The organism is Streptomyces sp. NPDC087263 (assembly GCF_044744645.1).
GTDB lineage: Bacteria > Actinomycetota > Actinomycetes > Streptomycetales > Streptomycetaceae > Streptomyces.
Genome location: NZ_JBIUYT010000003.1, coordinates 667,046 through 777,921 on the forward strand (window position 1 = coordinate 667,046; position 110,876 = coordinate 777,921).

Below are 110,876 nucleotides of genomic sequence, written 5' to 3' on the forward strand. Positions count from 1 at the left end.
GCCGGCATGGGTCTGGGCCTCAAGGACAGCCCGCCCGGATTCGACCCGACCGCCGCTGCCGACGCCTTCGGCGCCGACAACGACGTGGACGCCGGTTTCGTGGAGACCGAGCAGTACTGAGCGCTGCGCCGAGCGCGAGGCTGAGCTACGGCCCAGGCCGCCCTCGGCCGCTGTGGTCCTGGCAGGTCGCTGCCAGGACCACTGCGGTGCGCGTCGGCTTCCGCTCGCCCACGGCCACCGCTTCCGTTCGAGGACGGTGAGTTCGCCGACTTCTCGCGTGCCGTGGCGGAAGCCAGCCAGGATCTCCGGAGGGTTTCCGGAACTCAACGGGGGGCGCTCCGTTGGCTACTGGAAATCGCAGCCGGGGTTGGGGGCGTCTTCGGAGAAGGGGGCGCCGTGCGGTAGTACGTAGAGGACGTCCAGGACCAGTGGGGTGGTCCCGAGATTGCGGCCGATGTGCACGTGGTCGGAACCGGAGGGTTCGGTGAGGGTGGCGCCGGCCTGGTAGGTGCCGTCGGGCGCGCAGTTGGAGTCGAAGTGGCTCAGGGTGCCTTCTTTGACGAGGCCGTACAAGGTTCCGTCGTGGTAGTGCCAGCCGGTGCTCTGGCCCGCCGGGACGGTGATCTCCCGCAGGATGTAGTCGGTGTCGCCGACGGTGGTCTGGGTGATCACTGTGCCGGTGACTCCCGGGCCGGGAGGCGTCGCGTAGGCGGGGCCTGCGACGAGTGAAAGGCAGAGGACTGCGGTTCCTGCAACTCCGGTACGGAGCACGTTGCCCATGGGGGGAAGTCCTTTCGGCGGGCTATGAATCGATCTTCCGACGAGAGTGTGTCGTACAAGTGCACGGGATTCCCGGAGTTCGTCGCATCGGACCAGAGGCTTTAACAAAGGCAGTTGGGGGTGTGCCCGTTGCTGGGATGCTCCTTGGAGTTCGCGTGGGCAGCGGAGTTGTACCCACTGGCCGGACGAATGCTGGAGACTGGGTCGATGTCCTACGATCCCGGCGGAGTCCTGTTCATAGCGCTCGGCATCGTATTTGCCGCCGCTGGACTTGTCTGGAAGGGGCGCGTCCTGCGGCCCCTCTCGGCAAAACGGTCCCAGGCGTCCGCGGCCAGGGACCAATCCCGGAATTTGCTGCGAGCCGCGGACATGGCGATCGCCGAGGCTCGCCGACGGGCCGCACGGGACGAACCGGCTGTCGTCACGGTCGGCGACGTGATCGGCGTGGCGCATCAGCACTACGGGCTCGTCTCGGTGGAGCGCGAACAGGCAGCGGCCGCCCTCCGCCGACGCTTCGAGGCCGCCCGGTGCCGGGTGGACTGCATGACGGACGCTTTCAACTGACTGTCCGCTTCGGTGCGCGGTGCCGCCTGGCGCGGACGGCTCGGAGCCCGCTTGGGTTGTACATAATCGATCGGATTGCCCACGGAGCGGGAGGTGAGCTTTACTCCCCGTGTGCCCGGCGGGGGGTCGGGCGCCTTGGAATGTCCCTGGGGGAGACATGACCTATTCCGCTCGCGTGGTTCGCGTAACGACAGGCGCGTCCGCGTCCGCTCTGGTCGCCGCACTCATGATGACGACTCTGCCGACGGCTCACGCCGCGCCTACGGCACCGACCACTGTGCGGCTGAGCGTGGCGGCGGACGGCACACAGGCCGACGCCTATGCCGACGGTGCCGTGATCAGCAGGGACGGTCGGGTGGCGGCGTTCGTGTCGTCCGCCTCGAACCTGGCCCCAGGCGACTCGCCGGGCTCGATGGACATATTCGTACGTCAGCTGCGTACCGGATCCCTGCAACGCGTCGCCCTGACCGGCCACCAGTTGGGCACGCCGTCGCTGAGCCGAACCGGCGGTCTCATTGCCTACACCGCCTACGACAACAGCACCGGGATGAGGAGCGCGTACGTTCAGGACCTGCGGAACGGCGCCGTCGAGCGGCTCGCCGCCCCGCCCGAGGACGACTTCGCGGCCGGTGCGGTCAGCACCCCCGTGCTCACTGCCAACGGCCGTCATGTCGCGTTCGTCGTGTACCGGCCGGCCGGCTCGACCGCGGACGAGGGATCACGGGTGTACGTGCGCGATCGGGTCACCGGTACGACCGAGCGGGTCAGCAGGCCCGACACCGAGCCCGAGGTGTACTACGCGGCAGGCCCGGCCATCAGCGACGACGGGCAGCGCGTCGCGTACACCTTCACCACGCCCATCCCCAAGGGGCCACATATCGGCCATGTGTTCCTTCAGGACCGCGCCGCCGACACGGAGCAGATCATCGACGTGGCGTACGACGGGACAACACCCCTGCGGGTCCTGAGCTCCCCGTCGATCAGCGGCGACGGCCGACGGGTCCTCTTCGAGAAGTTCAACGCCGGGCCCGTCACCCCCGACGACCGATCGAGCAACATGTTCGTGAGGGACGTGGAGTCCGGCACCACGATCGCGATCCCGGGCAACCCGGCCCGGCCCGGCACCCGCGGCGGCCAGCTGAGCGCCGACGGCCGCCATGTGGCGTACGAGCTGGACGCCGACGACCCGGCCGCCGAATCAGGCTGGGCCTGGCCGGTCGCGGTCCTCGACCTGACGACGGGGAAGTCCCGGCGGGTGAGTTCGGGCACGGACGGCGGGCCTGCGAACGGATCGCTCACCCGCGGGGCCGTCTCAGGCAACGGCCGGACCGTGGTCTTCAGCTCCATCGACACCGACCTCGTACCCGAGGACACCAACGCATTGAGCGACGTCTTCGCGCTCCGCCTCCGGTGACCGCGCCAAGCCCGCTGGGCCCACCTTCCCTTTCGCCGAGGCGGAGTTGACCGACGCGCGGCGGCACGGACTGCGGGTACGGCGGGGGATGGGGATGGGGATGGTCGGGGAGAAGGCTTCGTCGGTGGGGAAGGGCGGCTTCGCGTAGGGCGGTGGCGGCGGACTGGTAGGCGGTCGGGTCGGTGGAGCGGAGCCGGGCGTGTGTGCCGGGGATGAGCCGCTTCAGCTCCTACGTCCTGTCGTCACATTCCCGTCTGCAACGCGACGGGAATGTGACGACAGGACCTAGCCGGCGACGCCGATCGCGGCGCGCACGGCCTGCGGTGCGGCGGTCAGCTTGTGGCCGCCGACGTGCAGGTCGCCAGCGTCGGCGGTGATGAGGTGGAGAGGACCTTCACGGCGGTGGCCTTGCCGGCACCGTTCGGACCGAGCAGGGAGGAGACGGTGCCGGCCGGCGCCGTCAGGTCGATGCTGTAGAGGACCGTCTTGTCCCCGTCGGACTTGCGCAGTCCCTTGGCCACGATGGCCGGTGAGTGCGATGTCGTTGTCGTCGTGCCGCAGAGCTTGCGGGAGGGCGCAATCGGCGCGCTTTGAGGATGGTTTCAGCGCCCTGAAACCGGCGGCGGGGGGCCGCTCCCCCTGCCGGAGTGCTGGGCAACGTGCGGCACGTCGACGACGCTCCACCGCCGCCGCGCTCAAGTTGATCGCCAACAACAGCCTCACCGGTGCCGTCCTCGCGCTGTGCGCCTCACTGCGGCAGGAGACCGTCCTCGGCTTGCCCCGTACCGAGGTGCTGGTCGTCCTCGAACTCGGCCCGCTCGACGCCTCGTGGCCCGCAAACGCTCCTTCCGCACCGACCAACCGGTTTCTCTCACGGAGGAGTTCACGATGGGTGCGCCGACCAAGGACATGGCGCTGCTGGCCGCGGCGTCGAACATCCCTCTCGGCAGCGCAGCCGCCCTGGCCGACACTCCTGCCGCCCCCAAGAGGCCGATATCGCCGTTGCCGCCGCGGTCCCTGCTGTGGAGGACGCCGTGCTTGAACCACTCCGCGCCTGCATCCGCGGCCACGCCATCGGCGACCCCACCCACTTCCGCGGCGCGTTCCTGCCCACCGCCCACATCGAGGGAACCCGGGGCGGCGCTTTCGTCTCGTGGCCCCTAACCGGGTACTGCGCCCTCTTCCAGGGCGAACCGGCGTTGGATGAACCGACCCGCTCACGCCGCCTCGACGCCATCGCCGTCCACGGCACCGTCGCGACCGCGACCATGACGCTCCGGCACGGCGCGGACACCTGCACCGACGTCTTCCTGCTGGTCCACGTCGACGACAGTTGGCGCATCGCCAACAAGACGTATCACCGACACTTCTGAGAAACGGGGCAGCGATCCCCTGCCGGGACCAGGTGACGGTCAGGGGAGTGGAGGGCTTTGCAGCACGAGGGCGAGGCTGTGTTCCGCGTCGTCGTTCAGCGCGTTGCGGAAGGCCTTGTTGTAGGCGTCGTCCCCCGCCGCTTTGCGCGCTTGCAGCTCCCATTGGTCACGGACCTCGGAAAGTTCGGGTGTGCCGCGATTCGGGTGGCCGAGCATGCGCCAGAAGGTGTTCCCGGTTCCCGAGGTGTGGGCCGCCCCGATGCCGTTGCCCTGGACCGCGTTCGCTCCGGTGAGGAGGTCGAGAGCGAGGGCGATTCCGAGGTTGTCGTTCACGATGTGCTTGCTGGTGAGCATGGCCAGGGCGTGGCGTTCGGCGTCGTGCGCGCGGCCCTGGAGGAGGTCTATGAAGGCGAGTTGATGGAACGCGTACGACCGCGCCCACTGCTCGCCGTACCGAAGGCTGAGATCGCGCAGATCGATGGCAGCTTCATAGGCCTCGGCCAGTCGGCCCAGCGCGGATTGGGCGAACGTCCGGATCACCATGCAGCAGAGCTGCGGCGCGCCCGACGGGGGAGACGTGCTGTGGTTGGTCAAGGCCTGGTGGCTGACGTCGTACGCGGCCTGGGGGCGGCCCGCCATGAGGTGGGTGAGGCCGAGGGTGTGGGCGGCGAAGAGTTGGGACTGTGGGGTGCCGTCCTGGCGCGCCGCATCGGCGCATTCCTCCCCGATGCGCAGGGCGATGTGGTGGTCGCCCTGGAGGGTGAGCGTGATGCCCAGGGCCCAGAGCGCTCGGGTGCGGGAGGGGCCCTTGGGCGTGTCGAGAGCCAGGACGCGTTCAAGATAGTCGCGGGATTCGTGGAGGTGTCCGCAGCAGGGCCAGAACAGGCCCGTCCGGCCGGCCATTTCGAGGGCGGCAACGGGGTCCGCCTCGATGAGGTGGTCGAGAGCGGCGCGTACGTCACTGTGGCTTGCGGAGATCCGCGCGTACCAGGCGACCTGCCGATCGCTGAGCCAGTCGGCCTCGGACTCGGCCAGGACGGTGGCGAAGTGCGCGGCATGGAGTCGGGTGAGGGCCTGCTCCTCACCGAGTTCCGCGAGCCACATGGCCCCGTACTCGCACACTGTGTCGAGCATGCGGTAGCGGGTGCCCACCTGTTGGAGGACGGACTGATCGACGAGCCGCTCGAGAAGCGGAGGGATGTCGTGGGCAGTGAGAGGGCCTCCCGCGCAGACGGACTGGGCGTCCGACACTTCGACGGGGCCGCGGAAGACGGAGAGCCTGGCCCACAGTAGGCGCTCGACGGGGGAGCACAGTTCGTGGCTCCAGCCGATCGCCGTGCGAAGGGCTCGGTGGCGCTGGGGCCACATCGTCTCGTCGACGAGGGTGTCGAGCCGTGAGCCGAGGCGCTCGGCGATCTCCGTGAGGCTGCTCTCCCGCAGGCGCGCGCAGGCGAGTTCGACGGCGAGCGGGATTCCCTCGAGGCGGCGACAGATGGCGGCGACGGCGTCGGCGGAGCCGGGGGAGTCGAGGGACACCGCAGGGGCGGCCGTGGCGCAGCGCTCGCGGAACAGGCGCACGGCGTCTCCGCTGCCGCCCTCGTCCATGGAGAGCGGAGCCACCTCGATACGGTGCTCACCCTTCACGCCGAGGGGCTCTCTACTGGTGGCGATGACCTTCAAGTGCGGTGCAGCAGCGAGGAGTTCGCTCAGCAGCGAGCGGCAGGAAGCCAGCACTCGTTCGCAGCAGTCGAAGACGAGTACGACCTCCCGACCGGTCAGCCACTCGCACAGCGCCTCGACGGGGGCGCGCGGATTGTGGTCCAGGAGATCGACCGCGTCGCAGACCGTGGCGGTGAACAAGCGGTCGTCGTAGAGGTTGGACAGGTCGACCCACCAGACTCCGTCGGTGTAACGACCTCGTATCTGCTCCGCGACGCGCAGCGCCAGACGGCTCTTACCGACACCGCCGCCACCGGTGAGGGTGACCAAACGATGCCGGGCCGACGCCACTTTGACTTCGTCGAGTTCGCTGTCACGGCCGACGAAGCTGGTCGTCATCACGGGGAGGTTGCCTACCACGGCCCTATCCTGCCTAGCTTGGGCGCGGGGCCAGCCCCTCTTACGTGAAACGGTCACAAGCGATCGAGTTCGACAACTATTCGATCGGAAAGTCTCTGTAGTCGACGAGGTGAACCGCTTCGTTTGACCTTTTGGGCCCCCGACCGGGCCAAAAGGCCGTCCGTAGGGGGTGGGTTCGCCTCCCGTTCGGGCAGTCTGCGCTTTCACGCCGGATCGCAACCGGATGCGTGGCCGATCTGGGCCACGCATCCGGTTGCTCGCCGCTACTTGGTGCCGTACACGGCGAGTTCGCTGATCGCCATCTGGCCGCCGGCCTGGCCACCGGAGTTCGGCCGGTCGGCGACGACCCGCACATAACGAGCCGTGACCGGTGCGTCCAGCTGGACGCCGGTGACGCCTCCCGCACTGTCAGTGCGGTGCGCGACCGTCCAGAAGGACGAACCGTCGAGGGAGACGTCCACGTGGAAGGCGGTCGCGTACTTGTCGGTGGGCGTGAGGACGGACACCACGTTGACCGACTGCGCCTGCTGGAGGTCCACTTGCAGCGTCCACCGGTAGCGTCCCGAAGCCTGCGCGAAAGTCGACGTGTTGCCGTCGTCGCCGAGCGCCGGGGTGGAACTCGGTTGCATGTCGGCCTGGGTTCCGTCGATGAACAGCGCTTGGGCCGGCGTGTTCAGCGCGATGTTGTTGCTGCCCTGGGTGGCGGGGGCGTACGCGCCGATCTCGCTGATCGCCATCTGGTCCCCGCGCTGGCCCGAGTTGTCCGGCTTGTCGGCGACGACGCGCAGGTAGCGGGCGGTCACCGGCGTGGAGAAGGCGACGGGGACGGTTCCCCAGCCGCTGTTGTTGACGGTGCTGACGGTGGTCCAGGTGGTCCCGTTGGTCGAGGCGTCCACGTGGAAGTCGGTCGCGAAGTGGGCCTGGGGCATGCCGACCGTGAGGTATCCCAGGGTCTGGGACTGCTGCAGGTCGACCACGAGCTGCCACTTGAACTGCCCGCTGGCCTGTGTGGACGTGGCGGGGTCACCGTCCGTCGCGTAGGCCACCTGGGACCCCGGCTGCAGCTGTGCGGTGCTGCCGTCGAGGAACTGCGCCACGGCCGGCTTGTGGGCCGCGAGGTTGGTCGGCGCCGCGCCGGTCGGCGGTGCGGCGATGCCCGCGTACGCCGTTTCGAGGCCTGCGTTGGCCAGGAGCGAAGCCGGTACACCGACGCCGTCGGCGGAGACCTGCGTGTTCCCGCTGACGTTGACGTTGCTCGGGTTCCCGCAGACCCAGTTGGGCGTGAGGTTCTCGAAGTAGTTGCCGGTGAAGGAGAAGTCGCCGTACGGAGTGGTCGTCCCCTCCTTGCAGCCGCCCATGGAGGCGTTGTTGGCGTTGTAGGCCGCGTTGCCGGTCATCGTCACATACTGGCTGCCGCCGTCGGTGTAGATGGCGAACCCGCCGCCCCCGGCGCCGCGTACGACGTTGCCGCTGATGACCAGGCCGTCGGAGAGCGAGGTGCCCTCCTGCCCGAGGACGTAGATGCCGCCGCCGTCGGTGCGCTGCTGCATGTAGTCGTAGACGAGGTTGTTGGTGATCTTGTTGCCCGAGGACTTGGTGGCGGTGCGTCCCCAGCCCCAGTTCGAACTGATGCCGCTGTAGGGGACGTTGTTGACCTGGTTGTGCGTGATCGTGTCGTTGCGGGTGTAGCCCTGGAAGATGCCGACGCCGCCGGTGTACTCGACGGCTATGTTGTGGATCCAGTTGTCGGCGATGGTGTTGCCGGTGGGCAGGACACCGAGGTCGGTCGGGTTCGCGTCGGTGCCGTTGCCGATCTCGATGCCGCTTCCGGAGATGTCGGTGAAGACGTTCCCGGTGATCGAGGAGTTGGTGACGCCCTGGCCCAACTGGAGCCCGGCGGCGCCGAGATGCTGAAAGGTGTTGCCGCTCAGCTTCAGCCCGTCGGTATAGGCGAACGTCACGTTGCCCGGAGTCATCGTCCAGTTGCCGTACGGGCAGGTTCCCGGATCAGTGGTGGAGAAGCGGTCGCACGACCCCTGCTTCTGCCAGGCGCTGGCACCGGTGAGACGCATGTTCGCCTGCACCTCGGAGAAGCCGTCGGCCGAGTTCGGGGTGGTCCAGCCCCCGTACGCGACGGTGATACCGCTGATGGACAGGCCGCGCAGCGGGTTCGAGGCGGTGCCTTCGCCCGTGATCAGGTTCTGCAGGCTGGGGAGTTCGGCGTCGGCGGTGCCCATCTGCTGGCCCGCGCGGGGCAGGTAGTAGACGGTGTGGCCCGGCTTGTCGAGGTAGAACTCGCCCGGAGCGTTGAGCAGTTCCTTCGCGTTCTCGATGGTGGTCGGTATGTCGGCGTTCACGCCGTACTGCTTCTTCGTGGAGTTGTCGAAGCACGGCTGCTGCATCGTGACGGTGCTTCCCGACACCGAGGCGACGCCGCAGCGCATCTGCGTCCACTCGACGCCGTAGACGAACTCCATGTTGGAGATGTTCTGCCAGCCGGCAAGGGTCGTGTTCGAGGTCGTGTAGCCGGTGGCGGTACGGGTGAAGGTGGTCGGCGCCGGTCCGGACGCGCGGTTGGCGCGCACACCGTCGACGTAGAGCTGGCGGGTGTCGGTGCCGGACGGGACGTTGGCGCTCCAGACGCCGTTGGATCCCTGGGTCCATCCGGTGACCTGCTGGCCGCCGCTGAGGACCGGGTGGGTGCCGGGAGCCGCCTGGTAGCTGACGGTGTGACCGCCCGTCGCGGAGTCGCCCGCCGTGGAACCGAACGAGAGCGGGCCGCTGAGACGGTAAGTCCCGTCGGCCAGCACGACGTTGATGTCCGTGGTCATCGTGGCTGTCGCCGCCCGGACCTTGCTCTGCGCGGTCAGAAGCGCGCACGGGGCCGTGGTCGAGCAGGTGGTGCCCTGTCCCGTCGGGGCGACGTTGTAGACGATGGGTGCGGCCGCGGCTTCGGCGGGAATCACGCCGACACCAATGGCGGCAGCCACGAGGAGTGTTGGCACTGCGGCGATGGCCGTCCGGAATGCGGCCGGGCGCAGGAAACGTCGATGCATGGATTCTCCGAGGAGTCGTTGGGGGAGATGGCGCTGCCGGGGGCGGCACGGCATTGCGTGTCACCTATCCGGTATCCGGGGGGTGAGCGACGTGCACGAGCTCCTCGGCGTCCATGTGGCGCTCGTGCGCCACGGGGGCCGACGTCACCAGCGATTCGTGCGGGTGGCGTACGGGGTTGGTCACACCGGCGTCGGCAGGGCGCGCGATCCGCGTGGCACCGGTGATGCCGCCGCGCAGCGTCGTAACCATGCGGACGTCGAAGGTGGCGTCCTTGGCGTCGACGAGATCGACGCGGTTGTGCCGGTGCTGTCGGACGTCGCAGACGTCTTGGACGTCGCGGACGTCTTTGACGCCTCGGCGACGAACAGCGTGACCGCTACCGCCTGAGCGAAACGCGGCCCGAACGGTGGCAGTTGGACGTTGCGCCCGTTCCTTCCCGCCCGCGTTGCCTGCGGCCCTGGCACGTCGAAAGCCTCCTTCAGGAAATGAATAAGATTCATAGCTCCGGCTTGATGCAGCGCGCCACTATGACATTTGTGTGTCGCGAAGGGAAGACTTACATCAAATCTCAGCGTGGGAAGGCACTTTCGCACGCCAATGGTGCATAACAGGGCAGTACTCCCCATTGTTTGGCTCGGAAGACCTAGACGTATATTTCCCCTCCATGCAAATGAAGCTGACTCTTTACGAACTCACCGGTACCTGATTACCGGGTCCTTGGGTTCAATCGTCAACGGCTCGAGCCGACAGCTCAGTTGTGACCTCGAGTGACGTCGGGAGGGCGAGCGTGGCGTGGACGGTGCAGTCCGTGCGTCCGGCCGTGGGCTATCCTCCGCGCATGCGTGGACAGTTCACCGGCTGGCCTGAGCAGGCCATGGACGTGTTGTGGAAGCTCCAGGGCGAACCGACCCACGCGACCCGCGAGCGCTACCGCGCGGACCGCGAACGCCTGGTACGGCAGCCGATGATCGCTCTGCTGAACGAGGTCGCGGACACCGACCGCCGGTACGAGGACTTCTCCGTCTGGCACTACCGCACCAACTCCTGGTGGTGGCAGCACCAGGGCGCGGTGATCCGGCTCGGCCGCAAGGTGGAGATCGGTCTCCGGTTCGACCTGGACGGCCTGCGGATACAGGGCGCCTGGTGGTACCCCGATCCCGGCCAGGTGGACATGTTCCGCAAAGCCGTGGCCTCCGAGGGGAGCGGCCGCGATCTGTCCGCCATCGTCGAGGACGTACGTAAGAAGGGTTACGACGTCTCGGGCGACGTGATGAAACGCCCCCCGCGCGGCTATCCGGCGGACCACTCCCGTACGGACCTGCTACGCCACCGTTCGCTGATCGCCGCCCGCCCCCTCGGCTGCGAGGAGTGGCTGCACACCCCCGAGGCGGTCGACCGGGTCCTCTCGGCCGCAACCGACCTGGACGCCCTGCTGATGTGGCTGGTCCGCCATGTGAAGAGCGCGGCCTGACGTCACGAGGCCACCGCGCAGCACGGGAGCAACCGCACCGGTGCCGCGCGGCCCCCACGCTCAGAAGCAGATGCGCGTCTTCGGTGCCGACCGGTCGTCCATCGCCCGATAGCCGTCCGGCCCCTCGGCCAGGGGAACGGCACGATCGAAGACGGGCTCCGGAACGAGGACACCGGCGAGCACATCCGGCAGGAGTTCGGGAATGCCCGCGCGCAGCGTGATGCGGTGGTCGAACATCCGGCGCGGATTGCCCCTCCTCACCGTCTTCGTAGCCCCGCAACGGGGTTGCCAGCCTGCGGAGTTGACCTGACCACCTCCCGTGTCGAGTGCGTGGCCTGGTGGGGTGGCACCAGCTCCGGAGGAAGGCGAACCGTCCCTGGAGGGGGTCATCCAGCACGCTCAGGAGGTGCGGCCCGGCCCTGACGCCAGCTGATCCCCGATGTCGGATGCGTCACCGGCGCAAGTCTTGGCGTGTGGAGTGCAGGGCATGGCCAACGGCCTTGCCCGGCTGCCCGGACACGGTCGGCACTGAAATCATTTCGCCCCTGCTCGCCTTGTTCGGTACGTTCACCGGGTTGTTTTCGCTGCCGGGTAGTCCGTGAGGTTCGCATGTGGACTCCCGGCAGTTCCCAGGATGAGAGCAGGTTTCGTTATGGCGTGTCGTATCAGTGAGCTCGTGCTCGGTTGCCGCGACCCGGAGGTGCTGGCTCGGTTCTGGTGCGAGGTTCTGGACTTCGTCGTGCTCGACCGGGAGGACGACGGCACGCTGGAGATCGGGCCTCGTGAAGGGTTCGGCGGCCCGCAACCGACGATCATCCTCAGCCGCAGGGATGAGCCGGAGAAGGGGAAGCCGCGACTGCACCTCGACGTCAACGCCACCGACCGCGATCAGGACGCCGAGCTCGAACGCCTTCTGAAACTCGGCGCGCGCCCGGCCGACATCGGCCAGACGGGGCAGGAGCCGTGGCATGTCCTGACCGACCCCGAAGGCAATGAGTTCTGCCTGCTCAAGGCCCGCCTCAACCCACTCTGATGCCCATCGCTCACGTCTCGGCACCAGGTCTCGGGTCTGCGTCGATGTCCTGTGCGACGGGGGTGTCCTCTCGACAGCATGCGGGTCCACCAGGAGAAATGAGGGGAAGAGCCCCTTGGTAGGGTGCGCCGATGTCATCGATCAAGCAGTTCCAAGTCACCTTTGACTGCGCGGAACCTGAGCGCCTTGCTCGCTTCTGGTGCGAGGTGTTGGGGTACGTCGTACCGCCGCCACCGGAGACGTTTGCGACTTGGGACGATTTCAGGCGTTCGCAGGCCCCTGAGCAGCAGGATTCATGGTTCGCCTGTATAGATCCCTCAGGGGTGGGCCCGCGACTGTTTTTCCAGCGTGTCCCCGAGGGGAAGGCTGTCAAAAACCGGGTGCATCTTGATGTACGGGTTGGCACCGGCCTCGTGGGCGAAGAGCGTCTTGCCGCACTTGAGGCTGAACGCACGCGCCTGGAGCCGCTCGGCGCAGTGCACGTGCAGACGTTGTACGACGGCAATGATGCCTGCATCCCGATGCTGGACATCGAGGGCAACGAGTTCTGCATCGACTGAGCCTCCCTCGAATCGGCGAGGTGGAGAGCCGCCTCCCTTGGACCCCGCTGGTCTCGCAGGAGCGGGAGTTATCCGGTGAGGACGAGGTGGTGCGGCCGGGTTGCGGCCGCTTAGCGGGGAGCTGCCCGGCCGCGACTGTCACATTGAGTGACCGATGCTGCGTGCCGGTGTCCAGTCCCATCCTTGTCAGCAACTGGGGATGTCTTTCATGCTTCGGGCATGCGGCGGACTGTGTGGCTGGCCGTGGTGATCACGGTGGGGATCGGCGTGCTGCTGGGCTGTTGCGTGGCGTTCGCGCCTGCCTGGATCGTGCGGCACGACATCGGCGACCACGGCGGGTTCCAGCTTTCGGCTGCCGACCGGCTCAAAGCGGTGAACGACGTACGCGTGGTGCTTCTGCAGGGCGCGGGAGGGATGGTCGCGCTGGGCGGCTTCGGGCTGGGTGCGGTGCTCACCCTGCGTCAGATCCGCGTGAGTCGGGAGGGGCAGTTCATCGAGCTGTTCGGGCGGGCCATCGAGCAACTGTCAAATGAGCAGGTGTCCGTGCGGCACGGCGGCGTGTACGCCATGGAGCAGATCGCCGACGCGGCACCGCACTATCGCGGCCATGTGGCCGCACTGCTGGCCTCTTTCGTCAGACAACAGGCGCCTTGGCCGCCGCCCCGTCCACCCGGTGAGGTGGACGCCGAACGACAGCGCTATCACGGGGGGCTCCGTGACGACGTGGGCGGAGCCATTGCGGCGCTGAGCCGACGCAGCATGGTGATGCCAGGAGACAGCATCGAGCTGGAGAAGGTCGACCTGCGCGGCGCCGAGCTGGCCGATCACGACCTGAGCGGGTTCTGCTTCGCCGGATCCAACCTCGACGGAGCCGACTTCACCGGCTGTGACCTCTGGCGCACGACGTTCGCCGACGCCGGCTTGCGGAGCGCCAACCTGACGGGCGCCGCACTCACCGACGCGGACTTCACCGGCGCGGACCTCACAGGGGCCATCGGCACCGGGACGCCCCCGCACGGCACCACGCTCCGGGCATTCAGGACTGACGTCGAGTGAGCTCGTACAGCGTGTGCGTTTTCGAAAGCAAGACTCCGGCCGCGTGAATGAGCACAGCGGGCTGGATTCGCAGCTGGCCGTACGCGGGGAATTTCCAGCGTCCGCCGTCATCGACGGAGAGAGTGGGATCGGTACGACTCCCCAGGATGTGTCTTGGGCCCAAAGAGGGTGTGACCGAGATACGCGCCAAAGGGGCAACGGGATGATCTTGAAGCCCTGATCCGCTCAGATCTACGTGCGGCGACGTGCAGCGGGGTCGCGTTCGGCGACGTGCCGGGCGACCGAGTCGACGCCGGGGCGGGCATACCGCTCCAGGGAGCGGACGGAGGCGTGGCGGGAGCGGGCCAGCAGCATCGGGGTGGAGGTGCCGTCTTCCGCGTCGTGCGTCAGTGCACTGTGGCGGAGCCGGTGCAGGGTCCAGCCGTCCAGGTCCTCGATGTCGTCGGGTGAGGCGAGGGGGTTGGCCAGCAGCCGGGTGTTCTCCTCGAAGATCTCCTCAGCGCGGCGGTAGGAGAGCCGGGCCCGGCCGGTCTCCGGGCACACGTCGAGCGTCGGTGTTCCGGCCGGAGCCTTGCGGTCGGTGAGGAACAGCGGGCCGCAGGTGCGGCGGGCGATGAGGCGGGGCAGGAGCTGGGCGGTGCCGGACTGCCAGTGAATCCACTCAATCGCCCCGCCCTTGGCGGTGATCTTCCCCCGCTTGTCCTGCGGGTACAGGTCTTCCACGTTCAGGCACAGCACCTCGTCGGCCCGTGCGGCGGACTCGTAGAGCATCTTCCACTGCGTCTTCTCCCGCAGCGCGACGTCGAGGCGCCACAGGGCAGCGATCTGATTCTCCGCGAGAGCCTTGGTGCGGTCCGGCGGCGCCGGCCGCCGCTCGATGCCGATCGTCGGATCGCACTCGGTCCAACCCTGGCGCTGCCACCAGCCGATCGCCTTGCGTGCGATGGACAACTCCCGGTTGACGGTGTCGGCGTCCATCTCGTCCGCCCGCGCCGCCGCCAGCTCGGCCAGCACCTCGGGCAGCGCCGGGTCATCGATGGCGGCGACGGGGAAGATGGGCGGCTTCGCGCCCCGGCGGGCGGGTCCGGTCGGCGCCGGTTCACCGATGAGCATCCACCCCCAGGTCGTCAGCGAGATCCGGTAGATACGCGCGGAGGACTTCGCGATGCCCGCGCCGGTGAGGTAGCGCTCGACCGCCGCGGTGTACGACGCGGGAGGGGCGGACATGGGCACGACACGGGCGCGCGGCAACCGCAACGCGCCCCCGCTCCCGAGTTCGGTCACCGGTTCGATCGTCATGCCCTCTCCGCCCTCCCGGTGCTGCCGCAGTAAATGCGTACACCTCACCCCGGCGGCCGGAATGCCCCGCCACAGGTCGCGATGATCACGGTAAGGGCTCCGCCGCAGTAAATCTGGCATTTACTGCGGCACTGCCACCGGCCGTCGCAGCAACCGCAGAACTGAACGTCATGTAGCGCTGCACGCCACCTGACCGTAGCTACTACGAGGTCTGCCGGCCCCGGCCCTCAGCCTTTGCCGAAGTGCACTGCGGGGAAGGCGCCCGCTGCTCTGAGGGTTTTGGAGAAGCCGCCGGCCAGTTCGGTGAGGCGTGCGGTGGCGGCCGGGCCGAGGTGGTCGTACGGGGCGGCGTCGAGGCGGTCGGTGAGTACCTCGGTCTCGCCGCGCAGGGTCGCGCCCGCCTGCCTGAGGTCGCCCGCCTCGTCCAGCAGGCCGCGCTCGCGCAACTGGTCCCGGGCGGTGTCCCACTGCTGCGCGGACCACCCGCGGGTCCGCATGAACAGTGCCGATGTCGGTGCCGTGCCGGTGGCGTTGTGCAGGACTAGCGCCTCGATTCCGGACAGGCCGGCGATCGCCAGGGCGGCGAGGTGACCGTCACCCCGGTGTTCGCGCAGAAGCGTCGCGGCGTGCCACAGGGCCAGGTGCGGCTCCTCGGGCACCGGGAGGCCGGCGTGCGCGGCGTACAGCGGGCGCGCCTCACGGTGGCACGCCTCGGTGGCGCGCAGCGCCAGCCCAGCTGCCTCGGCCATCTCCTTCGACGCGAGGACCTCCCGTCCGAGCTGTCGTCGCAGCATCCCGTCCACGCCGCGCAGTAGCGCCGCGAGCACCGCCTCCGGTGTGGTGACCGTCCACGCGGCGGGAATGTACCGCTTCACATGTTCGTGGTTGAAGTTGTAGAACGTCGCCGTGACGGTGCCCGCGCCGACTGCACCGAGCGGGGCAGCGCGGCCCGCGTAGTAGGACATGGCCCCGCGCTCAAACCCGAGCGCCGCGAGTTCGTCCTGCCGCTCCGGTGCGAAATACACGGCTGTGTGCAGAGGGCTGACGGCGTTGTGGCAGTGGCGGCCTGTGCTCGCCTGAAAGGTAGTCATGCTGTGGCTCCGGTGTCGGTGATCAGGTGTGGTCGTGCGGCCAGGCGGGCGAGGCGCATCAGACTTCCTTCTCGGGTTCGTGGTGGGTGCAGCCGGTCAGCCCGGCCGCGGTCTGGGTGAGGTGCCGGATCAGTACCTCGGCTGCGGTGTCGGCGTCGCGGGCCAGCGCCGCCTCCTCCAGTCGGCGGTGCTCGGCGGCGCCGTCCCGGTCGGGGTTGCGGTGCGCCGACCAGCGGCGGGCCAGCTCGCTCGCGGTCCACAGCCGGTCGAAGGTCTCCAGCAGGACGAGGTTGCCGCACCCCTCCAGCAGCGTGCGGTGGAAGAGGCGGTGGGCTTCGGCCCAGGCGCTGCTGTAGTGCTCGCCCTCCTCCGCCACGTACGCCGGGGTGCGGGTCAGACGGTGGTGGGAGGCTCGTACGCGGGCTTCCCAGTCCACATCGCCGCGTTCGACGGCCATGCGCAGCATGACTGGTTCGATCGTCCGGCGGGCCTCCGCGATCTCCTGCCAGCGGCGGTCGGAGTAGGCCGGGACGGCGAAGCCGCGGTTGGGCAGCCGGTCGGCGAGGCCCTCGCCGACCACCCGCACGAGCGCCTCACGCACGACGGCCAGGCTCACGCCCTGCTCTTTCGCGAGGTCCTGGGGTTTAAGGGCATCACCGGGGGCGTGGTCCCCGCGCATGATCGCGTCCCGCAGGTGTGTGTAGACCTGCTCGGAGAGCATCTGCTTCCCCGCCGAGGGTGAGGTGTGAGTCGTCTGGGTCATGCCCACACAATAGATGATCCGAGTAATAATCGATTATCGGTGTTATCGTCGATCTCGGTAGTGAGCGGGAGCGTAACCACGTCGCCTTCTGGCGCCACCACGGCGGGACCTCCGCCGACCGCATCACCACCACCCCACAGCGCACCTGAGAGGCACGACACCATGAGCTCCAACGACCCCTTTGCCCGTCTCCCCGAGGCGGCCTCTTTCACCGTTGTCAGCACCACCGTCACCGACGGCGCCCCCTGGTCGATCGAGCAATACTCCGGCCTCTCCGGCGTTCCCGGCGGGAAGGACGTCTCCCCGCAACTTTCTTGGAGCGGCGCCCCGGAAGGCACCAAGAGCTACGCCGTCACGGTCTACGACCCCGACGCCCCCACCGGGTCCGGGTTCTGGCACTGGGCGGTCGCCGACATCCCTGCCACCGTCACCGAGTTGCCCGAAGGTGCCGGCGACGACACCGGCTCGGGCCTGCCCGGGGGCGCGTTCCAGCTGCCCAACGACGCCCGCGCGGCCCGTTTCATCGGCGCCGCCCCGCCGGCCGGACACGGCCCGCACCGCTACTTCACCGTGGTGCATGCCCTCGACGTCGAGTCCATCGGCGTCCCCGCCGACGCCACCCCGGCCACCCTCGGCTTCACCATGGCCGGCCACATCCTCGGCCGCGCGGTCCTGACAGCCACCGCTGAGACTCTCGCCTGAAGAACAGCCATAAGGCCCGCGCCGAGCGCAACCGGGCCCTCCACCTGGTCAACGTCCGGTGGGAGGCGCTAAGGACCGCGGCGAACCGGCTGGCCACTTGCCACGCCTACCTCGTCCCCCTGGTCACCAGCCCCGAGGCCGGTCACAAAGGGCGTCCGAAGCTACAGGAAGCTTCGGACGCCCCTTTCGACTGTGGCGACAGGGTCAGCGAGCCACCGCGGCGGTGGCTTCGACGGAGCGCGGGCTCGGCACCTTCACTGGCGGCACCAAGTCGACCCGCTTGTCCATGTCGAGAGTGCCGTACGGGTTGGTGTTCGACCAGAACAATGCCCTTATCCCTCGTCGGTCTTCGTCCGACAGTTTCTTCGCCCACGCCGGTTCGGCGACGATCTGCATGAGGTGGCTTCGGGCGCCGCTTCGCCTGTACGGCCAGCGCTCACACAAGAAGGCTCGCAGTCGGTCAAGCGGCCTGGCCGAGGCCGACAACGGTCAGGTCCTGCTCGCGCAGCGGTGTGAAGTCGACGTCGAGCTTCGGGTCGTACGCGTCGGGCTGGATGCCGAGTTCATGCGTGCTGTACTCGCCGAACCGATTGATGTGCTCGGTCAGGTACGGCGAGATGTGCGCAAGGTCCTCCGGGTCGATCTCCCATCCCTCCTCCAGCAGCTGCCGCACGATCTCCGCGATGTCCAGGGCGTTGTGGAAGATCACCGCGTTCGTGAGCAGCGCGTTGAACTTCATCGCCTTCTCCTGCTCGATGGGGTCGTTATCGGCGATGACGCCGCGGTTGCCGAAGCCGATCCACTGGGAGAACCGGTTGTACGACTCCACCTTGTTGGTCGCCGCCGTCACACGCCGGCGCAGCGGCGAGTCGGAGAGGTAGCGCAGGAGCTGCACGGTGCGGATCACGCGGCCGACCTCGCGGAAGGCGGCGTAAGTGGCATTTTTCCGCGACCCCGAGCGCAGGCGCTTGAGCAGCGTGGAGGAGGAGATGGTGCCCTCGCGTACAGAGACGGCCACGCGCATCAGGTGGCGGAACTGGGACTCGATCAGGTCGAAGTCGATGACGTGCTTGCCCGGCTCGCCGAACAGGGCGTCGATGTGCACGTACTCGCTCTGCTTGGAGGGCCGGTAGAAGGTCAGTTCCTTCCAGTTTCTGATCCTGGGCATCAGATCGAAGCCCAGCAGGTGGGCGAGCGCGAAGACAGGGAAGCTCTGGCCTTGGGTATCCGCGTGCACGGCGGTCGGCTGCACCTCGGAGGTGTTCTTCAGCAGGCCCTCGATGATGTAGACGGCCTCCCACACCCCGCACGGGATGAAGTGCGTGAACAGCGCGATATAGGTGTCCGAGATGTGGTGGTAGGCGATTCCCCCCGGCTTGCCATACCTGACGCTCGTCTCGGAGAGCAGGTTGTCGAGATAGGTGTCCATGTGGGTGCCGTCCGCCGCGACTGTGGTCCCGTCGCCCCACGCCTGCGAGATGTCCAGGCGGGCGTGCGCGTTCACCAGGTCGGCGACCGCCTCGTTCAGCAGCACGATCGAGAAGTGCTTGTTGGCGACGTACGACAGCTCGTGCCCGCTCACCCCGGGGATGTGCCGGACGGCCTCGTACGGGCCCATGTTGGTGCCCTTGACGAACGTCACGATCACATAGCGGCCCAGGGGGTCGGTGAGCTTGGGCTCGTTGCCCGACGGCGGGCCGAAACGGCGCCACCACTCCACCCAGTACGCGGTCCGGGCCACGATCCCCATCAGGGAACGCTCCGGCATCCTCGCCTTGATCTCCTGCTCCAGCCGCTTCGCCGAGGGCCGCTGACCGTCCGCCCTAAACGCCTTCAGTGAGGGGATGCCCGTCTCCGGATCGATGACCAGGCCGTCGTTCTCCGGGTACCCGGCGTCAGCCACCGCGGCGGCGCCGCGCAGCTTGTCCTCCAGCTGCCGACGGAAGAACTTGGCGTCGAACTCGGTGCTCTCGCCCGGCTCGGCGAGGCCGACCTCCACGAGGTAGGACCCCAGCGTCTCCTGGACGGCCTCCCAGGTCAGCAGCTGCTCGGACCAGTCGGCCTACTCCTCCGAGCCGACCACCGCGACGTCGCCGGTGCGCAGTTCCTCGGCGAGCGCGGTGAAGACCATCGCCTCGAAGTGCTTGCGCACGAACTGCCCGGTCCGGGTCTTGTCGACCACCGCCTTGCGCCAGTTCTGGGTGGCGAAAGAGATGTCGACCTCCTTGCCCTCCTCGTTGAAGGCGGTGATGTACTCGCCGCGGGCCGCCTGGTGCCGCTGGGCGTGCGCGAGCGCGTCCAGCACACGGCTGTCCTCGCTGGTCGCGGTGAACTTCAGCTTGTCGTTGTCGGCCAGGTCGAACATCACCGCCCGGTCCCGGCCGATCTGCCCGTACAGCAGCACTTCCCAGAAGTTGCCGTGATGGGCGGAGACCTTCTCGATCTGCTCGTACTGCTTCGCGAACCCGCCGAAGCCGTCCACCGCGCGGGTGACCGCGCCGAACCCGCCAGCCTGCACCACCTGAGCCTTCACCAGGGCGAGGACCGCCGGGGAGACCCTGCCCTCCAGCCGCGTCGCAACCTCGTCCACCGGTGCCTCCTCGTCCAGACCGTCCAGGGCCTGGCGGACTTCGGCGGTCATGGCCGCGGCCTTCGTGAGCGCCTCCTGGGCCGGGCCGCCCTCGTCGATGTGCTTGAGCACCGTGCGGTAGTTCCCGATCAGGGCCTCGACGATCTCCCGCTCGGCGAGCCGGATCTCTTCCAGCTCCGCCTTGGCCTTCTTGATCTTCGTCGCCACGCGCTTGCAGCACATCGTCGCCAGGTCGTCCCGCACCCGCATCCTGGCCTTGTGCGTCAGGGCCGCGACCAGCGCGATGCGTTTGACGGGGACGAAGTCCCGCAGCTCCGAGGCATCCGCCGCGTCCGCCTCCCCGGCGAAGTCGGTGATCTTCCCTGCGGCGACTCCGTCCATCCATACATCGGTGTCGCCCAGCTCGTCCAGCCATTCCAGACGCTTGGTCAGGTTCTTGAAGTGCGACCAGGTCGGGCCCTGCGCGGGCTTCTTCAGCCGGTTGAACAGCGTCGTCCCGTCACTGTCGCGGTCCTCCAACAGTCGCATGAGCCCCGCCCGCTGAGCGACGCTCATGCGGTCGTGGATGCCCGTGCAGATCGAGGCGTTCACCTCGGTGCGGATTTTCGAGGCCATCTTGTCGAAGGTCGAGAACCCGGGCAGTTCCAGCCCGGACTCCACCACCTTCTCCAGCGCGATGTTGATCAGATCCGCCGGGCGGTTCTTCGCCGCGGCCTCCTTGCGGATCGACTGCTCGACGATCCCGCGGGCCTTGGCCTGGTCGTATGTCACGCCAGCCTGCTTGCGGACCAGGCCCCGGTGGTGCTTGGCGGTCCGCTCCGCCCGGTACACCGGCAGCGTGCCCTCCGGTAGCTCCACCGCCCGCCGGACGAAGTCCACCACCATCTCCGGGACGTCCTCCAACGCCGGGAAACACCCCATACGCCGGTACGACTTCAGCATCAGCAGCAGCGCCAGCAGATGCTCATCGCAGTCCGTGGCATCGGCCGCCCACTCCAGCTCATCGCGGCTCGGGGAGAAGAACAGATGCAGCTCATGCGCGGTGATCAGCCGCTTGAACCGCGGATACGCGGTCCGTTCAATCGATGTCACAACCCACCCCAGGCCCCAGACGACGCTCAACATCACCACCAACGACACTGAGCCGAATGGGTGACGGCCGACGGGCGCTCAGGGCTTCAAGATCATCCCGTTGCCCCTTTGGCGCGTATCTCGGTCACACCCCCAAAGGCCGAAGCCATGGCTCTGCTTGACGCCGTGGGCCCCGTAGCGGCCGTGGCGGGCGTGGCGGCGCTCGGCTTGGGTGCGTGGCAGCTTCGTGTCGCGGCTCTGGACGTTCGTACGCCAGCAGATCTTCTGCCAGCAGGGATCCGGTCTTCCAACGTCAGGCCAGGCTCCACGGTCTGCCCCTGTATACCGGGTCAGCACCTTCGCTCCGCTGGGCAACTGGCCGCACTGGGCGAATCATTGCCTGTCAGGCGTCGTCGTCGCGGGTAGCAGGTCGTCGGGTTGTGGAGCCGAGCGCCCTATCGCCCAGGAGGATGGGCGCGTTCATAGGTTCCGGGTTCCGGAACCCGTGTGGCGGACCCAACCGGCGTGTCCTCGGATGCGGGAAAAGTCTGTCGCCCCCGCATCGATGTTCCCGTAGGGTGCGCGGGTTGTCGTGGCGGAGAGGTGGTTCGGGACGTGGCACGCAGGGCGGGGACGCGCGAGCAGTTGGCGGGTGCGGTGCGGGCCGCGTTGGGCGGTGGTCGGCGGCTGGAGGCGGTTGAGCGGGTCTCGGGCGGCAGCAAGAAGGGCGTGTACCGCCTGGTGATGGACGATGCGACGACAGCGATCGCCTACGTGTGGGACAACGCCGAGAACTACTGGCCGACGGCCGAGGGCGATGACGACCTCACCGACCCGTTCTCACCCGGTGCCGGCCTCGCCCTGTTCGAGGCCGCGCACGCGCGGCTGGACGCATTGGGTGTCCGCGTCCCGGCGATCCGTTAGGTCGACCGCGACGGCGTCCACTGCCGGGCCGGCCTCGCGATCGTGGAGGATTTCCAGGGCGAGAACCTGGAGGAGCTGCTCGCGCGCGACCCGAGTGTGGCTGCCCCGGTCATGGCCCGGCTCGGGGAGGCGCTGGAGGCGATGGGGCGGCATCGGGCCTTCACCTACGGCAAGGTGGCTGTGGTGGACGCAGGTGGAACATCGCGCGGGATGTCGTGCCAGGGGGTCGTCCTGGACCGTGCGCTACGTGACCTCGCCGAGGCGGCGTCGCGCGATCCACGTGTCGCGGGAGCCCGCGGCCGACTGGAGGAACGGCTGCAAGGTCTGGCGGCGGTGGTGCGGCCACGTGCCCAGTACGCGGTCGTGCACGGTGAACTGGGGCCCGACCATGTGCTGGTGGACACGGACGGAAACCCTGTGGTGATCGACATCGAGGGCTTGACGTACTTCGACGTCGAGTGGGAGCACGTCTTTCTGCAGATCCGCCTGCACGACGCCTACCGGCCACTGAAGGTGGACGGACTGGACGAGGACCGGCTCGCGCTCTACATGCTCGCGCAGCGACTCTCACTGACGGCAGGTCCACTGCGCCTGCTCGACGGCGATTTCCCCGACCGGGCGTTCATGGCGGGCATAGCCGAGTACAACCTGAACAAGGCACTCGACCTGGTCGACGGGTGAACACCTGCGGCGTGCCACTTGGTTCCTATCAAGCCCGCCCCAGGGAAACGCCTGCCCAGAGGCCGGCTCCCGGCAGCCCGATTGCCAGTACACCGCAGCCTGGTTCGTGGACGAACTCCGCGGGCAGCTGACAGCGGACGCCGCCGAGCAGGACGCGCCGCGGTAATGGCGCCTAGGACGGCCTGGCGCTGGGAAGGGGTAGCCCTGTCGGTCGATCACCCCCCACCGGCGCGAACTCCCGTGACTCCAAGGAGAGATGACTCGTGCTCAGATCAAGGAGCAGGACAACGATGGCCGCCCTGGCCGCGCTGTGCGGACTGCTCTTCACGGCCGCAGCACCCGCTCAGGCGACCGTCCAGGCCAGACACGGTTCCCGATTCGTGGTGAGCGAAGCGCAGTTCGAGCGCATGTTCCCGGACCGGAACACCTTCTACACGTACGACGGGCTGCTCGAAGCCACCGAGGCGTACCCCGCCTTCGCCCGCACCGGCAGCCGGACCGTCCGCAAACAGGAGGCCGCAGCCTTCCTCGCGAACATAAGCCACGAAACCGGCGGTCTGTTCTATGTCCGGGCGCAGAACGAGGCGACCTACCCGATCTTCTGCGACGCCACCCAGCCCTACGGCTGTCCGGCGGGAACCTCCGCGTACTACGGGCGCGGGGCGATCATGCTGAGCTGGAACTTCAACTACAAGGCCGCGGGCGACGCGTTGGGCCTGGACCTGCTCAACAACCCCTGGCTGGTCGAGACCGATCCGGCCGTGGCCTGGATGACAGCGCTGTGGTACTGGAACACCCAGACCGGCCCCGGGACGATGACCGGGCACGACGCGATCACCGGCGGTCACGGTTTCGGTCAGACGATCTGGAGTCTCAACGGCTCCACCGAGTGCAACGGCGGCCGGCCCGATCAGATGCAGCACCGGGTGGACCTTTACCTCGCGTTCACCGACATCCTGCACACCGCGCCGGGCGCGAACCTCAGCTGCTGAGTAGTCCCGTGGCGGGTCCGCACACCCGCCACGGACAACAGCAGGCTGGGTCTTTCGTCCCCGGCGTTCCGTCGTCCAGCCTGGAGCAGGTACGTCGCCGCGAAGTCGCCGCTTGACGGGAAGGCGTGAGGGGGCCACTTACCGCGCCGGCGGATCCCTACCGCCCCTGACAAGAGACCGGACGGCCCGGTGTTTGGGCAACACCGGGCCGTCCTCGGTCTGTCGGCCCCGGTCCGGGACCTTAGCGTTCCCTCACTTCAGTCAGCCGTGCGAAACGGTCAGCCCGTAGAACGCGACCCGCGCGCCCTTCGTAGTGCTGTCGGAGGACGACTGGTTGTAGGAACCGGCCTTGAAGTACTGCTTGTACGGGAAGAACGACGACGGGATCGTGTAGTGCGTGGTGCTGCCGTTGACGGTCAGGTTGATGGTGTTGCCGCCGGACACGGCGATGGTGTAGGTCCACGTCTTGCCGACCGACACATTGCCTACGGTGTGCAGTGTCTGGCCGCCCGAGGGGGAGTTCTCGGTACCGGCGACGATGTCGCCGTTCGACCGGTAGTACAGCTCCACCAGCGGCTTGGTGGAGGTGCCGCCGGAGCCGAGGTGAATCTGCCCCACGCACACGTTGGACGTCACCGACACCACGCGCAGAGTCGCGCTCAGTTTGTGGCTGCCGCTCAGGGACCAGTCCGCCGCGCTGCCGCTCTGGTTCATCTCGCGCAACTCGGAGCGGGCGTAGTTGGAGTTCGGGGTGGTGACGCCCTTCTCGGGTGCCCAGAACGTCATTGCTCCGTCACGGGTGTCCGTGTAGAAGTACGAGTCCTGGAAGCCGTTCGAGCCCTGCAGTCGCGACGAGGATATGGTGGTGGGACTGCCGGGCGACCCCACGGGCTCCTGCAACTGCCAGACCGACAGGTCGAAGTTGCCGCCGGGAGCGACCTTCGGATCTGCGGCGCCGGCGCTTGAGGTGCCCAACACGGTGACCACGGCGACAGTGGCCGCGACGGTAGCCGTCGCGAGAACTCTGGTACGAATCATGGTGCCGTCCTTCGGGATGTGGGGGAGGACAGGGCGAGTTCAGGTCTGTGAACAAGTAGTTCACTTGTGAACCTGCGTGCCGAGACGGTAAAGGCCTGAGCCAATGCCGTCAAGGGCCCTTGTTCCTCAGCCTCGCCTCGTGGTCCGGCTTGGCGCGCACCCATCACCCCGCCACCATCGAGCCCGCCTCGATCGGGCCTGACCCAGAGTCGGTTAGAGGAACGACCAGTGAACGCCTACTTGCAGGATGCTCTCGATCTTGCTGGTCGAGGGCTGCTCACGAAACTGCCAGGAGTGGGTCCCTCGCCCAGCCGGGCCGGGACGCGGGCGAGTTGCCGGCAGAACGAATGCGGCCTGGACGAGTACGAAGTCCGCCACTACGTCGGCTTGATGCGGCACGTCACCCTGGCCATTAGCACTGCCCAGTGCATAGCTGAGGTAGAAGGCGCGGGGGACCTGCGCCGTCGCCGCACGAGTGTCTCTCCCATGCCCCGTTGGGCGCATGTGTGAACAGCTGGTCGATGCGGCCGAAGCGCGGCACGTGCCGAGTGCCGTTCGCACCTCGTCCCGAAGATCTCAGCGCGTACGTGAAGTCAGACCCGTACCGACTCATGCTCGGAGCCGTCCTTCGGTTACGGTCGCGCGCAGTTCCTCACCGGAGAACTGCACGGATCCACCTCGCCACTGAGCAGGGGCGAGGCGAAGGCAATCGTCATGCCTCGGGAATATCGCTCACTCGGTCGACGGCCAGGATGGGAGCCAGGATCGGAGCCATCGCGATCTCGGTGTCGGCGGCCCAGGGAAGATGGTCGCGGTGACGGTCGTGGGCGACGACGACAAGGGTGCAGCGGGGCAGCCGTGCGCGGATGGCTTCCAGCACCGCGCGGGCAGTCGGGGCGTCCAGGCCTTCGGTGGGCTCGTCCAGGAGCAGTACGTCGGGCTCGGCCAGGAGGGCGCGGGCCAGCGCCAGGCGCCTCCGCTGGCCGCCGGACAGGTGCTCACCACGACGGCCGACGGCCCTCGCCGGACCGCCGAGGTCGGCAAGGCAGACGCCTTCGAGGGCGTCGTGGAGCTCCTGCTCGGTGGCTTCGGGGGCGGCCAGGCGGAGGTTGTCCTCGATGGTGCCGTCGAAGATGTGGTCGTCGTGGGCGACCAGGACGGTGCGACGGCTGTCGGCTCCGGCCAACTGCCTGAGGTACGTGGTCTTGCCGCTGCCGCTCGGGCCGGTGACGAGGGTCGTCGTTCCGGCGGCCGGGGCGGGCGCCGGGCGGGTACCGCTGTCGGCGGCGCGCGAGGGGAGCGACGGTTCGGCCCCCGCCGGCATCAGCCGGCTCACACGATCGGCGGCGGCCTCGACATCGGCCCAGGCGTCCGCGGCGGTGCGCAGAGGTTCGACTGTTTCACAGACCGCCGCCACGATCAGGCAGGTCAGGATCAGCAGCGGCGCGGACAGTCCGGAGCGGCTCCCCTCGGCCAGCACCGTCAGGACGGCTCCCCCGGTGACGAAACAGCCCACTGCCTGGCGTGCCGCATCACGACGGGCTCGCGCCGACGCCACGTGGGAAAGGTCCGTCAAGCGGTCGTCGATACGGCACGCCGCCGTGTCCGTGGCGCGGAACGCCACAAGCTCCATGACTGCGTCCACGGCCTCGGCCACGGCGACCCGGCAGCCGGCCTGCATCCGGGATACCCCGCGCGCGACTTCCCGGGAATGACGGAGCGTCAGCCATGGCTGCATGACCGCGAGACCGAGGACCGCGACGGCCGTGACGACTGCCGCTGCCGGTGCCACGGCTGCCAGGACGGCGATCCCGCCGAGCGCCACGACCAGCGCGGTGAGAACCGGGGACGCCACGCGCAGGACCACCGCGTCCAGCGCGTCGACGTCGGCGGTCAGCCTCGCCAGGACGTCGCCGCTGCGCAGCACGTCGGCCTCGGGGCCCGCGGATGCCGCGCGGGCGAACAGGGCGGTCCGCAGACGGGCGAGGAACGTCAAGGTGGCGACGTGGGTGGCCAGCCGATCGCCGTAACGGGCCACGGTGCGGGTCACGGCGAGTGCCCGGACCAGCGTGCCCGGGAGCATCCAGTTGAACGTTGTGGTGTAGGCGAGTCCTGCCGCTGCGCAGGTGGCGAGGAACCATCCGGCCATGGACGTCAGTGCCGCCGCCGACACCGCGGCCAGGACTCCCAGGCCCAGACCCGCGATCAGGCGGCGACGCAATGGGGCGAAGTTTCCGGCTTCACGCAGCAGACGGACGAGGTCACGACCGGGACGGCCGGTCCGGAACGCCGGAGCGGGTGATGCCTCGGGCGCCGGGACTGCGCGCCGGGGCTGCGGCACTGTCAGGGATGCCACAGCCGGGTGGAGAGCCGCAGTCTCGGAAGAACCGCGCTCATCGAGATGCCACACCCCGTCGGCTGCCGCGAGCATCGCCGGGGAATGCGTCGCGACGATGACGGTACGGCCCCGCGCCGCGTTGCGCAGGACCTCGATGAGTTCGGCTTCGGCACGGCCGTCGAGATGCGCGGTGGGTTCGTCCAGGAGCCACAGTCGGGCATCCTCGACCAGCAGCGCGCGGGCGAGGGCGACGCGCTGGGCCTCGCCGGCCGACAGCCCGGCACCTCGTTCGCCCACCTTCGTGTCCAGTCCGTCACGGAGAACGAGTCCGACCTCGTCGGCGACACCTCGCAGCGTCCGGCGGTCGGCGTCCGGGCGGCCCAGAGCGATGTTGTCGGCGACCGTCCCCGGGAGCAGCACCGGGTGCTGGGAATGCCAGACGACGTGCGGAACGCACCCGGTTTCGCCGTCGATACCCACCGAACCCGTGTCGCAGCGGAGGTAGCCGCCGATGGTGCGCAGCAACGTGGTCTTTCCCGCCCCGCTCGCTCCGGTCACCGCGATGAACGAACCGGCCTCGGCTGTCATGTCTACATCCCGCAGCGCCGGCTCACCGTCGAAGACGACGGTCACGGAGTTGACTACGACGTCCGGGGCGGATGGCGGTACGAACAGCTCCGGCACGTCGGGACCGTCCAGGAACGCCTCGACCTCGGATGCCATCGCATCGGCGTCCGCGCGCGCGTGGTAGGCGGACGCGTACGCGCGCAACGGCTGGAAGTACACCGGAACCGCGAGCAGGAGGAAAAGGCCGGTGCGCAACGACATCCGGGGCGGAAGCCAGGGGATGTCGACGTAGCCGAGCAGGGTCAGGCCGATGTACGTGGCCGCGACGGCGACCGCCATCGTCACGACCAGCTCGACCACCGCCGTCGAGAGGAAGCCGATGCGCAGCACCGCGAGACTGTCGTCGACGAGCTCGTCGCCGACCCGGGCGACCTCGTCCGCCTCGCGTTTCGACGCTCCCAGATACCGCAGCACGCCGAGTCCCTGGATCCGGTCCAGGAAGTAGCCGGAGAGCCGTTCGCGGCGCGCGAGATGACGGCGGCTCACCTCGGCCGCGCCGTGTCCGACGACGATCAGGTTGCCGACGACGATCGGAACGGCGACGGCCAGGAGCACCGCCACCGGCAGGCTGATCCACGCGACGACGGCCAGGACGAGAAGCGGGCCGGTACCGAGCGCCATGCGCGCGGGCAGATATTCGGCCAGGTAGGGGCCGAGCTTCGCGGGATGGTCGAGGACGACGACCGTCGCCTCCCCGGCTGCCGGGACACCGCCGAGCGCTGCGGAAGCCGAGCCGGGCACCGCCGGATCCTCGGGACTGTCGGCCTTGGCCCACCGCGCACGGGGACTGTCGGCTTTGGCCCACCGTGCATGGGGACTGTCGGCCTTGGCCCATCGCCCACGGGGATCGGCGACCACCGATCGCACCAACCGTCGCCGCAGAGCGAGTTCACCTTCCGAGGCGGCCCGCGCCCCTGCCAGCGCGGCCGCCCGCACCGCGACCGCCCGGATCGCCGTGGACGCCGCGAACCATCCCAACTCGGCCGCGCCACCACTGTCTCGGACGGAGACCGCGTGTACCACGGTCGCGATCCCGTATGCCTGCCCCAGCGAGGCGATCAGCGCCACCGTCCTCGCGGCAGCGGCGCGTCGCACGGCCCCCGACACCGGTTTCGCCAGTTCGGCGAGTACGCCTCGCACTATTCCAGTGCCGCGGCGGGATCAGCCGCGTCCGGCTGCGGCTCTCGCCGCCCGGCGAGAACCCACGCCGCGACCATCACGAGCGCGAGCGCGAACACGGCGGCCCAGTTGCCCCACTCCGAGTAGGCCGTGAAAGTCATCTGAGCGATCAGCAGGGCGCCGGCCCACAGTGCCACCACCAGCACCACGGCAAGGATGCGGGCGGGCCAGGGCAACGGCGGAGCCACTGCGCGCACGTGCCCGCCGCCCATGGCGACCGACCCGAGCGGGATGGCCTTCTCCACGTCGTATCCCGCGAACTTGCCGCGGAAGACCCGGTACGCCCAGACCGTGTAGGCGGCGAACAGGACCAGGAACCCGCCCATCCAGCCGAGTACGAAATGCAGCGTGCCGCTCGGCGCCGACGCCTCGTTCAGCGTCATCCCCGGCGACAGCACGATCGGATACAGCCCAAGCGGGACAGCCGCCGTCCCGCACACGGTCGCCGCGACGACGCAGACGAACGGCAGCCATTCCCGTCCGCGCCGTCGGAAGGCGAAGAACGCCCCGGCCGTCAGCAGACACGCCACGACGGTCAGCACCAGGGCGACAGCCGTCGCCGGATGGTGGGTCGCCGCCAGGTTCCGGTCCGACGCGAAATAGAGAACCCCCGCCAGGACGAGGAATACCGCCGTGACCGGCACAAGGAAGCGCCCGGCTCGCCCGGCCGAGACACCCAACTCCCCGTCCGTCTTGTGAACCAGCCACGCCGCGCCCGCCAGCGAGTACAGGGCCACCACGGCGAGCCCGGAGCAGAGGGTGAAGGTGTCCAGGAATCCCAGAGGACTGATGCTCCCGGTCAGCTGTCCGATCGGCGTCACGCCCTTGAGCAGTGCCCCGGCCATCGTGCCCTGGATGAACGCGACGAGCCCGGACGCGATGCCGAACAGCGTGCCCCACAGCGGGTCGTACGTCGGCGATGAGGCCTGCATCTCGAACGAGAACCCGCGCACCGCCAGCAGTACGAGCATGGCGATGATTCCGAGGTACAGGTGCGGCACCGCCGAGGCGAACAACAGCGGGAAGCCGGCCCACACCCCGACCGCGGAGATCAGCAGGCAGGTCTCGTTGCCGTCCCACATGGTCGCCACCAGGTCGATCATGCGACGGCGGCGCGCCGGGTCCCGCTCGGCGAAGGTCAGCACCCCGATGCCGAGGTCGTAGCCGTCCAACACCACGTAGACGGCCAGGGCCGCGAGGATGACGGCGTACCAGATCGACTCCACGGTCATGACAGTGCCTCCGCCTGCTCAGGTTCGGGCCGGGGCGGTCCCTCGCGGACGTAACGGCGTACGGTCCTGATCCACACGGTCGCCAGCGTCGCGTAGAGCACGGCCAGTACGGCGATCGAGACGGCGACCGGCCACGTGGCCAGCGAGGAGACGGCACCCGAGGTGCGCAGCTGGTTGTAGACCACCCACGGCTGCCGGCCGCTCTCGGCGGTCACCCATCCGCCCCAGACCGCGAACACCCCGAACGGCGTGAGCCACGTCAGCAGTCTGAGGAAACGCCGGGAGACGTACAGCCGGCCGCGCAGCCGCAGCACGACGCCGACGAGGGCGGTGGCCAGCAGACCCCAGGCGATGAAGAACATGATCCGGAACCCGTAGAACGGCCACAGGAGCGCCGGGCGCTCGTCGGCGGGGATCGTGGTCACCGGTGGCTCTTTGAACTTCATCGACCAGTCCTTGCCGATGACGACCGGCGTGATGAAGGGCACCGACACCTGCACGGTGTTCTTGTGGGCCTTCTCGTCCGGGACGATGAACAGGTTGTACTGGCTCGTGGCCTGCCAATGTCCTTCGGTGGCCAGCAGCTTGGCCGGCTGGTACGGAAGGAGCCGTCCGCCCAGGGTGTCACCGACAGCGATCTGTACCGGGAGCACAAGCAGCACCGTAGCCATCGCCACCGACACCATGCGCGCGCCCGCGTCCCGGTGGACACCCCGCCGCAGATACGACGCACCGATCCCGGCGACCAGCAGGGAGGCTCCCAGCAGAGCGCCCAGGAACATGTGCGTGACACGCCAGCCGAACAACGGGTTGAGGATCACCTCGCCCCAGTCGGAGACCCGGAACTGGCCGTTCGGCATCCGCCGGTACCCGGTCGGCGCCTGCATCCACGTGTTGGCCATCATGATCCAGGTCGTCGAGGACAGCGTGCCCAGCGAGACCATCGCCACCGAGAACATCATGACCCGCTCGCTCACCCGGTTCTCGCCGTAGATCACGACTCCGAAGAAGGCGGCCTCCAGGCAGAACGCGGTGACCACCTCCATACCGAGGAGTGGCCCGACCACCGGGCCCACGTCATGCGCGTACCGGCCCCAGTTCAGCCCCAGCTCGAAGGTCAGCACGATGCCGGTGACCACACCCAGCCCGAACGTCAGCGCGAAAATCCGCCGCCAGAACCGGAACAGGGACAGCCAGGCCGGATTGCGGGTTCGCAGCCACGCCGCGTACAGAAACAGCACGAACAGGCTGGTGCCGACGGTCATCGTCGGGAAAGTGACGTGGAAAAGTGCCGTCATCGCGAACTGGAGACGGGACAGGTCCACCAGGGAATCCGCTCCCACGATCACATTCCCGTCCGTTGTCCAGGTATCTATTCGGCACGAATGGAATCATCGAGGCATACCGTCGGACGGCACGCCACAACCGGGAGAGGCGGAAACCACCCGTTCGACGACAGGACCCCGTCGGGACTCCGACAGGACCTCGTCAGGCCCTGGGAGGGCGCCGGCTGTAAGGCGACGGGCGCGTCAGGTTCCCGCGACCAACTCCCGCACTCCCGGTCCGGGTTTGGGTTCGCCGCCGAGCTGCTCGTGCGGCACTCGCCGGATGCCGGCCAACACGGCGGGGCGCGGTATCGCGCGATGCCGAGCAGGAAGGGGTGGTCTATGTAGCTCGCGGGCGCCCGGCACGCCTTCGGGGGCTGGATTCAACCCTTGGTGACTCAGGTGGAGGCGCGGCCAGCGCGCCTAGGGCGGGGGCAGGCGATGGGCGGTCAGTGCGCGCCGACGGGGCTGGATGCGGCTTTCGAGACGCGGGCGGTGACCTGTTCGGCGATCAGACCGAGCCGCGAGGTGCACTCCGCGGTGTCCGCTCCGGTGACGACCCAGTGCGCGAGACGGTCCGCGCGGCCGCTGCGCGGCGGGCCGAGCACCGCTTTGCCCGGCCGCTGGGTCCAGGCGAAACGGTCCAGCCAGGGCTGGGACGTGAGCGTCTCTGCGGCTTTGAGCCGGACGACACGGCCCGAGGCGTCCGGGTGGAGGAAGCGGATCGCGGCGGCCTGTTCCCGGGTGGGGGTCAGGTCGGGGGTGCCGCCGGTGGCCAGGGCGGCCGCTGCCCGGGACAAGCCGATGCCCTGGGCACGGGCCACCAGTAACGGAATGAGGTCATCGGCGGGAGACGCCCCGACCTGCAGGATGAACGGTCCGCGCGAGGTCAGTCGCACATCGGCATGCACGACGCCGACGGTGAGTCCGAGCGCGGTCGTCGCCTGCGCGACGACTCGGGTGAGGCCGGCGTCCTGGAGCAGCTCGTCGTGCGCGTCGACGCTGTAACCAACCGGACAGTGGGCGCGTTCGGGGCAGAGAGTCTTGCGGGTGACGGCGACCGTCTGCACCTCTCCAGGGGAGAGGACCACGGCCTCGACGCCGACTTCCGGGCCGTCCAGGCCGAACTCCTCAATCGTCACAGTCGTGGTGAGCGGTTCAGCGCCGTTGCCTGGGGCGAGGGCCTCGTAGGCGCTGCGTACCTCGTTGTCGCAGTCCGCGCGCACCGGGCCGGTGCCCGCCGCAGGCGCAGTGAGGGAGACCGGGAAGTGGAGCGAGCGCGCGGCGGCGAGCGCGCTTTGGATGTCGTCGACCGCGTGCACCTGCATAGAAGGGACGTCGGCTTCGCGCAGGACGCCGTGGGCCCTGGACGGGTCCTCGCACGTGGCCACTGCGGAGGGGGAGTTGCCGGGCAGGCCCAAGTGCTGTGCCAGGTGGGCAGCGAGACCGGCGTGGCGAGGCTCGCTGGTGACGATCCCGTCGACCGGGTGTTCGACGGTGAACCTCCCGACCGCTGCGCCTACTTCGCTCGGGTCGGAGAGGCTGACGGAGACCTCTCCTGCCAGATAGGGGCGAGCCCAGGGCGGGATGACGGCGTCGACCAGAACCACCGGATGGGACGCGGCGATCTGCAGGAGGCTGTGGGCGTGATACTCGCGGATGCCGGCACCCACCAGCAGTACCGGGCGGCGTTGCGATGTGTGCACGGCGGGGCCCTTCGGATGTAAAGGGTAGGACTACGGCGGCGGTTGCATCAGTGGAGCGAGGAGTCGGCGGACCCAGCGGTCGGCGTCCGGCTGCGGTAGTCGGCTGACAGGCACTGCGCCCTGCGCACACAGGACAACCGGACCGTCCTGGTGAAGGGCGAATGGCTGAGGGGCGATGCCCTCTTGCCGCGTGTCGCACACCAGGGACACAAACCGCTGCCGCCTAGCTAGGTCCTGTAGTCACATTCCCGTCGTCGCCCGGAGGGCGGCCTCGCGCCCGCTGCGGCAGCAGCCTGTGTCGCAGTAGGTGCGTGCTCTCGGTGTGCCGGGCGTGGACCCTCGTACTGGACGTACTCGGGTCTGCGCCCGGTGCGGCGAGAGTGCGTGCAGGGCGTCGCGAGGCAGACGGGAATGTGATGACAGGGCCTAGGGAAGCCTCCCCCTCGCACGCCCGGCGCCCCGGTTCCTGCACAGTGCGGCGTTGAGCAGACCTGCGCCGATGCGGCTGCCAGGACCGCTGACGTACTCGCTGTTGACAGCGTGCCTTCCCAGGACTGACTGCCGCGGATCACGCCTGTTCATTCGCCCTCCCGTTATCCCCCGTAGGCGTCGACCACGCCCCAACTCCCCCCAGGCCCGGTTCGACGGCGCGTACGCGAACGGAGCCCCTTGCGGTGGCCCGCCCGCACAGGCGCGCGGCCTTCCACCATCCGCAACTGCACGGTCACTGAGGCGAGTTAGGCATACTCAAAGGGTTGCGCACGAAGATTGCAAGGTACAAAGTTTGCACTACCTACAGGTTGAAGAAAGTGCCGGAAGGGGGATTCCATGGCTCGCGAAAGGTCTGGCAGGACCGTCGCGCACCTCGTCCTCGCCACCCGGCTCAAAACCCTGCGCGAAGCCGCAGGGATTTCCCGAGGCGAGGCTGCCACCGCACTCGGAGCCCACACGGCAACCGTCCGCCGTATCGAACTGGCCGAGACATCCCTGGATGAGGGCCAGGTCCACACCCTGCTGACGGCGTACGGCGCGGGCGCTGCCGAAATCGAGGAGTTCCTCGGGCAGCTCGCGACTGCCAACCTCCCCGGGTGGTGGCATCCGTGGCGGTCTGTCATGGACGCATGGCAGCTGGACCTGATGAGTGTGGAGTCCGCGACCCGGATCATCCGCGTGTGGGAGCCGGCCCTCGTTCCTGCCCTGCTGCGAACACCGTCCTACGCCCGCGCTGTCGAAGACGTCCGCAGACCTGAGCTGTCCCCCGCGGACAAGGACCGGCGGACCGAGCTGCTCATAGAACGCCAAAAGCGGTTGCGTGACCAGAACACGCGCATCTGGGCAGTCATGTCAGCCGCGGCGCTGCGTACGTCCGTGGGCGGCGAGGCAGTGATGGCCGAGCAATGGCAGGCGCTGAGGGCAGCTGTCGAGCGTCCCGATGTGACCTTGCAGATTCACCCGCTGGAAGGGCCCTGCCACAGCATGACCGGCATGCCGACCGTGACCCTGTACCGGGTCGACGTACCAGAGATCCCTGATCACGTGGTCCGTGAGGGAGACCTGCCCGGATCCGCCGAAGTCCTGAACAGCAGGCACGCGGTGACGGCGTATCACGTGCTGCTGGACCACACCTGCGTTGTCGCACCTCATCCTGACGAATCGAAGGAAGCGTTGTCATGACCGAACCGACCCGCCCGTCCCCGCAGATCGACACGTCCGTCGCTCATAGCGCGCGCGTCTGGAACTACTGGCTGGGTGGGAAAGACCACTACCCCGCCGACCAGGCCGCCGGCGACGCCTACAGCAGCAAGTACCCCAAGATCGTCCCGTTCGCCGGGGAGTCCCGGGACTTCCTGCGGCGCACCACCACGTACCTGGCCAGGGAAGCCGGGATCCGGCAGTTCATCGATCTGGGTGCCGGGCTGCCCACCAGCAACAACACCCATGAAGTCGCACAGCGGATCTCGCCCGACTGCCGAGTGGTCTACATAGACCACGACCCCATCGTGCTGCTGCACGTCCATGCGCTCCTCACCAGCACTTCCGAGGGCGCCACGGCCTATGTGCAGGCGGACATGCGGGACACGGACACGGTCTTAGCGGGTGCAGCCAAGACGCTGGACATGACCAAGCCGATCGCTCTGGTCATCAACGACGTGCTGGGCCACATCGTCGAATGGGATGAAGCTCTGGGTCTCGTGCGCCGACTCGTCGACCAGCTTCCCTCAGGCAGCCACCTGTCACTGAGCCACTCCACCGCCGCGGACGAGGAACACCAAGCGGTGCAGGACGAATACAACAGCTCGGGCGCGATTCCCTACATCTTCCGGGAGCCGTCCGTGGCCATGGAGCTCTTCGAGGGCACCGAACTGGTCGAACCCGGGTTTACGAGCTGGCCGCGCTGGCGTCCCGACGCGAACACCGGCCTCCTTACCGACCGCGCGGGCTGGGGCGGCGTGGCGCGGATCTCATGACGTCGGGCCGTGTGGGACCCGCGCCCGCCTCTCCCGTAGAGGTGACGCGGTATCAGGTGGTGCGACGACTCACGCGGGCAGCGGCCCACTCGGACGCTCAGCTGATCGATGAGGCCGCGGCCCTGGCCGAGGGCTGGGCGGTCCTCATGGACCTCATGGGCGTCGTCGTCTGTAGTGCCCCCCACACCGCCGGACCCGAGGGGGTGCGTGCTGCCGCGCACCCCCAGCTCCACCCGCACCTGACGATCCGCAAGATGACCGGCGCCGCCCTCGTCGTCGGACCCGGCACAGCAGCACCCGCATCCCGCATCGACCTGATCGCGCGGACCACCGTTGATCTGCTCAGAATGCGGGCCCGGGTTCGCCGGGCGGAAGAAACCCACCACGCTGAGCAGCGGCTGCACACCGCGGTCCTGCACCTCCTGCTCAGCGGCCAGCCTCACCTGGCCACCAACGTGCTGGGCGGCGCCGCGTTCACCCATGCCACGGTGTTCCGGCTGACCGGACAGTCGGTGCACGCCGCCTACCAGGCTCACTGGCGAACGGCTCAGCCCAGTGTGTCCCCCAGTGACCCCCGCATGCTGGTGTGCGTGGAGGGAAACGAGTTGGTGGTCCTCGCGCTCCACGGCAACGGCACAGACCGCCACTCGGCCCGCCCACTCGTCGCGCGCATCGCCGACCGGCATCAGCTGGCCGGGGGCTTTTCGGACCCTTTGCCGCTGGACATGGTCGCCACCGCGTGGGCCGAGGCCGGCAATGCCCGTCACGGCGCACGTGCCGGCCGCCTGACGTCCGCGACCGTCCTGGGTTCGCGCGGACTGCTCCGGGTCATTCCCGACCATCGGCTCACCTCCTGGTCCGCAGCAATCCTCAAGCCCCTGGACCGCGAGCAGCGCAGGACGCTGGAGGCGTACCTGCGTTCGGGATCCGCTCAGGCCGCCGCATCGGTGCTCGACGTGTCCGAAGGCACGGTACGCACACGGCTGCGCGGAATCGGTACTCTGCTTGTCGCCGAGTTGGACAACCCCACCGTGCAGGCACAACTCCTGCTGGCGGTACGGGCCCCGGCCGCCCCCAGCCAGATCACCTCCTCCACCCGCCTTGTTCCCAGCCCCCCGCTGCCTACTGGTCTGCTCACCCCCGAGCACGCCCACCGCTGGGCCTCGGCCCTTCTCGAACCAGTGGACCAACCGCTGCGTATCGCCCTTCGATGCTGGCTCCAACACCGTGGACGTACGGCTCCCGCTGCCTCGGAACTGAGTCTGAGCCGAAGCACGCTCACCGACTGGATGAGCAAATGCGGCAGGGCGCTGTCCCTCGACCTGTCATCCGCGACAGTACGGGCGGAACTCCACCTGGCCGCCGAGACGATCGCCACTCCCGACGACACCCCGGCTCTGCTGCCACGCCGAGGAGGCAGAACGTATCGAGGGCAACGGCCTTACTGATTGACGGATTTCAGCGGCCACCGCACCACGTGAAAACTCCAGTGCTGCGACGAGCTCGGCGGGCTTTTGGCAGCCGAGTGTTGTGCGATGGCGGCTATTGAGTGCGGCGGCTGCGTAGTAAAGCTCCTCAGTGTTGTAGATCGAGAGGACGGAAGACGCCGGGACGAACCTGCCCCTCGGGTCAGCGGTGGGCGGCATACCGGTAACTGCGGACCGTACCGAGCGACAGCCCAATCAGTTCATCGGCGTGGATCTTGAGCGAGGCATCGACCGATCGTGCTTGTGACCGCGCCCGAACTCGCTCGGGTGTCTCTGTTTCACATGGGTTGAGCCACTGTTGGATCTTTTTGCGAATCCGTCGGGTCTGATCGACGAGTACCGGGCCATGGTCTACCCGGTGCTGATTGGCGGTGGCATTCCGTACTTTCCCCATCGCGAGCGCCGGGTGGATCTCGAACTCGTCGAGACCCGCACCTTCAGCTCGCGAGTCGTCTACCTCCGTTACCGCGGGGCGCGTTAGCCGGGGGCGTGCGCGGCTCAGCGAGGAGGGGATCGCCGGGCTTGAGCGGGAGTCGGCACGGGGGTCCGCCACTCTGCGCCGACATGCAGTTCGGCGGGCCGATCGTGCTGCTCCGGAACAACGTTCGCATCCACCTCACCTCGCCTCGCCCATGCACGCGTTCTTCGCGTACGGGAGCTCGTGGAGGTCGTCCTCACCCCGAACCCGTTCGGAGAACGCGTCTCCGACGAGTTGTTCGCCAAGGCATCCGCCCTCTACGACGACGAGGCGATCTGGCCGCTCACCACGGTGCTCGGCCACTTCTCCTTGTTCGTCCCGGTCGTTCTCATCGGCAATCAGCGGCCTGCTGATGCAGTGCGCCTGAGCGTCAGCGCCCGGTCTCCTCACGGCGGCAGTACAGGAAGAGGTGCGGTTCGGGGTCGGCGCCGGGGTGGTCCGGGACGAAGGTGGTGCCGTGGCGGGACAGGACCGTCAGCCCTGCCGCCTCCACCATGGCGGTGACGTTCTCCTCGGCGAAGCTCGTCGCGCGGACCGGCCGACCCATGAAGACCACCTCGACGTCCTCCACGTCCGCGGGCACGGTGGCCAGTACCAGATGCCCGCCGGGCCTCAGGGCCAGAGCCAGGCGTCGCGTCACAGCCGACTGCTCGGCGCGGGTCATCTGCAGCAGCGAGAAGAACACGCACACGCCGTCGAACGAGTCGGCCTCCAGCGGGAGAATCCGGATGTCGACACAGCGGAAATCGGCCTCGGGGACCTGACGGGCGGCGAGTTCGACCATGACGGGGGAGACATCGACGCCCAGCACCGAGTGCCCTGCCTCGATGAGCGCGGCCGCGGTGGGCCGCCCGGTGCCGCTGCCCACGTCCAGCGTTCGCGCGGCGGGGGGCAGCCGCTCGATCAGCCACTCCAGCGCGGACAGATGGGCGGGAGCATGGGCGAATGCCTTCTCATAGTCCTGGCCCAGCGCGTCGAACAGCACGGCGGCGGGCGGTCGTTGGTCCTCGTGCCTCACCTCGGTGTCCCTTCGTCGCCGACCTGCATCGTCGCACCCGCCGGACACCTGCCACAACGGCCGCTGAGGAACGACGTGCGGCGGCGATTGAAAGAGGCGGTGGGGAAGCCGTCCGGGTAGTACCTCAGCTGGAAGATCCGCACCCGCTGCCCGCCGGTGACCTTGATGTCGATCCCGCCGCCACCGCCACGCCCGTTGAGCGTCCAGAGCGTCGCGGTGGCGTCGTACATGCAATGCGGCGCTGACCGGCATGCCGTCGCAGCCCCGCAACCGGAGCCCGGCCGCCGACCGGGCGGGCTTCACGTCGTGGTTCGGCCTCCCGTGATCCGGAGCCTGATCGTGCGCGCCTCCGGGCGCAGCGCGAACTCCGGCCATACGTCGGGGCCGCAGGCGCGGGAGCCGAGGCCGTGCTGGGCCGCGTCGATGATCAGGTGACTGGTCGTCGAGCCGGGGAGCTCGAAGGGATGCCGGGCCTCGGCGATCTGCTGAGGGGTGTGGCGGCTGAGAGTGAAGCCGGGACGCCGGCCCTGGGTGTCGGGCAGGGCGGTGATGCGCACCACCCGCTCCGCACCGCTGGTCAGCGTCAGGTGCCGCAGCCGGGAGCGGTGCCCGGTTTCCTGGGGGCGCGCGTAGTCGACCGAGAGATCGCCGACCGGGGAGGCGAAGAGTCCCGTGCGTGCCGCGTGGAGACTGTCGGGGTAGGACTCGAACGGGCCCAGCCCGAACCACTCGGCACCGTCGACGGGAGCCGTGCCGTCGGGCAGGCCGAAGTGCACACCGATCCTCGGCCACACCGTCCGCCAGCCGCTCGACGGTTCGATCTCGACGCGCAGTTCGAGTTCGCCCCCCTCGACCGACCAGACGGTCTCCACCGTCACGGACAGGGCGGAGTTCGCGGCGGAGACCTTGTCGACGGTGCGCAGGGCGTCCGTCGCGTGCTCCACGGTGACCCTCCGCGCGCTGAGCCGGTCCAGGCCGTCCCGGCGCCACAGGTCGGCGCTGGACACCCCGGCGACACTGGCGTCGCTCCCTTCGAGGCGGTCCCCCGGACCCTCGTCGTTGTCGGTCGGGGCGCGGAACAGTTCCAGACGCGGTCCGGTCACGGCCCGGCCGGCGAGACGGGTGAGCGACCCGTCGGCGAACTCGGCAATTCCGAGGGCGAGGGTGCCGTCGCCGGGCCGCCAGTCGGTGCGCGGACGGGCGCGGGGGACCGGCCGCCGTACCGAGTGGTCGTGCTGGGCGGTCGCTACGACATGCCCCTGGTCCGCCCAGGCGGTGCCGGTTGCCAGCACCGCGTCGATGGTGAACCAGGTCTCGGCGTCCGGGGACACCGTGACCCGGGGGAGCGTCACCCGGCCCGACTCGCCCGCCGAGACCGCGGGGACGTCCAGCTCGCCCGAGTCCATGGGCACTCCGTCGTGCTCGACCCGCCAGCGAAACCGCAGATCCGACGTGTCGGCCGAGTGTCGCAGGTTCGTGATCGCGACCTTCTCGCCGTCGAAGGCGAAGCGGAGCGGCTGCACGACCGCCTTGAACTCGTGGAGGCTGGGCGTGGGGACGTCGTTGCTCAGCAGCATGCCGTCCATCACGAAGTTGCCGTCGTGCACGACCTCGCCGAAGTCGCCGCCGTAGGCGTAGTACGGCGTTCCGTCCGGGGCCGTCGCCAGGAGGCCGTGGTCCCGCCACTCCCAGACGAAGCCGCCGTGCAGCCGCGGATACTCGTGTACGAGCGCCTCGTACTGATCGAACGCGCCCGGCCCGTTGCCCATCGCGTGGGCGTACTCGCACAGCAGGAATGGTTTGCCGCGCTGGCGGGCGCTCTGCGCGGGGGTGCAGTCCAGGAGCGTGGACGAAGCGTCGTCGGTGCCGACCCGCTCGGTCTCCGGGACCGTCGGGTACATGAGTGAGTAGATGTCCGTGTACTCGCCCGTGTGGTCGCCCTCGTAGTGCACCGGTCGCTCGGTGTCCCGGGCGTGGACCCATGCCGACATCGCGGCGAGGTTGCTGCCGGTGCCCGCCTCGTTGCCGAGGGACCAGATGACGACGCTGGGATGGTTCTTGTCCCGCTCGACGGTCCGCTGGATGCGGTCGAGGTAGGCCGGGCGCCACGCCGGGTCGTCGCTCGGGTTGCCGACCCAGCCGAGATTGTCGAAGCCGTGTGTCTCCAGGTCGCACTCCAGGACGACCCAGAACCCGAGTTCGTCGGCGAGGTCGAGGAGCCGTGGGTGCGGAGGGTAGTGGCTGGTGCGGATGGCGTTCAGGTTGAACCGCTTCATCCGGGCGAGGTCCTCGCGCGCATGCCGCTCGTCGAAGACCCGGCCGCGCTCGGGGTGCGTCTCGTGACGGTTCACCCCGTGGAAGACCACCCGGCGGCTGTTGACCAGGAATTGGTCGCCGCGGATCTCGACCGTGCGGAAACCCACCCGCAGGGCGATGCTCTCCGCCGCCGAGGAGACCGTCGCCTCGTACAGGCGCGGCTCCTCCGCCGACCAGGGCTCCACCTCGGCCACGTCCAGTGGGGCCACCTCGGCCGCCGTCGCCCAGACCCGCTCGACGCCGAGCTCGGGGATCCGCAGGGTGACGGGGAAGGCCGACGCGTCGGCGGTGACCTCCGGGTCGATCCGGCCCTGCCCGGCGGCGTAACCGGTCCTGAGCCAGACATCCTCGATGCCCCCGGCCGGCCGGGCGAGGAGGGTGACGTCGCGGAAGATCCCCGGCAGCCACCACTGGTCCTGGTCCTCGACGTAGCTCGCCGCGGACCACTGGTGCACCCGCACCGCGACGACGTTGTCACCCGGACGCACCGCGTCCGTCACATCGAACTCGTGGGCGAGCCGGCTGCCGCTGGCGCCGCCGGCCTCCACACCATTGACCCACACCGTGAAGAGCGACTCGACCCCGTCGAACCGCAGCACGATCCGCTCGGTGTCCGACCAGCCGTCGGGAAGGTCGAAGTGGCGGCGGTAGTCGCCCGTGGGGTTCTCGTCCGGGACATGGGGCGGATCGATCGGGAACGGGTACTGGATGTTCGTGTAGAGGGGCCTGCCGTAGGCGCCGTCCCCCTCCAGCACCCAGTGCGCGGGCACCGCCAGGGTCCCCCAGCCGTCGTCGGAGAAGTCGTCGGCTACGAAGTCCGCCGCGACCGACGCCGTGGGGGACAGCCGGAAGCGCCAAGGCCCGTTGAGGGAGAGGGAAGGGGCGTCGGAGTGCAGCCACGAGCGCGCCGGGCGCAGCGCGCCGCGCCCCGGTGCCAGGTCCGAAACATACGCGGAGAGCTCGGAGAGCAAGAGGTCACGTCTTTCTTCGTGGGGGCTCGGTGGACGTCGCCCGTGCCGTGGCGGAGGTGGGGGTCGGTGACGGCCGGTTCGTACGGCTGGTGGCGGGTGTGGGGGTTGGGGTGGGGGTGGTCGGTCGTGCCCGGTGTGTCTGGGCGGTGGCGGGTGCGGGAGCAGGCCGCGGTCGGTGCGTACGGCTGCCGACGTGTCGAGGTGTCGGTCGCGGCCGGTTCGTACGGCCCGGGCCCGTGGCGGGTGTGCGCGCCGGTCGTGTTGAGTTCGTGCGACTGGTACGGCTGTCGGCGGGATGCGGTGCTGGTCACGCTCGGCTCGTCCGGCCCGCGGTGGGACCGCGTGTCGGTCGCCCCCGGTTCGTACGATCCGCCACGGGACCAGATGACGTTCACGGTCGGCTCGTGGGGCCCGTGGGGTGCTGCCGCCTCAGCACGACCGTGCGGATCTCCCAGGGCGCGAGGGCGAGTTCGAGGCCGTCCTGCGCCGGAGTGGTGGAGAGCGGCCGGCCGAGCAGGTCGACGGTGGTGGCCTCGGTGAAGTCACCCGTCAGACGGGCGGTCGACCCGGTGTCGCTCAGCGCGGCGAGCCGGACCTCGATGCCGTCCCCGACTCCGTGCCCGTTCCCGGCTCCGTGCCCGTCGGCGGGAACCCTGCGGATGCTGGCGACGAACACGTCCTTGCCGTCGACCCGTACGCCGCTCATGTCGGCCGGCAGGGTGCCACCGGCGGGTGCGGTACCCCGCGTGACGAGCACGTCGTTGCGGAACTCCTCGGCGAGGGCGACCGCGTCCGCGGCCTGCCAGCCGGTGGCCGAGGGCAGGACGGCGAGCCGGTTCTCGATGCGCATACCGAGGTCCTGTGCGCCCGGGGTGGGGATCTCGCTCGCCGCGGGCTCGTCGCGCAGGGGGTGGATGTTGACGCTGATCGAGCCGATCGCGCGCAGCAGCGTGAGGGCCAGCGCCGAGCCGTCGTCGACGAGTTCGTACTCGCTGGAGTGGTCGAGGAGGACGGTGGCCGGCCCGGCGGACACGAACGTGCTCGCCGGGAAGGTCGGGAGCGGGTACTCGCCCCAGCCGCCCTCCGCGGTGAGCCCACGTTCGGTGACGGCGAACTGGCCGGCGGAGGCGGACGTGGTCACGGGCCGGGGCAGCGGCAGATGGAAGCGCAGCCGGTGGTCGGCGGACCGGTTGAGGAAGGCGGTCGAGATCCGCACGAACGGCTCGCCCGTGCGCAGCTCCACCAGCATCTCCACCGGCGTCGGGACGGTGGTACCGCCGCGCACGTCACGGTCGGCAGCGAGCGCGGCGGGCCACTCGTAGACGCGGGTGACGCGCAGCCGGGACCGCAGCGGCCCGTTCTCGACGAGCTCGACGCCGACCTGGGTCGGCTCCGACACCAGCGTGTCCCGGGCCGGGGGAGCGTAGTTGTAGCTGTCGCCGCGGTCACCGCCGTCGACCAGGCGGCCCACCCCCGACAGGACTGTGCCGTCCGCGCCGGTCACGACCAGGGTGCCGTCGGCGGCCACCACCACCTCGACCAGGCCGTTCGACAGCACGTCCGCCGACGGCGTCACGGTGGCCGTGGCCGGCGTGAGCCGTGGCGCGGGGACGCTGTTCCCGTCGGCCGCCGAGACCCGGACAGTGGTCAGCCCGGAGGCGGGCACGTGCACCGGCACCAGCGCGGTCGCCCGCGCCTCGGCCAGCGTCCGCACCTGCCACTCGCCCGGATGCGCGGCTGCCGCGGCGGCGACCTCGCGACGCAGGATCAGCAGGTCGAACGGCCCGCTGGCCGGCACCTCGGCGAGATGGAACACCAGTGAGCCCGGGGTGAGTTCGTACCGGTCGATCAGCAGTCCGAACAGTTCCCGGCGGTGGATACGGCGCAGTACGCGTTCGAGCTGCGAGGCGTCCATGCGCTCGTCGCTGAGCACGGTCGGGTCCTTGGAGATCAGCTGCACGGGTTGCGCCGACCCGTCGGCGCCGGTGGCGACGAGCGCGGCACCGGCAGCCGGGGCCAGGACATCCACCTCGACCAGCACCGTGCGCGGCGACGGCAGCGGGTTGGCCACCAGGTAGGCGTCGCTCGGCACCCGGGCGGCGGGCTCGGCGAGCGCAGCGTCCCGCACGGCACGGGCGGTCTGCGCGGCCTCGGCGAGCCGCGCCGCGACCTGGTCGCAGGTCTCGTCGGTGCCGGATCCGACCACCGAGTCGTGCGCGGTGGACTCGATGATCTTGTGCCAGGCGAGGGAGAGGAAGGCCGAGTCGTCGCGTCGCGACCACAGCGCGTTCAAGCGCTCGGCATGGTCGACGGTGCGCTCCGCGAGGGCCATCCGCTGCTTGAGCCCGAGCCGCACGGACAGCACGCCCGGCAGAATGTTGCCCCGCACATGGCTGCGCAGCTCACCGGTGACGACGGAGGTCACCTCGTCGCGGACCTGGCCCCGGATGTACTCGTCGAGGGTGGCGACGGTGATCGGCAGCTCCGCGCAGGACGCCTTGCGCAGCCAGGCCGCCAGCTGCGGGTCGGGCGCGTTGTGGTCGGTGCCCGCCATGGCCAGCACCGGATCGCCGCCCCACCGCGCGGCCGTCATCTCCGCGTACTCGCCGAGCGCGCGGCCGATCTGGTCCGGCACCAGGAGGACGTCCAGGCCGTTGTCGTAGCCGTCGAAGAGGAACTCGGTGCGCACCTCGGAGCCGTCCGGGGCGCGCCACTGGAAGGCGTGCCCCTCGACCGAGCCGGGCACCCCGCGCCACAGCGCCGCGTGCTCGATCCCGGCGCGTGCCAGGATCTGCGGCATCTGCGCGACGTGGCCGAACATGTCCGGCAGATAGCCGATGGGCATCGCGCCGCCGAGTCGCTCCGCCGCCGCCCACCCCATCTGGAGATTGCGCACGATGGTCTCGCCGGAACACAGGAACTCGTCGAGCAGGATCAGCCACGGTCCGATCGCCAACCGGCCCTCGTGGACCAGGGCCACCAGCCGCTCGCGGTTCTCCGGACGCATCTCCAGGTAGTCCTCGACCGCGGCCATCTGACCGTCGACGGTGAACCGGAAGTCCGGGTTGGCCTCCAGCGTCTCCAGCACGGTGTCCAGGGCGGTCACCAGCCGGTGCCGGAAGACCTGGAAGGGCTCGTACCACTCCCGGTCCCAGTGGAAGTGGGGGACGAATACTGCGGAGTTGGGCATGGCGGGGCGGACCTTCTGTGCGGAGTGGGGGACGGGAGCGGTCACTTGAGGGAGCCGGCGGCGAGGCCGGTGCGCCAGAACCGCTGGAGGACGATGAACAGGATGATCACGGGCACGATCGACACCAGCGAGCCCATGATCACGGACTCCTGGAGGAGCGGGGTGCGGGCGGTCTGCCCGTTCCAGGTGAAGAGGCCGAGCGTGATCGGGAAGAGCTCCTCTTTCTGGAGCATCACCATCGGGAGGAAGAAGTTGTTCCAGATGCCGACGAACTGGAACAGGAAAATGGTCACCAGCGCCGGGGACATCAGTCTGAACGAGACCGAGAAGAACGTGCGGAACTCGCCGGCACCGTCGAGGCGCGCCGACTCGATGAGTTCCTGCGGCACAGCGGCGTTCGCGAAGATCCTCGCGAGATAGACGCCGAACGGGCTGACGATGCTGGGCAGGAAGACCGCGAAGTAGGTGTTGACGAGTCCGACCTCGGAGAACAGCAGGAACAGCGGCAGCGCCAGCGCGGTGCTGGGGACCAGCACACCGCCGAGAATCACCGAGAAGAGGAACTCCCGGCCGCGGAAACGGAACTTGGCGAGCGCGTAGCCGCACAGCGCCGAGATCAGGGTGCCCACGGCCGCGCCCAGCACCGCGTAGACGATCGTGTTGACGATCCATCGGGCGAAGATGCCGTCGTTGAAGGTGAACAGGGTGTGCAGGTTGTCGAACAGCTGGAAGTTCGAGAACATCAGGCCGCTGGTGGAGGCGAGATCGCCCTGCGGTTTGGTCGCCGCGACGATCAGGAAGTACAGCGGCAGCATGAAGTAGATCGCCAGCACGAGCATCAGGGCCATGACGGCCGTACGGCTCACGCGGCTTTCCTGGTCACGGGGTTGCTTGTTCACAGTCCCGCCCTCTTGGAGGTCAGTCGCATGAACCCGAAGCTCAAGACGAAGGTGATGACGGCGACGACCACCGAAATGGCGGCTGCCTGCTGGTAGTTGTTCCCGACGGCCACGGTGTACGCCAGCATGTTCGGGGTGAACGTGCTGGAGATGTTCGAGGAGATCTGACGCAGCACGGCCGGCTCGGAGTACAGCTGGAGTGTGCCGATGATCGAGAACACCGTGGTCATGACGATGGACGGGGCGATGATCGGGACCTTGATGCGCCAGGCGATGGCCCAGTTGCCGGCCCCGTCGATCCTCGCGGCCTCGTAGAGTTCCTGCGGGATGGACTGAAGCGCCGAGAACATGATCAGCATGTTGTAGCCGGTCCACAGCCAGGTCGAGATGTTCGCCGCCGACCACAGCACGGCACCCGGGCCCAGGAAGTCCGGCTTCAGACCGATGCCGTTCAACAGGTCGACGATCGGGCTGAGTTGCGGCGAGTAGAGATACGACCACATGATCGCGGCGATGACGCCGGGCACCGCGTACGGCATGAACGCGGCGGTGCGGAAGAACCCCTTGAGCTTCAGCAGGTGGGTGTCCAGGAGCAGCGCCATGACCAGCGCGGTGAACAGCATCACGGGCACCTGCACGATGCCGAACAGGCCGATACGGCCGATGCTGGCCCAGAACTCGTCGTTCTGGAACACCTCGACGTACTGCTCGAAACCGCCGAACGTCGTGTACGAGGTGCCGTACTGGCCGCCGGAGCGGCGTACCACGCGGAAGCTCTGCCAGAGCGCGTAGCCGATGGGCACCAGGTAGAAGAGGACGAACGGCAGGAAGAAAGGCGTCACGAACGCGACGATGGTGCCGGCCCGGGGGCCGCTGACGTCCAGACGCGGACGGCGGCGGCCCCGGGGCGGTGGTGACACCGCGTCGGTGGGGCGGGTGGCGATGTCGGTCATTCTGAGGTCACTTACCCGCCGTAGCCGGGATCGCCAAGTCGTCCATCGACTTCAGCGCGGAGGCCTGGGCAGCGGCGAGCGCGTCGGTCAGCTTGCCGTCCCCGGCCACCGCCTTGGACATCGCGTCCTGCAGTGCCAGGTTCACCGCCTTCTGGGTGGGACCCCAGCTGAAGTCGGTGTCGACCTTCTTGGACGACTCGGCGAAGACGTCGAAGATCTTCTCGTTGTTGTAGTACGGCACACCCTTGGACAGCGCCGGAAGCTTCAGCCCGTCGGTGGAGGCCGGGTACAGGCCGCCCACCTCGTTCGCCATCGCGAGCGCCTCAGGGTCGGTGTTCAGCCACGTGTTGAACTCGGCAGCCTCGTAGAGGTGCTTGCCGCCCTTCATGAACGCGACGGTCGAGCCGCCCCAGTCGCCGGAGTTGCCGTCCGCACCCCAGGTCGGCATCGGGACGATCGACCACTTGCCGGCCTGGTCGGGCAGGTTGTCACGCATCCCCGTGTAGCCCCAGGCCGCCCCGATCTGGGTGGCCATCTGGTCGTTCTGGTAGGCGGCGAACATCTGCGTCGACCCGTTGGCGAGGTCGGTACGCACGAGCTTGTCGTCGATCAGCTTCTGCCAGTAGTCGGCGACCTGCTTGCTCTTGTCCGACTCCACGGTGACGTGCCACTTGTCGGCGGAGTAGCTGTACATGTTCGCGTTGTTCTGCCAGAGGAGCCCGTTGAACCATTCGGCGTTGTTCGGGTCGAAGAACGTCATGGTGAGCTTCGGGTCCGCCTTGTGCAGCTTCTCCGCGGCGGTCGTGTACTCGTCCCAGGTCGTCGGGATCGGGACGTCGTACTTCTTGAAGATGTCGGTGCGTACGTACATGGCCATCGGGCCCGTGTCCTGTGGAAGGGCGAACACCCCGGTGTTGGCGAAGCTGGCCTGCGACCAGGTCCACGGAACGAACTTCGACTCGGCGTCGGCGGCCGTCTTGCAGGCCGAGGCGTCAACGAAGGCGTCCTGGGAGCGCAGGGTGGGCAACTGGTCGTAGCCGACCTGGGCGAGGTCCGGCGCCGTACCGGCCTTGAGGGCGTTGCCGATCGCGCCGTACTGGTCGTTGGAGATGTTCTTCGACTCGACCTGGATGTCGGGATGGTCCTTGTTCCACAGGTCGACGACCTTGTCCATGCCGTTGACGGTGTTCCAGTACTGGAGGGTGACCTTGCCCTTGGAGGGCTCACAGGAGGCGGCGGACGCGTTGTCGGACGACGAGTCCGACGACGAGCACCCGGCAAGGACGACCATGCCGGCGGCCGCGGCTGCGATGACGAGGCGAGTACGTGTGACTGTGCTGCTCATATCTTCCGTTCCAGAGAACGACTAGCGACGGTGCTAGGCGGGGTCGACGTTGACACCTGGAGGCGGCTGCCTTCTGGTTGGAATGTGTTTCCGTGAGCGGTACCGTGAGCGCTCACGGGAGCGGTAACGGGGGAACTTGTTGCGAAGTGATTGGGATTTTGCGCTTCGGTCGGGTCGAGTGTCAAGGCTCGTGAGCCAGGGGAGCACCATCAATCGTTCGAACACGTGGTCGCACCAGAATGTCGGCCCAGGGCATACTCAGTGTCCCTTGCGACGCGCGAGCGTCGGCAACAGGCGGAGGTGAACGATGGCGTCGTCGGGGACCGGACCCCGCCGGGTGACGATCGACGATGTGGCCCGGAGTGCCGGGGTGTCCCGGCAGACGGTGTCCCGGGCGCTCAACGACAAGGACGAGATCGGTGTCGCCACCAAGCAGCGCGTTCTCGATGCCGCCCTCGCGCTGGGATACCGGCCGAGCCGGTTCGCCCGGGGGCTCGTCCGCCAGGACACGATCAGCGTCGGGCTCGTGATCCCCGATCTGCTCAACCCCTTCTTCACCGAGGTCGCCGCCGCCTCCCTGGACGCGGCGCGGGCTCGGGGCTGGCATGTCGTCGTGTGCGACACCGGTGATCGGGTGGAGGAGGAGCGGGGCACTCTGGAGGCGATCACCTCGCAGGTGGACGCTGTCGTGGGGTACATGAGCCTGACCGAGGAGGAGATCGACCGGCTGACCCGGGGGATGCCTGTCGTGCTCATCGACCGGGAGCACCGCTCCGAGCGGTTCAGCACGATCCGGATCGACGGAGAGCAGGGCGTCGCCTCGGCGATCCGACATCTGGCCGAGTCGGGGCACCGGCGGATCGGCATGCTCGATCACGCGGGCCGGTCCGAACCGAGCAACCGGCACGACTGGTTCGCCGCCGCGATGGACGCCTGCGGACTCGACTCGGACGCGGTGTGCCGCGCAGACCAGAGCGTGGAGGGCGGAGAGGGCGCGCTGAAGTACCTGCTGGCCCGGCACCCCGACGTCACCGCCGTGTTCACGTTCAACGACATCATCGCCATCGGCGCACTGCGTGCCGCCCGCCGACTCGGACGCCGGGTCCCCCAGGACCTCGCCGTGATCGGCTTCGACGGCCTTCAGCTCGGATCCCTGGTCGAACCGCCGCTGTCCACCGTCGCCCTCGACACCCGTGAGCTCGGCGCGCTCGCCGTCGAACAGGCGGCGCGGCTGCTGACCCGCAGCGGCGGGCTCAGCCGGGACGAGCTGGTGGTCCACGGAAAGCTGCGGTTGCGGGAGTCGGCGTAGGGCCTGCCGGCCGGCCGCGACAGCGGCAGATTCCGTCCGCCGCCGGGCCCGGTCCCCGCGGTGGACGTCGGCGCCCGCGGGTGCCACAGCGTCTCGTGCAAGAAGTCCGATTCCGGCGACGCCCTGGTGCCGGCAAACATGCTGCGCACCGACGTGTACGTCCACCGCCCACACCCCGACGACAGCCACCTGGCCCGCGCCGTCGCCGTCCTCGCCTGAGCCCAGCCGGACGTCGCCAGCAGATCGCCAACTCCTCAGGTCCCTGCTGCGCGAGTACTACCGGCCTGCTGCCCCGGACGCCGCCGCGACCTGACAGAACGGTCTCTGCCGCTCCGAGGCCCGCGCACTCCTCAAGACCGTCCCTACCTCCACCCGCGCCGCTCGGCGGGGTGTTGCGATGAGTCATCGGGATTCCTAGGTCCTGTCGTCACATTCCCGTCGTCGCCCGGAGGGCGGCCTCGCGCCCGCTGCGGCAGCAGCCTGTGTCGCAGTAGGTGCGTGCTCTCGGTGTGCCGGGCCTGGACCCTCGTACTGGACGTACTTGGGGCTGCGCCCGGTGCGGTGAGAGGGCGTGCATGGCGTCGCGAGGAAGCCGGGGCTGATCGTCGTGGACATCGCGGCTGCCGAAGACGCGACCACACCCACATTCCGGGAGACGCTCGCCAGGCGGAGGCAACCGCGACGGCGGACCGGACGACCCGGGACGCGGGCCGGCCGGGCGTACGGCTGCGCTGCCTTTCGTCGGTGTCGGCGAGTAGCCGCCAGGCTGCTTGGTGTCGCGGCAACGGGGCCGAACACCACTTTCTGCTCCCGCAGTACGGCCAGATCCGCGAGGGCTTCACCGCCGTCGGCGAGCATCACCGCCAGGGCGGTGGCGATCCGGCCTGGATCATGTCCGGCCCCGCGCAGCCGAAGCGGCCTGAGGACGACGGGCTGCGCGGCGGCCGCCCCGGTAGTTCCGGCCGGTTGGTGGGGCTTCTCCCGTCTAAGGCTTGTCCCGCAAATGATCTCCGGGTGAGTGTGGGCGGGGCAGTGGGCGGTTGGGTCCCGTCGGCCTATCCAGCGAGGGCGAGGTTGTGCAGTCGAGCGATGCCGCTCATCGCGTGAGAAACGCCGTCCCCCTTGAGGCGGCAGTCACGCAGAATCTTCCAGTTCTTCATTCGGGCGAAGGCGTGCTCGACCCGGGCGCGCACCTGCTTGTGGGGCTTGTTGTGCTCCTGCTTCCAGTCGGGAAGTTCTTCACCTGCGCGGCGCCGGTGGGGCATCAAGAGGCCGGTTCCTGGGTAGTCGCCGTCGGCGATCGTCATGGTCTTGCCGACGGCGGCCTTCGCCCCGGATTCCTCCCATGCTTTACAGTCGGCGCGGTTGCCGGGAAGGGGCAGGCCGACCGCGACGACCAGGCGGCTGTCCGCGTCGATGACAACCTGATGGTTGGTGGAGTACCGGTAATTCTTGGACTGTTCAGCCACCTTGTGGTCGCGGGTGGGTACCAGGGTTCCGTCCACGATGAGTACGGTGCCTTTGCGGAACCTCATTCGGGGCTGGAGTGCGAGCAGAGGGCCGAGGTGGTCGACGATGCGGTCGGCTGACGACTTCGAGACCCCGAACAGCGGGCCGAGCCGGCGCAGCGTCAAGTTGGTTCGCCAGTACGCCGTGACCAGGAGTATTCGGTCCTCCAGCGGTAGGCCCCATGGCCGACCCCGGCCGTGCAGCGTCAACTCCCTGCCGTCGCACTGAGGCCACCAACTTGCCGAACTGGCGCGGGTTCAGCCCGCTGAAGGGAACTATCCAGGACGGCACCGGTGCCGTGATCGGACCAGTCACGCGATGATCATTTCAGTCCTCCTGCCGTCGCGGGTCCCGTTTCCTCGGCCCAACGTCGACTCCAGGCGTCCAGCGGGCTCAGCGCCTCGACAAGCTCCTGGCCGAGCTGGGTGAGACGGTAGCCATCGCTGTCCAGGGTGAGCAGGCGGGCGCCGGACAGTTCCTCGATCCGGGTACTGAGCACGCTGGAGGACATGCGCTCGCATCGGCGCTGCAATTCACGGAAGCCGGTCGGAGCTTGACTCAGTTCCCACAGGATCCGCATCGTCCAACGCCGTCCGAGTAGGTCGAGTGCGGCCATCACTGGACGACCGGATTCGGATCCCCGCACTGGCACACTCGGACGTGGCGCGCTGGCTTCCATACTCACTCCTTGCGCTTCGGTTGTCGAAGCATCATAGTGATTCGAAAATCGAAGCAGGAGGTGCCGCGATGCCACGCATCGAACCGCTCACCCCGCCCTACACCGCCGGCGTCGACCAGGCGCTCCGCCGATGGATGCCGCCGGGTGTGCCGCACGAGCCACTCGCTCTGTTCCGCGTACTGCACCGCAACCCGGAACTGGCCTCACGAATGTTCGCCCTCGGCGCCGGACTGCTGGGCCGTGGACTCCTCCCCGCTATGGACCGGGAGATCGTCATCGCTCGCGTGACCGCGCGATCCGCCTGCGCTCATGAAATGGGGCGTCCACGCCGCGACCCTGGTGCCGCAGGCCGGACTCAGCCTGGAGCAACTCCGGGCAACTACCCAACCCGACGCGGCAGTCCGTGCTCCATGGTCGCCACGCCACACGGCACTGCTCCACGCGGTTGACGAACTGAACGACACGGCCCAGCTCACACCGTCCGCCTGGGACGCCCTGCGCATGTACTACGAAGAGGTTCAATTACTTGAACTGCTCGTACTGATCGGCTGGTACCGAACCATCAGCCATCTGGCCAACGGGCTCCTCCTGGAAGAGGAACCCTGGGGTACCCCGTTCCCCACACGGTGACTACGTTCCGCCCCCATCCACCACCGCGGCGCTGGTCGGCATCGGCGCCATGGCGATCACGACGCTGACAAGCCTCGCTCTCGCGCGCCGACGCTCGTCCGAGACCAACCCGTAAGTCAGATGCACTCATGCCAACACTGGAGGTTCCATGCCCAAGGGCTACTGGGTCAGCGCCTACCGCACCATTTCAGACCCTGAGAAGCTGGCTGCTTACAACAAGCTGGCCCCTCTGGCCGTCAAGGCCGGGGGCGGTCGGATCCTCGCCCGTGGCGGTCGGGTCGTGGCGCACGACGCCGGAATCGCCGAGCGCACCGTCCTGATCGAGTTCGACAGCTTCGAGCAGGCCGTCGCGGCGCACGAGAGTGCGGCCTATCAGGAGGCGCTGGCCGCCCTCTCCGACGGCGTCGAGCGCGACTTCCGCATCGTCGAAGGCATCGACTGACCGAAGTCCAGTCGCATCTTCACTGAAGTTCATTGCGGGACAAGCCTTAACCTGCTTGTTTCACTTGCGACTGTGTCCGGAACGTATTGGGCAAGCAGAAGTACATTCTGACCTGGACGATCAGGCTTGCCCGAAGTCTGTACAGTCCGAGCTGAGAGGCACTTTTTGGATGCGGGTTCCGGGCTCAGCACCACCGCTCTCATGCCAGGGGCGCCGCAGCAGACCGCCTCGTGGCCGCGCCGCTGCGCTGTGGTGCTCAGGACGGCCGGTCTATTTGGCCTTGGCCAGGTGGGTCTTGAAGAAGTCGGTGAGCTCGGAGACCGCGGGGCCGACGTACCGCTCTTTGTCGTAGAGGTCGACGTGGCTGGCTCCGTCGATCCAGTGCAGTTCCTTGGGGCTGCGGGCGTTCTGGAACGCCTCCACGGCCATCCAGGAGGTCACCGCTTCGCTTCCTACGATCATCAGCAGCGGGCGGGGCGCGATCAGGTCGGCGAAGCGGAAGGCGTCGAAGCCGACCAGGCGGTCGACGCTGGACCAGGTGAGGAACTTCGCCGAGCGCGGGTGTTGGGCACGGTCGGTGCGGTAGTACTCGAAGCCCTCGAAGCCGTGCTTCCCGCCCAGGGCGCGAGCCTGCTCGGCGGTGTCGGGGAAGAGCTGGAAGCTCTGCACACCCTCGCCGCGGGCCTCGGCGGTGCGCGCGGCCGCGGCCGCGTCGAGCATGCCCTGGATGACGGCCGGGTCCTGCGCCCCGTCGGCGCCCAGGCGGAACTGGCGGGCGATGTCGACGGCGCTGACGGTGCCGACAGCCCTGATGCGGTGGTCGGTGGCGGTGGCGGAAAGCACGTACCCGCCAGAGGCGCAGATGCCCAGTACCCCGATGCGGCCGGGGTCGACCTCCTCGCGGGCAGTGAGGAACGAGACCGCGGCCTTGACGTCCTCCACCCGGTGGGCCGGGTCCTCCAGGCCGCGCGGGGTGCCCTCACTCTCGCCCTGGTAGGCGGCATCGAACGCGAGGGCGACAAAGCCCTGCTCGGCCAGGCGCCGCGCATACAGGCCGGCGGCCTGCTCCTTCACACCGCTGCCGGGATGACCCACCACGATCGCCGGGCGGGGGCCGCTGGCCGCACTGTCGGGGGTGTAGAGGTGGCCGGCGAGCTGCATGCCGGCGCTGGGAAAGGTGACGTCCGTCTTCACGGTGTGCTCTCCGGTCAGGGAAGGGGGCGGGCCCGCTCCGGGAGCGGGATCCGGTGACCGGGTCTAGTCCGTCGGCCACCTCCACCACCGTCGCGCCGCCCGGTACGAGGTGCCAGGGAGGGTCCTGCCTGTGCAGACCAGTACCAGGCACGCGGCTGCAGCGTGGCGGACACTGGAAACCATGGAAAACCCCGGCAGTCCTCCAGGCGGCAATGACCTGGGCGAATTCCTGCGCGCCCGCCGCGCCGCCCTGGACCCGCACCGTGTCGGCCTACCTGACGACGGCCGTCTGCGCCGGGTACCGGGCCTGCGCCGGGAGGAACTGGCCCAGCTCGCGCACGTGAGCATCGACTACGTCGTACGGCTGGAACAGGGCCGGACTCGTAGGGTCTCCCGCCCGGTCCTGGATGCCCTCGCCGACGCCCTGCAACTGGCCCCGGACGAACGCGCGTACCTGTTCGCCGTGGCCGACGTCACGCAGGCCGTCCCCGCCCGCCGGCCCGCGGGGCAGAGGGCCGACCCGCAACTTCAGCAACTGCTCGACGGTATGCACGACATCCCCGTCATGGTCCTCAACCGCCGCATGGACGTGCTGGCCTGGAACCGGGGTGCGGCAGCCCTGCTGACCGACTTCGCCGCGCTGTCCGCCCAGCAGCGCAACCTGATCCGGCTGACCTTCCTCGACGACGCCTACCGGTCCCTGTACGCGGACTGGCCACGCGCCGCCCGCGAGTGCGTCGCGGTCCTGCGGATGGAGGCCGGACGCAACCCCAACGACCGGGCGCTCACCGCCCTGGTCGGCGAACTCACCGTCCGGGACCCGGACTTCCGGACCTGGTGGGCAAGCCACCAGGTCCGCGGACCCAGGCAGCTCACCAAGACCTACCGCCACCCGGTCATCGGCGCCGTGACCCTAGACGTCCAGCAGTTCTCCGTCGACACGCAGCCCGACCAGCAACTCGTCGCCTACACGGCCCCACCGGACTCCCCCTCCCAGGAAGCACTGCGCTTCCTCATCCAGTGGTCTACCGGCCGGACGACCACACCGCGAACCGAAGGCCGCTACTAGCCAGCGCCGCACGCCCGCAGCTGTGCCCGGATCATGATCGGAAAAGTAATAATGCCCTCTGAGCTAGGACGATAGGACCCTTCCAAGGTCTCCGTAGTATCGGCATGAAGGCAATCTCTGCGTGCACGCTCCTCGGTCACGTCCCAAGCTCGTGGTCTCGTCCGACGGCCGCGGGGTGGTCAGCCACGCCGGTTCACGCCTGCTCGCGGACCTGGCCGACTCCACCGGCCTCACCGACGCCTTCAGCAACGCATTGCGCCGACTACGCCCGCGCGGCACCGGGCATGATCCCGGCCGCGTGGCCGTGGACCTGGCGGTCATGCTCGCCGACGGCGGCGAAGCCATCCGCGACCTGGCCCTGCTCCGCGACCAAGCCGCCGTGTTCGGGACGGTCGCCTCCACTCCCACCGCCTGGCGGGTGCTGGCCGCCACGGACGCTCCTACACTCGCCGCACTGAGGGCAGCGCGGGCCACCGCCCGCGAGACCGCCTGGATGTAGGCCGCCGAGACCAGGACGGGGATCCCTGCGGCCCGCGCCGCCGGCCGTGACCTCCCGGGCCTGGTCCTGGACCTGGACGCCACCCTGGTCACCTGCCACTCCGAGAAGGAACAAGCCGCCGCCACCTACAAGCAGGGCTTCGGCTACCACCCGCTGCTGTGCTTCCTGGACAACACCGGCGAAGCCCTGGCCGGTCTCCTTCGACCCGGCAACGCCGGGGCCAATACCGCCGCCGACCACATCACCGTCCTGGACCACGCCCTGGCCCAAATCCCCGACGCCCACCGCCACGGCACCTCGATCCTGATCCGCACCGACAGCGCGGGCAGCGCTAAAGCCTTCCTGACCCACATACGCGCCCTGCGACACCGCGGCCTCCAGACTTCATTCTCGGTTGGATACGCCGTCACCGCACCGATCCGCCGAACGATCCGCGCACTGCCCGCACAGGTCTGGCACCCTGCACTGGAGCAGGACGGATCCCAGCGCACCGGCGCGGACGTCGCGGAGCTAACCGGCCTGGTCGACCTGGCCGGCTGCCCCGAGGGCACGCGGATCATCGTGCGCCGCGAGCCACCCCACCCCGGCGCCCAGCTCTCCCTGTTCGACCAGGACGAAGGCATGCGCCACCAGGTCTTCCTCACCGACACCCCCTACGCGGGCGGCGGGTCGCTGCAGTTCCTGGAGGCCCGTCACCGCGCCCACGCCCGGGTCGAGGACCGCATCCGCTGCGGCAAGACCACCGGCTTCGGCCGCTTCCCCTCCCGCCACTTCGCGATCAACGCCGCCTGGCTGGAGCTGTCCCTGACCGCGATCGACCTGATCGCCTGGACCCAGACCCTGCTACTGGACGTCGAGTTGGCCGCCGCCGAGCCGAAGCGACTGCGCTACCGGCTCCTGCACGCCGCAGCCCGGATCACCCACGGCGCCCGCCGCGTCCACCTGCGGATCGCCGACACCTGGCCCTGGCGCCACGAACTGACCAACGCGTTCACCCGTCTCGCAGCCCTGCCCCGACCCGCGACCTGACCGGCGGAACCGCCCCTGCCCGCCCACCACCCGAGGAACCCCAGGAGCACCCGGCCGCGCGCCGGGCCCTCGTCATGCCCACCCGCCCGAACGCCACCCACGCGACGATCAGCGCAGATTAGCCGACCCCACCTGAAACGCGGAGGTTAAGGCTGAAATTGCTCGCCCCACGCGCCGGATGGTCATGACTTCGACGCTCGTGGCTCGACGGACGGCACCCTGGTGCCACTCTTCTGCTGACGTTCCGCACGCTGCCGGACGAGTTCCTCGACGGCGCTGGGCAAGGTCGTCTCGAAGTCGATCAGCTTCGCCCACGTCGGCGTCATCACGATGCGGACCATGCCGTCGTAGAGCGAGCGGACCTCGGCCTCCCATTCGACCCGTTGCTCGGCCGTCATCTCGTAGGAGCCATTCATTTCGAGGTACTCCTCGGGAATGCCGTCGACTTCGTCGAGTTCAACAGTGCCGCGGACGAGCAGGATCTTGGGCGGGTGCACCTCGGTGTCGATCGTGAGGGCGACGGCTGGGTTCTGACGGAGCGAAGCCAGCTTCGGGGCGTTTTTCGACGTGCACATCACGGCCTCCTTGCCGTTCCAGGCGAAGGCGATCGGGATGTTCCGCGGTGTCCCATCCTTGGCCACGTAGGCCAGGCGGCAGAGGTCACGAGCCAGCAACTCCTGGCTCAGCGGGCGACTGAGGATCTCGGTGATCTGGTCGTTCGTCATGGAGGGCCTCCTGAGAGCCGTGCGACCACGGCGGTCGCTTCTGCCCCTGGGACGGAGTCGTCACGGCGTTCTCGACATCCCTGCTGAAACTGAGACGAGCCATCAGTGGTCCGCACTTGCGAAGTCTCGGCCCTCGGCGAGGCTGCTCGCTCTGAGCCACCAGGCTCGTCGCCATCCGGAGTCGAGCCTGCGCTACCACCGTAAGTATGGCCTGTGAATGTAAAACGTTTCGATTCTCATCGAAATGATTGATATTTCCAGAGGCCTCGGCAAATGATTTCTCTTCAGGTAGACCCGAAGCGTGAAATCGTGCTGAACGGCACGCCACGGATCGGCGTGACAATTTACACCGGGCGGCACCATGGGTCGGGTTGTCAAGTAGACGTGGGGAGAAGCTTGTGACCGAGTGGATATTGGCATTCGACGCCGACTGTCGATTCTGCGAAGAAGTGGTGGATCGGGTTCGTGTGTCCGTCGACGGTAAATTGACCGCCGCGGGCCTCACGGAACCCCGTATTCGCGGCCTGCGCGCGCGTGCCCTGGGCGATGGGGCCGAGTGGGCGCCGACCCTGTTGGCGGTCAAGGGCGACCAGGTGCGGGCCTGGACCGGAACCGCGCTGTCCCTCCGCCTGGCGCGGTTGTTGGGGCCGGCGGACTCGCTGCGGGTGGTGCGTGCGCTCCGCAGCCTTGATGTGTTGCGGCCCCCGAGCCGTCGAGGAATCCTCAAGGCCGTGCCGGGGCTGGCCCTAGGAACGTTTCTGGTCACCGGCGGCCTGGCAGCCTCACCCGCGCAGGCGGTGACCCGCGCCAAGGGCAGCAAGGCGTCGCGATGGGTGAAGGCCAACCGCGACCGGCTGCCCTCCGGCTACTCCGAGTTCGTCTCCTACCCCACGGACTATCGGCGCGCCGTCTACGGCGCGCTGTCCGCTTCGGCTCGGAGCGAACTGTGGGTGGCGCACTTCGCGAACTACCGGAAAACACACTCCGGTCTGTCGGCCGAGCAGTCCGCCGTCCTGGACGACGCGACGCGGCTGGCACCGCAGATCATCGCGGGGCGCCGACAGGGAGGAGTCCCCGAAGAGCTGGAATCGGCGGCGGTGGCGGCGTTCGGCGAGAGCGAGGCGCAGGCGATTCTCATGACGCTGGGCCCTGCGGACACGCAAGGCGCGGCGCCTCGGAGTGACCAGGGCACCCAGGTCATGGACTGCAATTCCCAATGCGCGGGGAGCGGAAGCTGCGACATGGTGTGTTACGCCTCACCGTGGTGGTGCAACTGGACCGATTACGGCTGCGGTCCACTGTGGCTGGGACCGTGCAGCGGGGTTTGCGCCCCCTGACGCAACCCCTGTTCAGAGCTCGCGCCTTCCTGTGAGCCGCTGGGCTGCTTGAAGTTGGTGACGAAGGCGGTCCAAACGGCGGTTGATGCGAGGAGCCCTCTGCATCTGATGCCTCATGGGAGGCCGAACGGTGCTCTTCCTCAGTCCAGCCCTGTCGTCGGACGGAGTCGCTGTCCTCAACTCCTGCCGCTAGGTTGCTCCGTGACCGTATCGGCTTGATCTGGAGGACGTCCCGTGACTGAGATTCCCGCCGCGGCGATCGAGGCGCGCAAGCGAATCAAGACCGACCAGCCACACACGGCCCGGATCTGGAACTACTGGCTGGGCGGTAAGGACAACTACGAGGTCGATCAGGAAGCTGGGGACCAGATACGCCAACTGCACCCGGGTATCGGCGACTACGCCCTCGCCGACCGGCTGTTCCTCGGGCGCGCCGTACGGTACCTCGCTGACGAGTGCGGGATACGGCAGTTCCTCGACATCGGCACCGGTCTGCCGACGGCCGACAACACGCACGAGGTCGCTCAGCGTGTCGCGCCGGAGTCCCGCATCGTCTATGTCGACAACGACCCCATCGTGCTGACCCACGCCGAGGCCCTGCTGACGAGCACGCAGGAGGGGCGCACCGACTACCTCGACGAGGACCTGCGTAACGTCGAAGCAATCCTGGAGCAGGCGGCACGGACGCTGGACTTCAGTGAGCCCGTGGCGTTGGTGCTGCTCGGCGTCGTCATCTTCATCGAGGAGGACGAGGAGGCGTACGCGATAGTGCGGCGTCTGATGGACGCGCTGCCCGAAGGCAGCCACCTCGTCCTCTCGCACACCATTACCCGACCGGACCTGTCGGACGTTGACGCCGCGGTGGCCTTCTGGAACGAGCACGGTACGCCGAAGCTGACCCAGCGCACCCCGGCCGCCGTCGCTGGGTTCTTCGACGGGCTGGAGCTCCTGGAGCCAGGCGTGGTCTCCTGCAATCGATGGCGCCCGGATGGCGGCGAGGCCGAACTGGCCGCCGAGGTAGCCATGTTCGGTGGCGTGGGACGCAAGGCCTGACCATCGGCGGACGGCTTCTGCTGAACGGGATCGAGTGGAGGGTCGATTCGATCGCGCCGCAGCTGAGCCGGTGCCGCCTGGTCCGCGAGTACGGACGGCAGGAGGAGCGGACGATCCGCTGGCTGCTCCAGCCTCCGGGCGTTCGTCGGCTTGGAGGCCGGGTCCGGGGGCGCGGTGTGCTGCGGAACGGGCCGGCGACGAGGCCGATCTGACAGGGACCGGCCTGGAGCAGGCCATGATCGGGGCCGAGTATGTGAGTGAGGCCGTGACCGGCTTCCGCAGCGGCCGCCTGTCCCGGGCCCGGCGTGGTGGGCCCAGGCCCGTCGATGGTCCCGACCGGACGATGCTGACTCAGCGGTGGCGGCCAAGGTCGACGAGTTGGGAGCGATACCCGCGCACGAGGCGGAGCTGCTCGGGTTTCAGAGGCTGTCGAGGCGTCGGAGATCGGCGCCTGCTGCCGGTTGTCCGGTGGTCGCTTTGGGCCAGGGGTCTCTAGCCCGAGTGTGTGCTGAGCTCGGAAAGGGGCCGAGAGCCGTTCCTGTATTGGCCCGGCGCTGTGCCGAACTCCCTTTTGAAGGCTTTGGCGAAGGCGTACTCGGAGGTGTAGCCGGTGTGTTCGGCCACCGAGCGGAGGAGAAGGTCGGTATCACGGAGCATCCGTGCCGCCGTGGTCATGCGCCACCAGGTCAGGTAGGTGAGGGGTGGGCAGCCGACCGTTGAAGTGAACCGCTGGGCGAAGGCGGACCGGGACAGGCCCGCCAGCGCGGCAAGGGTCTGGACGGTCCAGGATTGCGCGGGTTCGCCGTGGATGGCCCGCAGTGCGGCGGCGACGGCGGGATCACGCAAGGCCGCGCCCCATCCGGTGGTGGCCTGCTCGGGTTGCTCGTCGTACCAGGCTCTGAGGATGTAGAGCAGCAGGACGTCGAGGAGCGCGGGCAGGACTCCGGAAGCGCCTGGCAGCGGTTCGGCGGCGAGTTCGTGGCCGAGAAGGTCGATCGCTCCGCGCAGTGCAGGTTGCTGCCCGATACGGGCCGGGAGGTGTACGACGTCGGGCAGTTCGGTGAGGAGCGGATGGGCTCGGGACTGGTCGAGCCGGTACGCGCCGCAGAGCATCACCGTGGTCGCGCCCTCATGACCGGCGTTCGCGTCGCGTACGTCGGCTTCGACCAGGCGTCTCGTGGCCTCGTCGGGCAGCGGTGTTGTCGGCGCGTCCGCGATCGCGTGCCCGAGTTCACGGGGCAGGAACACCACGTCGCCCACGCCCAGAGTGAGGGGCTTGCCTCGTGAGGGGACCAGCCAGCATGAGCCCTGCAGGATGACGTGGAAGCCCGCGCCCTGCTGCGGCTCGAAGCGGATGCCCCAGGGAGTGCGCAGCTGGGTCCGGGAGGAGTGTGGGACACCAGTGCGCATCGCGGCGACGGCGTCACTGAGTACGTCCATGGTTCCAACGTACTGTCCGGTTCGGCTGTTCCGGACGAATGGACATCTAAGTCGGATCTCCAGGCATAGGACGTTCACAGTGCGGTCCCTACGGTGATGGGTGAGCGGATGTTCCGTCGGCTCAGCACGAGTAACAGGGAGAGATGGCATGAGGATTGCCGTGTATGGCGCGAGTGGGTTCACCGGAAGGCTCACTGTTGCCGAGCTGTGCCGTCGCAGGATCACGCCGGTACTGGTGGGCCGTAACGCGGATCGGCTGGGGGCTGCGGCAGCGGAGGTCGGCGTGACAGGAGCCGAGACCCGGGTCGCAGACCTGGCGGACCCGGCTGGTCTGGCTGATGCAATTGCTGACTGCGATGCCGTCGTCAACTGTGCGGGCCCGTTCACCTTGTGGGGAGAACCGGTGGTACGTGCGGCGATCACCGCTGGGACCCACTACGTCGACACGACTGGTGAGCAGCACTACATCCAGCGCGTCTTCGATGTGTTCAACAAAGAAGCCGAGCACGCAGGGGTGACCGTTGTCCCGGCCATGGCCGATGACGGCGGCCCCGGCGACCTGATCGCCAACCTGACGGCGGCCCGTGTCACCCCGGTCGACGAGGTGCTCATCGCCGACCTGCGCCAGCCGGGGGGAGGGGCCTCGCGCGGCACCGCGCGTTCGATGGCCGCGGTCTTCGACGAGGGCGCACTGGAGTACCTCGACGGAGCCTGGCAGCCTGCGAGCGGCTCGCAGGTGGAGCCTATTGTCCCACCCGGTTCGACCGCCCCCGTCCCCGTGACGACGTTCGCGCTCCCTGGGGTCATCACCATTCCCCGACACGTGGCGGCGCGGCGCATACACAGCGCCATCAGGACAGATGTAGCCGCGCTGTTCGCCTCACTCACCCCGGACACCGTCGACAGCATCCCCGAGACGGTCGCGGAAGACGCCCGGCGGGCGAGCCGGTGGCTGATGAAGGCCGATGCCACCGGAACGGATGGAAGCCGTGCCCAGGGCTGGGTCACCGGGCCGGACGGGTACGGTCTTACCGCGGTGATCGCTGTCGAAGGCGCTCGTCGGCTCGCGGCAGACGGGGCACGCGCGGGAGTACTGAGCCCCGCCCAGGCCTACGATCCGGCCGATTTCCTCAACTTCCTGGCTCCCCACGGTGTCACCTGGCAGGTCTCCTGACTCCTGCTAAACCCGCGCGCCCGCCATGGCGCGGTGCTCTCGGCGGATTCCTCGTCCAGGAGTGGGGATTGCGCACCAGTTTCCTGGTGACGGCGCAGACATGATGCTGCCCCCGTACTCATGGATTTTCCCCGCCTCGCCCGTACAGGCGGAACTTCCTTCCCCAGAGGCCCTCGTCGTCGCGGCGTCGGCTGTCCAGCACCAGCAGTAGTCAGTGCCTGTTCCTGAGGCCGGCATGAGTAATGACACTGCTCGGATGGCCTGCGGGATGGTGCTGGGCTAGGGGCTTCAAGCTGGCGGGTTGCCGTCTGCGGGGCCCATGGCGCGATCTTCAGAGAACGAGGGTCACCTGGCTCTGGTGGCGCTGCTCAGACGTGTCGCGGTCGAGTTGACCGTGGCCCACTGCGCCGTAGCGCAGCCCGTAGTACAGGAGCGTGGCGATGCGTACCGCATCGTCCTTCCAGCCGTGGGCCCGCGGCCCGCAGCCCGCAGCCCGCAGATATCGCCAAGGGCCCGCAGGACGGTGCGCCCGCTGGTGCCCCTGCGGACGAGGCCGTCTGCAACGTCTGCAACGCCTGCGACGAGCAGTTCGTCCAGGGCGCGTTCCATCTCGTTGCGTGTGTCATCGAAGGCCGACGAGTTGAGCGCGCTCTTTGCCATGGCTGCCACCCCACGCTGCCGGGAGACGTTTCCGCGGGCCGGGCGTCGTGATCAGCGAACGAGGGCTTTTTGCAGCTGTCGCTTGTCCATGGAGGAGCGGCCGTGGATGTTGCGTTTCTTGGCCTCGGCGTAGAGCTGGTCCTTGGTGGGTCCTTCGGCGCCGCTGTGCGAGCGTTGCCCGCCGCGTTGTGAGGCGGACTTGGGATCACGTGTGGAGGTCCTGCTTGAGGTCTTCGCCTCCCCGGAGCGGGCGCGCTCCTTGTTCACCGTGCGGGATGCGATCTCCTTCGCCCGGCGCGTGGACTCACCCCGCTTCTCGGCGCTCTCCTTCACGTGCTCGTACTGTCGTTCCCGCTTCTGGTTCGATCCTGCCGGCATCGCGTTTCTCCTCTCGTGCACTGATCGACGGGTTCCCCTCTCACGGGTTGTGTAACGCCCTTGTAGTGCGGCTCATCGGTCTTCGGAGGCGGGGCAGCACTTTGGTGCGGTAGAAGTCGAAGAAGCCCTGTTGATCCGGCCCGATCTGGTTGACGTAGACGGTGTCGAACCTGGCGTCGACACTCCTTGACCGCCTCCACGTGGGCGTCGGGATCGTCGCCGCAGGCGAGATTCGCCTCGACGCGGTCGGGGCCGGCAAGCTCGGAGGCCTGCTCGAAGTGGCGTGGGGTGGGCAGGAGTTGGGCGAGTTCGCCGGGGAGCTGTTCGTTGGCCCAAGGATGGTGTGCCGTACGGACGGCTTCGTCCTCGGCGGCGTGCGGGCCGAAGGCGGAGACGTCGGTGGGGGTCGGTTCGTCGGGGACTGTGTACAGTCGGGCGTTCTCCATGGTGTGGTGCTTGCCCCGGTGACTGATCTGCTGCCCGGTGGACAGCTCCCGCATCACCTGCACGGCTTCCTCCAGCTTCTCCAGGCGGACGTTGGCCTCGGGCCAGGCGTCACCGAGGATGTGCTCGTTGAGCGCCTCGCCGCTGCGGATGCCGAGCCGGAAGCGGCCATCCAGTTGTACGGCGCCGGTGGCCGCTGCCTGGGCGACGACGGCCGGGTGCATAGGGGTGAGGGGGCAGGTCGAGGCGGTCTGCACGGGCAGTGGGACGGCTTGCGAGGGGGCGCCGGTCACGGACCGGACGAAGGACTCTGCCCCTGGTTGTCGTTTCAGGGGCAGGTTGTGGTCCGAGAACCACAGTGAGGTAATCCGGCCTGTTCCGCAGTCCTGGCCTGCTCCACCGACTCGGCGGGACCGTGTTCCTCACCGGACAGGAAGTATTCGAAGTCCGTCATGGCGCTCTCCTTGCGCAGTGGATCGCCCCGGACTCCGGGTGGTCGCGCAGCGCACCGGGAAACGTCCGTTCTACGCGGGGCGTGAGAGCCCGGCGACCGCCTTGGCAATCCGCTCCTGCAGGTGGTCGGGCAGTGGCGCTCCGTTGACCGAGTCGACGAGTTCTTCGGCGAGCTGGTGGAGTTTGGTGTTCGTGTGCTGGGAGACATCGACCAGGACACTCCAGGCGTCGTCAGGGCTGAGGCCGAAGGAGGCCATCAGGACTCCGCGCGCCAGGTCGATGACCGGCCGGGTCAGCATCGCGCGCTTGAGCTGCACGACCTCGACGCGCAGTTCCTCGGCCTCGTCGGGCACCTCGTTCTCCTCCACGGGGTTGGGCGTCGCAGCAGAATGTTCGTGCCAGGCGTTGACCACGCCGTTGACGGGCGCACGGGCGTGAGTGAACAGCGACGACGTGTCGGTGAGGGTGAACAGCCTCTCGACCCACGGACTGAGAGCCCGCACGCCGAGCGTCTTGCCGTCCGCCAGGGCGAGCCGGCGAACGCGCAGCAGGACATTGAGGCCGGAACAGTCGCAGAAACCGACTCCGGCCAGGTCGAGGTCCACGCCTTCGGGCGACCGGGCCAGTGCCAGGCGCAGAGCGTGCTGCAACGTCAGTTCCGTATCGATGTCGATCTCGCCGGAGACAGTCACGACCGTCCGGGTTCCGGCCGGATGCGTCACGATCTCCAGGAGGGCCGACAGGGCAACCGCCGCTGGGACGCGCGGTGTTGCACAGACAGCCGGGCTGCTGCCCCCGGGCGGCGCGGAGAAGTCGTGTTCTGACATGACAGTCGCTCCCGAAGCGTTCGCCTGTCTCCTGCAGGTACAAGTCTTATCCGGCGCGCGAAACACGTCAAGAGATACCTGAAATATAGTTCGCGCCTTTGAATGCGCGAATGTTACGCCCTAAGCTGGGGTGCATGGGTGGAGTATCCGAGACACATGCGGGATGGACGTTTCTCACCAGCCATGCCCGGGTGCTGGCCGCGATCGCCGAGGATCGCCGTATCCGCATCCGTGACATCGCCGCGCGCTGCAGGCTCACCCAGAGGGCCGTACAGAAGATCATTTCGGATCTGGAGGAGGACGGCTATCTGACCCGCACGCGGGAGGGGCGGACCAACGCGTATCGGATCGAGCCGGGAACCATCTTGCGGCATCCGGCCGAGGCGGGGATGACGGTCGAAGCGCTGCTGTCCACCCTCGCGCGGCACGACGATCAGCGTGACGGACGGTCGCCGCGGTCGCGTACGGTACGGCCGCGTGAGCGTGATTCCGAATCCGCCAGGTGAAGTGGCTCGACCGCGCGCCGCTGTTAGAAGCGTGCGGCAAGGGGACCCGGCAGGTGCTGGGTGGTCAAGGGGAGTGGGGCTGCGGGGTTGCCTCCCGGCCCGACCCCGGGCTGGGGCCGCCGCAAACGAACCGCGGATCACAGTGGGGGCGGAGTTCCGGGAATCTGGGTGGGCCCGTACCTGTCGAGGGCCTCTTCCAAGGGCGCCCGGATGTTCTTCGCCGAGAACGAGCAGATCTCCTTCGGCGCGGGTGTCCTCGTCGACGAACTGGACTTCTCCGACGACAAGATGCTCGTCGGCCGCACCTTCTCCTACAGCGACACGCAGCGCCGCCGCGTCGGCCCCAACTACCTCCAACTGCCGGTCAACCAGGCCAAGAACGCCGATGTGCGCACCAACCAGTGCGACGGCCTCATGACCTACCACGTCGACGGCGAGGGCGAGAACCCCGACGTCAACTACGAACCTTCCATCCGTGGCGGCCTCGGGGAGGCCACCTATCCGACCCACGACGAACAGAACCCCGAGATCCGGCGACGGCTCACCCGCAAGCGCATCCCGCGTACCAACGACTATCTGCAGGCGGGCCAGCGCTACCCGCTCATGGAGGAGTGCGAGCGCCTGGCGAACCTCGGGAAGAACCCGCCGCGCGACGTGGAGGGCCTGACCATGACCCATTGCGTACCCGACGAACGGCACGTCGTGACCCGTTGAACGCACCGTGCTGCGAAAGGGGCCGGCTCCCGCGCCGGGCGCCGGTCTTGCTGTAGGCGGTCTGGCGCCTCAGGGCCGCTGCCAGACTCGCACACCGTTTTGACCACTACTCGCCTGGCCTCAGCGCCGGGCACAGGTCATCTTCGAGCGCGCCGCCGAGGGCCTTGCGACGCTTCGGCTGGCGGACGCCAACTGGCTGGATCTCGGAGGCGGTTGACGATTGGGCGATGCGAGGCAGCTCCGGAAGGCGAGTACATCCGCAGGCACACACGCGCGCCGACCTGAGCAGACCGCAGGGTACTGAGACACGACCCAGCTCCGGGGCCCGGCGATCCGGGGCTCTCGTGCTGTCGGCTGGCTACCTCCTTCACGTGCCCCACTCACCGAACGGCTAAAGATCGTCGGCTCACCGAGCGCGGACTTCGATCTGTCGGTGAACCAACCGGTCGTCATGGTGGCCGCGTGCCTGCCCGACGTGAGCCCCGACGGCGCCGCGACCCGCGTCTCGTACGGCCTGCGGAACCCCCCCCGCCGCGACAGAGCGGAGTCCGCGGAGCCACTAACCCGGCTGGTGCTACCACGCCACCATCCCGCTGAACGGAGTGGCGCAGGCGTTCCCGTCGGCCACCGCATCAGGCTCTCCCTCTCCTCTGCACGCCCTACTGGTCCCTCGCCCGGCCGCCGCCGAAGCCGGCGCTGCTCAGCGTCCGGGGGCGATTGACCGGCTGTCGGCTGGGGTCACACCTCATCCCCCCTCGATGCCGGTGGAGCCGTGGCTCGCACCGACGGGCTTGGATTCCGGTGAGCCGCGCTGCCTCAGGTAGATGGCGAGAATGGCCATGGAGGCGACGGCCAGCAGCTCGGACTGCCAATTCTGCAGGGTGCGGCTCCAGAAGTCCGCGGAGGACAAGTACGCGCCCCAGCTGATGGGGGCTTGGAGCTGCCGCAGCTGCTGTTCGTTGTAGGCGGCGACGCCGGTGATCGACTGGGCCAGCCAGGACAGCAGGAAGATGCCTCCCATGACGATCCCCAGGGAGCGCGAGTAGACGAGTCCGCGCCAGTCCGTCGCCGCGGCCCAGCGCGGGGAACCCTCCTTGGCGTACTCGCCGACCATCTGGTCCTTGTCCGACTCGGTGCCGGCCTTGTCGAGTTCCTTGGATTCCGGGGAGCCACGTTGCAGCAGCCAGACAGTGCCGAAGATGTAGAGGAAGAACTGCAGGTACTCCGACTGCCAGTTCTCCGTGACGTCGACGGCGAAATCCGAGGTCGTCAGGTAGACGCCGAGGCTGACGGGTGCCATGCCGTCGGTGACGAGCTGGTTGTTGAAGCCCGCGTGGCCCGCCACGGCCTGGCCTGCCAGGGCGACCAGGAAGGCGATCAGGAAGAACAGACCGAGGCTGTTGTGGCGCAGAAAGCGCAGGACACGGTGCCGGCCCCGTGGGGTGGCCTTGCCCGGGCCCGATGCGGGGCTCATCGGTGCACCAGTCCCAGCGTCGTGAAGTAGACCAAGCCGACGGCGATCACCAGCAGCGTTCCGAGGAAAAGCGTCCTCATGGCCTGTCACCCGCCCTTGATCTCGCACTGGTACGGCCGCTGCGAACGTGGCAGGCACCCGGCGGCCGTCACCTTCCACCCGGCGGAGAAACGCGCCAGGAACACCGTGTCGTGCTCAAACACCACCCGTGCCTGGTCGCCGTACACATCCACGCCGCGCACGGCACCCGCCGAGGGCAGGTCCTGCTCGCCGATCGCCTGCTCGCACCGTTGCTTCGCCGACTGTTCCAGTTCCTCCCTGGTGGAGGGCGCGAGCGCGGCGCACAGTCGTTCAGGCTGTTGCGCGTCCAGCGCCCGCTCGAACCGGGTGACCTCCGAGGCGGCGGCATCCCGCCGCTCGGCCAGCGTGCCGCACCCGCTGACCGTGGCGAGGGCCATCGCCACCGCGATGCCCACCCCGCACCGCCGTCCTGACATCGTTCCTCCCACGCGGCCGGGGCTGGATCGGGCCGGGGAGCGCCCGGCCCGATAAGTGGAATGCGTCTACCCGCTCATGGGACAACCACCCCTCCCTGTTCGCAAGCGGAACCGGCTGCACGTCCTTTGCGTCGTCCGGGCGAGGCCGTCGGGCGTGGCGACGGCCGGAAATCCGGGTGGTCGAACGTCGTGTGGCGGCGTTGAGGAACGCAGTGCCGCGGACCGCGGAGTCGACGAACGGGCAGACCCTCTCCACGCCTCGCAGCCGGCGGGAGTCGACGTGCTCTTGGTGCACGGCGCGGATCTCCGGGTCGTGGCAGATCTCGCCCTCCCGCCGCGCACTCGGCTCAGTCCTCGTCGGCGGCCTGCTCCTGCGCCTACTGGTTGGGCGTGGTGGCGTCTCCGGCCTCGCCGCGCCGATGGCCGAAAAGACGCAGACGTTGTTCGCCTGTGCCACCGGCGCCTCACGGCCGTCGGTCGTCAGCGGTGAGAACGGCGAGCGGGTGACGGTCATGGCCCTGCCGTCCATCCAGCGGGCGGGGTCGGCGGGGTCTTCCTCGGAGCGGGAGGCCGGATTGGAGAGCGGGAAGATCACCGCTACTCACCGGCGGGCGCCATATGCCGGACGATCTCCTCGGTAAAGGCGCCCTTCGCGGTGGACAGGCCGAACAGTATGGTCGGCTCCGCCCGGCGGACCATCTCGGCGATGTCCCACGACCCACCAGTGTCTTTCGGGCGTGGACGCGCTGCTCCTTGCTGAGCCCGTCACGCGAGTCCACCAGCGGTCCCTCGACGTCCACGAACCAGAAGCGTGACTGGGAAACGGCCAGCGTCACCGATGGCGGAGCGGGGCCTCGGCGGTGACGATACCGCCGTGACCAGCGGGACCCGCCAGTGGCACAGGTCACGCGGAACGGGAGGGGCGGTCGGAGCAACGGACGAGAGGGGGGACGGTACTTATTGCTTTGTCGATCGGGTACCCGACGTCGATGACGACAGAGAACAGTTTGCAACACCTGTACCTGGCGGCGTCGCAGGCGGCGATGGGGGCGATCGGGGCCTTTGTCGGCGGTCTCATCGTGGTGGGCCTGCTGATGTGGACGGTTCGGCTCGGTGTGAGGGTGCGACGGCAGCAACCGCACCCGCCCCGGCCGGACGAACACCCCACGCTGCCGGAGTCCGGACCCGTACGGGAAATGCGGGAAGTGCGGGAGCCGGACGAGGTTCCCCATGCCGCGGACGAGAGTGAGCGGCTCAGGCCGAGCAATCTTCACGCTTCGGGGAGCAAACGGGCCGGTGACCAGGACGCCCCCAAGTGGGAGCCCGGCTCCAGCGGTTCCTTCGGAAGTGGTGGGTCCGGCAGGAAGTGACCAGGTGAGCCGATGAGCCGATCCGGGAACGCGCACAAGGACCACGAGTCCGGGCCCGCCGCGTACGACGCGACTCCGTACCTGCCGGAGCGGGGCGGGCTCCCCACGTACAGGCAGGCGGCGGCAGACTGCCGAGGCTGCCCCCTCTTCGAGAAGGCCACCCGGACGGTCTTCGGCCAGGGCACGTCCTCGGCGCGGATCGTGCTCGTCAGGGAGCAGCCCGGAGACCAGGAGGACAGGCGGGGCGAGCCCTTCGTCGGTCCGGCCGGCCGACTGCTGGACAAGGCCCTGGGAGAGGCTGGTATCGACCGGGACACCACGTATGTCACCAACGCGGTGAAGCACTTCAAGTTCACCCTCGCCGAAGGTGGCAAGCGCCGTATCCACAAGGCACCGGACCTGCGAGAGCTGAGCGCCTGCCGGCCCTGGCTCCAGGCCGAGCTGCACCTGATCCGGCCGGACGTGGTGGTGGCCCTCGGCGCGACGGCCGGGAAAGCGCTGCTCGGACGTTCGTTCCGCGTGACCAGGGACCGCGGAACACTCATCCCGCTGCCGGATGAGGACAGGCGTGACGAAGAGGCGGAGCGCTGGGTGGTGGCGACACTTCATCCTTCGGCCGTGCTGCGCTCCGATGACAGGGAAGCCGCCTACGCGGGTCTGGTGGCGGACCTGGAAGTCGCCGCGAGGGCCTTGGAAGGCCGTTGAGAGCAGCGTGTGTCTGGCTTTCCCGCCGCCGCTGAGGGGGACGCGGTCCGTAGCCGAAACACGGCAGTACGTGAAGGACCGGCCCTCATCCGGCCGGACGCTGAAAGAAGATGAAGCGCAGTGGGTGCGGATGTCGGGACGAAGATCACTACACGGCGGCGGGAGACGGGCTGGGCGAAGGCATGTCGTCGGCGCGGGAAGGGTGCGCGTACCTGCCTTCCGGCGAGGGCCGACCGACCGGCTCGGCAGGAGCAGGCGAGCCCGGATTGGAACATCGTCAGGGGCGAGGACTGACCCGCCTGACCCGCCTCGATCCGCCGCCGGACACCGAGGTCGGGGACGGCTCTCGCTCTGCCGTGCGGTGCGGTGCGGTGCGGGACAGTGTCCGGTGACGTCTTCCGGGCGCGATCCGAGTTGGCGCGGTTCCCGGTCGTGCGGTTGATTCCCACCTCTCGGCACGCGGCCGAGTTGCTCATCACCTGCGCCATGAGGCGAAGGTATTGATCACGCTTGTCCGCCAACGGTGCGGGTCCGGGCTTCTTCGGCTTCCGACGCGGCCTGGTCATCGCAACAACCCCGAGAGTCAGGTGTTGCAACCACCTCTGGAACCCGAGCGTTCCGCTGGGGCCATTCGACAGGTTCGCGGCCACCCGCACCGCCCAACGGCTGACCGGCAAGGAACAGAAGGCCGCTGCCTGCGAGGGCTCTCACGAAGGACGCGGCGCGTCAGTCTTCGTCCGCACTGGACAGAGCTTCGGTGATCATGCGGGTGGCGAAGTCGGGGTCGTTGGTGATGCGGTTGATGTGCTCCGCGAGCAGGAAGGCGGTGGCTTCCAGGGCATTCATCTCCTCGTCAGTCCAGTCCCCGTACTGCTTGCGCCATAGGTTGGGACTCAGGCCGGTGCCCGCGGCGATGACCAGGCCGGCCATGGTGGGAATGGTCCCGGGGCGGATGCTCTTGGGCATCATGCGCAGCGAGGCGACGAGGCTGGGCACCACGTACGCGATGGCGTCTTTGTGCTGGTCTTCGTGGGCCTTCCGCAGCCACGTCATGAACATGTAGATGAGCGTGCATGCGCCGTCCAGCACGTCATTGGCTTCTTTGGGGCCCAGTGACGCGGCGAACTGGCGGGTGAGCGCCTGGTGTTCGGGGTCGGTCCCGCTCTTGGCGTCGTGGATGCCTTTGAGCCGAGAGTCGATCATCATGAGCGCTGCGCCCACATCACCGACGGGAGCGTACTGGGGGTCACAGGGCGATGACACAGGATTCGTCCTCCTCAGGTAGCTGCAACACCACATGATGGGACAGCTTCCGGCGTCCCGCGGGCGCGATCCGACTTACCGCTCCTGAGGGTGAATCGGGCGGCGGAGCCGGGCGGGTCGCGCACCATCCCCGGTACGAAGATCACGAACTGTCGGTGATCTTCGAAGGGGTCCTGTCTTACGTCTCTCCCGTACCGTCCGTCCTGCCGCCATGGCGCTTTCTGTACTGGCCGCACTACTCGCCCCCGCCGCCACTGCCCAGGCCGCTCCGGGCGACACCGTGACCCTCCCGGTGCGCGAGGCCCTCCAGCGCTCCCGATCCAGGACGAGAGCCGGACCGGCTAGGAGCGCAGCAAGTTCAAGCACCGGAACTCCGGCATTCTCGCCGACGGCTGCAACACGAGGGCGGAGCTTCTGACGTCAGAAGCGGTCAGGGCCCCTGAGCAGGGCGCGAACTGTGTCCTCACCGGCGGGCTTTGGTACAGCTCCTACGACGACGCCTACTTCGACAGTGCCCGTCAGCTGGACGTCGACCACCTGTTATCTGTACCTCCGACGGCTTGACCTAAGTTCTTTGCGGGTCAAAGTGTCAGCGGTATGTCGCTGGCGTCCATCCCGGGCCCAGGGAAGACGTCACGTCCGGTTGAGTGCTCTCTGAGCTGTCGCCATCTGAAGTGGCCGGTCATGGGAACGAATCACGGGACGAGCCGAATCAGCGCCAGCCGATCTGGATGCCGTGGTCGGAGCGCGCTTGACCTTGACGTTGGGTCAACCCTCCATCCTTCCGGCAGGAGCTTCCTCGCACTCGCGTGGAACAGCTCCGCGAAGGAGGCAGATGACCATGACGGCACAATCGACCGCCGGTCCGGCGATTCGCGTGCGGGGTCTCGAGAAGTCGTACGGGAAGCTCGAAGTGCTACGCGGTGTGGACTTCGACGTGGCGCCGGGCAGCATCTTCGCCCTGCTCGGCTCCAACGGGGCGGGCAAGACCACGACCGTGAGGATCCTCGCCACGCTCCTGAAGGCCGACGCGGGGACGGCCGGCGTCCATGGCTTCGACGTCGCCACGCAACCGGCGAACGTGCGGGAGTCCATCAGTCTCACCGGGCAGTTCGCCGCCGTCGACGAGATCCTCAGCGGTGGGGAGAACCTCGCCCTCGTCGCCAGGCTGCGCCACCTCAAGGACCCGGGCGCGGTCGCGGATGACCTGCTGAGGCGTTTTTCGCTGAGCGAGGCGGGCGCGCGGAAGGTGTCCACGTATTCGGGTGGGATGCGCCGACGACTGGACATCGCGATGAGTCTCATCGGCAATTCGCCGGTGATCTTCCTGGACGAGCCGACGGCCGGACTCGACCCCGAAGCGCGCATCGAGGTATGGCATGCCGTCAAGGAACTCGCCGGCCACGGAACGACGGTGCTGCTCACCACGCAGTACCTGGACGAGGCCGAGCAACTGGCCGACCGGATCGCGATCCTCCACCAAGGTCGGATCATCGTGAACGGAACCCTCGCCGAACTCAAGCAGCTCTTCCCGCCCGCCACGGTCGAGTACGTCGAGAAGCAGCCGACCCTGGAGGAGATCTTCCTCGCGGTCATCGGCGGCAGGGACGAGAGCGACGCCACCGGCACGACAACTGGGGGACAAGGATGACCGGGTACTTCTTCAGCGATACTGCCGCGCTCACGGGGCGGACCCTGCGCCATGTCACACGCAGTATGGACACCATCATCACGACCGCCATCACGCCGGTCGCCATGATGCTGATGTTCGTCTACGTGTTCGGGGGCGCCATAGATACCGGGTCGGTTTCGTACGTGAACTACATGCTGCCCGGCATCCTGCTCATGACCATCGCATCGGGCATCTCCTACACCGCGTACCGGCTGTTCACCGATGTGAAGAGCGGGATCTTCGAGCGATTCCAGTCCATGCCGATCGCGCGGTCGGGTGTGCTGTGGGCCCATGTCGTCACCTCTCTGGTCGCCAACCTGATCGCGCTCGTGCTTGTCGTGGGCGTCGCTGTGCTCATGGGCTTCCGCTCAGGGGCAGGAGTGTCGGCATGGCTCGCGGTCGCCGGCATCCTGCTCTTGTTCACCCTGGCGCTGACCTGGCTCGCCGTGATCCCCGGGCTCTCCGCGTCGTCGGTCGAGGGAGCGGGCGCGTTCGCCTATCCGCTCATCTTCCTGCCGTTCGTCAGCTCGGCGTTCGTGCCCACACGGACGATGCCCGGCCCGGTGCGCTGGTTCGCCGAGCAGCAGCCGGTGACGTCGATCGTCAACACGATCCGTGCTCTGTTTGCAGGGCAGCCGGTCGGCGACGACATCTGGATCGCGCTCGCGTGGTGTGTGGGCATCCTCGTCGTGGCGTACGTCTTCGCGATGATCGCCTATCGCCGGAAGATCGCCTGAGGCAAGCTGAGACCCATGCTCACCATCAGCCAGCTGGCGACGTACGCCGGGGTGACGGTACGGGCGGTACGCCACTATCACCAGATCGGGCTGCTGCCCGAGCCCGAGCGCGACCGGTCCGGGTACCGGACCTACGACGCTGCCGCGGTCGTGCGCCTGATCCGTATCCGCACCCTGGCCGATGCAGGCGTGCCGCTGGCCAGGGTGCAGGAACTCCTCGACGCCGGCCCGGAGGAGTTCGTCGGCGGCGTCCAGGAGATCGACAAGGATCTGCGCGCCGAGATCCGGCGGTTGCAGGGCACCCGCCAGCGGCTCGCCCGGCTCGCCGTCGGAGAGCACCTGGCGCTGCCGCGGAGCGTCGTGGACTACCTCGACCGGCTGCGCGGTCTCGGCGTCGAGGAGCGGTACATCGAGATGGAGCGGGATGCCTGGATCATGATCGCCGCCCAGGTGCCGCACCTGATCGACTCCGTGATCGCCAAGAAGCACGAGGAACTGGACGACCCCGACATGGTGAAGCTCTACAGCCTTCTCAGCGGGGCACTCGACTGGCCGGCCGACGACCCGCGGATCGTCGAGGTCGCCGACATCATGGAGCGCCTGATGATTCGCGCTGTGGAGGCCGGCGAGGTGGGTGCCGACGACGGCATCGATGACCAGTTCGTCGACCTGCTGGACTCAACCATGCTTGAGTCCGCACCGGGCGCCGAACTGGTGTTGGCGATTTTGAAGGAGCGTGGCTGGAGGGGCTGGACCCGCATCGAGCGAGTGCCTGCCGACATGCTCAACACTGAACTGCCGCCATCTTGAAGTGGCAGGTCAGGGGCCTGGTGTGACGTTGTTCGAGGGTGCTCGTGCCGACCGGGGCGGCAGTTTGCCGTGCAGTTCGTCTGGCACGGCGGGTTCGGGGTTTCCGCCTAGTCGTCGCCAGTGCCGCTCGTACGATCAGTCTGCGTCGAACACGGCAAGACGGTGCCGGAGCTCCAGGTTCTTTCCGTGGGCCACCTCCAGGGCCTTCCGTAGCTGCGTGATCTCCTCGCGGTGGGCCCCTGCTGCTGTTCTGACAGGCGCGCGCTCAATGCGCGCACGGCCGCCGAGGTCGATGACGGCGCCTCGGTGTCAGCCTGGCGCACAGCGGGGATTTGGCCGTGCTTCGCGCGATGAGGTTCGATCATGCTTCGGAGCTGAGGGTGTCTGTAGAGGAAGTCGGTACTCACTCCTGCCTCACGGGCAACGGCGGTGAAGCTGATGGCCTGGCCGGTCCTAACCATTTGGGCGAGGTCGGTTCGGGCTTGTTCGTCGGCGTCCGTGGTGCGCGCTTCCGCCGCCTGGTGCAGATGCTCTGGTAGAGGGCTCACAGTTTGGGTTCCTCGCTTTGAGCGGCGGGCGGTTCCGCCTGATCTGGTGTGCCGGCTCCGCGCACCGCGTGAAGTGTTCTCACCGTCCTGAACGCCGACGCGATCGAGTGCAACGAGGACCTTGGACAGGGCGTTCGTCTTGGCGAGCCGTCCGGAGAGCCAGACGTTGTCCTTGCCCATGAGCTGTCCGGGGCGCGAGACGAACTGAGTCTGCCGTCGGGCGATCAGGGCTTCGGCCTGCTCGAGTGGGAGCTTGAGCTCGTCCTGGTGGCCGGCGTCCGTGACCAACTTGTCGCAGGTCAGGCAGGCGTTTCCCTTTGAACAGACCCGCTTGGGCGGCAGCATGCACCACCCGTTCGGCAGTACCCGGTCAGCGCTCTGGTCCAGGTGCAGGAGGTCGCACAGGTCGCTCGGGTCGAAGTCGGCGGTTCGGCCGTCGGCGGTGACCTTCTTGTAGCGCAGGAACTCGCGCTCGGCGGTAACCGCGAGGGTTTTGGCGTAGTGCATGGACGTCACGCTGGAGGACGGCACCACTGTGTCGTCCGACCGGGTCTTTGTCGCCGTGTGCACCTGCCGGCGCAGCCGCACCTACCCGTGGTGCGACACCAGTCACCGCAGGTCCGAGCGGCCGAGACGGCCGGACGGGGGAGCCGCCTGCGACTCCTGAGCCCGTCGATGGTGCTCGACCGGCCGTCCGACCGGCTCCGTGCGGCGCGGGAACTTCCGCCGTGCGAGAAGCCACGAGAGGGGTACTCGCCCCGTTGGGGGGCCACGGACAGCTGACAGGGTCGGCCGTGTGGCCCTTCGGCTTTCCGCGGACGGAGGCCGCGAGCAAGCGGTGACGGGACCGAGGATCGTATTCGCGCAGGTGACCAGCGAGGGAGATGAGCGTCGTGGTGCAGATCGGGTACACGATGATGACCGAGCAGACCGGTCCACGGGAACTGGTGGGCCATGTGGTCGGCGCCGAGCGTGCCGGCTTCGATTTCTCGGTTACGTCCGATCACTACTTCCCCTGGCTGGAGTCCCAAGGGCACGCCCCCTACGCGTGGAGCGTGCTCGGCGCCGCCGCGCAGGCCACCGAACGCATTCCGCTGATGACGTACGTGACGTGCCCGACGACCCGCTACCACCCGGCGGTCGTCGCCCAGAAGGCCGCCACACTCCAACTCCTGTCCCAGGGACGGTTCCGCCTCGGTCTTGGCTCCGGGGAGAACCTCAACGAGCATGTGGTGGGAAGCGGTTGGCCCGCCGCGCACGTCCGGCTGGCGAAGCTGGAGGAGGCAGTGGAGATCATCCGCGCGCTCCTGGCGGGGGAGAACGTCAACCACCACGGTGCCCACTTCGACGTGGAGAACGCCAAGGTGTGGGACCTGCCGGACACACCCCTGCCGATCGGTGTCGCCGTCTCCGGTGACAGCTCGTGCGAACTCGCCGGTCGGCTCGCCGACTTGCTGATCGCCACGGAACCCAGGCCGGAACTGATCTCCGCGTTCGACCGGTACGGCGGCACGGGCAAGCCCAAGGTCGGCCAACTGCCCATCTGTTACGACGCCGACCGCGACGCGGCGGTCGCCCGTGCCCACGACCAGTTCCGCTGGTTCGGCGGCGGCTGGCCGGTCAACTCCGAGCTGCCCGGACCCGCCGCGTTCGAGGGTGCCACGCAGTTCGTACGGCCCGAGGACGTGGCCCGGTCCATTCCCTGCGGTGACGACCCGCAGGCGGTCGTCGAGGCCGTACGGCCTTACGTGGACGCGGGGTTCACCGAGGTCGCGCTCGTCCAGATCGGCGGCGACAACCAGGAGCCGTACCTCGAATGGGCCGAACAGAAGCTGCTCCCCGCCCTCCGTGAACTGTGAGTCCGCGATGACCACGAAACGCGCCGCGATCTTCGACGTCGACGGAACCCTCGTCGACACCAACCACCTCCATGTCGTCACCTGGTGGGAGGCGTTCAGACAGGGCGGTCACCGCGTCCCCATGCGGGAGATCCACCGGGCCGTGGGCCTCGCCAGCGGCGACCTGATCGAGCACCTGCTGGGGAAGGACCGCGACCCCGAGGACGACGAGCGGCTCGTCGCGGCCCACCACGCCCTCTACGCCACCTACTTCGAGCGGCTGCCGGCGCTGGACGCGGCGGGCAGCCTGTTGCGCGCACTGGCCCGGCGGGGCTGGACGATCGTGCTGGCGACCTCGGCGAGCGGTCCGGAACTGGCCGCGCTGCGCCGTGCGATCGACGCGGACGACGTCATCCTCGGGGCGGCCAGCGCGGACGACGTCGCCGACGGCAAACCCGCGCCCGACCCTGTCCGACAGGCCAGGGAACTCGCCGGTGTCCCGAGCGAACGGGCCGTGTTCGTCGGCGACACCGTGTGGGACATGAAGGCCGCAGTACGGGACGGAGTGGTCCAGGTGGCGGTGCTGTCCGGCGGGATCCCGCGCGCGGACCTGGAGGCGGCCGGCGCCCACGCCGTGTACAGGGACCCCGCCGACCTCCTCGACCACCTCGACATCAGCGTCTTCGCCGACCGGGAGTGACCGGACCCTTCGGCGGTACGAGGTCAGCCCGTGGTGCGTGCCGAGTCGTCCTGGACACCGGTGGACACAGACAGGGTGCAGCCCACGTCGTCCGTTGACACCACCAAGGAGGAACGGTTCCCGGCGAGGAACGAGGAATCCGTCGGGCGTAAATCCGGACCGCTCGTGTGTGTCCGGGGCTCAGATGTGTACGCGCACGTCATGGCCGAGTCGAAACGAGAGACAGAGCGGAAGTACGAAGCGCCCTGGCGAACCAAGCTTCACCTGGGGCCTGTTGTACGGACAGGAGCAAGCCGCGGCCGACCGGGGCGAACGGGAGCTGCCGCCCGTGTGGGCCGAGGCTTCGCGACGCAGGCTGCGCACGGCGCTCCACCGCTGAGCGGGGTTGATCTGCTGGAGCATCACGTCGTCTCCTGGGCATCGCGACCGGCGCGTCAACGCAGCGCTCGGCAAGGCCTGCTCGCCGAGGGCCCGGTGCCGACCTGGGCGTGAGCGCCGCCTCCTACCTGGACGCGGGAGGGTCCCCGCCGTCGGCCGTCGGCGAGGACCGGGCTCTGGTCCAGGACCACCTCTCCGCGCCGGCCCACCGGGCGGCGGCTGAGCGAGGACTCCGGTACTCACTCGGGCTCGTCAGCGAAGAAGTCCGCCAGGGCGGCGGCGAGGGCGTCCGGTGCCTGTTCGGCCATGTGGTGGCCGGAGTCGATGCCGTGGCCGCGGACGTCGTCCGCCCACCGGCGCCAGATCTCAAGGGGGTCGCCGTAGAGATGCTCAAGGTCGTCCCGGAGCGACCACAGGATCAGCGCCGGGCAGCGAATGAGGTGGCCGACGTCCCGGTCCTCCTCCTCGTGCCGTCTGTCGATGGTCAGGCCGGCCCGGTAGTCCTCCAGCATGGCGCGCACCACGGCGGGGTTCCGTGTCGCCTCTCGCCACTCGTCGTGGTTCTCCTGGCCCATGCTGTGCGGGTCGCCGCGGTACCAGCTGTCCGGGTCCGCGTTGATGACCCGCTCGGGAATGTCCGGCTGGGCGAAGAAGAACCAGTGCCACCATCGCGTGGCGAACTCGGCCGTGATGCGCGTCAGGTGTTCGGTGAGGGGAAGGCAGTCGAGCAGTGCCACCCGCGAGACCGCGCCGGGGTGATCGAGCGCGAGGCGCAACGCGACGGCGCCTCCTCGGTCGTGTCCGGCCAGCCTGAACCGGTCATGGCCCAGCGTGCGCATGACCGCGACCACGTCACCGGCGACCGCTCGCTTGGAGTGTCCCGCGTGGTCCTCCGTGGCAACCGGACCGCGGGAACGGCCGTACCCCCTCAGGTCGGGGCAGACGACGGTGAAGCCGCGCCGGACAAGAAGGGGTGCTACGCGGTGCCAGGTCGAGGACGTCCGGGGATGGCCGTGGAGCAGTACCACCGGCGGCCCCTCGCCGCCGTGGCGGACGAAGACCGACGCTTCATCGAGCTGAACCCACCTGGTCTCGAAGCCCTCGAACAAGACCGACCCCTCTCCCATCGCGTTGTCACCGCCCTGGCAGCGCTGCCCTGCTTTCGTGGACACCGCACGGTTGCACGTCTCGTCACAGATGCGCCCGCATGGCGGACGCGGGGTCCCGGAGCCCGGCCGCGGAAGACGCGGCCCTGGCGAAGGACCGTGGCCGTGGCCCGGGGCAGCCGATCGTGGGAGAGCTGCGCTCCGTGACCTTCGGCGCTTTCAGCCCCTTCCCTTGGGCCTCAGCCGGGCCAGGTTCCGGTCAGGCGACGGATGGTGGCGGCGCCTGCGCGGTCGACGGATGCCTTGACCGCGGCGAAGATCGCTCCTTGCAGTACGGCGGCGAGCAGTACTTCGCCCCAGGAGCGTTCCTCGTCGGTGGCGTCCGGGGCATCCGCGTCGTGGCCGAGCACCTTCCACGCCTGCTTGAACACGGCTCCGGCGGCCATGCCGCTGACGGCGCCGAATGCCAGGCCGACGGGCTTGTAGGCGATCTTCGATGCCTTCACCCGGCTCACCCCTTCCGGCGGTAGGTCAGCCACACCGCGACGGCGACGCCGGCCGCCGCCAGCAGCGCGGTGCGGTTGTCCCGCGCCAGCCCCGCTCCCTGCGCCGCCTTCCGCCGTACCGGCTCGGGCGCCTTCTCCTGCCATACGCGACCGGCCTGGGCCGCCGCGGCGTGGGCCTGCCCGGAAGCCTGGGCGGCTTTGTCCCTGACCGGGTCGGGCAGTTTGTCCTGTGCCTGGTGGGCCAGGTCGGCGCCCTTCGCCTTCAGTTCCCTGGCTTTGAGGGCGGCCTGTTCCTTGAGGTCGCCGGCCTTCGTGGCGGCCTGCTCCTTCGCCTCGGCGACTTCTTCCTTGGCGCGCGCCTTGACGTCGGCCTTGGTCGCCAGCGCTTCGACCGTCCGACCGAGTTCGGTCCGGACCTGTTCGACCTGCTTCCGGAATTCTTCGGGGTCGGCAGCGGTGGGATGGTTGTCGGACGGCTGAGTCATCGCCGGACACTCTCCTTGATCTCGGTCACGTCGGCCTTCACGCTGTCGATCGTCTCCTCGGGCAGAGGCGGCGCGGCACGGCCGACCTGCTTCTTCCCACTCCGAGCGAGCACCCCGGCGATCACGCCCAGAACCGCCGCGACGATCAGCGCCGCCGCCCACACCGGCAGCGGCACCGCCAGCGCGGCGATCGCGGTGGCGACCAGCGCCTGCAGCATCAGGAAGCCGACGACGCCTGCGCCGCCGAACAGACCCCCGCCTTTGCCGTAGCGTTGACCCTTCTCCTTCATCTCGGCCTGCGCCAGCCGCAGTTCGCCCCGCACCAGCTCGGTCAGTTGGTGTGAGGCTCGCTGCACCAGCTCGCTCATCGGTTCCTGGCCCGAGCGGTCCGTACTGCGGGAGTCCGCGACGTGTGGCTGTGTGTTCGACACAGGGGTCCTCTCCTCTCCTTGTGGGCGCCTGCGGGCCGGGCCGCAGGCACGCGCCCGACCGTCCGATGACCGTGCGAGTACCCCGGACGGGCGAGTTCAGAGCAGGGAGCGGCCTGAGGGTTCGGGCGCGCCCGCTCGGTGTTCTCGTCCACGGCGGGACCCCTATGCCCGCGCGGGGCAGCAAATCCGGACCTGGCGGTCTTCCCGCTGCCTGCCGTGGATGCTTCATCCCTCACTCGGCCTGCGTACGTCCGCTTCGTCCCACGTGTGCGTGGAGCGGGGCTGGGTGTACGGCTCGGCCGTCGGCGGCAGGCCCCTGCCCTCGGCGGGGTGGCGCAGGATGGTCCCTTCCTCGATGCGGTAGGCGTTGGAGCGGCCGTTGCGCGTGTGGCCTCGTCCACGCACGCGGCCTGCCGGAGTGTGCGCCGGCCCGGGGCGGGTACCCGCCCCGGGCCGGAGGGGCAAGGCCACGGACCTGAAGGAGACTCGTATGACCAGCAGTACGGAGACCGGTGGCGCCACGGGAACGCCGGACAGGGACTACAACCTGATCTGGTATGTGGAAGCGTGCTTGAGCAACGCGCTGCGGTTGGAGACGTACATCGCGGATGCGGAGCGCGAGAAGGACACCGAGGTCGCGGATCTCTTCCGCAAGGCCCAGGCCGACAGTCGCAAGGGTGCCGACATTGGCAAGCGGCTTCTGCGTTCGCGCCTGGACGGAGCCTGAGTAGCACCTTGTCCGCCGTGAGTACCGCGTCCCGCGTGAAGCTACGCCGGACGCGGTACTCACCGCGGACCCGCGGGGCGGTCGCCGAGAGAGCCTGCCTCGTGTCTTCCCATCAGGGAAACAAGGCGATACCGATGACGATCAGCGCGATGACGCCGAGGACGAGCGCGGCGGCCAGCCAAGGACTGCGGTGCTTCACCGGAGCTATGGGTTTCGCCCCCAGCGTGGCCGGCCCTCCGGTGGGGTGAGGTGGGTCGGACGGTCCCGTGAGTAGAGTTCCTCGTCTCGTCGGTTGTCCATGGGAACTCCGCCCAGAACGCACGACGACGCTCGTCGCTCCCGGGCCGTAGGCCGCAAAGGAATCGGAGCCGACTCGCTCAGGGGTCGTTCCGGCAGTGCGCGGCGATCCGGGTTCCGCGTGGGGAGTCGCGGGACAGGATCCGGCGCGTCGGGAGCCCTGCCGGTCAGTTCACCGGGTGGCCCGGGGTGATGCCGCGGGCGTCGCTCAGGGACAGTGGAGGGGCTGGGCTGCCTCCGAGGTTCTCCGCCGCCTCCGGGGCGAGGAGGAAACCGACGTGGTCGCCGCCGTCGATCCGATTTTCCACGCGACCGACGAACCAGGCCGGTGCCTCGTCGAGGATCACGGACCCGCCTGGTCCCGGGTGCCAGGGGACGTCGGCGAACTTGTCAGTCCGGTCGCCGGTCTCGCCGCCGAAGAGCCGGGCCAGTCGGTCCTGGTCCCGGTGGAGGAGATGGACCGCGAGCCGCTCGGCGTGCTCAGCCACGCCGTACGTGTGATTGGCCCTGGACAACCAGACCACGAACCGGGCGGGCCGAATCGAGCACTGCGAACCGAACCCGACCAGGCAGCCGGACCTCTCACCGGCGGCCTCGGCGGTGACGACGTACATCGGACAGTCGAGCAGGTCGGTGAACGGATCGAGATCGGTCACGGTACGTGGCTCCCGGCTCAAGGGATCGGATGCTGCGGAAATGTTCGGCCGTCTCGGCGACCTCGCGCTGCGGTCCTCACGCAGTGCTCGGAACTGGGCGGTTCGGCGAGGAGTTCGGCAGGAGTCGTCGCCAAGTGGCTTCCGGCCCGCTCACGGAGGTCGTCAGTGCGCGGAACGCGACGCTCCGCCGAACAGCCGGGCGAGTGCCCGGAACGGCAGCGTAACGACGGTGGCGATCGCACTGCCGATGCTGCGGAGCACGTCTGCGATGGCGCGGAACATGGAGACCTCCAGGATTTGTCTACGTCTTGAGTGAATGCCAGTGACGAGTACCCGCCGGGGCATCAGGTACTCGGTGGCGAAAGGGGCGTCCCGGCCCGGCTCGACCCTGCGTCGGCTCCCGTACCGCTTCTCCCGTCGGCTCAGCTGTTGAGGATGCCCGGGAGGGCCAGCACCGCCAGCAGGGTCGTGCCCATCAGCATCCAGGCCACGTAGTCGCCGATGTGGCCGGACTGCAGGCGTCGTAGCGGAGCCGTCCATGACCGCTCGCCCAGCAGCTTCGGGCGCGTCACGGCGAGCGCGGCGAGGCCGAGGGCCAGCAGTGTCGAGGTGAGGCCATGGAGCACCCGGGTGTCACGGCCCTTGTCGACCAGTTGCGGATCCGGGGAGATCTTGAAGGTCTCCATCCGCCACGGCTGGAGAGCGAAGGCGTGCCAGATCCGCAGCACGCTCGCGGGTGAGATCCCCATGGCTTCGGCGAGCTCCCGCTGCGACCAGTGCGTCCCGGCCTCGGGTGCTTCTTCGAGGGTGCGGACCACGACTTCTTCCACCTGGGCGTCGGTGATGGTCCGCGGGTGCCCCGGGCCTTGGATCATCCGACAGCCCGTCCAGTCGGTGACGCAGAAACCGGGTGCGCCACTTGGCGACGGTGCCGCGGTTCACGCCCAGCCGGGCAGCTACGGCCATGTTCGGCCCGCCCTCCGCGCACGCCAGGACGATCCGCGCCCGCAGAGCGAGCCCCTGAGCGGTCCTGCGGCGCTTGGCCCAGTTGTTCAACGCCTGCCGCTCGGTCTCACTCGGCACCAGCGGCTCCAGCCTGCTGTCGCCCACACCCGACAGCAGACCGCAGCGAACAGGCGCCGGCCACGCAAACCCGTGAAGGGACGGAAAACAACTCATCTGGTGCTGCGGCAACTCTCACCTTGCGCAGTGGATCGTCCCGCACTCCGGGTGGTCACGCCGCCGAGGCCGTAGCTGCCGAGGGCGCCGTAGCGGGGGAAGCTGTTCGGCGCCGAGCTCGGACCGACGGGTGGCAGGGGCTGCCATTCTGAAGAACCACGCCAGAGCGGCCCTGGCGACGAGGGCTTCGTCATCCGGACGGCCACCATCGGTTCTGCCAAGTTCGGCCGGCCCTGCGGCCGCTCGGCGCAGGGCAAAATCGTCGCTACCTGCACAGGTGGTGTCCGAAGCGGGGCGTCGTCTCTCCCGCTCGTGCGAGTGGCGGCGGTTCTCCGGGCAGCCTCGCGAGTACCCCGGTTGGCTGAGGGCCCAGCGGGGCGTGAGTCGCGTCGCTGGTGAAGGGGCGGGCTCGTGGCTTCAGCACGCGGGGGCGCGGTTCAGTCCTCCTCGACGACCCGTACGGTGTTCAGTCGCTGGTCGGCCGCGTCCGGCAGGAACATGCCTGCCTCGACTCCAGTGGCGAGGTATTTCAGTACGGGCTCAGTGAGGCGTTCGCCGGGCAGGGCCACGGGGATGCCGGGCGGGTAGGGGGTGATCATCTCGGCGGCGATCCTGCCGACGGCTTCTGCCGTGGGGACCTTCGTGTGCTGGGCGAAGTAGGCGTCGCGGGGCTGGCGGGCCTGGTCCATCCGCAGTTCGGCGGGTGACGGGACGGCGACCTGGGGGGCATCCCGCAGTTCGGCGGCGTGGTCGGCAAGGTCGCGCAGGGCCGTCAGGAGACGGGTGGTGGTCTGCTCGTCGTCGGCGTGGGTGAGCTGTGCGCTGATACGTCGGTGGTCGAAGAGATGGGCGTCGATGTGATGGTGGGTACGCAGCCAGTCGGCGGCGCGGTAGCCGGTGCTGCCCAGTTCGCCGATGTCCATGACGGCCGGGAGCGGGTCGAAGTCGTGGGCGAGGTCGGGGCCGCAGAAGTCCTTCGTGTCGTGAACGTGGAAGCCGTCGATCGCTTCGACAGCCGCGCGGGTGCGTGCCGCCAACTCCAGTGCCCTGCCGAGGAGTTCGTGGCCGTACTGGACCATTTGCCGACGCCAGGCGTCGATGCCGGCGTAGATCAGGACGTTCGGACTGGTCGTGCCGAGGAGGTCGGCCCGCGAATCCAGTTCGGCAGGATCGATGAGGTCGCCTTGGAGGTGGAACACCGAGCCCTGTTCCAGACCGCTGCCCATCTTGTGGATGCTGGTCACACAGATGTCGGCGCCGGCGTCCATGGCCCATGACGGCAGGTCGTCGTGGAAGGGGAGGTGTGCTCCCCATGCCTCATCCACGATGAGAGGCTTGCCGAGCCGGTGGCAGACGTCGGCGATGCTTTTGAGGTCGGCGGCGGCTCCGTACGGTGTGGGGCTGGTGACCAGGGCACCGTCTGCGTCCGGATGCTCTGCGAACGCCTTGGCGTAGGCCGCAGCCGAGGGGGGATGGGCGAGGTGGCGGGATGTGTCCCATTGGGGTTCCACCCACACGGGCTCGACACCGGACAGGACGAGTCCGGCCACCACCGACTTGTGGGCGTCCCGTCCGACGAGGAGTCGGTGGCCGGGAGAGGTGACCGCCAGCATGGCGGCCTTCACCGACAGAGAGCTGCCGCAGGTCGAGAAGAACGTGTGGTCCGCGTGTACCGCGTCGGCCATGAGGTTCTCGGCCCGCTCCAGTACGCGGCCCCGGGCGAGCCGGTCGTCCAGGCCGCCGTTGGCCAGGACGTCACCGTAGAAGACGGCGTCGCCCAGTACCGCGCGGGCGCGGGGGTCCGCGCCGCGTGCCTGTTTGTGGCCCGGGGGAGTGAACCCCAGTTCGTCCGCGTCCGCGTAGCGGGCGAGCGCTTCGAGAATCGGGGCCTCAGCCTGGTTCGCAGCCATGGCGGCCGGGTTCCCCGCGGCGTGGCGATCATGCAGGCCAGGGCTACCGGCACCGCCACGACCACTCGCCGCTCAGTACTCGCCCCGGACGATGTCCCACTCCGCGCCCGTGTGCGCCGCAACCGGGGAACCGCCGCTTTCCACCGCGCGGGCCCACCTACGTACGCCGTTGCCGTGGCGGTGACGGGCCTTCGCCCAACTGCTCCTGGTCACCTGCAGGACTTCTTCTGCTGGGCAGTGGGCGCGGTCACGGCGCTTCAAGTCCTCTCTGCGGGGCCTCGGCGTAGGTGAAGGCCTCCTCCTCCCACTCGCAGTCGATGCCCAACTCCTCGACGATCTCGGCGGCATGGCTGATGGCGGCGGGCTGTGAGCGCGCGTACAGCCGCGCGCCCTCGTGGCCACGGGTGCGGCCGAGATGGTCGTAGACCAGCGTGTGCAGAGCGGTCAGCTTGGCCGCCTTGCGACTGTGACCCCGGCGGCGAGCCGTCCGGCCTTCAGTACGGCCACGTCGACTCCCTGACTGGCCAGTTCCCAGGCCGCACCGAGTCCCGCGATGCCGCCGGCGACCACCGCGACGTCGACGGAGAGGTCAGGGACGGCGGGGGAGCGGGCTCGCCCGGCGGTGCGGTCTCCAGCCAGTACGATCCCTTGATTTCAGCCTCGGTTCCTGCCTCGTGTTCACGGCCGTCGGGTTCCCCCGCGGCGACGGGATACGCGAAGCTACGCCAGCAGCCGGAGCACGGCTTCTTCCACGACACCCTGCGTGGCGGGTTCGCCGAAGCGAACCCCTGCGCCCAGGTCGTCGAGCGCCGGGGCGATGGTCCGGCCTTCCTCGAAGAGTTCGACGACCCTGGGGTTGATGTACGAGGCGCGGCAGACCGCGGGCGTGTTCCCCAGGTAACCCGCCACCTCATGGACGGCGCGCGTGACCGCGCGTCGGCGGGCGGTGCGGGATGCCGCGGCGACGGGTTCCGCCACGGCGAGGGCGACGGCCGCGAGGACGGTGGCGTGCCAGGTGCGGAAGTCCTTGGCCGTGATGTCGGTGTCCGTGCGCTCGCGCAGATAGGCGTTGAGATCGTCCGCGTGCACGTCGTGCCAGGCGCCGGCCTGCCAGTAGGCGAAGAGGCGCTCGCTGTCGCCACGGCGGCGCAGCAGCGAGCGCAGGGCCCGGCAGACGGACTCCTCGGCCAGCGTCTGCGACACATCCTTCGCGTCCTTGGCCGGATAGGCGAAGCGCACCTCGCCGTGGTGGCACGAGACGTGTTCGCGGAGCAGCGTGGTGAGACCGTGAGTCTCGTTGTCACGGCGGTACGACTCGTTCCCGATCCGGAAGAACCCCAGGTCGAGCAGGCGTGCCGCGCAGGCCAGCACACGATCCCGGCATAGGCCCCGGGCCTTGAGGTCCTCGGCCGTGTGCTTCCGCAGCCGGGGCAGGGCGGGGGCCACTTCGAGGACGTGCTCGTGCTTGGCTGCCTCCTGCTGCTCCCGGAACCGCGGGTGGTAGAGGTACTGGCGTCGTCCCGCGGCATCGGTGCCGGTCGCCTGGATGTGCCCGTTGGCGTCAGGGCAGATCCACACGTCCTTCCACGCGGGCGGTACGACCAGGTCGCGCAGGCGTTGCCTTTCGCCCCCGTCGGTGATGGGGCGGCCACCGGGATCGACGTAGCGGAACCCTCGCCCGCAGCGGATCCGGGTGATTCCCGGCCGGTGGACGTCGCTGTCGCGCAACCGGACCTGCCGCTGTGAACCGCCGTGCGACGGCGCGGAGTTCACGTTCATGGCCTGGTGCGGTCCGCGGCGCCTGCCGGGCGGTGCAGCATCCGGAAAGTCAGCAGGAGGGTGATCGGCCACAGCGCGGCGAGGCACCACAGGACGGCGGAGTCGGAGGTGAGGACTCCCACGACGAGGAGGAGCAGTGACGCACACGTCAGGGCGGCCACCAATGGGGGCAGCCACGGCCGGGCCACCGAGTGGCGCATCCGCCGGGCCGGGCGTCCGTCCTGGCGGAGTTCCGCCTCGATACGCCACAGCGCCAGGCGTTCCTGCGACGACAGTGCGACGTCATCGGGGTTGTTTCGGCTTTCCACGGTGAGTACCTCATTCGTCCCGTGCCGAGGCACCGGACCGCTCCGCTCCGGGTCGGCGCTGGAGTCCTCGGTGCTGATGTCCGGACGAGTTCCCCGCAAAAACCGGCCGACGCCTTCCAGCGGGCGGGTCGGAGCCTTCGTACGGCTTTCCCGGTACTCGGTGCCTCGCACGCGCCATAGCAGCCGACCCGCTCCTGAAGGGGCCGGCCTCGGCGGGGAACCATATGAAGAGGGACTCGTGAGTACGGTCAAGGAAGCAGTCGACGTGGAGGTTCCACTCCGCGCGGCCTGCGTCAGTGGACTCCAGCAACGGCCAGGTAACCCGCACCCTTCGGGCGCGCGCATCACGGAGGCGGCTTTCGGCGCAGTGGTCGGTCTCACGGTTCAGGTGAGCCTGGCTTTCGAACCTGCGCGATCAGTTCCCTGGCCGGCGAGACGATCCGTTCGCAACGCTGCCGGGAGATGTTCCCGATCCGGTCGGCCATGACGTCCACCACCACCTCTTGCCCCGGGCCGGGCCGAACATCATGTGGCCGTCAACCAGGCAGCCGGACCCGGCCACTCACCACGGTGACGGGGCGCGAGATACGGCGGCAGGGCGCGAGCAGGGGGCGCTCGAAGCACGCCCATGCCTCCAACCCTCCTTCAGACAGGGATGGTTACCGAGGCATCCGAGGAGTCGGGCTACGGCGTTTCAGCAACACCGCTCCGTGAGGCCACCGCTGACGACAGTGACGACAGTGATGACGGCATGCCCGCACCTGATAGCGGCTGGAGCAGTCAAACGCCGACCCCGTCGTGACGAACAGTCACACACCGGACATCCCGCCTGTGCGCGCCCAGGTTCATCGGGTCGCACACGCCTCACGACACGAGTGGAAGGACACCCGCTAGGCGTGACGGACTCCGTTGTGGGGCGACTTGGGCTATTCGAGTTATATCTGATGACTTTTGCGGTGTCTCGATACATCTTTTGACGTTCTATGACATTCACTACAGGCCTGGTCAATAAGTACGACAATCATCCCGGCTTGAAGGAGTCCAGCATGGTCAAGTCCTCTTCCCTCCGCTTCCGTAGCGTCCGCGGGGGTGCCGCGGTGGCCGTCGTGGTCGCTGGTGCCACCCTGGCCGGATCGGGAGGTGCCTACGCCGCTCCCGGTGACAGCGGGGCCATCGACATCCGCTCGGTCGACTGGCACTCGCGCGGCGGCGACGGAGTCGAGGTCTGCGAGTTCGTCCTCTCCGCCAGCAACTTCGAGTCGTTGCCGGCGGTCGCTTGGACGATCACCGCGCAGCCCCCGACCATGCCACCCGGCGACACGTTGCAGAGCACGCTGCCGCTGATCAACGGCTCGGCGGACAGCGCGAAGTACCGGCTCCCGCAGGGCACGTACCAGCTGGTGTGGATCACCCCTGCGGGCCCCAAGACGAAGAGGTTCTCCGTCGACTGCCACCGCCAGGAGACCCAGCGCCGCGGCCCCGCGGAAATCGGCCCGGGCAAGGAATATCACAAGCCCATCGGAGCGGTGCCGGCAGGTGGCGGAGGCGTCCCGGACCTGGAGAACGTCAGCTCCCAGAGCGACTCGAACGCCGGGACCGCCGCCGCCCTGACCGCCGGCGGGATCGCCGTCTCCGCGCTGATCATGATCCGTCGAGCCGCGCGTCGCCGTGCCCGCAACGAGGCATAGCCAAAGCCGACGGCGACGGCAACGCGGACCCAGTCGTGCGTGCCGTCTGTCGATGACGCTGTGTGCGACCTTCTCGCTGGTGACCGGCATCGTCTGGGCGGTTTCAGACTCCGCCGACGGGCCCCCGGTCACCGCCGCCCGCGCCGGTGACGCCGCGGGCGGCGGTGACGCGCCGCCCCAACAGGCCCCGCACACACCCCTGGCGCGCTCCCGGCCGGTCAAAATCGCCATTCCCGCCATCTTCATCGAGGCCCCGGTCACCGGCCTCGACCTCGACAACAAGGGCCGGCTGGGCGCTCCACCACTGAGCACGCCGAAAGTGGTGGGCTGGTTCCGCAACGGCCCGTCACCCGGCGAGGCGGGAACCTCCCTGATCGTCGGTCATCGCGACACCAGGACCGGACCGGCGATCTTCCTCAACCTCAACAGCCTGCACCGAGGCGACACGGTGAAGGTCAGCCGGGCCGACCGGGCAACCGCCATCTTCACCGTCGACGAGGTGAAGAAGTACGCGAAAGACAAGTTCCCCGACAACAAGGTGTACGGAACCACCAACCGTCCCGAACTTCGACTGATGACGTGCGGAGGAAGCTTCGACAAGAGGCACGGCTACTCAGCCAACGTCGTCGTCTTCGCCCACCTGACCTCGCTCAAGAAGCGGACAGCCTGAGCACGGAAAGCGATGCGGAAACGGCCGGCACCTCACGGCGAGGTGACCGGCCCGCCCGCGTGTCCGCGTTGGGTCTGCAGACACGATCCAGCGTCCGGACCGAGGAGACGCGGCGGCCCGCAGCAAGGCAGCTTCAGCGCGGCCGCCTCGGAGTCGGCACGCGCCGCGAAGCCGAGGGTGAGCCATCCTTCTGCGCGGGTGCGGACACAGGGGGCGAGGGCGGGGAGGCCGAAACCGTTGTCGATGTGCGTCAGCGTCACGCAGGGCGTGCACGGCGACATCGTGCGGGGAAGTCGCATGACGCCCGGTGAGCTGGTGGGTCAGGCCGCGAGGGCGAAGCGGGTGCGGTAGATCTCGATATGCAAGCAAGCGTGTTCATCCTGACAAGGGGTGCCGTGGGGGCGAGCACCCCCGCCTCACCAGGTCGGCGGCCAGGAGACGTCGGACATCACGTGGGGTGAAGTCGGCGGCGTGGAAGGCGGGATGGCGTCCGCGAGTTCGCCGCAACGGCGTTTTCCTATCGTTGTCGTGATCTCGTCGCCCGCTGGTGTCATGCGAGCCAAGTGGACTCCTTCCGACGGGTGTGCGGGGAGCTGTCGGTGCCGCCGGGCGCGGCCGTGTGGCCCAGACAGCGGTGCACGAAGTGGATGCTCATCGCGCCTTCGCCGACCGCGGAGGCCACGCGTTTGACCGAGCCGCTGCGGACGTCGCCGGCGGCGAAGACGCCAGGCAGACTGGTCTCCAACGTCAGGCAGTCGCGGCCCTGGCTGTGCCACAGTTCGGGAACGGAGCAGGCCTGCGCCTCCGCGCCGGTGAGCACGAAGCCGCGTGCGTCGAGGGCGAGTGCGCCGGACAGCCACTCGGTGTGGGGGTCGGCGCCGGTGAAGACGAACAGGGCCCGCACCGCGAGATGGCGGTGCTCGCCCGTGCGGTGGTCGACCACGGTGACCGCCTCCAGCGCCTTGTCGCCGAGTGCCTCCGTCATCTCGGTGCGCAGCAGCACGTGCACCCGCGGATGGCGCTCGATCTGATCGATCAGGTAGCGGGACATGTGCGCCTCGAGGCTCGGCCCACGGACGAGCAGATACACCCGCGGTGCGTACCCGGCAAGGAAAAGCACGGCCTGGCCCGCGGAGTTGCCGGCGCCGACCACCGCCACCGGGTCGGTACGGCACTGCTGGGCCTCGTAGACGGTCGCCGAGTAGTGAACGCTCGCGCCCTCCAACGGCTCGATGCCAGGTATACGGAGGCGGCGGTAGCGGGCGCCGGTGGCCAGGACGACGGTACGGGCGGTGATCTCGCTACCGTCGGCGAACGTCACAGCGTAGTGGTCGTCCCGCGGTTCGAGCCGGGCCGCCTCCGCCGGGACGCTGATCCGGGCGCCGAACCTGTCCGCCTGGAGCACCCCGCGCTCGGTGAGTTCGGCGCCGGAGATGCCGGAGGGAAAGCCGAAGCAGTTGTCGATGCGGGAGGACGTTCCGGCCTGGCCGCCGGTAGCCATCGCCTCGACCACGGTGGTGCCAAGGCCTTCCGAGGCGGCGTTCACCGCGGCGGCGAGACCGGCCGGACCGGAGCCGACGATCAGGAGATCGCTGCGGCCGTTGCCCGACGGCAGGGGCGGCAGGCCGATGAACCGGCCCAGTTCGGCGTTGCTCGGATTGCGCAGCAGGGTCGTGTCCCGCCAGATCACCAGCGGCGTCTGCTCCGGACCAACCGCGAAGCGGCGCAGCAGCGCCTCGGCCTCCTCGTCCGTCTCCAGATCGATCCAGCGGTGCGGTAGCCGGTTGCGAGCGGCGAACTCGCGCAGCCGCCGGGTGTCGGGCGAATAGCGCGAACCGATGATGCGGAAACCGGCGCCCTGCCCGACGAGCAGGGCACGGCGGCCCAGGCAGGCGCGCAGCACCACATCACCAAGGAGGGAGTCCCGGGTCACCAGGTCACGCAGTTGATCCATGGACAGGGCGAGGATCTCGCCTGGATCCCTGATCACGGCGGTGTAGAAGGCCATCTGCCCGTTCAGGAGGCCGAGTTCGCCGATGAAGCGGCCAGGTCCGTGCACACGCAGCAGGCGTTCGTCGGGCGTGCCGTAGCCCTCGACGATGGCGACCGAGCCACTGAGGACGACGTAGAACGTCTCGCACCGCTCCCCCTCCCGGATCAGCACGTCACCGACGTCAACCGGGCGCGTCCGGCCATGCTGCGCCAGGCGGGCCATCTGGTCGTCCGGCAGGCGGGGATAGGCGCCGTAGATGTCGGGGGTCTCGAAGGGGACGCTCTCCTCCGCCTCGTCCGGCACCGGCGCTGCGCCCGGCCGTGTCTCGTCGCCGGGCATCACACGAACGCCTCGTGGACGAAGCACCACCGCCAGTCCTCGCCGGGCTCCATCGACGCCACGATCGGATGGCCGTCGGCGGCGGCGTGACGGCGGGCGTGCCGGTTCGGCGAGGAATCGCAGCAGCCGACGTGGCCGCAGGTCAGGCAGAGCCTGAGGTGGACCCAGGGAGAACCCATGGCCAGGCATTCCTCGCACCCCGGGGCGCGTGGGGTGACGGGGCGTACGAGGGCGAGGTGGGGGTCGGTTCGTACGGTCATGGCCGATCATCCTTTCCCGGCCGGTTCGCGGCCGGCGATCGACTGCTCCACCCACCGCCGCAGGGCAGGGGCCGGTGCGGCACCCGCCTGCCGGGCGATGGTCCGTCCTTTGTCGAGGACCAGCAGCGTCGGTACCGCCTGGACCTCGAACCGCCGCGCCAGCTGCGGGTTCTTGTCGATGTCGACCTTGACCAGCTTGATCTTTCCCGCGAGATCGGCGGCGACCTTCTCCAGCGCGGGGCTCACCATGCGGCAGGGGCCGCACCAGGTGGCCCACAGGTCGACGACGACGGGCACGGTGGACTGCTCGACGACCTCGGCGAAGTCGTCGTCTCCCGCGTCGGCCATCCACGGCAGAGGCTGTTTGCAGTTGCCGCATCTGGGGCGGCCCTCGGCGGCCACGGGTACCCGGTTGGTGCGCCCGCAGTGCGGGCAGGTGACGTTGGTGGCCGGCACGGTATTCATGCCGCCTTCGCTTCCTTCACGTCCTCGGGTTGGTCGTAGGTGACCACCAGCTCTCCGTGCTCGGCGTCGACGCGGACCTTCGCGCCGTCCTGGACGTCGCCGCGCAGCAGGGCTCGCCCGACGAGTGTCTCGACCTCGTGGGAGATGTAACGCCGGAGTGGCCGGGCCCCGTACACCGGGTCGTAGCCCTGGTGGGCGATCACCTCCCGGGCCGCGTCGGTGAGTTCGACGGTGATGCGGCGTTCGGCGAGCCGCTGCCGCAGCTCGTCGAACTGCAGCTCCACGATCCGCTCGATCTGCCGCTCACCGAGCGGCTTGAACAGCACGATGTCGTCGACGCGGTTGAGGAACTCCGGGCGGAAGTGCCCGCGCAGCTCGCCCATCACCAGGGCGCGGGCTTCGGGCTTGATCTCACCCTCGGCGGTGGCGCCGTCGAGGAGGTGCTCGGAGCCGATGTTGGACGTCATGATGATCACGGTGTTGCGGAAGTCGACCGTGCGGCCCTGAGCATCGGTGATGCGGCCGTCATCGAGGATCTGCAGCAGGGTGTTGAAGACATCGGTGTGCGCCTTCTCGATCTCGTCGAACAGTACGACCGAGTACGGCTTGCGGCGTACGGCCTCGGTGAGCTGGCCGCCTTCCTCGTAGCCGACGTATCCGGGCGGTGCGCCCATGAGCCGGCTGACGGTGTGCCGCTCCTGGTACTCACTCATGTCGAGGCGGACCATGTTCTCCTCGGAGTCGAACAGGGTCCGGGCGAGGGTCTTGGCCAGCTCGGTCTTCCCGACGCCGGTGGGGCCGAGGAAGATGAACGAGCCGATGGGGCGGCGCGGGTCGCGGATGCCGGAGCGGGCGCGGATGATGGCGTCGGCGACGAGCTTGACGGCCTCGTCCTGGCCGATGACGCGCTCGCGCAGGATCTCGTCGAGGCGCAGCAGTTTCTCGCGTTCGCCCTCCTGGAGGCGGGCGACGGGGATGCCGGTCCAGGCGGCGACGATCTCGGCGATCTCCTCCTCGGTGACAACCTCGCGCAGCAGCCGGTTCTGCCCTTGTTTGGCGGCGAGTTGCTCCTCCTCTGCGGCGAATCGGCGCTCCAGGTCCTGGAGGCGGCCGTAGCGGAGTTCGGCGGCGCGGTTGAGGTCGTAGGCGCGTTCGGCCTCCTCCGCCTCGTGGCGGACCTGCTCCAGTTCCTGGCGCAGTTCCTGCACGCGGCGGATCGCCTGCCGTTCGGCCTCCCACTGGGCGTGTTTGGCGTCGGCCTCGCCGCGCAGGTCGGCCAGTTCTTTGCGCAGCTCCTCCAGGCGGGACTTGCTGGCGGGGTCGGTCTCCTTGGACAGGGCGGCTTCCTCGATCTCCAGGCGGGTGACGCGCCGGGTGATCTCGTCGAGTTCGGCGGGCATCGAGTCGATCTCGGTACGCAACCGGGCGCATGCCTCGTCGACGAGGTCGATGGCCTTGTCGGGCAGGAAACGGTCGGTGATGTAGCGGTGGCTGAGGGTGGCCGCGGAGACCAGTGCGGTGTCCTGGATCTTCACGCCGTGGAAGACCTCCAGGCGTTCACGCAGTCCGCGCAGGATGGAGACGGTGTCCTCCACGCTGGGTTCGGCGACCAGTACCTGCTGGAAGCGGCGTTCGAGGGCGGCGTCCTTCTCGATGTGCTTGCGGTACTCGTCCAGGGTGGTCGCGCCGATCATGTGCAGTTCGCCGCGTGCCAGCATGGGTTTGAGCATGTTGCCCGCGTCCATGGCGCCCTCGGCGGCGCCCGCGCCGACGACGGTGTGCAACTCGTCGACGAAGAGCAGGATCCGTCCCTCGGCGGCCTTGACCTCGCTGAGTACGGCCTTGAGGCGTTCCTCGAACTCGCCGCGGTACTTGGCGCCCGCCACGAGCGAGCCCATGTCGAGGGCGAACACCGTCCTGTCGCGCAGGCCCTCGGGCACGTCACCGCGCACGATGCGCTGGGCCAGACCCTCCGCGATGGCGGTCTTGCCGACGCCGGGGTCGCCGATCAGGACGGGGTTGTTCTTGCTCTTGCGGCTGAGGATCTGGGTGACGCGGCGGATCTCGGCGTCCCGGCCGATGACGGGGTCGAGCCGCCCGGCCCTGGCCTCGGCGACCAGGTCACGGCCGTACTTCTCCAGGGCCTCGTAGGCCACCTCGGGGTTGGCGGAGGTCACGCGCTGGTTGCCGCGGACCTGGGTGAGCGCGCCGAGGAAGGATTCCTGGGTCACGCCGTACTCCTTCAGCAGGCGCCCGGCGGCGGTCGCCGAGCCCTCCTCGGCCAGGGCCAGCAACAGGTGTTCCACGGACACGTACTCGTCCTTGAGGCGTTTGGCCTCCCGCTCGGCCGCGTCCAGCAGCCGGGCCAGGCGCTGGGTGACGAAGACCTGGCCGGGCGACGCGCCCGGGCCGGTCACCTTGGGCCGGCGGGAGAGCTCCTCGCGCACGGCCGCGCGCAACTCCTTGGGCTCGTTGCCCGACTGCTGGATCAGCCGCGGGATCAGGCCCTCCTCCTGGTCGAGGAGGGCGAGCAGCAGATGCTCGCCGTCGACCTCGGTGTGGCCCAGGCGGCCGGCGGCGGTCTGGGCCTCCTGCAGGACTTCCTGGGACTTCTGGGTCAGGCGGTTCATGTCCATGGTGGTAGATCACTCCTCGTTCCGGCACGCCGCAGCGCGGCTTCGAGCAAGCTGATGCGGTCGAGCAGGTCGAGCACCAGACCGATGGATGTGTAGTTCAGGCACAGCCCGGTGCGCAGCCGCTGGACGCGGGCCAGGGCGGCCGGGGCAGTGGGGGCGAACACCAGCCGTCCGGAGGCGTCGCGGCCGGCGTCCACCAGTCCGAGGGCGACGAACCGACGGATCAGGTCGGGATGGAGGCCTGAGCGGTGTGCCACGGTCGCCAGGGAGAGCCTGGTCACGGGCACGATCGCGTACTGCACGCCCACGTCGGTCGTGCGTGCGTGGGACGCGCGGGCCTCGGCCGGTCGGTCGGTCATCAGGTCCTCCTGGGGTCGAACGAGGAGACAGCGGCAAGTTCCTCCAGCAGTTCGCGCTCCCGGTCGCTCAGCCGGGGCGGCACCATGATCCGCAGCTCCGCGTACAGGTCTCCGTTCGCGCCGCGCGGGTCCGGCATGCCCTCGCCGCGCAGCCGCAGGCGCCGTCCGCTGGAGGATCCGGCGGGCACGGTCACCTTCGCCGTGGCGCCGCTCGGAGTGAGCACCGGCACGGTCGCGCCCAGCGCCGCCTCCCACGGGGTGACCGGAAGCCTCACGTGGACGTCCCGGCCGTCGAGGCGGAACTCCGGGTGCGGCTGGATCCGCACCCTCAGGTACAGGTCCCCGGCGGGAGCGTCGCCGCCGCTGCCGCGCCCGCCCTCTCCGGCCAGCCGGATGCGCTGCCCGTCGGTGGTGCCGGGCGGCACGTCGACCTCGTAGCGCCGCTGCCCGGCCGGCCCGGCGAGGGTGACCGTACGGCGGCCGCCCCGATAGGCCTCCTCGACCGTGAGCGGCAGTTCGGCCTCCTGGTCGGCGCCGGGCACACGCATCCGCCCGGCGCCGCCGAACAGCGAGCCGAAGAGATCCTCGACGTCGACCCCCTCGCCCCCGAAGCCTGCCGTGGAGTACCGCACCCGGGGACCGCCACCGGTGGTCCACCGGGAGCCACTGCCGGCGCCGGCGCCGGCGGCGACCCGCTCGTCCCAGTCCTCCGGGATCTTCCGGAAGTCCTCGCCGAAGCGGTCGTACCGGGCTCGCTGCTCCGGATCGGACAGGACGCTGAAGGCCTCATTGATCTCCTTGAACCGCTCCTCCGCCTGGGGGTCCTTGTTGACGTCGGGGTGGTACCTGCGGGCCAGGGTGCGATAGGCCCGCTGGATCTCGTCCCGGTCGGCGGTGCGCGGAACGCCGAGCACCTCGTAGAAGTCGCGTGGCATGGAAGGTCACTCCCGCTTGGCGACGGTCACGCTGGCAGGCCGCAGCTGCCGCTCGGCCTCCCCGTAACCGGGTCGCAGCACCTGGACCACGGTGTTCGGTTCGGTGTCGGGATCCTGAACCACGCCGACCACCTCGTGCCGGGCCGGGTCGAACAACACGCCTCTCTCGGCGTGGCGCGGGTAGCCCAGCCGCTCCAGGATGTTCACGGCCTGGTCACGCACAGCCCGGACACCTTCGACGATCGCACCGGGATCGGCGGCCGCGTGGCTCAGGGCAAGTTCCAGGTTGTCGATGATGGGCAGGAAGGCCGCAGCCGTACGGGCGCGTTCGGCCGTGGCCTCCCGCTCCAGCTCCCTGGCGTGGCGCTTGCGCACGTTGTCGAGGTCGGCCAGGGCGCGGCGCCAGCTGTCCTCGGCCTCTCGTAGCGCGGCCGCGTATGCGTCGTCGGGTGCGGCGCTGCCGGTTGCGGCGTCGGGCCCCGGCTCTGCCTCCTCGGTCGGCGGTCCAGGCTGCGTAAGGCTTCCGCGCGGCGCCTGTACGGCGCCTTCTGGCGGCGGGTCGGGCTCTCGGCCCCGGGGTGGGATGGCCATGGCGGGCACCTCAGCCCTTGTCGAACTCGGCGTCGATCACATCGTCGTCGCCCCCGGCGCCGCCTGGCTCGGCCCCGGATCCGTCCGGTGAGCCGGTGCCCGCCGGACCGCCTGCGGCGGATCCCGCCTGGTGGGCCGCGAGCCCCGCGAAGACCTGCTGGAGTTCGGATGTCAGCGGCCGGACCTTGTCCACCCCGGCCTCGCTCTTGACCGCCTCGCGAGCCTCGGCCACCAGCATCTCGGCGCGGGCCTTCTCATGTGCGGGCGCGGCGTCGCCGAGCTCGCCGAGGCGCTTTTCGACCTGGTAGGCGATGGCGTCCAGTTCGTTGCGGGCGTCGACCGCCTCGCGCAGGGCCTGGTCCTGGCCGCGGTTGTGTTCGGCCTCCTTGACCATCCGCTCGACCTCGCTGTGGTCGAGGTTGGAGCTCTCGCTGATGGTGATGCCCTGCTCCTTGCCGGTGTCCTTGTCCCGCGCGGTGACGTTGAGGATGCCGTTGGCGTCGACGTCGAAGGTGACCTCGACCTGCGGCTCGCCGCGCGGCGCGGGGCGGATGTCGGTGAGCTGGAAGCGACCCAGGACCCGGTTGTCGGAAGCCCTCTCACGCTCGCCCTGCAGGACGACGACATCGACGGCGGGCTGATTGTCCTCGGCGGTGGAGAAGGTCTCGGTGCGGCGCACCGGGATGGTGGTGTTCCGCTCGATGATCTTCGTCATCACGCCGCCGCGTGTCTCCACGCCCAGCGACAACGGGGTGACGTCGAGCAGCAGGACGTCCTTGACCTCGCCCTTGAGGACCCCGGCCTGGATCGCGGCACCCTTCGCCACGACCTCGTCGGGGTTGACGCTCATGTTGGGTTCCTTGCCGCCGGTCAGCCTGCGCACCAGGGCCTGGACGGCGGGGATGCGGGTGGACCCGCCGACGAGGATGACCTCGTCGACGTCGTTGTCACTGACCTTGGCGTCGTCCATGGCCTGCCGCACCGGGCCCAGGCAGCGCTCCACCAGGTCGCCGGTGATCTGCTCGAACGTGGACCGCATGATCGTCGTGGTCAGATGCTTGGGCCCGGAGGCGTCGGCCGTGATGAACGGCAGGCTGACCTGCGTCTGGGTCACCGAGCTGAGCTCGGTCTTGGCCTTCTCGGCGGCCTCGAACAGTCGTTGCAGCGCCTGCGGGTCCTTGCGCAGGTCGATACCGTTCTCCTTCTGGAAGCCGTCGGCGAGCTGGTCGACCAGTCGGCGGTCGAAGTCGTCGCCGCCCAGATGGCTGTCGCCCGCCGTGGACCGTACCTCCACCACGCCGTCGCCGACGTCGAGGATGCTGACGTCGAAGGTCCCGCCGCCCAGGTCGAAGACGAGCACCGTCTCGTGCTGCTTCTTGTCCATGCCGTAGGCGAGGGCGGCCGCGGTCGGCTCGTTGATGATCCGCAGCACTTCCAGGCCGGCGATCCGTCCGGCGTCCTTGGTAGCGGTGCGCTGGGCGTCGTTGAAGTAGGCGGGCACCGTGATGACCGCCTCCGTGACCCGCTCTCCCAGCTGCTTGGAGGCGTCGTCGGCGAGCTTGCGCAGCACCTGCGCGCTGATCTCCTCGGGCGCGTAGAGCTTGTCGCCCACCTTGAAGCGGGCGGCGCCGCCGTCTCCCTCGACCAGGTCGTACGAGACGGCCTTGGCCTCTTCGGAGACCTCGTCGAAGTGCCGGCCGATGAACCGCTTGGCCGAGGAGATGGTGCCCTTGGGGTTGAGGATCGCCTGGCGGCGGGCCAGCTGCCCCACCAGGCGCTCGCCGGTGTCGGTGAAGGCCACCACGGACGGTGTCGTGCGGTTGCCCTCGCTGTTGGGTATGACTGTCGACTCGCCGCCCTCCCAGACGGCGATCACCGAGTTCGTGGTGCCCAGGTCGATGCCTACTGCCTTGGCCATGAGGAACTCCTTCCGCGACGGGCGGTCCCCCTTTGCCACTCGGAGTCGCGCCCTGTCGTCCGCACTCGGTCAGGTGACGGCGGGACCGCTCCGCGGGCGGTTGCTCTTCCAAGCTCCGCTGCTGGTGCCGGTCCCGCTGGGCACCTCGGCCAGCAGTCGCACCGCCTTGTCGACGACGACGTCGTACCGGCCGGGCTGCATGAAGCTCACTGTGGTGAAGTCCCGGCGGTCACACTGGGCCGCGTCCATCAGCAGGCCGAGCGGAGCACCGACGAGTGCTCCGAAAACCAGCCCGTACAGGGCGAGCGGCAGTCCCGATACGACCGAGTCCAGCCATTTCAGCAGCCCCAAGATCCACCCGGTCAGTGTCGCCGGGCAGGGCGCCCCGCGCCGTGCAGCGCGGCTCCGCCATGTCCCATGCGGCCGGTCACTTGTTCGACCAGGCTCACGTCCTGCCCGATGACGGCCACCCTCTCTACGGGCAAACCCTGATCGGAAAGGCGAACGCCGGCGCGTTCCGCCTCCTGGCAGGTCGTGTGCGAGGCGAGGGTCCCGCGGGCCTGCTCGTTCATCAGCCAGTCCTTCCTGTCACGGTCCCCGGTGCGCCCGGCGATCCCTGACAAGCCCAGAGTGGCAGCGGAGCGGCGCGCTCCGCCTGCACCCGGCAGGTCGGAAATCGGCACAGTCGGTCGGCCCACGAGAGCAAAGCTCACATTCAGACAAATCGGATTGCCTTGCCTAGGCTGGGTGCTCAGGGTTCGCCCAGGCGTGGATCCCACGACTCGCTCGATCGCCGCCGATGGCCGGGGGAGAACGGAGTGATCCATGGCCTGCCATCCGTCACAGAGGCTGTCCCCTCACGTCTCCGACCAGGAGGTTACCCGCCGCACGAGCGACACCGCCGGCACCGAACGGCACGACGCCCGTCCGCACGCGGCGCCGGACCCACACGGGCTGCTGGTGCTGTCCCACCTCCTGTTCGCCTGTGCGGAGCAGAGTGAGATCTTGCGGTTGGCCATGCGGCACGTCAGTGCCCTTGGGCCCTACCACGCCGAGGCCGGATACCTCGCGACGGGCGAGGGTTTGTCCCGCATCACCGGCCGCGACACCGAAGCGCCAACGGTCGACGACGCACGGATGAAGGAGTTGGGCGAGGCTGACGGCTGCGTACGCCTTCCAGGGCGGTCCTGGGACTGGGCGTTCGGCCTGCGCGGGGCCGACGGTCTGCTCGGCTACATCGTGGTCTCCTCCCACGCCGGGCCCGATGAGCAGGGGCACTTCCTCCTCTCGACCCTCGTGGGGCTCACATCGGCGGCCCTGTCGCTGGCGGCCACGCGCCCCGCGCACCATGAGGACGCCGGCGAACTGAGCCGGCTCCGGACCGAACGGGACACCGCACTGCGGCAGTTGGACACAATGCGCTCCGAGCTGCACCTGCAGAACACCGTGCACGAGACACTCGCCCGTGTCGCTGCCCGGGGCGGCGGCGAGGACGCCATCACCCAAGCGCTGTACGAGCTCACCGGGCTGTCGGCGTCCATCGAGGACCGGTTCGGCAACCTGAGGTCGTGGGCCGGTCCCGACCGGCCCGACCCCTACCCGGTGCGGTCCTCGATCCACCAGGAGGAGATGCTGCGGCAGGTCGCGCGCGAGGCGGGCCCGGTCAAGGTCAAGGACCGGCTGATCGCCCTGGCCCGGCCGCGCGGCGACCTCCTCGGCGTACTCGCCCTCGAGGACCCCGAGGCGACGGCCAACGAGCACACCATGTTCGCCTTGGACCATGCCCAACGGTCGCTCGTCCAGGAGCTCATTCATATGCGCGAACTCACCGAGGTCGAACTGCGGCTGCGCCGCCAGTTGATCGACGACCTGTTGGAGGGTGCTGATGAGACGAGTGCATACGCCCGGGCCGAAGCCGTAGGCCATGATCTGCGACGTAGCCATTATGTGGTCGTGGTGCACTGGCCGGGCAACGCCGCAGACGACTCCTTCACCCGTGCCGTCGAGCAAGCGACGTCCACCACGGCGACCCGTCCGCTGATCACCCGCCGCGGCGACCGGGTGGTCCTGCTGACCGAAGCGAGGCCCAACGACGATTCCGTGCACGCGGCGCTGTCGCATGAGCTGGGAACGCCCGACGGAGCGATCGGAGTGAGCACTCGCTGCGACTCCCCGGGCGGCGTTCCCCGCTGCTATCGGGAGGCGCTGCGGGCCCTGGAGGTGCGGCAGAACTCCCGCCAGCGCAACGGGACGACGTTCTTCGACAACCTCGGGCTGTACCGGATCCTGGGGCCCGGCAACGATCTCCGGGAGCTCGAAGGCTTCGTGCGGGAATGGCTCGGCCAGCTGATCGACTACGACGCAGGGCACGACACGGAGTTGGTGGAGACGCTCACGCGCTACTTCGACTGCGGAGGCAACTATGATGATGCGGCCGCCGCGCTGACGATCCACCGCAGCACCCTGCGCTACCGGCTGCAGCGCATCCGCGAGATCAGCGACCGCAACATGGCGGATGTGGACACCCGGCTCAGTCTGCAGGTGGCAACGCGCCTCTGGAAGATCATCCTGGGTGGGCAGCGTTGACCGCTGCCCACCCGGAGGGCCGGCGCAGCGGGTCGGCCCGGCTCTCGAACAGGTCGCCCGTGACCTCGCCGGACGCATCAAACCAGAGTCGATGTCGACCAGTTGCTCCAGCTGGCCCGTCGATGCGAGGTATCGGCGGTGACCACCCTGCTGGTGGGTAGTTATTCGCTCATGCGGAAACAAAGAACCGACCTGCGTGTCCTGCTCCTCGCCTTCGTTGCGTTCCTCTCATGGGGCCTTGTTTCTCCGGCTGTAGCGGTCGCGAGCGAGCCCAAGGCCCCGCACACGTTCGTCGCTCTCAGAGCCGTCGACAGATCCATCATTCAGGAAATGAGGTACTTCACTCCGCACAATTTCGTCGGTGAGCCGATCGACGGCTACCAGGAACCCTTGTGCATCCTCACCAGGGCGGCCGCTGACGCGCTGCACGAGGTCCAGGTGCAGATGCTCAGCACCGGTTACTCGCTCAAGGTGTACGACTGCTACCGGCCGCAGCGGGCCGTGAACCACTTCGTGCGCTGGGCCGAGGATCTCGCCGACGACACCATGAAGGGCGAGTTCTACCCGCGGGTGGACAAGTCGAGGCTGTTCACCGACGGTTACATCGCGGAGAAGTCGGGACACAGCCGTGGCAGCACCATGGACCTGACCATCGTGAAGCTCCCCGCCAAGCGAACGCGGCCTTACGTGCCCGGGGAACCACTCGTCCCCTGCTATGAGCCACACGGCACCCGCTTCCCGGACAACTCCGTGGACATGGGTACCGGATTCGACTGTTTCGACACCCTCGCCCACACGCTCGACCCGCGCATCACCGGAGTTCAGCTGGAGAACCGGCTCAGGCTGAAGGACGCCATGGAGGCCGCGGGCTTCCGTAATCTCCCGGAGGAGTGGTGGCACTTCACGCTCAACAACGAGCCGTACCCCGACACATACTTCAACTTCCCCATCGCCCGCGCCTCATTGAGCTGACCCCCTCGCATCCAGGGCCGGTCCATCCCGTCCGATCTGTTGATCGGGCGGGATCTCTGCATGTGCTGGGCATGCTCAGCCCCGTGGAGTACGAATTGCGCACACCATCGATAGCGTGAATCCAGGTGACTCGGCTCCATCCAACTCGGGGCACTCCGAAGGCTCCATCAGACCCGGGGCGGTTCAGTGCGCAGACGCAACGTTCGACGGACTCGGCGGTTGGCTCATGACTGGGGGAAGTGCGGGAATGGAGCCGGAGGGCAGTGAGCAGGACCCGGCCTCGGTCCCTGACAGGCCCCCGCAGGCGCGAGGTCGACGCAGTCGGGACCGCCGGCGAGGCCTGTGATCCCCGAGGGGATGGCGGTACTCATCGACGACGACCTGCTCTTCGAGGACGGGCATGGGCCGCGGTGGCCAATGAGTGGCTGCGGCTTCGGCATTCGGACGGTGCCCCGCGCCGGCGTCGTGGGCGACGTACGCGCGGATCCTGCGCGACTGGATCGTGGCCGCCCACTGCATGGATGTGCAGGGGTCGGCAGCACCTGGGGAGCTCGCCGGGCAGCTGATCGTTGGGCCACAGGCGGTGCGCGGTCTTCACGGCTTGTGCCCGGTCGGCGCCCCAGCAGACCTTCAGGCCGCCGATCACGGGTTTCTGCCCGCCTGCCGCACGGCGGAACTGGGCCACGAGGTCCGCGTCCGGGCTGATGGTCACGAAACCGTCGCCGATCCGGCTGGCCGGCGCGGCGGCCTGAGGGCCGAACCCCGACACGTACAGCGGGGGCGGAGTGTCGGGCAGCGTGTGAAGCCGTGCGTTCTGGACGGTGTAGTGCGGTCCGTGGTGGGTGGTCTGCGCACCGGTGAACAGCCGGCGCATCACCTACCTGCGGGGCATCGCCTCACAGGGGAGGACCGGATCCGCTTCCAGGATCTGTACGACGGGTCTTCCTGCAATTCCATTTGCAAACGCAAAGCAACCGCCCCCCTACCCATAAACCGTTCCTGGCGACCCCCGCCGAGTCAGGGGAGTGGCGCGACTACTGGTTCGCGGCCGATGAGTGCGAGGGTCACCCGGTGCGCATCGGCGCAGTCGCGCTGACTGAGCTGCTCGACGCTCCAATCCTGGTCCGTGTCCCTGCCGAAAGCGTGGAGACCTCAACGCGTGATGGAGCGTGGGGCGGGTCAGTAGTACTGGACCAGGCAGAATTCGTGCTCTTCGGGATCGGCCATCACGACGACCACGCCTTCGTCGTAGTCGTGCCGTTCGCCGGTGAACCGGCCGCCGAGGGCGATGACCTGGGCGATGCCCTGGTCGATGTCGTCGACTGCGATGTCGAGGTGCAGGCGTACCTTGACCTGCTTCGGCTCGGTCACGGGCTGGAAGTTGAGGCGGGGCTGAGCGTCCCCCGGATGGCCGAGGTAGACCCAGCCGGGCCGGGACGGCATTTTCGGTCGGTCCAGCAGCGCGGACCAGAAGCCTGCGATCCGTTCCACGTCGACGCAGTCGATGGTCACTCCGACCCAGCGGTTCGTCACGTCGTCAGCTCTCCTGTGTTGTCGGGTGGAATGTCGGCGGCTCGGGCTTCCTCGGCCCGGCAGCCCATGAGACGAGGGGTAGCACTGCACCGTGAGCCAGGTGCGAGGCTCCCTGGCGAACCCGTTGCTCAGAGAGTTCCGCGGCCGCGTCCGCGGGTGTGGTCCGGTGGGTCCGGGCCGCGTGGAAGACCTGCCGGAGCGTGGCGGCGATGGCGGAGAGACGCTCGGTTAGCTGTTCCTCGGATTCCCTGCGCAGGTCGACACCGGTGGCGTGGATGACTCCTCCCGCGCCGACGACGACGTCCGGCGCCCAGAGGATTCCGCGTGCGGCGAGGAGGCGGGCGGTGGCCGGTTCGTCGAGTTGATTGTTGGCCGGGCCGGCGACGGCGGCGCACTGAAGCAGCGGCACCGTGCGGGCGGTCAGTAGGCCGCCGAGCGCGGCCGGCACGAGGATGTCGACCTCCATCGCGAGTGCGTTGTCCGGATCCATCCAGGTCGCGCCCAGCTCCGCGGCCAGGGCGCGGGCGGCCGGGTTGATGTCCGTCACGACGAGCCGCGCGCCAGCCCGGTTCAGGAGTTGGGCCACGTGGGCTCCGACCGCACCGAGGCCGATCACCCCGAAAGTCCGGCCGGCGAGCTCCGGTGAGCCGAAGGCCTCGTCGGCCACCGCGCCCAGTGCCGCGAGGGTGCCGCGCGCGGTGTGGAAAGAGGAGTCGCCGCTGCCTCCGTCCTCGACGGGCCGGCAGCAAACATGCGTGGTGCGTTCGCCGATCACGGACATGTCGGCCGGGCTGCTTCCCACGTCCGGGCCTGCGATGTAGCGGCCGCCGAGTGATTCGATCGCGTCGCCGAGGTCGTGGAGCAACGCGGTACGCCCCGCGCCGGTTATCCGAGTTGTGGTGGGGAGGGCGACGACCGCCTTCGCGCCGCCGTGGTCCAGACCGGCCAGCGCATTCTTCTCGGTCATCGCCGCCGCCAGCCGCAGCGCGTCCGCGATGGCGGCAGCGGGGTCGGGGTAGTGAGCGATCCGGCACCCGCCGGCGGCCGGGCCGAGCGCGGTCGAGTGGATCGCGATGGTGATCGCGAGGCCGCTGCGGCGGCCGCGCACGATCTGCACCAACTCGTGCGAAGGATCCGGGATGTGGTGGGCCAGAGCTTCCTTAAGTGCGGCTGTCATGGCGTGAAGCTAGCCGTTCCGACAGAGGTTACGACCATTGGCCGAATAGAGTTCGGTACCCGGGGTCATAATCGCCGCATGGACGAACTTGATTCGGCGATTGTCCGGCATCTGCAGCGCGATGCGCGGCAGTCCAACCGCGACCTAGCCCGCACCCTCGGCATCGCCCCGTCGACCTGCCTCGAACGCATCCGCGCACTGCGCGCCCGCGGAGTCATCACCGGCTACCATGCCGCTGTCGATTCGGCCGCCCTGAACCGCCACGTCCAAGCGCTCGTCCACTTTCAGATCCGCCCCCTCAGCCGGGCGGTCATCGAGGCGTTCAAGACCTATGCGGCCGGTTTGCCCGAGGTCAGCACGGTGTATGTCGTCACCGGCGGCGACGACATGATCGTGCACGTCTCCGTGCCCAGCGTGGACTACCTCCATGGCTTCCTCATGGACAAGTTCACCGAGCGCCGCGAAGTCGTCGGGTTCCGTACGTCTGTGATCTACCAACACACCCACAATCAGGTGCTCGCACCCCTCACACCTTGACCCACCAGGCGAGGCCCTGTGCCCGTTCGCCGGCCCCGGTGCTGATGATCCGTGCCCGTGGATAGCCGGCTCACTCGTCGGCGCCCTCGTCGTCATCGTCGAGCTCGACCGCGGCCGGCTCGCGTAAAGGTCGCAGGTTGCCGCCGGTCGGGGTAGAGGCGGGGAAGCTGTAGCGGCCGAGCACGTTGACGTTGCGGTGCTTGAGCGGGGAAAGGCGAGCGATGCCCTTGTCGTGGAGCTGGGCGACGGCGGCGTCGATGTACCCGGTGGTCCAGAGGACCACGGCGTTGAGGACCAGGCCGAGGGAGCTGAGCTGGTCCTCCATTCCGTCCCGGTACGCCTGGTGGATGGTGCCGCGCCTGCCGTGACACACGTCGCGGGCCAGCTTGTGCCGGGATTCCTGCACGGTGAGCTGCCGGTTCATCTGCCGGCGGTGGGTGTCGTCGATCGGGTCGAGGACGCGGAGCGGGTGTTCGGTCCGGGCGATCCGTCCGTACTCGGCGAACGCCTGCCCCAGCGGGGTGGGGGCCGGCCGACTGCTGGACAAGGCCCTGACCGAGGCCGGGACCGATCGGGACAGCACGTATGTCACCAATGCGGTGAGGCATTTCAGTTCACCCTCGCCGAAAGCGGCAATCGCCGAATCCACAAGGCGCCGGACCTGCGGGAGTTGACCCTTGCCGGCCCTGACTCCGGGCCGAGCTGCGCCTGATCCGGCCGGACGTGGTGGTGGCCCTCAGTGCGACGTCCGGGAAAGCGCTGCTCGGACGCTCGTTCCGGGGGACCAAGGACCGCCGAACACTGATCGTCGACGCGCTCGACGCGCAGCGGTGCACGGACTTCACCCTCGACGGCGAGGTCGTGGCCTTCTCGCGGGGCCGCACGGAATGCGCACGGAGTTCGCACGCCTCCAACAGCGCATGAGGCCGACCAGGCGCCGGGACATCGAGGCGACCGGTGTCGCCGTGACGTACTACGCCTTCGATGTGCTGCGATTGGAGGGCTCGGACACGAGGGCCCTGCCGCTGCGCACCGCAAGTTCCTGCTTCGCCGCGCCCTGACCTACCGCGCCCCATTGCGGATGACGTCCCACCGGAACGAAGGCGGCGCCGAGTCGCTGGCGAACGCCAGCACCCGCGGCTGGGAAGGGCTCATCGCCAAATGGGCGAACAGCCACTATCAACAAGGGCGTTCAACGGATTGGCTCAAGCTCAAGATCTCGCTTCTCGCTCACCAGGAGTTCGTCATCGGCGGTTTCACCGAACCGGTCGGCAGCCGGGTCGGGTTGGGTGCGCTGCTACTGGGCCACCACGAGGGCGAGCGACTCCGCTACGCGGACAAGGTCGGCACCGGCTTCGACCGCCGGAGCCTCCTCGATCTGCGCGCCCGGCTCGATGAACTGAGCACCACAGTGACGCCGTTCGCCGTTCGCCGACCGTGTCCGCGACGCGCGCCCCCACTGGGCCGAGCCCACTCTCGTCGCGCAGGTCGCCTTCACCGAGTGCACCCGCGCCCGCGACGGCATGTTGCGCCACCCGCGCTTTCTCGGGCTGCGTGACGACAAGGCCGCACGGGACGTCGTCCGTGAACGTCCCTCCACGCTCACGACGGGATGAACGTACTCATGACAGGCCCGCCAGCACCTGGTCCGGCGTCAAGGGCAGTTCGCGGTACCGGACACCTGTGGCGTGATGGACCGCGTTGCCGATGGCCGCCGCTGTACCGACGATCCCGATCTCACCGACGCCCTTGCTGCCCATCGGGTTGAGATGGGGATCGTCCTCGTCGATCCAGTGGGCCTCGACGGCGGGTACGTCGGCGTGGACTGGAACGTGGTAAGCCGCCAGGTCCGCCTCGGTGAAGTCACCGAACGCGGCATCCATGGTGCTGTTCTCGGTGAGGGCCATGCCGAGGCCCATCGTCATGCCGCCGATGAACTGCGAGCGGGCGGTGCGGGCGTTGAGGATGTGCCCCGCGGCGTACACGCCCAGCAGACGGCGGACCCGGACCTCCCCGGTGACCGTGTCGACGCTGACTTCGGCGAAGTGGGCGCCGAAGGCGTGCCGCGCGTAGCCGCTGTCGGCGTCCGCGCTCCCTTCTGTGTCGGCGCTCGCGGTGAGACCCGGCTCGGGCAGCTGTCCCGTGTGTTCCGCCAGACCCGCGCGCAGCCGGGTGCATGCCTCGTGAACCGCCCAGCCCCACGAGGCTGTGCCGGAGGAACCGCCGGCCAGTGGCGCTGATGGAAGGTCACTGTTCCCGATCTCGGTACGGACCCGTTCCAACGGGACGCCGAGCGCGTCGGCGGCGATCTGCGCGAGGACGGTGCGGGCTCCGGTGCCGATGTCGGTCGCGTTGACTCGTACCGTGAAGCTCCCGTCCGGCAGCGCCTGCGCCGTGGCGGTGGAGGGCTGAATCAGCACCGGGTAGACGGCGGCGGCCACGCCCGACCCCACGAGCAGAGGACCGGCAGAACGCAAACCTGGACGGGGGTCGCGGTGCGCCCAGTCGAAGCGCCGGGCACCCTCGCGCAGACACTCGACCAGGTGCCGACTACTGAAGGGCTTGCCACTGTCCGGCTCGGCGTCCGGCTCGTTCGCGATGCGCAGTTCGACCGGGTCCATGCCGAGCGCGGTCGCGAGTTCGTCCATGGCCGATTCCAGGGCGTACATGCCAGGTGCCTCGCCGGGCGCGCGCATCCAGGACGGGCTCGGAACGTCCAGCGGCACGACACGGTGGCTGGTACCGCTGTTGAGTGAGGCGTACATGACGCGGGCCGGTACGGCGGCCTGCTCGACGAACTCCTTGATACGGGACGTGTGGGTGGTGACCTCATGGAGGAGCGAGGTGAGGGAGCCGTGTTCGTCCGCGCCGAGGCGGACCCGGTGCAGGGTGGGTGCGCGATGGCCGACGAGGGCGGGCATGAGGCGGCGGGGGAGGGCCACCGTGACAGGGCGTCCGGTCTGGCGCGCCGCCATCGCGGCGAGCACCACGTGCGGGCGTGGCGTCCCCTTGGACCCGAAGCCGCCGCCGACGTGTTCGGATCCGACGACGACCCGGTCCTCGGGGAGCCGGAACAGTGCGGCAAGTGTCGCGCGTACGACTGTGCTGCCCTGGCTGGAGTCATGCACGACGAGCCGGCCGTCGTCGTCCCAGCGGGCGGTGGCCGCGTGCGGCTCCATGGGGTGGTTGTGCAGTGGTGGCACCCGGTAGGCGGTGTCGACGCTGACCGCGGCGGACGCGAACGCGCCCTCAGGGTCGCCGCGTTCCCGGAGCCCGGGGAATCCGCCGTTGGCCTTCTCGGGGATGTACGCCCCGGGATGGCTGTCCGTGAGCGTCACGTCATGGTCCCGCGCTTCGTATTCGACCCGGACCGCTGCGGCCCCGGCTCGGGCGGCTTCCAGCGTCTCGGCGACGACCAGGGCGATCGGCCAACCGCGGTGCGGCACACGGGAGTTCTGCAGGACGGCGAGCGTGGGATCGTCGCCGTCGGCGAGCTTGGGAGCGTTCTCGTGGGTGAGCACCGCGAGGACCCCGGGGGATCGCAGCGTGTCGTCGGTGTCGATCGCGCGGACCGAACCGCGGGCGATCGCGGCGGGGACGGTCCAGGCGTGCACCCGACCGGGGACGGTGTGCTCGGCGGCGTAACGGGCGCGGCCGGTGACCTTCTCCCGACCCTCGCGGCGCTCGGCGGGCGCGCCCAGCGCGGTGGGCGTGTAGGTCATGGAGTCCTCCTCGTGGTGCCGGTCTGGAAGGTCGGTCAGGTGCTGGTGGTCGGCGGTGCCAGCCGGGTCAGGGCATCCAGGGCGAGATTGCGGGCGAGACGCACCTTGTAGGCGTTGTCGTGCAAGGGCTGGGCGGCGGCGAGTTCGAGGTCCACGGCGCGCTCGAAGGCGGCGGTCGTGGGCGCGCAGCCCAGTAGTGCCTCCTCCGTACGCCGGGCGCGCCAGGGCCGGTGGGCGAGTGCGCCGAAAGCGATCCCGACGTGCTGGACGACACCGTCACCCGTCCGCAGCACCGCCGCGACGGAGGCGAGGGCGAAGGCGTACGAGGCGCGGTCCCGGGCTTTGCGGTAGAGGGACGGCAGCCCGGCGGTGGCGGCAGGCAGCACGACCGCGGTGATGAGTTCGCCGGGGCGGATCTCGGTGTCCCGCTCCGGGTGGTCACCGGGCAGGCGGTGGAACTCGGCGACGGGGACGGCGCGTTCGCCGTCCGTTCCGTGCAGTTCGATGTACGCGTCGAGGGCGGCCAGCGCGACGGCCATGTCGGAGGGGTTCGTGGCGATGCACTGCGGCGAATACCCGAGCACCGCGTGGTCTCGGTGGACGCCGTCCAGGGCGCCGCAGCCACTGCCCGGCTCCCGCTTGTTGCAGGGCTTGCCGGTGTCCTGGAAATAGGGGCAGCGGGTGCGCTGAAGAAGGTTGCCGCCGGTGGTGGCGACGTTGCGCAGTTGCCCGGAGGCTCCCGCGAGGAGCGCCTGTGAGAGCACCGGATAGCGGTCGCGGACCAAGGGGTGGGCCGCGAGGTCGCTGTTGCGGACGGTGGCCCCGATCCGCAGCGCGCCGTCGGGCATTTCCTTCACCGAGTCGAGGGGCAGCCGACTGACGTCGACGAGGGTGGTCGGCTGTTCCACGCCGAGTTTCATCAGATCCACGAGATTGGTGCCGCCGCCGAGATACCGGGCGCCTGGATGCGAGGCGTAC

Annotated in this window: 101 protein-coding genes and 17 pseudogenes (2 of these 118 running past the window's edge); 47 read left to right on the forward strand and 71 right to left on the reverse strand. The window is 68.9% G+C overall.

From position 1 onward, the window contains the following. A protein-coding gene (locus ACIPC1_RS12380) for a DNA-directed RNA polymerase subunit alpha (RefSeq protein ID WP_388680941.1) crosses the window boundary here: on the forward strand, positions 1 to 120 show its 3' end. 903 nt of this gene lie to the left of the window's left edge; the window shows 120 of its 1,023 coding nt (coding positions 904–1,023); its start codon lies beyond the left edge, outside the window; the stop codon is at positions 118 to 120. Between the two features lie 225 nt (positions 121 to 345). Here ACIPC1_RS12380 and ACIPC1_RS12385 read toward each other — a convergent pair whose 3' ends face one another. Continuing rightward, positions 346 to 780, reverse strand: coding sequence for a cupin domain-containing protein (locus tag ACIPC1_RS12385; RefSeq protein WP_402515983.1), 435 nt, complete (start codon positions 778 to 780; stop codon positions 346 to 348). 351 nt (positions 781 to 1,131) lie between these two features. Between ACIPC1_RS12385 and ACIPC1_RS12390 the strand changes: the two genes are divergently transcribed. Beyond that, complete coding sequence (locus ACIPC1_RS12390) at positions 1,132 to 1,344, forward strand: hypothetical protein (RefSeq protein WP_384388518.1); 213 nt, start codon at positions 1,132 to 1,134, stop codon at positions 1,342 to 1,344. A gap of 157 nt (positions 1,345 to 1,501) precedes the next feature. After that, positions 1,502 to 2,758, forward strand: coding sequence for a TolB family protein (locus ACIPC1_RS12395; RefSeq protein ID WP_402515985.1), 1,257 nt, complete (start codon positions 1,502 to 1,504; stop codon positions 2,756 to 2,758). Positions 2,759 to 3,046: 288 nt separating this feature from the next. On the opposite strand, the pseudogene ACIPC1_RS12400 reads toward ACIPC1_RS12395, so the two are convergent. Then, positions 3,047 to 3,339 (reverse strand): annotated as a pseudogene (locus ACIPC1_RS12400) (ATP-binding cassette domain-containing protein); the annotation flags it as partial. 69 nt (positions 3,340 to 3,408) lie between these two features. On the opposite strand from ACIPC1_RS12400, the pseudogene ACIPC1_RS12405 reads away from it, so the two are divergent. Next, a pseudogene (locus ACIPC1_RS12405) lies at positions 3,409 to 4,131 on the forward strand (nuclear transport factor 2 family protein); the annotation flags it as partial. A 39-nt stretch (positions 4,132 to 4,170) separates the two neighbouring features. On the opposite strand, the gene ACIPC1_RS12410 reads toward ACIPC1_RS12405, so the two are convergent. Both ACIPC1_RS12410 and ACIPC1_RS12415 read right to left on the reverse strand, forming a co-directional pair. Next, positions 4,171 to 6,189 (reverse strand): ATP-binding protein, encoded by a 2,019-nt coding sequence (locus tag ACIPC1_RS12410; protein WP_402515988.1) that lies wholly within the window; start codon positions 6,187 to 6,189, stop codon positions 4,171 to 4,173. Positions 6,190 to 6,473: 284 nt separating this feature from the next. Next, positions 6,474 to 9,200: a discoidin domain-containing protein gene (locus ACIPC1_RS12415; RefSeq protein ID WP_402515990.1), complete on the reverse strand. Its 2,727-nt coding sequence runs from the start codon at positions 9,198 to 9,200 to the stop codon at positions 6,474 to 6,476. Positions 9,201 to 9,357: 157 nt separating this feature from the next. Here ACIPC1_RS12415 and ACIPC1_RS12420 point away from each other — a divergent pair, with 157 nt between their 5' ends. Continuing rightward, positions 9,358 to 9,654, forward strand: a complete 297-nt coding sequence (locus ACIPC1_RS12420; RefSeq protein ID WP_402515993.1) for a hypothetical protein — start codon at positions 9,358 to 9,360, stop codon at positions 9,652 to 9,654. A 451-nt stretch (positions 9,655 to 10,105) separates the two neighbouring features. Beyond that, the gene (locus ACIPC1_RS12425; RefSeq protein WP_402515996.1) at positions 10,106 to 10,738 is read left to right on the forward strand and encodes a DUF2461 family protein; all 633 of its coding nucleotides are present in this window, start codon (positions 10,106 to 10,108) and stop codon (positions 10,736 to 10,738) included. Between the two features lie 60 nt (positions 10,739 to 10,798). Here the strand turns inward: ACIPC1_RS12425 and ACIPC1_RS12430 are convergent, their stop codons facing one another. Continuing rightward, positions 10,799 to 10,975 carry a hypothetical protein gene (locus ACIPC1_RS12430; protein WP_402515997.1) on the reverse strand — a complete coding sequence of 59 codons (177 nt, stop codon included), beginning with the start codon at positions 10,973 to 10,975 and terminating at the stop codon, positions 10,799 to 10,801. A 415-nt stretch (positions 10,976 to 11,390) separates the two neighbouring features. On the opposite strand from ACIPC1_RS12430, the gene ACIPC1_RS12435 reads away from it, so the two are divergent. The 3 genes from ACIPC1_RS12435 to ACIPC1_RS12445 all read left to right on the forward strand — a co-directional run bounded on the left by ACIPC1_RS12435 (position 11,391) and on the right by ACIPC1_RS12445 (position 13,387). After that, positions 11,391 to 11,771 (forward strand): VOC family protein, encoded by a 381-nt coding sequence (locus ACIPC1_RS12435; RefSeq protein ID WP_384388534.1) that lies wholly within the window; start codon positions 11,391 to 11,393, stop codon positions 11,769 to 11,771. A gap of 131 nt (positions 11,772 to 11,902) precedes the next feature. Beyond that, positions 11,903 to 12,331 (forward strand): VOC family protein, encoded by a 429-nt coding sequence (locus ACIPC1_RS12440; protein WP_402515999.1) that lies wholly within the window; start codon positions 11,903 to 11,905, stop codon positions 12,329 to 12,331. Positions 12,332 to 12,550: 219 nt separating this feature from the next. Continuing rightward, entirely contained in the window at positions 12,551 to 13,387 is an 837-nt protein-coding gene (locus ACIPC1_RS12445) for a pentapeptide repeat-containing protein (protein ID WP_402516001.1), read from the forward strand. A gap of 231 nt (positions 13,388 to 13,618) precedes the next feature. Here ACIPC1_RS12445 and ACIPC1_RS12450 read toward each other — a convergent pair whose 3' ends face one another. From ACIPC1_RS12450 to ACIPC1_RS12460, 3 genes are all read right to left on the reverse strand, one after another. Beyond that, positions 13,619 to 14,686, reverse strand: coding sequence for a tyrosine-type recombinase/integrase (locus tag ACIPC1_RS12450; protein ID WP_402516002.1), 1,068 nt, complete (start codon positions 14,684 to 14,686; stop codon positions 13,619 to 13,621). A 227-nt stretch (positions 14,687 to 14,913) separates the two neighbouring features. Continuing rightward, positions 14,914 to 15,777, reverse strand: a complete 864-nt coding sequence (locus ACIPC1_RS12455; RefSeq protein ID WP_402516004.1) for a hypothetical protein — start codon at positions 15,775 to 15,777, stop codon at positions 14,914 to 14,916. 58 nt (positions 15,778 to 15,835) lie between these two features. Next, positions 15,836 to 16,540 (reverse strand): GntR family transcriptional regulator, encoded by a 705-nt coding sequence (locus tag ACIPC1_RS12460; protein ID WP_402516007.1) that lies wholly within the window; start codon positions 16,538 to 16,540, stop codon positions 15,836 to 15,838. Positions 16,541 to 16,702: 162 nt separating this feature from the next. Between ACIPC1_RS12460 and ACIPC1_RS12465 the strand changes: the two genes are divergently transcribed. Continuing rightward, positions 16,703 to 17,242: a YbhB/YbcL family Raf kinase inhibitor-like protein gene (locus ACIPC1_RS12465; protein ID WP_402516010.1), complete on the forward strand. Its 540-nt coding sequence runs from the start codon at positions 16,703 to 16,705 to the stop codon at positions 17,240 to 17,242. Positions 17,243 to 17,446: 204 nt separating this feature from the next. Here ACIPC1_RS12465 and ACIPC1_RS12470 read toward each other — a convergent pair whose 3' ends face one another. The 3 genes from ACIPC1_RS12470 to ACIPC1_RS12480 form a co-directional block, all read right to left on the reverse strand. Continuing rightward, positions 17,447 to 17,638 carry a hypothetical protein gene (locus tag ACIPC1_RS12470; RefSeq protein WP_402516011.1) on the reverse strand — a complete coding sequence of 64 codons (192 nt, stop codon included), beginning with the start codon at positions 17,636 to 17,638 and terminating at the stop codon, positions 17,447 to 17,449. 64 nt (positions 17,639 to 17,702) lie between these two features. Next, a complete protein-coding gene (locus tag ACIPC1_RS12475) occupies positions 17,703 to 19,241 on the reverse strand; it encodes a transposase (protein ID WP_402516014.1) in 1,539 nt (512 codons plus the stop codon). A 63-nt stretch (positions 19,242 to 19,304) separates the two neighbouring features. Next, entirely contained in the window at positions 19,305 to 20,924 is a 1,620-nt protein-coding gene (locus ACIPC1_RS12480; RefSeq protein ID WP_402516016.1) for a DUF4158 domain-containing protein, read from the reverse strand. Positions 20,925 to 21,632: 708 nt separating this feature from the next. Between ACIPC1_RS12480 and ACIPC1_RS12485 the strand changes: the two are divergent. Both ACIPC1_RS12485 and ACIPC1_RS12490 read left to right on the forward strand, forming a co-directional pair. Next, positions 21,633 to 22,508 (forward strand): annotated as a pseudogene (locus ACIPC1_RS12485) (phosphotransferase family protein). A gap of 290 nt (positions 22,509 to 22,798) precedes the next feature. Beyond that, positions 22,799 to 23,500 (forward strand): chitinase, encoded by a 702-nt coding sequence (locus ACIPC1_RS12490; protein ID WP_384388540.1) that lies wholly within the window; start codon positions 22,799 to 22,801, stop codon positions 23,498 to 23,500. A gap of 261 nt (positions 23,501 to 23,761) precedes the next feature. Here the strand turns inward: ACIPC1_RS12490 and ACIPC1_RS12495 are convergent, their stop codons facing one another. The 5 genes from ACIPC1_RS12495 to ACIPC1_RS12515 all read right to left on the reverse strand — a co-directional run bounded on the left by ACIPC1_RS12495 (position 23,762) and on the right by ACIPC1_RS12515 (position 32,945). After that, complete coding sequence (locus ACIPC1_RS12495) at positions 23,762 to 24,538, reverse strand: polysaccharide lyase family 7 protein (protein WP_402516018.1); 777 nt, start codon at positions 24,536 to 24,538, stop codon at positions 23,762 to 23,764. 712 nt (positions 24,539 to 25,250) lie between these two features. Next, a complete protein-coding gene (locus tag ACIPC1_RS12500; protein ID WP_402516020.1) occupies positions 25,251 to 28,643 on the reverse strand; it encodes an ATP-binding cassette domain-containing protein in 3,393 nt (1,130 codons plus the stop codon). Continuing rightward, positions 28,643 to 29,914, reverse strand: a complete 1,272-nt coding sequence (locus tag ACIPC1_RS12505; RefSeq protein ID WP_402516022.1) for a cytochrome d ubiquinol oxidase subunit II — start codon at positions 29,912 to 29,914, stop codon at positions 28,643 to 28,645. The genes ACIPC1_RS12500 and ACIPC1_RS12505 overlap by 1 nt, the downstream gene beginning before the upstream one ends. Next, entirely contained in the window at positions 29,911 to 31,257 is a 1,347-nt protein-coding gene (locus ACIPC1_RS12510) for a cytochrome ubiquinol oxidase subunit I (protein WP_402516023.1), read from the reverse strand. Before ACIPC1_RS12510 ends, ACIPC1_RS12505 begins: the two co-directional genes overlap by 4 nt. A gap of 431 nt (positions 31,258 to 31,688) precedes the next feature. After that, the gene (locus ACIPC1_RS12515) at positions 31,689 to 32,945 is read right to left on the reverse strand and encodes a carboxylase (RefSeq protein ID WP_402516025.1); all 1,257 of its coding nucleotides are present in this window, start codon (positions 32,943 to 32,945) and stop codon (positions 31,689 to 31,691) included. Positions 32,946 to 33,773: 828 nt separating this feature from the next. Here ACIPC1_RS12515 and ACIPC1_RS12520 point away from each other — a divergent pair. From ACIPC1_RS12520 to ACIPC1_RS12535, 4 genes and pseudogenes are all read left to right on the forward strand, one after another. Next, positions 33,774 to 34,619, forward strand: coding sequence for a helix-turn-helix domain-containing protein (locus ACIPC1_RS12520; protein WP_402516027.1), 846 nt, complete (start codon positions 33,774 to 33,776; stop codon positions 34,617 to 34,619). Next, positions 34,616 to 35,413 carry an SAM-dependent methyltransferase gene (locus ACIPC1_RS12525; RefSeq protein ID WP_402516030.1) on the forward strand — a complete coding sequence of 266 codons (798 nt, stop codon included), beginning with the start codon at positions 34,616 to 34,618 and terminating at the stop codon, positions 35,411 to 35,413. Before ACIPC1_RS12520 ends, ACIPC1_RS12525 begins: the two co-directional genes overlap by 4 nt. A 56-nt stretch (positions 35,414 to 35,469) precedes the next feature. After that, on the forward strand, positions 35,470 to 36,861 hold the full coding sequence (locus ACIPC1_RS12530; RefSeq protein ID WP_402516033.1) for a helix-turn-helix domain-containing protein: 1,392 nt from the start codon (positions 35,470 to 35,472) through the stop codon (positions 36,859 to 36,861). Between the two features lie 361 nt (positions 36,862 to 37,222). Continuing rightward, a pseudogene (locus tag ACIPC1_RS12535) lies at positions 37,223 to 37,381 on the forward strand (dihydrofolate reductase family protein); the annotation flags it as partial. Between the two features lie 135 nt (positions 37,382 to 37,516). On the opposite strand, the gene ACIPC1_RS12540 reads toward ACIPC1_RS12535, so the two are convergent. The 8 genes from ACIPC1_RS12540 to ACIPC1_RS12575 all read right to left on the reverse strand — a co-directional run bounded on the left by ACIPC1_RS12540 (position 37,517) and on the right by ACIPC1_RS12575 (position 48,070). Further along, complete coding sequence (locus tag ACIPC1_RS12540; RefSeq protein ID WP_402516035.1) at positions 37,517 to 37,681, reverse strand: hypothetical protein; 165 nt, start codon at positions 37,679 to 37,681, stop codon at positions 37,517 to 37,519. 67 nt (positions 37,682 to 37,748) lie between these two features. Next, complete coding sequence (locus ACIPC1_RS12545; RefSeq protein ID WP_402516037.1) at positions 37,749 to 38,396, reverse strand: class I SAM-dependent methyltransferase; 648 nt, start codon at positions 38,394 to 38,396, stop codon at positions 37,749 to 37,751. After that, positions 38,393 to 38,626, reverse strand: coding sequence for a hypothetical protein (locus ACIPC1_RS12550; protein WP_402516041.1), 234 nt, complete (start codon positions 38,624 to 38,626; stop codon positions 38,393 to 38,395). The genes ACIPC1_RS12545 and ACIPC1_RS12550 overlap by 4 nt, the downstream gene beginning before the upstream one ends. Before the next feature lie 69 nt (positions 38,627 to 38,695). Beyond that, entirely contained in the window at positions 38,696 to 41,683 is a 2,988-nt protein-coding gene (locus ACIPC1_RS12555) for a glycoside hydrolase family 2 TIM barrel-domain containing protein (protein WP_402516044.1), read from the reverse strand. A 391-nt stretch (positions 41,684 to 42,074) separates the two neighbouring features. Beyond that, a complete protein-coding gene (locus tag ACIPC1_RS12560) occupies positions 42,075 to 44,873 on the reverse strand; it encodes an alpha-mannosidase (RefSeq protein WP_402516045.1) in 2,799 nt (932 codons plus the stop codon). Between the two features lie 41 nt (positions 44,874 to 44,914). Then, positions 44,915 to 45,721 (reverse strand): carbohydrate ABC transporter permease, encoded by an 807-nt coding sequence (locus ACIPC1_RS12565; RefSeq protein WP_402516311.1) that lies wholly within the window; start codon positions 45,719 to 45,721, stop codon positions 44,915 to 44,917. A gap of 47 nt (positions 45,722 to 45,768) precedes the next feature. After that, positions 45,769 to 46,725 carry a carbohydrate ABC transporter permease gene (locus tag ACIPC1_RS12570; protein WP_402516048.1) on the reverse strand — a complete coding sequence of 319 codons (957 nt, stop codon included), beginning with the start codon at positions 46,723 to 46,725 and terminating at the stop codon, positions 45,769 to 45,771. Between the two features lie 7 nt (positions 46,726 to 46,732). Then, positions 46,733 to 48,070 (reverse strand): ABC transporter substrate-binding protein, encoded by a 1,338-nt coding sequence (locus tag ACIPC1_RS12575; RefSeq protein WP_402516049.1) that lies wholly within the window; start codon positions 48,068 to 48,070, stop codon positions 46,733 to 46,735. A gap of 307 nt (positions 48,071 to 48,377) precedes the next feature. Between ACIPC1_RS12575 and ACIPC1_RS12580 the strand changes: the two genes are divergently transcribed. The 3 genes and pseudogenes from ACIPC1_RS12580 to ACIPC1_RS12590 form a co-directional block, all read left to right on the forward strand. Further along, the gene (locus ACIPC1_RS12580) at positions 48,378 to 49,379 is read left to right on the forward strand and encodes a LacI family DNA-binding transcriptional regulator (protein WP_384388576.1); all 1,002 of its coding nucleotides are present in this window, start codon (positions 48,378 to 48,380) and stop codon (positions 49,377 to 49,379) included. Positions 49,380 to 49,439: 60 nt separating this feature from the next. Then, a complete protein-coding gene (locus ACIPC1_RS12585; RefSeq protein WP_402516053.1) occupies positions 49,440 to 49,598 on the forward strand; it encodes a hypothetical protein in 159 nt (52 codons plus the stop codon). Between the two features lie 426 nt (positions 49,599 to 50,024). After that, positions 50,025 to 50,093: pseudogene (locus tag ACIPC1_RS12590) on the forward strand (hypothetical protein); the annotation flags it as partial. 23 nt (positions 50,094 to 50,116) lie between these two features. Here ACIPC1_RS12590 and ACIPC1_RS12595 read toward each other — a convergent pair. From ACIPC1_RS12595 to ACIPC1_RS12605, 3 genes and pseudogenes are all read right to left on the reverse strand, one after another. Beyond that, positions 50,117 to 50,342: pseudogene (locus ACIPC1_RS12595) on the reverse strand (IS1380 family transposase); the annotation flags it as partial. 92 nt (positions 50,343 to 50,434) lie between these two features. Beyond that, positions 50,435 to 51,203: pseudogene (locus tag ACIPC1_RS12600) on the reverse strand (transposase). 7 nt (positions 51,204 to 51,210) lie between these two features. After that, entirely contained in the window at positions 51,211 to 51,567 is a 357-nt protein-coding gene (locus ACIPC1_RS12605) for a winged helix-turn-helix transcriptional regulator (protein WP_402516054.1), read from the reverse strand. A gap of 68 nt (positions 51,568 to 51,635) precedes the next feature. Here ACIPC1_RS12605 and ACIPC1_RS12610 point away from each other — a divergent pair. Both ACIPC1_RS12610 and ACIPC1_RS12615 read left to right on the forward strand, forming a co-directional pair. Next, a pseudogene (locus tag ACIPC1_RS12610) lies at positions 51,636 to 52,197 on the forward strand (carboxymuconolactone decarboxylase family protein). Between the two features lie 148 nt (positions 52,198 to 52,345). Continuing rightward, on the forward strand, positions 52,346 to 52,639 hold the full coding sequence (locus tag ACIPC1_RS12615) for a DUF1330 domain-containing protein (RefSeq protein ID WP_402516056.1): 294 nt from the start codon (positions 52,346 to 52,348) through the stop codon (positions 52,637 to 52,639). Positions 52,640 to 52,909: 270 nt separating this feature from the next. On the opposite strand, the gene ACIPC1_RS12620 is transcribed toward ACIPC1_RS12615, so the two are convergent. Further along, a complete protein-coding gene (locus ACIPC1_RS12620; RefSeq protein WP_402516314.1) occupies positions 52,910 to 53,800 on the reverse strand; it encodes an alpha/beta hydrolase in 891 nt (296 codons plus the stop codon). Positions 53,801 to 54,014: 214 nt separating this feature from the next. Between ACIPC1_RS12620 and ACIPC1_RS12625 the strand changes: the two genes are divergently transcribed. After that, positions 54,015 to 54,902 (forward strand): helix-turn-helix transcriptional regulator, encoded by an 888-nt coding sequence (locus ACIPC1_RS12625; protein WP_402516059.1) that lies wholly within the window; start codon positions 54,015 to 54,017, stop codon positions 54,900 to 54,902. 121 nt (positions 54,903 to 55,023) lie between these two features. Then, positions 55,024 to 56,430, forward strand: a pseudogene (locus ACIPC1_RS12630) (IS1380 family transposase). 182 nt (positions 56,431 to 56,612) lie between these two features. On the opposite strand, the gene ACIPC1_RS12635 reads toward ACIPC1_RS12630, so the two are convergent. Further along, a complete protein-coding gene (locus ACIPC1_RS12635; protein WP_402516060.1) occupies positions 56,613 to 57,155 on the reverse strand; it encodes a pyridoxamine 5'-phosphate oxidase family protein in 543 nt (180 codons plus the stop codon). A 467-nt stretch (positions 57,156 to 57,622) separates the two neighbouring features. Here ACIPC1_RS12635 and ACIPC1_RS12640 point away from each other — a divergent pair, with 467 nt between their 5' ends. Together ACIPC1_RS12640 and ACIPC1_RS12645 are read left to right on the forward strand one after the other, a co-directional pair. Further along, positions 57,623 to 58,492: a bacteriocin fulvocin C-related protein gene (locus tag ACIPC1_RS12640; RefSeq protein ID WP_402516061.1), complete on the forward strand. Its 870-nt coding sequence runs from the start codon at positions 57,623 to 57,625 to the stop codon at positions 58,490 to 58,492. 234 nt (positions 58,493 to 58,726) lie between these two features. Then, positions 58,727 to 59,545, forward strand: coding sequence for an SAM-dependent methyltransferase (locus ACIPC1_RS12645; protein ID WP_402516063.1), 819 nt, complete (start codon positions 58,727 to 58,729; stop codon positions 59,543 to 59,545). 492 nt (positions 59,546 to 60,037) lie between these two features. On the opposite strand, the gene ACIPC1_RS12650 is transcribed toward ACIPC1_RS12645, so the two are convergent. Continuing rightward, complete coding sequence (locus ACIPC1_RS12650) at positions 60,038 to 60,985, reverse strand: AraC family transcriptional regulator (RefSeq protein ID WP_402516065.1); 948 nt, start codon at positions 60,983 to 60,985, stop codon at positions 60,038 to 60,040. Between the two features lie 148 nt (positions 60,986 to 61,133). Between ACIPC1_RS12650 and ACIPC1_RS12655 the strand changes: the two genes are divergently transcribed. Beyond that, the gene (locus ACIPC1_RS12655; RefSeq protein WP_402516067.1) at positions 61,134 to 62,159 is read left to right on the forward strand and encodes a saccharopine dehydrogenase family protein; all 1,026 of its coding nucleotides are present in this window, start codon (positions 61,134 to 61,136) and stop codon (positions 62,157 to 62,159) included. A 711-nt stretch (positions 62,160 to 62,870) separates the two neighbouring features. Here the strand turns inward: ACIPC1_RS12655 and ACIPC1_RS12660 are convergent. From ACIPC1_RS12660 to ACIPC1_RS12670, 3 genes and pseudogenes are all read right to left on the reverse strand, one after another. Further along, on the reverse strand, positions 62,871 to 63,197 hold the full coding sequence (locus ACIPC1_RS12660) for a plasmid stabilization protein (protein WP_402516070.1): 327 nt from the start codon (positions 63,195 to 63,197) through the stop codon (positions 62,871 to 62,873). Between the two features lie 40 nt (positions 63,198 to 63,237). Continuing rightward, positions 63,238 to 64,095 (reverse strand): annotated as a pseudogene (locus ACIPC1_RS12665) (TIGR03557 family F420-dependent LLM class oxidoreductase). Positions 64,096 to 64,165: 70 nt separating this feature from the next. Continuing rightward, entirely contained in the window at positions 64,166 to 64,921 is a 756-nt protein-coding gene (locus ACIPC1_RS12670; protein WP_402516073.1) for an ANTAR domain-containing protein, read from the reverse strand. Positions 64,922 to 65,055: 134 nt separating this feature from the next. Between ACIPC1_RS12670 and ACIPC1_RS12675 the strand changes: the two genes are divergently transcribed. The 3 genes and pseudogenes from ACIPC1_RS12675 to ACIPC1_RS12685 all read left to right on the forward strand — a co-directional run bounded on the left by ACIPC1_RS12675 (position 65,056) and on the right by ACIPC1_RS12685 (position 66,862). Then, on the forward strand, positions 65,056 to 65,427 hold the full coding sequence (locus ACIPC1_RS12675; protein WP_402516075.1) for a helix-turn-helix transcriptional regulator: 372 nt from the start codon (positions 65,056 to 65,058) through the stop codon (positions 65,425 to 65,427). 213 nt (positions 65,428 to 65,640) lie between these two features. Then, a pseudogene (locus tag ACIPC1_RS12680) lies at positions 65,641 to 66,141 on the forward strand (catalase); the annotation flags it as partial. Between the two features lie 433 nt (positions 66,142 to 66,574). Beyond that, entirely contained in the window at positions 66,575 to 66,862 is a 288-nt protein-coding gene (locus ACIPC1_RS12685; protein WP_402516077.1) for a CocE/NonD family hydrolase C-terminal non-catalytic domain-containing protein, read from the forward strand. A 24-nt stretch (positions 66,863 to 66,886) separates the two neighbouring features. On the opposite strand, the gene ACIPC1_RS12690 is transcribed toward ACIPC1_RS12685, so the two are convergent. The 4 genes from ACIPC1_RS12690 to ACIPC1_RS12705 form a co-directional block, all read right to left on the reverse strand. Beyond that, the gene (locus ACIPC1_RS12690; RefSeq protein ID WP_402516080.1) at positions 66,887 to 67,615 is read right to left on the reverse strand and encodes a DUF6766 family protein; all 729 of its coding nucleotides are present in this window, start codon (positions 67,613 to 67,615) and stop codon (positions 66,887 to 66,889) included. 86 nt (positions 67,616 to 67,701) lie between these two features. Then, complete coding sequence (locus ACIPC1_RS12695; RefSeq protein WP_402516082.1) at positions 67,702 to 68,073, reverse strand: hypothetical protein; 372 nt, start codon at positions 68,071 to 68,073, stop codon at positions 67,702 to 67,704. After that, complete coding sequence (locus tag ACIPC1_RS12700; protein ID WP_402516085.1) at positions 67,967 to 68,707, reverse strand: malic enzyme-like NAD(P)-binding protein; 741 nt, start codon at positions 68,705 to 68,707, stop codon at positions 67,967 to 67,969. The genes ACIPC1_RS12695 and ACIPC1_RS12700 overlap by 107 nt, the downstream gene beginning before the upstream one ends. 2 nt (positions 68,708 to 68,709) lie before the next feature. Then, positions 68,710 to 68,811 (reverse strand): malic enzyme-like NAD(P)-binding protein, encoded by a 102-nt coding sequence (locus ACIPC1_RS12705; protein ID WP_402516087.1) that lies wholly within the window; start codon positions 68,809 to 68,811, stop codon positions 68,710 to 68,712. 290 nt (positions 68,812 to 69,101) lie between these two features. Here ACIPC1_RS12705 and ACIPC1_RS12710 point away from each other — a divergent pair, with 290 nt between their 5' ends. Continuing rightward, positions 69,102 to 69,482: a DUF6479 family protein gene (locus tag ACIPC1_RS12710; RefSeq protein ID WP_402516089.1), complete on the forward strand. Its 381-nt coding sequence runs from the start codon at positions 69,102 to 69,104 to the stop codon at positions 69,480 to 69,482. 12 nt (positions 69,483 to 69,494) lie between these two features. Next, entirely contained in the window at positions 69,495 to 70,187 is a 693-nt protein-coding gene (locus ACIPC1_RS12715) for a UdgX family uracil-DNA binding protein (RefSeq protein ID WP_402516091.1), read from the forward strand. A gap of 726 nt (positions 70,188 to 70,913) precedes the next feature. Here ACIPC1_RS12715 and ACIPC1_RS12720 read toward each other — a convergent pair. Then, the gene (locus ACIPC1_RS12720) at positions 70,914 to 71,450 is read right to left on the reverse strand and encodes a hypothetical protein (RefSeq protein ID WP_402516093.1); all 537 of its coding nucleotides are present in this window, start codon (positions 71,448 to 71,450) and stop codon (positions 70,914 to 70,916) included. Between the two features lie 841 nt (positions 71,451 to 72,291). On the opposite strand from ACIPC1_RS12720, the gene ACIPC1_RS12725 reads away from it, so the two are divergent. Genes ACIPC1_RS12725 through ACIPC1_RS12735 form a run of 3 tightly spaced genes read left to right on the forward strand, consistent with a single transcriptional unit; the run spans position 72,292 to position 74,669 of the window. Beyond that, positions 72,292 to 73,101 (forward strand): ABC transporter ATP-binding protein, encoded by an 810-nt coding sequence (locus tag ACIPC1_RS12725; RefSeq protein WP_402516094.1) that lies wholly within the window; start codon positions 72,292 to 72,294, stop codon positions 73,099 to 73,101. After that, entirely contained in the window at positions 73,098 to 73,859 is a 762-nt protein-coding gene (locus ACIPC1_RS12730) for an ABC transporter permease (protein WP_402516097.1), read from the forward strand. Before ACIPC1_RS12725 ends, ACIPC1_RS12730 begins: the two co-directional genes overlap by 4 nt. A gap of 15 nt (positions 73,860 to 73,874) precedes the next feature. Beyond that, positions 73,875 to 74,669 carry a MerR family transcriptional regulator gene (locus ACIPC1_RS12735; RefSeq protein WP_402516099.1) on the forward strand — a complete coding sequence of 265 codons (795 nt, stop codon included), beginning with the start codon at positions 73,875 to 73,877 and terminating at the stop codon, positions 74,667 to 74,669. 107 nt (positions 74,670 to 74,776) lie between these two features. On the opposite strand, the gene ACIPC1_RS12740 is transcribed toward ACIPC1_RS12735, so the two are convergent. Then, complete coding sequence (locus tag ACIPC1_RS12740; protein WP_402516100.1) at positions 74,777 to 75,724, reverse strand: DUF6262 family protein; 948 nt, start codon at positions 75,722 to 75,724, stop codon at positions 74,777 to 74,779. Between ACIPC1_RS12740 and ACIPC1_RS12745 the strand changes: the two genes are divergently transcribed. The 3 genes from ACIPC1_RS12745 (at position 75,723) to ACIPC1_RS12755 (ending at position 77,755) form a co-directional block, all read left to right on the forward strand. Further along, entirely contained in the window at positions 75,723 to 75,884 is a 162-nt protein-coding gene (locus tag ACIPC1_RS12745) for a CDGSH iron-sulfur domain-containing protein (RefSeq protein WP_402516103.1), read from the forward strand. The two genes, ACIPC1_RS12740 and ACIPC1_RS12745, sit on opposite strands and share 2 nt — an antisense overlap. A gap of 226 nt (positions 75,885 to 76,110) precedes the next feature. Continuing rightward, entirely contained in the window at positions 76,111 to 77,076 is a 966-nt protein-coding gene (locus ACIPC1_RS12750; protein WP_402516106.1) for an LLM class F420-dependent oxidoreductase, read from the forward strand. Between the two features lie 7 nt (positions 77,077 to 77,083). Further along, on the forward strand, positions 77,084 to 77,755 hold the full coding sequence (locus tag ACIPC1_RS12755; RefSeq protein WP_402516108.1) for an HAD family hydrolase: 672 nt from the start codon (positions 77,084 to 77,086) through the stop codon (positions 77,753 to 77,755). A gap of 617 nt (positions 77,756 to 78,372) precedes the next feature. Here ACIPC1_RS12755 and ACIPC1_RS12760 read toward each other — a convergent pair. From ACIPC1_RS12760 to ACIPC1_RS12780, 5 genes are all read right to left on the reverse strand, one after another. Continuing rightward, positions 78,373 to 79,242 (reverse strand): alpha/beta hydrolase, encoded by an 870-nt coding sequence (locus ACIPC1_RS12760; protein ID WP_402516316.1) that lies wholly within the window; start codon positions 79,240 to 79,242, stop codon positions 78,373 to 78,375. A gap of 236 nt (positions 79,243 to 79,478) precedes the next feature. Further along, entirely contained in the window at positions 79,479 to 79,745 is a 267-nt protein-coding gene (locus tag ACIPC1_RS12765; protein WP_402516111.1) for a DUF4235 domain-containing protein, read from the reverse strand. A 5-nt stretch (positions 79,746 to 79,750) separates the two neighbouring features. Beyond that, on the reverse strand, positions 79,751 to 80,230 hold the full coding sequence (locus ACIPC1_RS12770; protein WP_402516113.1) for a DUF3618 domain-containing protein: 480 nt from the start codon (positions 80,228 to 80,230) through the stop codon (positions 79,751 to 79,753). Then, positions 80,227 to 80,598: a phage holin family protein gene (locus ACIPC1_RS12775; protein ID WP_384388013.1), complete on the reverse strand. Its 372-nt coding sequence runs from the start codon at positions 80,596 to 80,598 to the stop codon at positions 80,227 to 80,229. Before ACIPC1_RS12775 ends, ACIPC1_RS12770 begins: the two co-directional genes overlap by 4 nt. Before the next feature lie 288 nt (positions 80,599 to 80,886). Then, positions 80,887 to 81,066, reverse strand: coding sequence for a hypothetical protein (locus ACIPC1_RS12780; protein WP_402516114.1), 180 nt, complete (start codon positions 81,064 to 81,066; stop codon positions 80,887 to 80,889). Positions 81,067 to 81,151: 85 nt separating this feature from the next. On the opposite strand from ACIPC1_RS12780, the gene ACIPC1_RS12785 reads away from it, so the two are divergent. After that, complete coding sequence (locus ACIPC1_RS12785) at positions 81,152 to 81,388, forward strand: hypothetical protein (RefSeq protein ID WP_402516116.1); 237 nt, start codon at positions 81,152 to 81,154, stop codon at positions 81,386 to 81,388. Positions 81,389 to 81,852: 464 nt separating this feature from the next. Here ACIPC1_RS12785 and ACIPC1_RS12790 read toward each other — a convergent pair whose 3' ends face one another. The 9 genes and pseudogenes from ACIPC1_RS12790 to ACIPC1_RS12830 form a co-directional block, all read right to left on the reverse strand. Continuing rightward, a complete protein-coding gene (locus tag ACIPC1_RS12790) occupies positions 81,853 to 82,341 on the reverse strand; it encodes a flavin reductase family protein (RefSeq protein ID WP_402516118.1) in 489 nt (162 codons plus the stop codon). A gap of 162 nt (positions 82,342 to 82,503) precedes the next feature. Further along, positions 82,504 to 82,623 carry an LPFR motif small protein gene (locus ACIPC1_RS12795; protein ID WP_328833325.1) on the reverse strand — a complete coding sequence of 40 codons (120 nt, stop codon included), beginning with the start codon at positions 82,621 to 82,623 and terminating at the stop codon, positions 82,504 to 82,506. Positions 82,624 to 82,763: 140 nt separating this feature from the next. After that, positions 82,764 to 82,967 (reverse strand): annotated as a pseudogene (locus ACIPC1_RS12800) (NADH-quinone oxidoreductase subunit D); the annotation flags it as partial. A gap of 7 nt (positions 82,968 to 82,974) precedes the next feature. Continuing rightward, positions 82,975 to 83,520, reverse strand: a complete 546-nt coding sequence (locus ACIPC1_RS12805) for a helix-turn-helix domain-containing protein (protein WP_402516319.1) — start codon at positions 83,518 to 83,520, stop codon at positions 82,975 to 82,977. 437 nt (positions 83,521 to 83,957) lie between these two features. Further along, the gene (locus tag ACIPC1_RS12810) at positions 83,958 to 85,430 is read right to left on the reverse strand and encodes an aminotransferase class I/II-fold pyridoxal phosphate-dependent enzyme (RefSeq protein ID WP_402516119.1); all 1,473 of its coding nucleotides are present in this window, start codon (positions 85,428 to 85,430) and stop codon (positions 83,958 to 83,960) included. A gap of 72 nt (positions 85,431 to 85,502) precedes the next feature. After that, entirely contained in the window at positions 85,503 to 85,643 is a 141-nt protein-coding gene (locus ACIPC1_RS12815; protein ID WP_402516121.1) for a hypothetical protein, read from the reverse strand. Positions 85,644 to 85,695: 52 nt separating this feature from the next. Continuing rightward, positions 85,696 to 86,112, reverse strand: a pseudogene (locus ACIPC1_RS12820) (FAD-dependent oxidoreductase); the annotation flags it as partial. Between the two features lie 38 nt (positions 86,113 to 86,150). Further along, the gene (locus ACIPC1_RS12825; RefSeq protein WP_402516122.1) at positions 86,151 to 87,209 is read right to left on the reverse strand and encodes a DNA topoisomerase IB; all 1,059 of its coding nucleotides are present in this window, start codon (positions 87,207 to 87,209) and stop codon (positions 86,151 to 86,153) included. Next, a complete protein-coding gene (locus tag ACIPC1_RS12830; RefSeq protein WP_402516123.1) occupies positions 87,206 to 87,517 on the reverse strand; it encodes a DUF3040 domain-containing protein in 312 nt (103 codons plus the stop codon). Before ACIPC1_RS12830 ends, ACIPC1_RS12825 begins: the two co-directional genes overlap by 4 nt. Positions 87,518 to 88,563: 1,046 nt before the next feature. On the opposite strand from ACIPC1_RS12830, the gene ACIPC1_RS12835 reads away from it, so the two are divergent. Then, positions 88,564 to 89,205: a hypothetical protein gene (locus ACIPC1_RS12835; RefSeq protein ID WP_402516124.1), complete on the forward strand. Its 642-nt coding sequence runs from the start codon at positions 88,564 to 88,566 to the stop codon at positions 89,203 to 89,205. 52 nt (positions 89,206 to 89,257) lie between these two features. Then, a complete protein-coding gene (locus ACIPC1_RS12840; RefSeq protein ID WP_402516126.1) occupies positions 89,258 to 89,875 on the forward strand; it encodes a class F sortase in 618 nt (205 codons plus the stop codon). Between the two features lie 32 nt (positions 89,876 to 89,907). Here the strand turns inward: ACIPC1_RS12840 and ACIPC1_RS12845 are convergent, their stop codons facing one another. From ACIPC1_RS12845 to ACIPC1_RS12895, 11 genes are all read right to left on the reverse strand, one after another. Next, positions 89,908 to 90,135: a hypothetical protein gene (locus ACIPC1_RS12845; protein ID WP_402516128.1), complete on the reverse strand. Its 228-nt coding sequence runs from the start codon at positions 90,133 to 90,135 to the stop codon at positions 89,908 to 89,910. A 290-nt stretch (positions 90,136 to 90,425) separates the two neighbouring features. Beyond that, positions 90,426 to 92,207 (reverse strand): FAD-dependent oxidoreductase, encoded by a 1,782-nt coding sequence (locus ACIPC1_RS12850; RefSeq protein ID WP_402516130.1) that lies wholly within the window; start codon positions 92,205 to 92,207, stop codon positions 90,426 to 90,428. Then, positions 92,207 to 92,467 (reverse strand): UBP-type zinc finger domain-containing protein, encoded by a 261-nt coding sequence (locus ACIPC1_RS12855; RefSeq protein ID WP_402516132.1) that lies wholly within the window; start codon positions 92,465 to 92,467, stop codon positions 92,207 to 92,209. Before ACIPC1_RS12855 ends, ACIPC1_RS12850 begins: the two co-directional genes overlap by 1 nt. A 6-nt stretch (positions 92,468 to 92,473) precedes the next feature. Beyond that, positions 92,474 to 92,932: a thioredoxin gene (trxA, locus tag ACIPC1_RS12860; protein WP_402516134.1), complete on the reverse strand. Its 459-nt coding sequence runs from the start codon at positions 92,930 to 92,932 to the stop codon at positions 92,474 to 92,476. Then, the gene (gene clpB / locus ACIPC1_RS12865) at positions 92,929 to 95,568 is read right to left on the reverse strand and encodes an ATP-dependent chaperone ClpB (protein ID WP_402516135.1); all 2,640 of its coding nucleotides are present in this window, start codon (positions 95,566 to 95,568) and stop codon (positions 92,929 to 92,931) included. The genes trxA and clpB overlap by 4 nt, the downstream gene beginning before the upstream one ends. Continuing rightward, positions 95,559 to 95,927 carry a chaperone modulator CbpM gene (locus tag ACIPC1_RS12870; protein ID WP_402516136.1) on the reverse strand — a complete coding sequence of 123 codons (369 nt, stop codon included), beginning with the start codon at positions 95,925 to 95,927 and terminating at the stop codon, positions 95,559 to 95,561. The genes clpB and ACIPC1_RS12870 overlap by 10 nt, the downstream gene beginning before the upstream one ends. Next, positions 95,927 to 96,862: a DnaJ C-terminal domain-containing protein gene (locus ACIPC1_RS12875; RefSeq protein WP_402516137.1), complete on the reverse strand. Its 936-nt coding sequence runs from the start codon at positions 96,860 to 96,862 to the stop codon at positions 95,927 to 95,929. The genes ACIPC1_RS12870 and ACIPC1_RS12875 overlap by 1 nt, the downstream gene beginning before the upstream one ends. A gap of 6 nt (positions 96,863 to 96,868) precedes the next feature. Then, a complete protein-coding gene (locus tag ACIPC1_RS12880) occupies positions 96,869 to 97,453 on the reverse strand; it encodes a nucleotide exchange factor GrpE (RefSeq protein ID WP_402516140.1) in 585 nt (194 codons plus the stop codon). Between the two features lie 10 nt (positions 97,454 to 97,463). After that, positions 97,464 to 99,371, reverse strand: a complete 1,908-nt coding sequence (gene dnaK, locus ACIPC1_RS12885; protein ID WP_402516141.1) for a molecular chaperone DnaK — start codon at positions 99,369 to 99,371, stop codon at positions 97,464 to 97,466. 69 nt (positions 99,372 to 99,440) lie between these two features. Then, a complete protein-coding gene (locus tag ACIPC1_RS12890) occupies positions 99,441 to 99,722 on the reverse strand; it encodes a hypothetical protein (protein WP_402516143.1) in 282 nt (93 codons plus the stop codon). Between the two features lie 11 nt (positions 99,723 to 99,733). Continuing rightward, complete coding sequence (locus ACIPC1_RS12895) at positions 99,734 to 99,943, reverse strand: general stress protein (RefSeq protein WP_402516145.1); 210 nt, start codon at positions 99,941 to 99,943, stop codon at positions 99,734 to 99,736. Positions 99,944 to 100,196: 253 nt separating this feature from the next. On the opposite strand from ACIPC1_RS12895, the gene ACIPC1_RS12900 reads away from it, so the two are divergent. Together ACIPC1_RS12900 and ACIPC1_RS12905 are read left to right on the forward strand one after the other, a co-directional pair. Then, entirely contained in the window at positions 100,197 to 101,957 is a 1,761-nt protein-coding gene (locus tag ACIPC1_RS12900; protein WP_402516146.1) for a PucR family transcriptional regulator, read from the forward strand. Positions 101,958 to 102,128: 171 nt separating this feature from the next. After that, on the forward strand, positions 102,129 to 102,929 hold the full coding sequence (locus tag ACIPC1_RS12905; protein ID WP_402516148.1) for a M15 family metallopeptidase: 801 nt from the start codon (positions 102,129 to 102,131) through the stop codon (positions 102,927 to 102,929). A gap of 521 nt (positions 102,930 to 103,450) precedes the next feature. Here ACIPC1_RS12905 and ACIPC1_RS12910 read toward each other — a convergent pair. The 3 genes and pseudogenes from ACIPC1_RS12910 to ACIPC1_RS12920 all read right to left on the reverse strand — a co-directional run. After that, positions 103,451 to 103,806, reverse strand: a pseudogene (locus ACIPC1_RS12910) (LLM class flavin-dependent oxidoreductase); the annotation flags it as partial. A 302-nt stretch (positions 103,807 to 104,108) separates the two neighbouring features. Beyond that, positions 104,109 to 104,462, reverse strand: coding sequence for a VOC family protein (locus ACIPC1_RS12915; RefSeq protein WP_402516151.1), 354 nt, complete (start codon positions 104,460 to 104,462; stop codon positions 104,109 to 104,111). A gap of 4 nt (positions 104,463 to 104,466) precedes the next feature. After that, complete coding sequence (locus ACIPC1_RS12920; RefSeq protein WP_402516153.1) at positions 104,467 to 105,639, reverse strand: Glu/Leu/Phe/Val dehydrogenase dimerization domain-containing protein; 1,173 nt, start codon at positions 105,637 to 105,639, stop codon at positions 104,467 to 104,469. Positions 105,640 to 105,717: 78 nt separating this feature from the next. Between ACIPC1_RS12920 and ACIPC1_RS12925 the strand changes: the two genes are divergently transcribed. Further along, the gene (locus ACIPC1_RS12925) at positions 105,718 to 106,176 is read left to right on the forward strand and encodes an Lrp/AsnC family transcriptional regulator (protein WP_384387936.1); all 459 of its coding nucleotides are present in this window, start codon (positions 105,718 to 105,720) and stop codon (positions 106,174 to 106,176) included. A gap of 70 nt (positions 106,177 to 106,246) precedes the next feature. Here ACIPC1_RS12925 and ACIPC1_RS12930 read toward each other — a convergent pair. Continuing rightward, positions 106,247 to 106,702, reverse strand: a pseudogene (locus ACIPC1_RS12930) (Tn3 family transposase); the annotation flags it as partial. Between the two features lie 203 nt (positions 106,703 to 106,905). Here ACIPC1_RS12930 and ACIPC1_RS12935 point away from each other — a divergent pair. The 3 genes and pseudogenes from ACIPC1_RS12935 to ACIPC1_RS12945 all read left to right on the forward strand — a co-directional run. Beyond that, entirely contained in the window at positions 106,906 to 107,100 is a 195-nt protein-coding gene (locus ACIPC1_RS12935; protein WP_402516154.1) for a hypothetical protein, read from the forward strand. Continuing rightward, entirely contained in the window at positions 107,097 to 107,237 is a 141-nt protein-coding gene (locus ACIPC1_RS12940; RefSeq protein WP_402516156.1) for a hypothetical protein, read from the forward strand. The genes ACIPC1_RS12935 and ACIPC1_RS12940 overlap by 4 nt, the downstream gene beginning before the upstream one ends. Positions 107,238 to 107,257: 20 nt before the next feature. After that, positions 107,258 to 107,527: pseudogene (locus tag ACIPC1_RS12945) on the forward strand (ATP-dependent DNA ligase); the annotation flags it as partial. On the opposite strand, the gene ACIPC1_RS12950 reads toward ACIPC1_RS12945, so the two are convergent. Beyond that, positions 107,474 to 107,701, reverse strand: coding sequence for a hypothetical protein (locus ACIPC1_RS12950; protein WP_402516328.1), 228 nt, complete (start codon positions 107,699 to 107,701; stop codon positions 107,474 to 107,476). The pseudogene ACIPC1_RS12945 and the gene ACIPC1_RS12950 sit on opposite strands and share 54 nt — an antisense overlap. Here ACIPC1_RS12950 and ACIPC1_RS12955 point away from each other — a divergent pair. Continuing rightward, positions 107,655 to 107,792, forward strand: a pseudogene (locus ACIPC1_RS12955) (hypothetical protein); the annotation flags it as partial. The gene ACIPC1_RS12950 and the pseudogene ACIPC1_RS12955 overlap by 47 nt on opposite strands. 6 nt (positions 107,793 to 107,798) lie before the next feature. Here the strand turns inward: ACIPC1_RS12955 and ACIPC1_RS12960 are convergent. Then, entirely contained in the window at positions 107,799 to 109,898 is a 2,100-nt protein-coding gene (locus ACIPC1_RS12960; protein ID WP_402516158.1) for a xanthine dehydrogenase family protein molybdopterin-binding subunit, read from the reverse strand. Positions 109,899 to 109,933: 35 nt separating this feature from the next. Further along, on the reverse strand, positions 109,934 to 110,876 hold the 3' portion of the coding sequence (locus tag ACIPC1_RS12965; protein WP_402516159.1) for an FAD binding domain-containing protein. 53 nt of this gene lie beyond the right edge of the window; only the last 943 of its 996 coding nucleotides appear in the window; the start codon falls outside the window, past its right edge — the gene reads right to left on this strand; the stop codon is at positions 109,934 to 109,936.

Excerpts from the sequence above, each read along its gene's own strand:
- ACIPC1_RS12385 (WP_402515983.1), bottom strand. The coding sequence starts at position 780 with ATGGGCAACGTGCTCCGTACCGGAGTTGCAGGAACCGCAGTCCTCTGC.
- ACIPC1_RS12395 (WP_402515985.1), top strand. The coding sequence starts at position 1,502 with ATGACCTATTCCGCTCGCGTGGTTCGCGTAACGACAGGCGCGTCCGCG.
- ACIPC1_RS12410 (WP_402515988.1), bottom strand. The coding sequence starts at position 6,189 with ATGACGACCAGCTTCGTCGGCCGTGACAGCGAACTCGACGAAGTCAAA.
- ACIPC1_RS12425 (WP_402515996.1), top strand. The coding sequence starts at position 10,106 with ATGCGTGGACAGTTCACCGGCTGGCCTGAGCAGGCCATGGACGTGTTG.
- ACIPC1_RS12430 (WP_402515997.1), bottom strand. The coding sequence starts at position 10,975 with ATGTTCGACCACCGCATCACGCTGCGCGCGGGCATTCCCGAACTCCTG.
- ACIPC1_RS12435 (WP_384388534.1), top strand. The coding sequence starts at position 11,391 with ATGGCGTGTCGTATCAGTGAGCTCGTGCTCGGTTGCCGCGACCCGGAG.
- ACIPC1_RS12440 (WP_402515999.1), top strand. The coding sequence starts at position 11,903 with ATGTCATCGATCAAGCAGTTCCAAGTCACCTTTGACTGCGCGGAACCT.
- ACIPC1_RS12445 (WP_402516001.1), top strand. The coding sequence starts at position 12,551 with ATGCGGCGGACTGTGTGGCTGGCCGTGGTGATCACGGTGGGGATCGGC.
- ACIPC1_RS12450 (WP_402516002.1), bottom strand. The coding sequence starts at position 14,686 with ATGACGATCGAACCGGTGACCGAACTCGGGAGCGGGGGCGCGTTGCGG.
- ACIPC1_RS12455 (WP_402516004.1), bottom strand. The coding sequence starts at position 15,777 with ATGACTACCTTTCAGGCGAGCACAGGCCGCCACTGCCACAACGCCGTC.
- ACIPC1_RS12460 (WP_402516007.1), bottom strand. The coding sequence starts at position 16,540 with ATGACCCAGACGACTCACACCTCACCCTCGGCGGGGAAGCAGATGCTC.
- ACIPC1_RS12465 (WP_402516010.1), top strand. The coding sequence starts at position 16,703 with ATGAGCTCCAACGACCCCTTTGCCCGTCTCCCCGAGGCGGCCTCTTTC.
- ACIPC1_RS12470 (WP_402516011.1), bottom strand. The coding sequence starts at position 17,638 with ATGCAGATCGTCGCCGAACCGGCGTGGGCGAAGAAACTGTCGGACGAA.
- ACIPC1_RS12490 (WP_384388540.1), top strand. The coding sequence starts at position 22,799 with ATGGCCGCCCTGGCCGCGCTGTGCGGACTGCTCTTCACGGCCGCAGCA.
- ACIPC1_RS12495 (WP_402516018.1), bottom strand. The coding sequence starts at position 24,538 with ATGATTCGTACCAGAGTTCTCGCGACGGCTACCGTCGCGGCCACTGTC.
- ACIPC1_RS12505 (WP_402516022.1), bottom strand. The coding sequence starts at position 29,914 with ATGACCGTGGAGTCGATCTGGTACGCCGTCATCCTCGCGGCCCTGGCC.
- ACIPC1_RS12520 (WP_402516027.1), top strand. The coding sequence starts at position 33,774 with ATGGCTCGCGAAAGGTCTGGCAGGACCGTCGCGCACCTCGTCCTCGCC.
- ACIPC1_RS12525 (WP_402516030.1), top strand. The coding sequence starts at position 34,616 with ATGACCGAACCGACCCGCCCGTCCCCGCAGATCGACACGTCCGTCGCT.
- ACIPC1_RS12550 (WP_402516041.1), bottom strand. The coding sequence starts at position 38,626 with ATGTACGACGCCACCGCGACGCTCTGGACGCTCAACGGGCGTGGCGGT.
- ACIPC1_RS12560 (WP_402516045.1), bottom strand. The coding sequence starts at position 44,873 with ATGCCCAACTCCGCAGTATTCGTCCCCCACTTCCACTGGGACCGGGAG.
- ACIPC1_RS12565 (WP_402516311.1), bottom strand. The coding sequence starts at position 45,721 with ATGGCCCTGATGCTCGTGCTGGCGATCTACTTCATGCTGCCGCTGTAC.
- ACIPC1_RS12570 (WP_402516048.1), bottom strand. The coding sequence starts at position 46,725 with ATGACCGACATCGCCACCCGCCCCACCGACGCGGTGTCACCACCGCCC.
- ACIPC1_RS12575 (WP_402516049.1), bottom strand. The coding sequence starts at position 48,070 with ATGAGCAGCACAGTCACACGTACTCGCCTCGTCATCGCAGCCGCGGCC.
- ACIPC1_RS12580 (WP_384388576.1), top strand. The coding sequence starts at position 48,378 with ATGGCGTCGTCGGGGACCGGACCCCGCCGGGTGACGATCGACGATGTG.
- ACIPC1_RS12605 (WP_402516054.1), bottom strand. The coding sequence starts at position 51,567 with ATGGAAGCCAGCGCGCCACGTCCGAGTGTGCCAGTGCGGGGATCCGAA.
- ACIPC1_RS12615 (WP_402516056.1), top strand. The coding sequence starts at position 52,346 with ATGCCCAAGGGCTACTGGGTCAGCGCCTACCGCACCATTTCAGACCCT.
- ACIPC1_RS12620 (WP_402516314.1), bottom strand. The coding sequence starts at position 53,800 with ATGCAGCTCGCCGGCCACCTCTACACCCCCGACAGTGCGGCCAGCGGC.
- ACIPC1_RS12625 (WP_402516059.1), top strand. The coding sequence starts at position 54,015 with ATGGAAAACCCCGGCAGTCCTCCAGGCGGCAATGACCTGGGCGAATTC.
- ACIPC1_RS12635 (WP_402516060.1), bottom strand. The coding sequence starts at position 57,155 with ATGACGAACGACCAGATCACCGAGATCCTCAGTCGCCCGCTGAGCCAG.
- ACIPC1_RS12650 (WP_402516065.1), bottom strand. The coding sequence starts at position 60,985 with ATGGACGTACTCAGTGACGCCGTCGCCGCGATGCGCACTGGTGTCCCA.
- ACIPC1_RS12655 (WP_402516067.1), top strand. The coding sequence starts at position 61,134 with ATGAGGATTGCCGTGTATGGCGCGAGTGGGTTCACCGGAAGGCTCACT.
- ACIPC1_RS12660 (WP_402516070.1), bottom strand. The coding sequence starts at position 63,197 with ATGCCGGCAGGATCGAACCAGAAGCGGGAACGACAGTACGAGCACGTG.
- ACIPC1_RS12670 (WP_402516073.1), bottom strand. The coding sequence starts at position 64,921 with ATGTCAGAACACGACTTCTCCGCGCCGCCCGGGGGCAGCAGCCCGGCT.
- ACIPC1_RS12675 (WP_402516075.1), top strand. The coding sequence starts at position 65,056 with ATGGGTGGAGTATCCGAGACACATGCGGGATGGACGTTTCTCACCAGC.
- ACIPC1_RS12690 (WP_402516080.1), bottom strand. The coding sequence starts at position 67,615 with ATGAGCCCCGCATCGGGCCCGGGCAAGGCCACCCCACGGGGCCGGCAC.
- ACIPC1_RS12695 (WP_402516082.1), bottom strand. The coding sequence starts at position 68,073 with ATGGCCCTCGCCACGGTCAGCGGGTGCGGCACGCTGGCCGAGCGGCGG.
- ACIPC1_RS12705 (WP_402516087.1), bottom strand. The coding sequence starts at position 68,811 with ATGGTCCGCCGGGCGGAGCCGACCATACTGTTCGGCCTGTCCACCGCG.
- ACIPC1_RS12710 (WP_402516089.1), top strand. The coding sequence starts at position 69,102 with ATGACGACAGAGAACAGTTTGCAACACCTGTACCTGGCGGCGTCGCAG.
- ACIPC1_RS12715 (WP_402516091.1), top strand. The coding sequence starts at position 69,495 with ATGAGCCGATCCGGGAACGCGCACAAGGACCACGAGTCCGGGCCCGCC.
- ACIPC1_RS12725 (WP_402516094.1), top strand. The coding sequence starts at position 72,292 with ATGACGGCACAATCGACCGCCGGTCCGGCGATTCGCGTGCGGGGTCTC.
- ACIPC1_RS12730 (WP_402516097.1), top strand. The coding sequence starts at position 73,098 with ATGACCGGGTACTTCTTCAGCGATACTGCCGCGCTCACGGGGCGGACC.
- ACIPC1_RS12735 (WP_402516099.1), top strand. The coding sequence starts at position 73,875 with ATGCTCACCATCAGCCAGCTGGCGACGTACGCCGGGGTGACGGTACGG.
- ACIPC1_RS12745 (WP_402516103.1), top strand. The coding sequence starts at position 75,723 with ATGGACGTCACGCTGGAGGACGGCACCACTGTGTCGTCCGACCGGGTC.
- ACIPC1_RS12740 (WP_402516100.1), bottom strand. The coding sequence starts at position 75,724 with ATGCACTACGCCAAAACCCTCGCGGTTACCGCCGAGCGCGAGTTCCTG.
- ACIPC1_RS12755 (WP_402516108.1), top strand. The coding sequence starts at position 77,084 with ATGACCACGAAACGCGCCGCGATCTTCGACGTCGACGGAACCCTCGTC.
- ACIPC1_RS12770 (WP_402516113.1), bottom strand. The coding sequence starts at position 80,230 with ATGACTCAGCCGTCCGACAACCATCCCACCGCTGCCGACCCCGAAGAA.
- ACIPC1_RS12775 (WP_384388013.1), bottom strand. The coding sequence starts at position 80,598 with ATGAGCGAGCTGGTGCAGCGAGCCTCACACCAACTGACCGAGCTGGTG.
- ACIPC1_RS12785 (WP_402516116.1), top strand. The coding sequence starts at position 81,152 with ATGACCAGCAGTACGGAGACCGGTGGCGCCACGGGAACGCCGGACAGG.
- ACIPC1_RS12795 (WP_328833325.1), bottom strand. The coding sequence starts at position 82,623 with ATGTTCCGCGCCATCGCAGACGTGCTCCGCAGCATCGGCAGTGCGATC.
- ACIPC1_RS12805 (WP_402516319.1), bottom strand. The coding sequence starts at position 83,520 with ATGAGTTGTTTTCCGTCCCTTCACGGGTTTGCGTGGCCGGCGCCTGTT.
- ACIPC1_RS12810 (WP_402516119.1), bottom strand. The coding sequence starts at position 85,430 with ATGGCTGCGAACCAGGCTGAGGCCCCGATTCTCGAAGCGCTCGCCCGC.
- ACIPC1_RS12825 (WP_402516122.1), bottom strand. The coding sequence starts at position 87,209 with ATGAACGTGAACTCCGCGCCGTCGCACGGCGGTTCACAGCGGCAGGTC.
- ACIPC1_RS12835 (WP_402516124.1), top strand. The coding sequence starts at position 88,564 with ATGGTCAAGTCCTCTTCCCTCCGCTTCCGTAGCGTCCGCGGGGGTGCC.
- ACIPC1_RS12840 (WP_402516126.1), top strand. The coding sequence starts at position 89,258 with ATGACGCTGTGTGCGACCTTCTCGCTGGTGACCGGCATCGTCTGGGCG.
- ACIPC1_RS12850 (WP_402516130.1), bottom strand. The coding sequence starts at position 92,207 with ATGCCCGGCGACGAGACACGGCCGGGCGCAGCGCCGGTGCCGGACGAG.
- ACIPC1_RS12855 (WP_402516132.1), bottom strand. The coding sequence starts at position 92,467 with ATGACCGTACGAACCGACCCCCACCTCGCCCTCGTACGCCCCGTCACC.
- trxA (WP_402516134.1), bottom strand. The coding sequence starts at position 92,932 with ATGAATACCGTGCCGGCCACCAACGTCACCTGCCCGCACTGCGGGCGC.
- clpB (WP_402516135.1), bottom strand. The coding sequence starts at position 95,568 with ATGGACATGAACCGCCTGACCCAGAAGTCCCAGGAAGTCCTGCAGGAG.
- ACIPC1_RS12870 (WP_402516136.1), bottom strand. The coding sequence starts at position 95,927 with ATGACCGACCGACCGGCCGAGGCCCGCGCGTCCCACGCACGCACGACC.
- ACIPC1_RS12875 (WP_402516137.1), bottom strand. The coding sequence starts at position 96,862 with ATGCCACGCGACTTCTACGAGGTGCTCGGCGTTCCGCGCACCGCCGAC.
- ACIPC1_RS12880 (WP_402516140.1), bottom strand. The coding sequence starts at position 97,453 with ATGGCCATCCCACCCCGGGGCCGAGAGCCCGACCCGCCGCCAGAAGGC.
- dnaK (WP_402516141.1), bottom strand. The coding sequence starts at position 99,371 with ATGGCCAAGGCAGTAGGCATCGACCTGGGCACCACGAACTCGGTGATC.
- ACIPC1_RS12895 (WP_402516145.1), bottom strand. The coding sequence starts at position 99,943 with ATGAACGAGCAGGCCCGCGGGACCCTCGCCTCGCACACGACCTGCCAG.
- ACIPC1_RS12900 (WP_402516146.1), top strand. The coding sequence starts at position 100,197 with ATGGCCTGCCATCCGTCACAGAGGCTGTCCCCTCACGTCTCCGACCAG.
- ACIPC1_RS12905 (WP_402516148.1), top strand. The coding sequence starts at position 102,129 with ATGCGGAAACAAAGAACCGACCTGCGTGTCCTGCTCCTCGCCTTCGTT.
- ACIPC1_RS12920 (WP_402516153.1), bottom strand. The coding sequence starts at position 105,639 with ATGACAGCCGCACTTAAGGAAGCTCTGGCCCACCACATCCCGGATCCT.
- ACIPC1_RS12925 (WP_384387936.1), top strand. The coding sequence starts at position 105,718 with ATGGACGAACTTGATTCGGCGATTGTCCGGCATCTGCAGCGCGATGCG.
- ACIPC1_RS12940 (WP_402516156.1), top strand. The coding sequence starts at position 107,097 with ATGAGGCCGACCAGGCGCCGGGACATCGAGGCGACCGGTGTCGCCGTG.
- ACIPC1_RS12950 (WP_402516328.1), bottom strand. The coding sequence starts at position 107,701 with ATGCCGTCGCGGGCGCGGGTGCACTCGGTGAAGGCGACCTGCGCGACG.
- ACIPC1_RS12960 (WP_402516158.1), bottom strand. The coding sequence starts at position 109,898 with ATGACCTACACGCCCACCGCGCTGGGCGCGCCCGCCGAGCGCCGCGAG.